Raw genomic sequence first — 112,034 nt, 5'->3', positions numbered from 1 at the left:
ACGGCTCGTACAAGCTGGCAGCCGGCTGGCTGATCGACCGCTGCGGCTTCAAGGGCATGACCGATGGCCCGGTGGGCGTCTACGGCAAGCAGGCGCTGGTGCTGGTGCACCACGGCGGCGGCACCGGCGCGATGCTGCTGGCACTGGCCAACCGCATCGCCGATGCGGTGCAGGCGCGCTTTGGCGTGCGCATCGAACCGGAGCCGGTAGTGCTGTAAAGCAGGTGGGCCAGGACCGGCCCGCCGCGCCGGTCACGCGAAGTGGCAGACGTAGTCCAGCGTTTCCTGCACCTCGATATCGAAGCTGCTGTTGCCCGGCACGCTGAACTGCTGGCCCGCGCCATAGGTCTGCCAGTCTTCCGAACCGGCCAGGCGCACGCGGCAGGTGCCGGCGTTGATTTCCATGATCTCGGGCGCGCCGGTGTTGAAGGTCAGCGCGGCCGGGAAGATCACGCCCAGCGTCTTGCGGGTGCCGTCCGGGAACAGCACGGTGTGGCTGACGCACTTGCCGTCAAAGTACAGGTTGGCTTTCTTGACGACCGACACGTTGTCGAACTGGCTCACTTCCATCTCCTTGGGTTTCTGTACGAAAGACGTAAAAAGAGGGGCCATCGCGGCCCCTCCCTGTTCACCCCGCGCCGCGCTGGTTCAGTAGCGGCCGCAGAGCAGGTATTCCATCAGCGCCTTCTGCACGTGCAGGCGGTTCTCGGCCTCTTCCCAGACCACGCTCTTGGGACCGTCGATCACGGCGGCCTCGACTTCCTCGCCGCGGTGCGCCGGCAGGCAGTGCATGAAGAGCGCGTCGGGCGCGGCGCGGTCCATCATCGGGGTCGTGACCATCCAGTCCTTGAAGGCGCGCTTGCGGGCGTCGTTCTCGGCCTCGAAGCCCATGCTGGTCCAGACATCGGTGGTGACCAGGCTGGCGCCCTGGCAGGCCGTTAGCGGATCGTCGAAGACCTTGACCAGGCCGGCTGCCGACGCCGGCACCATCGCCGGATCAAGCTGGTAGCCCGGCGGCGCCGAGAAATGGAAGGTGAAGCCGAGCCGCTCGGCGGCCTGGATCCAGGTGTAGGCCATGTTGTTGGCATCGCCGATCCACGCCACGGTCTTGCCGCGGATACTGCCGCGCTGCTCGATGTAGGTGAAGACGTCGGCCAGCACCTGGCACGGGTGGTATTCGTTGGTCAGGCCGTTGATCACCGGCACGCGCGAATGCGCGGCAAAGCGCTCGATGATGTCCTGGCCGAAGGTGCGGATCATGATGATGTCGACCATGCGCGAGATCACCTGCGCCGCATCCTCGATCGGCTCGCCGCGGCCCAGCTGCGAGTCGCGCGTGTTCAGGAACACCGCGTGGCCGCCCAGCTGGTGGATGCCGGCTTCGAACGACAGGCGCGTACGCGTGGAATTCTTCTCGAAGATCATGGCCAGCGTGCGGTCGTGCAGCGGGTGCCAGGTCTCGTAGTTCTTGAACTTGGCCTTCAGGATCCGCGCGCGATCCAGCAGGTACTCATACTCGTCGGGAGTGAAGTCGCTGAACTGGAGGTAATGCTTGATCGGGGTTGAGCTCATAAAACAAAGAAGGCGGCTCGGTGGGGACGCGCCGTCACGAAGTGTTCATGACTCAAGCGCGCCGCGGAGCCGCCTTTCGCGTCGCATACGCAATTTAACTGCAAGAATCATAAGGGATTATTTCTGCTTTGGCGAGTCCGGGACAACCCGGCACGGACTTGCGCCCTGCACTTGCCCGGGCCCGCTGACAGGTTCCCGACAGGATTTCGCCCTTATGCGCAACTCTTATATAAGATATAATACCCGCTGATTCACGCGGGGCCCGGCATACCCATGCCGCTGCCCGCCGCCGGCATCAAAAGTGCCCCCGCAAGACACCGACGCCCCGCCTTCCGGCTGGAACCAGCGCGAACCAAACGCGCCCCGGCCGCGTCAAACGGGCGCCCGTCCAGCGGGTTTACCGTCGAGTCGTCCGCCTCACCCGCAGTGTCCAGCCTCATGAACCCCAACGTTCGCGAATTCTTTATCCAAGGCATTACCAAGGAAGGCAAGACCTTCCGCCCGAGCGACTGGGCCGAACGGCTGTGCGGCGTGATGGCGCAGTTCCGCCCCGAGGGCGACAGCGGCGACCCGCGCCTGACCTACTCCCCCTACGTGCGGCCGATCTTCGCCGGCAATGTCAAATGCGTGGTGGTGGACGTGCGGCTGCGCGACATTGAACCCAAGGCGCTGGATTTCGTGCTTAACTTTGCGCGCGACAACAACCTGCAGCTGGTTGAAGCCTGTTCGCTGGAATAAGCGTGCCGGCCTGGCACCGGAAAGCAAAAAAGCTCGTCGGATGACGAGCTTTTTTATTGGCGGATGCCTGGGCACCCTCCTCTGCTGGACCGCCGGGGCGGCCCGGGCAGCGATCAGGCAGCCATCGACTTGATGGCGGCCGACAGGCGCGACTTGTGACGTGCAGCCTTGTTCTTGTGCACGATCTTCTTGTCGGCAATGCTGTCGATCACGGCTTGCGAGTTCTTGAAGATCTCGGCGGCAGCGGCCTTGTCGCCAGCGTCGATGGCCTTGCGGACGGCCTTGACGGCGGTGCGCAGACGCGAACGCAGGCTGGAGTTGTGAGCGTTCTGGGCAACGGCCTGGCGGGCGCGCTTGCGAGCTTGTGCGGAATTTGCCATGTAAAAATATCCTGAATTCAGATGCGTGCCGCGGGGGACACAACAATTAAGTCATATCGAGCGACCCGGGATGCACTGACACACGAATCCGGAACGCAACTGTCCTTGTGAATCGGCAATTATACACAGATGCCGGCGCACAAAGCAACACGGCGGACACTTTGCCAGCTCAGGCCCGGGCGGGCGCCGGGCCGGTCCGTATAATAAGCGCCACATTGTGCCGGGGCACGTGGCGCGCCGGCAACTTTATCGCCCGGACCGCGTCTCAGTGGCGTCCCCGGCATGCGGTGCGCCCGCACCGATCCACCGTCCCGCACCGACCCGCACCTTGAACCTGCTCAAAGCGCTCGCCACCATCAGCAGCCTTACGATGCTCTCGCGCATCACCGGCCTCGTGCGCGAAATCCTGATCGCCCGCGCCTTCGGCGCGTCGGAGATGACCGACGCGTTCAACGTGGCCTTCCGCATTCCCAACCTGCTGCGCCGCATTTTCGGCGAAGGCGCGTTCTCGCAGGCCTTCGTGCCGATCCTGGGCGAATACCACACCAAGCGCGGCGACGAGCCGACCAAGACACTGATCGACGCCGTCGCCACGGTCATGACCTGGGTGCTGATGGGCGTGTCCCTGCTTGGCGTGATCGGGGCACCGCTGGTGATGACCGCGGTCGCCACCGGCTTCCGCGGGCAAAGCGAGACCTATACCGCGGCCGTGTTCATGACGCGGGTGATGTTCCCGTATATCGGCCTGATCTCGCTGGTGGCGCTGGCGTCCGGCATCCTCAATACCTGGCGCAAGTTCGCGGTGCCGGCCTTCACGCCGGTGCTGCTCAACCTGTGCCTGATCATCGCGGCCCTGTTCGTCGGCCCGCACATGGACCAGCCGATCTACGCGCAGGCGTGGGGCGTGCTGGTCGGCGGCGTGCTGCAGCTGGCGATCCAGGTGCCGGCGCTGCGGCGCCTGGGCGTGATGCCGCGGCTGAGCTTCAACCTGCGCGCGGCGTGGTCCGATCCCGGCGTGCGCCGCATCCTGCGGCAGATGGGGCCGGCGCTGCTGGCCGTGTCGGTGGCGCAGATCAGCCAGATCATCAATACCAATATCGCCTCGCGGCTGGCCGCGGGCAGCGTCTCTTACCTGACCTATGCCGACCGGCTGATGGAATTCCCGACCGCGCTGCTGGGCGTGGCGCTGGGGACCATCCTGCTGCCGAGCCTGTCCAAGGCCAACGCCTCGGGCGACCATGCCGAGTACTCGAGCCTGCTCGACTGGGGCCTGCGCCTGACCTTCCTGCTGGCGGTGCCCTGCGCGGTGGGGCTGTTCGTGTTCGGCGCGCCGCTGACCGCCGTGCTGTTCAACTATGGCAAGTTCGACGCCCACGCGGTCGAGATGACGCGCCAGGCGCTGGTCTCGTACGGCGTCGGCCTGATGGGGCTGATTTCGATCAAGATCCTGGCGCCCGGCTTCTATGCGCGCCAGGATATCCGCACGCCGGTGAAGATCGCACTGCTGGTGCTTGTGATCACGCAGGCCTGCAACTATGCGTTCGTGCCGTGGATCGGCCATGCCGGGCTGGCGCTGTCGATCAGCGCCGGCGCCACCATCAACGCGCTGCTGCTGTTCTTCGGCCTGCGCCGGCGCGGCCTGTACCGGCCGGCGCCGGGCTGGTGGCTGTTCCTGGCGCAGCTGTGCGCCTCGGTGCTGCTGCTGTCCGGCATGCTGCTCTGGTTCGCGCGCAACTTCGACTGGATCGGGCTGGGCGCGACGCCGCTGCTGCGCATCGCGCTGCTGGCTTCGTGCCTGGTACTTGCAGCGGTGGTCTACTTCGGTACACTGTGGCTCATGGGACTGCGCTACTCTGCCTTCAGGCGCCGCGCCGGCTGATGGGCCAGCGAATCTGCCAACGCATGGGCCACCTAACGAGCCGGCAATGGTGACCCACGCTGCGCGCGGTGCCGGCGGCTGCACCGGGAAACCGACATGACATCCACCAAAGTCCTGGATTATTTCGCCAGCCTCGTGGCTGACGAAAACGGCATCCCGCTGACCGAAACCGCGCTGTCCATCGCGCAGGACGCCTACCCCGACCTGGACCTGCAGTCCGAGCTTGCGGCGCTGGACGTGCTGGCGCTGCGCCTGAAGCGCCGGATCGCCGAAGGCACCCCCGCGATCCAGCGGCTGCGCCTGCTGAACCATTTCTTCTATCGCGACCTGGGTTTCGGCCCGAACGCGAACGACTACTACGACCCCGACAACTCCTACCTGAACGTGGTGCTGCGCCAGCGGCGCGGCATCCCGATCTCGCTTGCGGTGCTGTTCATGGAGCTGGGCCAGCAGATCGGCCTGCCGCTCAAGGGCGTGTCGTTCCCCAACCATTTCCTGCTGCGCATGACGATTCCTGCCGGCGAGGTGATCCTGGACCCGCTCACCGGCGAGACCCTGTCGAAGGAACGGCTGCAGGAAATGCTGGACCCGTACCTGGAGCGCGAAGGCATCAGCGATGCCAGCCAGGTGCCGCTGGGCCTGTTCCTGCGCGCGGCCAGCCACCGCGAGATCGTCGCACGCATGCTGCGCAACCTGAAGGCGATCTACCTGCAGGAGTCGCGCTGGCAGAGGCTGCTGGCGGTGCAGAACCGGCTGGTGATCCTGCTGCCGGGTTCGATCGAGGAAGTGCGCGACCGGGGGCTGGCGTACGCCAACCTGGAGTGCTTCCGCCCTGCGCTGGCCGACCTGGAAGCCTATGTGCTCGCCCGGCCCGATGCGGCCGATATCGGCCAGATCCGCGAGCGCATGCCGGCGCTGCGGATGATGAGCCGCAGCCTCAACTAAGAACCCGCTTCATAGTGAAAAAAGGGCGCGAAGGCTGCGCGGCCCCTCACTTGCTCAGCGCTCCACGCGCGTGGGCCGGCGGCGGTTGCCGCGCACCAGCTTCCACAGCCCGCCCAGAACCAGCGGCACCACGGCCGCGCCAATGCCGGCCAGCACGATCAGGTTCAGGTACTGGCGGATGAACGGCAGGTTGCCGAAGAAGTAGCCGGCAAAGACCAGGCCGACCACCCAGGCCACGGCGCCGACCACGTTGAACATCTGGAAGCGCGCAAAGGTCATCTGCGACACGCCCGCCACGAACGGGGCGAAGGTGCGCACGATCGGCACGAAGCGCGCCATCACCAGCGTCTTGCCGCCGTGCCGCTCATAGAAGTCATGGGTGCGGCGCAGCGCATCCTGGTCCAGGAAGCGCCACTGATGGTCGAACACCTTGGGCCCGATCCAGCTGCCCACCAGGTAGTTGACGGTATTGCCGGAAATCGCCGCCACCAGCAGCAGGCCGATCAGTGCCCACTCGTTCATGGCGCCGGTTGCGCAGAAGGCGCCCGCGATAAACAGCAGCGAGTCGCCCGGCAGGAACGGCAGGACCACCAGACCGGTTTCGGCAAAGACGATCAGGAACAGGATGGCATAGACCCAGTGGCCGTACTGGTCGATGACCGTGCCGAGGTATTTGTCGACATGCACCAGCATGTCGATGAGCTGCAAAGCGAGATCCAAGTCGTTCCCCGTTGATGGTTTGGTTGACTGCGTTCTGTCCGATGCGGCCTGGGCCGCCTTGGCCTGAATCATACAAGAGCCGCCGCGCCAATCCGTCACCTGCGGCGCCTTTGCGCGTCCGACTCCGTGCGGGCGTCCACGTATAATCGCCGGATGCCTGCCTCCGCCTCCAGCACCGCCCTGCGCACCACCCAGCAGCCGCGCCCGATCCGGCCGCTGCCGGACCAGCTCATCAGCCAGATCGCCGCCGGCGAAGTGGTGGAACGACCGGCCTCGGTGGTCAAGGAGTTGCTGGAAAACGCGCTCGACGCCGGCGCCACGCAGCTCGGCATCCGGCTGGAAGAAGGCGGCGTGCGGCGCATCGTCATCACGGACAACGGCTGCGGCATCCCTGCGGCAGAGTTGCCGGTCGCGCTGATGCGCCACGCCACCAGCAAGATTGCGTCGCTCGACGAACTGGAATCAGTGCTGACGCTGGGCTTCCGCGGCGAGGCCCTGGCCTCGATCGCCTCGGTGTCCCAGCTGGCCCTGACCAGCCGCACCGCGGCCGATGCCCATGCCACCCAGGTCAGCGCCGATACCGGCACGGTGCAGCCTGCCTCGGGCGGGGTCGGCACCACCGTCGACGTGCAGCACCTCTACTTCAACACGCCAGCGCGCCGAAAGTTCCTCAAATCGGAGCAAACCGAGCTGGGGCACTGCCTGGAGATGGTACGGCGCGTGGCGCTGGCGCGGCCCGACGTGACCATCTCGGTCCACCACAACGGCAAGCCGCTGGAGCACTGGAATGCCGGCGACGTCGCCACCCGTACCGCGCAGGTGCTGGGCAATGACTTTGCCCGCGCCCGCCTGCCACTGGACGAAGAGGCCGACACGCTGCACCTGTATGGCTTTGCCGGGCTGCCCACCGCCTCGCGCGGGCGGCCGGACCAGCAGTACTTCTTTGTCAACGGCCGCTTCGTGCGCGACAAGCTGCTCAATCACGCGGTGCGCAGCGCCTACCAGGACGTGCTGCACGGCGACCGCTTCCCGTCCTATGTGCTGTGCCTGGACCTGCCGCCGGAGATGGTCGACGTCAACGTGCACCCGTCGAAGATCGAAGTGCGCTTCCGTGAATCGCGCGCCGTGCACCAGTTCGTCTACCACGCGGTGCAGCGTTGCCTGGCGCGGCAGGCCGGCGGGAACGGCGACAGCCTGCATACCGATGCCGACGGCGAGATCACCCTGCCGTCTGGCGGCGCGACACCGGCGGGCGGCGCACGGCCGGGCTTTGGCGGCGGCAGTGGTGGTGGCGGCCAGTGGATCAATTATTCCGCGGCACGCCAGACCGAACTCGGCATCGCCCAGCCACGCCAGGCCTACCTGGGCATGGTGCGCGATGCCGCCGCACCGGCAGCGCGGCCGTATGGCGCCATGCCCGGCACCCCGGCGCAAGCGCCGGCCTGGCTGGCCGACGCGCAGGCGGCACGCGCCGACGACCCGCCCGGCCTGCTGGACCGCCTGCCGCCGGCCGCGCGCGCCGGCTTTGCCGATCCTGCCGACGCCCCCGACGACCACCCGCTCGGCTACGCCATCGCCCAGCTGCATGGCATCTATGTGCTGGCGCAGAACGCGCGCGGGCTGGTGCTGGTGGATATGCATGCCGCGCACGAACGCATCCTGTATGAGCAGATCAAGGCCGGCCTGGACGCGCGCGACCTCGCGGTGCAGCCGCTGCTGATCCCGGTCACGCTGCCCGGCAGCCCGGTCGAGATCGGCGTGGCCGAAGAACACCAGGAGACACTGACGCTGCTGGGCTTCGATATCGCCCCGGTGTCGCCCACCACTCTCGCGGTGCGAGCGGTGCCGGCGCTGCTGCAGCAGGCCGATGCCGAAGCGCTGGCGCGCGATGTGTTGCGCGACCTGCATGCCTACGGCGGCTCGCGCGTGCTGGCCGAGCGCCGCAACGAACTGCTGGCCACCCTCGCCTGCCACAGCGCGGTGCGCGCCAACCGCAAGCTCACGCTCGAGGAAATGAATGCGCTCTTGCGCCAGATGGAGCAGACCGAGCGCGCCGACCAGTGCAACCACGGCCGCCCGACCTGGGTGCAACTGACCGTGACCGAGCTGGACCGGCTGTTCCTGCGCGGGCAATAAGCCGCTCGCCCCACGATTCATCCAAGGCTTTCGATGTCCGCCGTACCCCACGATTCCGCCACGCATCCGCCCGTGGTCTGCCTGCTCGGCCCCACCGCCTCGGGCAAGACCGCGGCCGCGCTGGCGCTGGCGGCCGACGCGCCGGTGGAGATCATCAGCCTGGATTCGGCGCTGGTGTACCGCGAGATGGATATCGGCACCGCCAAGCCCACGCGCGAAGAACTTGCAGCCGCGCCGCACCACCTGATCGACATCATCGACCCGGCCGACAGCTACTCCGCGGCGCAGTTCGTCACCGATGCCGAACGGCTGATCGCACAGATCCGCGCGCGCGGCCATGTGCCGCTGATCGTCGGCGGCACCATGCTCTACTACAAGGCACTGACGCAGGGGCTCAATGACCTGCCCCAGGCCGATGCCGCGCTGCGCGCGGAGCTGGACCAGCTTGCCGCCGAGCGCGGCTGGCCGGCGCTGCATGCGATGCTGGCCGAGGTCGACCCGGTCACCGCGGCGCGGCTCGCGCCCAATGACGCGCAGCGCATCCAGCGCGCGCTGGAGATCCACCGCCTGTCCGGCCAGCCGATGTCGGCACTGCTGGCGCGCCAGGCCGAGGGGCGCACCTTTGCCGGCGCGGCGGACCAGCGCTTCCGCGTGATTGCGCTGGAGCCATCGGACCGCCTGGCGCTGCACGCGCGCATCGCTCAGCGTTATGACGCGATGCTGGCCAACGGCTTTATCGAGGAAGTCGAGCGGCTGCGCCGGCGCGGCGACCTGCATCCGGGCTTGCCGTCGATCCGCTGCGTCGGCTACCGGCAGGTATGGGAGTACCTGGACGGCGACGCAGACTTTGCCACCATGCGCGAGCGCGGCATCGCCGCCACGCGCCAGCTGTGCAAGCGCCAGCTGACCTGGCTGCGCAGCACGCCCGAGCGGCTGGTGGTGGATTGCCTGGCGCCCGGGTATGTCGACCAGGTGCGCAGGCTGGCGGACTTCGGGCACTGACCCGATTGCATGCAAGCTGGCGCGGCAAGTGACGCACAGGCGATAATTCCGAATTCCTGTTTGCCGGAGAGCCGACCCAGCATGTCCAAGCCCGCCTTCACGCTCCGCCCCGCCACCGCCGCCGACAGCGAGACGCTGTTCAACCTGATCCTGGCGCTGGCCGAATACGAAAAGCTGACGCATATTGTCGAAGCCACGCCGCAGAAGATCCAGGATGCACTGTTCGGCGCCACGCCGCATGCCGAAGCGGTGCTGGTCGAAGTCGACACCGATGGCGGCCGGCAAGCCGTCGGCTTTGCCCTCTTCTTCCACAATTTCTCAACCTTCCTGGCCAGGCCCGGCCTGTACCTGGAAGACCTCTATGTCGATCCGGCCTGGCGCGGCCACGGCCTGGGCAAGGCGCTGCTCAAGCACCTCGCGGCGCTGGCGGTCGAGCGCGGCTGTGGCCGCTTCGAATGGTCGGTGCTGGACTGGAACCAGCCGTCGATCGACTTCTACGAGGCCATGGGTGCGGACGTGCTGCCCGACTGGCGCATCTGCCGCGTGACCGGCGAGGCGCTGGACAAGCTCGGCGCGAAGTAAGAACGGCAACCGGTCCGACGCCGCTGTTATACACTTGATGGCAAGCCGCCATACAATAACGACACCGACTGTCTTTTTTTTCCGGGCCGCCAACGCCAACCGCCATGCCACAAACCAAAGCCGACCTGCCCGCCACCGACGGTATCAATGAGACCGACACGGACAGCGCGCGCGGCGCGTCGGTCGAGGCAATCGCCGACCGCATCCTGACCGCGATCTGGGAGCACCGGCTGCCGCCGGGTACCAAGCTGGTCGAGGAAAAGCTGGGCGGCGTGTTCGGCGTGAGCCGCACCAAGGTACGGCTGGCCTTTGCCAAGCTGGCGCATGAAGGCGTGCTGACGGTCCATCCCAACCGCGGCACCTTCGTCTCCAGCCCGAGCGTGGCCGAAGCGCGCCAGGTGCTGCATTCACGCCACCTGCTGGAACCCGCGCTGGTGCGCGACCTGGCCGGCGCCATTGGCGCGCCGGGGGTGCGCGCGCTGCGCGAAACCACGCGCCAGGAAGCGCAGGCGCGCGACAGCAACGACCGCCGCGCCATCATCCGGCTGTCGGGCGAGTTCCACTGCAAGCTGGCGGAAATGACCGGCAACCAGTACCTGGGCAAGTACATGCGCGAGCTGTGCTCGCTGACCTGCCTGATCATCGCGCTCTATGACGCACCGGGGGTGCCGTCGTGCCCGCACCATGAACACGACGACATCGTCGATGCGCTGGAAGCCGGCGACGGCGAGCGCGCCGCGCGGCTGATGGCGGAGCACCTCGGCCATGTCGAAAGCACGCTGCGGCTGGAGCTGCCGGCTGAGGAAAAGGTCGATCTCGAAGCGGTGTTCGCCGCGGTCTGAGCCGCGGCGTCATCGGCGGCGAAGTGGCTTAGCGGTGCTCGATGCGCGCTGCCAGCGCCGCGGGCAAACCCAGCGTGGGCTTGGCATCCGGGCGGCGGAACGTGCCCGCGGTGGCCTTGCGCGGCTGCAGCGCGACCAGCGCCTCGGCCTGCTTGACGGCGGCGGCCATCTGGTCGACCACCGGCACCGGAATGCGGTCGCGCACGCGCGCGGCCAGGCCGGCCAGCGGCGCGCCGGCCAGGATCACCACATCGGCTTCATCCTCCGCCACGGCGCGGTTGGCCAGTTCCACCAGCACGGCTTCCTTCTCTTCCTGGACGTCCGACACCGAGGCAAAGCTGCCGTCCAGCATGCGGATGCCGGCCAGCCGGCTGCGCAGGCCATGCATGTCCACGCACTCCTCATACCAGGGCCCCAGCGCCCGCGCAAAGGTCACGATGGCAAAGCGCCGGCCCAGCATGCAGGCCGACAGCATCGCCGCCTCGGCCATGCCCACCACCGGCAGGTCGAACAGTTCGCGCGCGCCCATCAGGCCGGGGTCGCCGAAGGCCGCGATGATGGCCGCGTCGAACTGGCCATGGTGCTCGGCCAGCATCTCCAGCGCGATGGCGCCGCCGATCTGCGCCTCGGCGCGCGTGGCGATATAGGGCACGCCGCGGCTGGCGGTCAGCGGCACCAGCTCGGTGCCGGGGGCCGCGGCCTCGGTGGCCGCCGCCATCAGCCGCGCGGTGATGCCTTCGCTGGTATTGGGATTCAGGACAAGGATTCGCATGACGGTTATCCGGCAGGGTTGAGCAGCGGCGCCAGCACGCTTTCGGCCAGCCTGGCCGCGGCCAGCACGTTGCGGTCGGCACCGCGCGGGCCGGCGATCTGCAGGCCCGCCGGCAGCCCGTCGCGGCCATGGCCGCAGGGCACCGAAATGGCCGGCGCCAGCGCATGATTGAAGAAGGGCGTGAACACCGCATGGGCGCGCGGCTCCACCGCCACGCCGCCGATCCGCTCCGGCCCGAGCCGGTCGTTGCGCCACGCCACGCACGGGGTGGTCGGGCACAGCAGCAGGTCATAGCGGGTAAAGAACCCGGCCACGGCCAGCGCGATCTGGTGGCTGGCTTCGCGCGCGCGCGCCACGTCGGCGCCGCTCCAGGCCAGCCCGCGCTCGATCTGGCGCGCCACGTCGGGATCGAACAGCTCCGGGTCGCGGCGCCAGGCCTCGCCGTAGAGATTGGCCAGGCCGACATGCTGCAGCGGCATCAGCGCGGCCTCGTCGGCGCCCTTTGGCCAGGCCGGGTCGGCACGCTCGATGGTCAGGCCCGCGCCCTGCAGCCGGGCCACGGCCTGCTCGAAGGCCTGCGCGACATCGTCGTCGACCGGCGTGTCCAGGCCCAGGCGCGGGCTGACCGCGATCTTCAGCGTATGCAGCGGGCGCGCGGCGCCAAGCGAGAAGCCCAGCGTATCGGGATCGCGCGGATCGGCGCCGGCCAACGCCTCGAACATCAGCTCGGCATCGGCCACCGTGCGCGTGATCGGCGCAATCACCTGGATGCCGTTGAAGGCATGGGGAAAGCCGACCGAATCGGGAATCGCGCCGTAGGAAGGCTTGAAGCCGACCACGCCGGCATGCGCGGGCGGGCGCCGGCTGGAACCGCCGCCGTCGGTGCCCAGCGCCAGCGGCGCCATGCCGGCCGCCACCGCCACCGCGCAGCCGCCAGACGAGCCGCCCGCGGTCAGCGTGGCATCGAGCGGATGGCGCGTCAGCCCGTAGACCTTGTTGGTGGTCAGGCCCTTGCAGGCGAACTCCGAGGTATTGCCCATGCCGAGCACGATCGCGCCGGCCTGGCGCAGGCGCTCGACCGCGATCGCGTCGGCGGGCGCAATGAAGTCGCGATACAGCTGCGAACCCTGCGTGACGCGGCGGCCCTGGCTCCAGATCACGTCCTTGACGATCACCGGCACGCCCGCCAGCAGCGGGCGCTCGCCCTGCGCCAGGCGCGCGCGCAGCTGCGCCAGGTCGGCATCGACCAGCTCCTGGCGCTGCTCGAACACGGCGTTGAGCTGGTCATTGCGCGCCGCGATGCGAGCCTGGAAGGCGGCGACCACCTCGGCGGGATCGAGGCGGCCCGCGGCGACGCGGGCCGCGATAGTGGTGGCGTCCAGGCGGTTGGTCAGTTCCATGTCAGTCGTTTCAGTCAAAGCATTGGCAAGGCTGCCGTCACAGGCTGCCGCCCGAGGTGCGATAGCGCGGCCTGGCCATCTCCGGCAGGCCGCACGGCAGGAACTGGCCGTGGCCGGCCTCGGCCAGCACCTCGCCCTCATGCGCCACCACCTTGCCGCGCACCAGCGTGGTCACCGGCCAGCCGGTCACGCGCAGGCCTTCATACGGGGTGTAGTCGACAGCATGATGCAGGTCGGCGTTGCGGATCGTCACTTCACGCTGCGGATCCCAGATCGCCAGGTCGGCATCGGCGCCGATGGCAATGGTGCCCTTGCGCGGATGCAGGCCGTAGAGCTTGGCGGGGTTGGTCGAGGTCAGCGCGACGAACTGGTTGACCGAGATGCGGCCGCCCACCACGCCAGCCGAGAACAGCAGCGGCAGCCGCGTTTCCAGGCCGGGGATGCCGTTGGGGATGTACTGGAACGGGACTTCCTTGCCGCCAGGCTTCTTGCCCTGCGCGTCTTCGTAGCGGAACGGTGCATGGTCGGACGAGAAAATGGTGAAGAGGCCGTCGGCCAGGCCGTCCCAGATCACTTCCTGGTTGCTGCGGTCGCGCGGCGGCGGGCTGCACACGCACTTGGCGCCGTGGTAGCCGGGCTGGTCGAGGTCTTCGGCAGTCAGGAACAGGTACTGCGGGCAGGTCTCGGCAAAGATCTTCATACCGCGGTTGCGCGCCCAGCGGATCTGCTCCACCGCTTCCTTGCCCGATACATGGACGATCAGGATCGGCACGTCGACCAGCTCCGAGAACGTGATGGCGCGGTGCGTGGCCTCGCGCTCGATCGCCATCGGCCGGGCCAGCGCGTGAAACTTCGGCGCGGTGTTGCCCGCCGCTTCCAGCTTCTCGGTCAGCCAGGCGATGCAGTCCGAATTCTCGGCGTGCACCATCACCAGCGCGCCCTCCTGGCGCGCCACCGACAGCACCTCAAGGATCTCGCGGTCGTTCAGCTTGAGGTCGTCGTAGGTCATGTAGACCTTGAACGACGAATAGCCCTCGCGGATCAGCCCCGGCAGTTCGTCCTGCAGCACCGCCTCGGTAGGATCGGCCACGATCAGGTGGAAGGCGTAGTCGACCACAGCCTTGCCATCGGCGCGCTGGTGGTAGTCGTTCACCGCGGCGCGCAGCGAATGGCCCTTCTCCTGCGCGGCGAACGGGATCACGGTAGTGGTTCCGCCGCAGGCCGCCGACACCGAGCCGGTGCCGAAGTCGTCAGCCATCCTGAGGCCGTCCGGCATCGGCTGGTCCAGGTGGCAGTGCGCATCGACGCCGCCCGGCAAGACCAGCTTGCCGCTGGCGTCGATGGTCTGCGCGGCCTCGCCCAGGTCGTGGCCGAGCTGTACGATGCGCCCGCCGGCGATGCCGATATCGCACTGCATGGTGTCGCTGGCGGTCACGACGGTGCCGTTGCGGATGATCAGGTCGAACTGTTTCACGATACTGCTCACGAGAAGATTGTTACTGCCGCTCACCGTGGTCCGCATTCAGCGGTCCGCGTCGGACAGGTGCATGCGATTGGTTTCCCGCGCGGCCGCCGCGGCGATTGCGATCAGCGCGCACACCGCCGCCAGGTACAGCGCAACGGGCGCGGTGCTGCCGAAGCGGTCGAGCAGGCCCACCGCGATCAGCGGGGCCAGCGCGCCGCCGAACACACCGGCGAACTGGAAGCCGAGCGAGGCACCGGTCACGCGCACCCGGGTGGCGAACAGCTCCGGCAGGAACGACGCCAGCGGCGAGAACATGAACGACACCAGCACCATGCCGACGAACGAGGCCAGCATGATCAAAGCCGGGCTGCCGGTCTTGACCAGCGTGAAGAAGACAAAGGCCCACACCGCACCGCCGATGCCGCCGATCATCAGCACCGGGCGACGCCCGATGCGGTCGGCCAGGTAACCGGCCACCGGGATGAACAGGATCTGCGCCACCGCACCCAGCAGCACGGCATTGAGCGCGATGCTCTTGGGCAGGCCCAGCTTGGTCGGCACGAAGTACAGCAGGAACAGCGTGAACACGTAGAAGGCGATATCGCCGCCCAGCCGCGCGCCAAAGGCGATCAGCAGCTGCTTCTTGTAGTTGCGCAGCACTTCCATGATCGGCGCGCGCGCTTCGGCGTGGGATTCCTCCAGCTTCTCGAACATGCCGGACTCACGCACGTTGGAGCGGATGTAGAGCCCAACGCCCACCAGCAGCGCCGACAGCAGGAACGGCACGCGCCAGCCCCAGCTCAGGAAGGCTTCTTCCGAGACCTGCCAGGTCACCAGCGCGAATACGCCGTTGGCAAGCAGCAGGCCGATCGGCGCGGCGAGCTGCACCAGGCTGCCGAGGATGCCGCGCCTTTTCCCTTCAGGGTCGAGCTCGTTGACCATGATCGCCGCCCCGCCCCATTCGCCGCCCAGCGCCAGGCCCTGCACCACGCGCAGCAGCACCAGCAGCACCGGCGCCAGCGCGCCCGCGGCGGCATAGGTCGGCAGCAGGCCGATACCGAAGGTGGCCAGGCCCATCATCAGCAGCGTAATGATCAGGATGGACTTGCGCCCCATCTTGTCGCCGAAGTGGCCGAAGATCGCCGCGCCCAGCGGCCGCGCCACGAAGGCAACGCCGTAGCTGGCAAAGGACAGCAGCGTCGCGGTCAGCGGGTCGCTCTGCGGGAAGAACAGCTTGGGGAAGACCAGCGCGGCGGCCGATCCGTAGATGAAGTGGTCGTAGAACTCGAGCGTGGTGCCGGCGAGGCTGGCCCCCGCGACGCGCGCGACGGACTGCTTCTGGGCCGACGCGCCTTTTGCCGCTGCGTCGATGCTGACTGCTTGCATGGTGGATCCTCCAATGGTCCTGGCCTGCCCCCAGCGCCGCCGGTGGTTGCCGGCATCGCGCGGAGGCGTTGTCTCCGGACGCGGCATACGTGTGCTGCGTCTTTGCTCAGTACATTAGGCGATAAACCGCCATACAATCAAGCAAAATATTGTTTATCAGACTTGGTGCAGATGCATGCTGGATTTTGGTGCGATGCACGAAAACGGGACTCGGCCAGCGCAGGGCACAAAGCGGGTGTGAGCCTTTGGGTAAACCCTTATGAGCCGTACGCAGGACGAAAAAAAAAAGCGCATGCCCTAAGGCATGCGCCGTTCTTGCCGGAAGGCTTCGGTGTCGTCAGACCACGATGGTCTGCGCCTCGCCCTCGGCGCGTTCGCGGATCTCACCGATCTGCCACACGGCCTCGCCGGCCGCTTGCAGGTGGCGGATGGCGCGTTCAGCGTCTTCCTTGGCCACGATCACGACCATGCCGATGCCGCAGTTGAACACGCGGTGCATTTCGTCGTCGGCCACGCGGCCCTGCGCCTGCAGCCACTGGAACAGCGGCGGCAGCGTCCAGGCATCGCGCTTGAGCACGGCGGTGACGTCCTGCGCCAGCACGCGCGGCACATTCTCGGTCAGGCCGCCGCCGGTGATATGGGCCATGCCCTTGACCGGCAGGGTTTCGATCAGCGACAGCAGCGGCTTCACGTAGATGCGCGTCGGCGCCATGATCGCGTCCTGCAGGCGCTGGCCGTGGAAGTCGGCGTTCAGGTCCGGCCTGGCCACTTCGATGATCTTGCGCACCAGCGAGTAACCGTTGGAGTGCGCGCCCGACGAAGCCAGGCCCAGCACCACGTCGCCCGGGGTGATGGTGCTGCCGTCGATGATCTTCTTCTTTTCGACCGCACCGACGGCAAAGCCGGCCAGGTCGTATTCGCCGTCCGGGTACATGCTGGGCATTTCGGCGGTTTCGCCGCCGATCAGGGCGCAGCCGGCCAGTTCGCAACCGCGGGCGATGCCCTGGATCACGGTGGCGGCGGTGTCCACGTCCAGCTTGCCGCAGGCGAAGTAGTCGAGGAAGAACAACGGCTCGGCACCCTGCACCAGGATGTCGTTGACGCTCATGGCGACCAGGTCCTGGCCGACGGTGTCATGGCGGTTGAGCTGGAACGCAAGCTTGAGCTTGGTGCCCACGCCGTCGGTGCCCGATACCAGCACCGGCTCCTGGAACTTCTTCGACAGTTCGAACAGCGCACCGAACCCGCCGATGCCCGCCATCACGCCTTCGCGCATGGTGCGCTTGGCAAACGGCTTGATGCGGTCGACCAGTGCGTCGCCGGCATCGATATCAACACCGGCGTCGCGGTAGGAAAGGCCTGCCTGGCCGGCGGTCGGGGATGCGCTCATGGGAACCTGCTTGTCCTGGAGGAAATAAAGTGAGGAATCCGGCGCTCGGGCCACCGCGGCTTCCGTTGCTTGGCATCGGAACGCGGGCGCGAGTCCAGTAGAATTGCAATTTTAACGGATAGAGGCCCCCCGCTTCCAGTTTCCGGCGAGATTCCGCCGCAAACGGCGCAGTCGCCCGTCCTTCCCAACTATTGATGAATGCCCCGCTGTTGAACCAAGAGGCCAAGCGTATCCTGCTCTGGGTCGTCGTGGCCGTCGCGCTGTTCGCCGCCATCATCGCGCTGGCGCCGGTGCTGACGCCGTTCCTGTTCGCGTTCATCTTCGCCTATGTCCTGAACCCGGGCGTGGACTGGCTGCAGCGCCGCCGGGTGCCGCGCGCAGTCGGCGTGACGCTGATGATCCTGCTGCTGACGGTGATCTGCGTGATGCTGGTACTGCTGGCAATCGCGGTGCTGCAACGCGAGATCCCGCAGATCCGCGAACAGTTGCCGATCCTGCTGAAGAAGCTCAACTCCGTGGTCTCGCCCCGGCTGGCGGAGTTCGGCGTGCGCATCCGCTTTGACTTCCCGGGCCTGCGCAACATGCTGTCGGACCGCTTCTCGGCCAGCCCGGAAGACCTGCTGGTGGTGTTGCTGAACTACGTCAAGATGTCGGGCTCGGCGCTGATCACGGTGGCCGGCATCGTCTTTATCGTGCCCATCGTCATGTTCTACCTGATGATGGACTGGCACATGGTGATGCGCCGCATCGAGGGCGTGGTGCCGCGCCGCTGGGTGCCCAAGGTGCGCGAACTGACCAACGAGACCGACGCGCTGCTGTCGCAATACCTGCGCGGCCAGATCCTGGTGATGGTGATCCTGGCGGCGATCTACTCGATCGGTCTGACCATCGCCGGCTTCGATATCGGCGTGCCGGTCGGGGTCTTCACGGGACTGGCGGTGTTTATCCCGTATATTGGCTTTGGTGTCGGGCTGGTCATGGCGATCCTGGCCGCGCTGCTGCAGTTCGGCAACTGGTACGGGCTGGCCGCGGTGGCGGTGGTCTACGGCTTCGGCCAGTTTATCGAGAGCTTTTACCTGACCCCGCGCCTGGTGGGCGAACGCATCGGCCTGCACCCGCTGGTGGTGATCTTCGCGCTGCTCGCCTTCGGCCAGCTGTTCGGCTTCTTCGGCGTGCTGCTGGCGCTGCCGACCTGTGCCGTGCTGCTGGTCGGTGCGCGGCAGCTGCGGCGGGTTTACCTGGCCAGCGACCTGTACCGAAAATAACGGCTGCCCCACTGCTGCCCACACCCGCAAGTTAGCCATACGTCATGTCCCCGCGTCCCAAGCAACTGTCGCTCGAGCTGGGCAGCCCGCCGCCTTCGACCTTCGAGAATTTCGTGGTGGCATCCAACCGCGAAGCGGTGCAGCGCCTGCGCGAACTGCCCGCCGCGCTCGCCCAGGAGCACGCCAGCGACCGGCTGGTCTACCTGTGGGGCGAGGTCGGCTGCGGCCGTACCCACCTGCTGCACGCGCTATGTGAGGCCGGGCCGCAGCACGGCATCCGCAGCCGCTACCTGAGCCCACACCACCCGCTGTCGGACTTCCTGTTCGACCCGTGGTGCCAGCTCTACACCGTCGATGACGTCGAGCTGCTGGATGAAGCGCGCCAGATCGCGGTGTTTTCGCTCTACAACGAGGTGCGCGCCCACGTGCGCACCGCGCTGGTGGTGGCCGGCGGCCTGGCCCCGCGCGCGATGCCGGTGCGCGAAGACCTGCGCACGCGCCTGGGCTGGGGCCTGGTGTACCAGGTCGCGCCGCTGTCGGACGACGACAAGAAGGCCGCTGTGCTGCATGCGGCACGCGAGCGCGGCCTGCAGCTGTCGCCGGAGATTACGCACTGGCTGGTGACGCGGCATTACCGCGACATGCCAAGCCTGATGGCGCTGCTGGACGCGCTCGACACCTACTCGCTGGAACGCAAGCGGCCGGTGACGCTGCCGCTGCTGCGTGAAATGTTTGCTGAATTCCGGGATTAGCGCCGGATCGGCGCCCATACCGCACCCAATGCGGCCCCGGCGCCTGCCTGCCTGCCCGCCCGACCTCTCGCCTTAAGGTAAAATCGCCGCCCATGAATCTGGCACTCTTTGACCTCGACCACACCCTGATCCCGACCGACAGCGACCATGAATGGGGCCGCTTCCTGGTCCGCCTGGGCGTCGTCGACGAGGAAACCTACCGGCAGAAGAACGACGAGTTCTACGGCCACTACAAAGCCGGCACCCTCGATATCCAGGCCTTCCTGCGCTTTGCGCTGGCGCCGCTGGCGGCCAACCCGCGCGACCGGCTCGATGCCATGCGGGTGCGCTTCATGCACGAGGTGATCGACCCGGTGATCACGCCGCAGGCGCGCGCGCTGGTCTACAAGCACCTGGAAGCCGGCGACCTGTGCGCCGTGGTGACCGCCACCAACAGCTTTGTCACCGCGCCGATTGCCGCGGCCTTCGGCATCAAGCACCTGATCGCCACCGAGCCCGCCACCATCGACGGCAAGCCGGAAAGCCAGTTCACCGGCGAGGTCCACGGCGTGCCCAGCTTCCGCGAAGGCAAGATCACCCGCGTCGAATCCTGGCTCAGGAGCCAGGGCGCGCAGTGGGACCACTTCGAAACTACCACCTTCTACAGCGACTCGGCCAACGACCTGCCCTTGCTGGAAAAAGTCTCCGAGCCGATCGCCACCAACCCGGACGATCGCCTGCGCCACCACGCCGCCGCGGCCGGCTGGCGCATCATGGATCTGTTCTGACGTGATCAAGAAGCTCATTACCCGGCTGCTGGGCAAACCCAGCCCCAAGCTGCGCCGCACCGGCCGCGCCCATACGCCGCGCATCGTCGGCGCCGACGAACACCAGATCGACCCCGCGCTGCTGTCGCGCAATGCCGTCAAGGTCACCTCCACGCTGCAGCAGGCCGGCTACCAGGCCTACATCGTGGGCGGCGCGGTGCGCGACCTGCTGCTCGGCATCAAGCCCAAGGATTTTGACGTCGCGACCAACGCCACGCCCGACCAGGTGCAGGCGCTGTTCCGGCGCTCGCGCATCATCGGCAGGCGCTTCCAGATCGTGCACGTGACCTTCTACGGCGGGCGCGAGCAGGAAATCATCGAGGTCTCGACCTTCCGCGCGCTGGTCGACGCCATCGCCAGCGAAACGCTGCCCGAAGGCCGCCGCCTCAAGCGCGCCGAGCTCGACAGCAAGACCCATGCGATCGATGCCTCGGGCCGGGTGCTGCGCGACAACGTGTGGGGCTCGCAGGCCGAAGACGCGGAACGCCGCGACTTCACCATCAACGCGATGTACTACGACCCGGCCGCGCAGACCGTGCATGACTACCATCACGGCATGGAAGACATCCGCGCGCGCACGCTGCGCATGATCGGCGACCCGGTCACGCGCTACCGCGAAGACCCGATCCGGATGCTGCGCGTGGTGCGCTTCGCCGCCAAGACCAGCTTCGACATCGACGAGGCCACGCGCCACCCGATCGCCGGCCTGGCGTCGCTGATCCACAACGTGCCCAGCGCGCGCCTGTTCGACGAGATGCTCAAGCTGCTGATGTCCGGCCACGCCTGGGCCTCGCTGCAGGAGCTGCGCAAGGCCGGCCTGCACCAGGGCCTGCTGCCGCTGCTGGACGTGGCGCTGGAGCAGCCCATGGGCCAGCGCTTCGTGCAGCTGGCGCTGGACAACACCGACCGCCGCGTGCAGGCCGGCAAGCCGGTCTCGCCGGGCTTCCTGTTCGCCGCGCTGCTGTGGCACCACGTGCTGCAGCGCTGGACCAGGCTGCGCGAGGAGGGCGAGCACGCCATCGCCGCGCTGAACACCGCCATGGACATGGTGCTGGAAAAGCAGACCGGCCAGCTGGCGATCCAGCGCCGCTTTGTCACCGACATGCGCGATATCTGGGGCATGCAGCCGCGCTTTGAAAAGCGCGTGGGCCGCATGCCGTTCCGGCTGCTGGAGTCGCCGCGCTTCCGTGCCGGCTTCGACTTCCTGCACCTGCGCTGCCAGTCGGGCGAGCTGCCCGAGGAACTGGCCGCCTGGTGGCAGGACTTCCAGGACGCCGACCCGGGCGAGCGCGAGGACCTGATCGACGCGGTACGCAGCGCGCGCGGCCCTGGTGGTCAAGGCGGTCATGGCAGTCAGGGTGGCCAGGGCGCCGAGGGCGAAGGCCCGGCACGCAAGAAGCGCCGCCGGCGCGGTCCGCGGAAATCGGATAAAGTGTCTTCCCGGAGCGACACGGACGCGGGCGAGGCAGCACATGCCGGCCCCGGCCAGCCGGAGGAAACCTAAATGACGCTTGCCTTCATCGGCATCGGGGCCAATCTTGGCGATGCCCGCCAGGCCATCAAGGACGCCATCGTGTGTCTGGCCCAGCAGGTCGGCATCACGGTGCTGGCGCGCTCATCGCTCTACCGCACCGCCCCGGTCGATGCCGGCGGCGACGACTACTACAACGCGGTGGTCAAGGTGCAGACCTCGTTCACCGCGGCGCAGCTCCTGCGCATCTGCCACCACATCGAAGACCAGTTCGGCCGCGAGCGGCCGTTCCGCAACGCGCCGCGCACGCTGGACCTGGACCTGCTGCTGTTCGGCGACGAGCAGCACGACCACGAGCACCTGACGGTGCCGCATCCGCGCCTGACCGAGCGCGCCTTCACGCTGGTGCCGCTGCTGGAGCTGGACGCCGCGCTGGCCATCCCCGGGCGCGGACGCGCCGCCGACTACCTGGCCGGCGTGGGCGCGCAGCGTATCGAGAAGGTGTCCACCTGCAAGTGCCTGCGCATGCAGGCCGCCGCTGGCGAGACCGGCGATGGCGGCAGCCCTGGCTGATCCCGCCCGGCTGCGCCCGCGGCGCAGCCTTCCACCCCACTGAAGCCCGGAGCGCCATGCTCGATCACCTGCGCCGCATCGTCGTCGAAGGCCCCGTCGGATCCGGCAAGACCTCGCTGGCCCAGCGCCTGGCGCGCACGCTGCAGGCCCAGGAGCTGCCCGACAGCGCACGCCGCAGCCCCTTCCTCGAACCCTTCTACCGCGATCCCGCGCGCCATGCGCTGGCGCTGCAGCTGTGGTGCCTGACCCAGCGCGCGGTGCAACTGCAGCAATGGCAGGCGGGGGTGCTGGCCGGACAGCGCATGGTCACCAATTTCCTGATGGCCAAGGACCGGCTGCACGCGGCGCTGACGCTGTCCGACGACGAACTGGCGCTCTACGACGCCATCGCCGCACGCCTTGACCTGCCGCCGCAGCGCGCCGACCTGGTGATCGTGCTGCAGGCCACCCCGTCGCTCCTGCGCGAGCGCATCGTGCGCCGCGGCGAGCCCGGCGAGGCCGGCATCGACGAACACTACCTGCAGCGCCTGGCCGGCGCCTACGGCGAATTGTTCCACCGGTACGACGACGCCCCGGTGATGGTGGTCGACACCGCCCACTTCAATCCGGTGGACAATGATGACGATTTCCGTACACTACTGTCGCGCATCGAAAACATGCGCGGCCGCAAGGCCTTTCTCAATCTCGCTGCGCCCTGACAGGCCACGCCTGCCAGACCCAACACAATAACGACGGCTGTCGTTGCCGTGCGGGCGGCCCTCCCGGCACCGGCAAAGCCGTCCTATATGGGCACTGCCATGAGCTACCTCCTCGATCCCTCCCGCAAGACCATCACGATTCCCAAACTGCAGGCGATGCGTGACGCCGGCGAGAAAATCGCCATGCTGACCGCGTACGACTCCAGCTTCGCCGCGCTGCTCGACTACTGCGGCGTGGAAATGATCCTGGTCGGCGATTCGCTGGGCAATGTGATGCAGGGCCAGCAGACCACGCTGCCGGTCACGCTGGAACAGATGGCCTACCACACCGAATGCGCGGCGCGCGGCAACCAGACCTCGCTGCTGCTGACGGACCTGCCGTTCGGCACCTATCCCACGCCTGAGGCCGCGTTTGCCAGCGCGGTCACGCTGATGAAGGCCGGCGCGCAGATGGTCAAGCTCGAAGGCGGCGACTGGCTGGCGCCCATCGTCAAGTTCCTGGTCGAGCGCAGCATCCCGGTATGCGCGCATATCGGCCTGACGCCGCAGTCGGTGCACGCGCTGGGCGGCTTCAAGGTGCAGGGCAAGACCAACGCCGGCGCGGCCCAGCTCAAGCGCGACGCGCTGGCGCTGCAGGCCGCCGGCGCGCAGGTGGTGCTGATGGAGGCGGTGCCCGCGGCGCTGGCCGGCGAGATCACGCAATCGCTGACGGTCCCCACCATCGGCATCGGCGCGGGCGCGGACTGCTCAGGCCAGGTGCTGGTGCTGCAGGACATGCTCAATGTCTACCCGGGCCGCAAGGCCAAGTTCGTGCGCAACTTCATGGACGGCCAGACCTCGATCGAGGCAGCCGTGCGCGCCTACGTGGCCGCCGTCAAGGACGGCAGCTTCCCCGCCGCCGAGCACACCTTCTCCGCCTGAGCCGGTGGAGATCGGCACCGCCACCGCCGACGCCTTCCGCCTGCTGGCCAGCGGCGACGCTGGCCTGTGGTTCATCGTCTGGACCTCGCTGATGGTGGCGGTGCTGGGACTGGCGCTGGCCACGGTGCCGGCGATCGCCGCGGCCTGGCTGATCGCCACCCGGCAGTTCCCGGGCCGGCGTGCGGTGGTGGTGGTGGCGCAGGCTTTCCTGTCGTTCCCGACCGTGCTGGTCGGGCTGGTCCTCTACCTGCTGCTGACGCGCCAGGGCCCGCTGGGCAGCCTGCACCTGCTGTTCACGCCGGCGGGCATGGTGCTGGGGCAGGCTGTGATCGGCTTCCCGGTGGTGCTGGCGTTTGCGCTGTCGACCCTGCAGGGCGCCGACGTGCGCCTGCGCGAGACCGCCTGGGTGCTGGGCGCAGGCCGCTGGCGCACCTTCCTGACCGTGATCCGCGAGCTGCGCTTCGGGCTGATGGCGGCAGTGGTCGCCGGCTTCGGGCGCGTGATTGCCGAAGTCGGCTCGGCCCTGATGATCGGCGGCAATATCGAAGGCTCGACCCGCACCATCACCACGGCCATTGCGCTGGAAACCAGCAAGGGCGAGTTCGCCCAGGGCATTGCGCTGGGCATCGTGCTGGTGGCGCTGGCGCTGCTGGTCAATATCGGCATGGCCTGGCTGCAGGGTGCCGGAGGCTTCCGCCGATGACCCCCTCAGTTGCCCATGACCACAGCCCGCTGCTGACCGTGCGAGGGCTGGCGCGCACCATCGGCCTGCGCAAGCTCTTTGCCATCGACAGGCTGGTGATCCCGCGCGCCACCGCGATCGTGCTGACCGGCATGAACGGCGCCGGCAAGACCACGCTGCTGCGCATGCTGGCCGGGCTGGAGCCGGCACCCGGCGCCAGCGCGCAGTGGACCGACGCGCACGGCCAGGCGCACGACGCCCCCCTCTCCCCGCTGCCGCCGGCGTTGCGCCAGCGCATTGCCTACCTGCACCAGCATCCGTACCTGTTCCGCACCTCAGTGCGCGAGAACATCGCCTACGGCCTGCACGCACGCGGGATGCCGCGCGACGAGATCGCCCGCCGCGTGGGCGAGGCGCTGGGCTGGGCCGGCGTGTCGCACCTGCAGGACACCGCGCCCGAATACCTGTCAGGCGGCGAGATCCAGCGCGTGGCGCTGGCGCGCGCCAAGGTGCTGGAGCCGGAGTTGCTGCTGCTGGATGAGCCTACCTCGAGCCTGGACGGCCATGCGCGCGAACAGGTGATTGGGCTGGTCGGCGACCTGGCCGCCGAAGGCCGCACCGTGGTGATGATCTGCCACGACCGCGAGCTGATCAACCTGCCGGGCGTGGTGCGCTGGAAGCTGGGCGACGGCGTCCTGGACACGCACCACCCTTAGTCTTCAGGCTTACTGACTCAGCGTCGCCGGCATCGCGCCGCGCAAGGCGTTGACCAGGACGATGGCCTCGGCGCGCGCGAGCATCGCGCGCGTGATCACCGCTTCCGTCACCACTTCGCCGGGGGCGCCCAGGGCCGCCCCTCCCTCGTCCAGCGCCACCGCGCGCATCACGCCGGGCAGGATGTCAGCCGACAGCGGCGGCGTCAGCCAGCGGCCATCGATACGGACGAAGACCGAGCTGCGCCCGCCTTCCAGCAGTTCACCGCGCGTGTTGAAGAACAGCAGGTCAAAGCCACCGGCACGCTCGGCGGCCTGCCAGCCCGCATCGAACACTGCGCGCGCGCTGGTCTTGTGGCGGCGCAGCGGATCGGCGGCGGGTAGTGGCTCGGGGGCGATATCGATCCTGACCGGACCGGCCGGCATCGGTGCCACCGCGCCGCTGGCAAATGCGAGCGCGCCGCGCTTGTCCACGCTCATACGCAGGCGCCATGTCCCCGCGCCCAGCTGCGCTACCTGCGCGGCCACCGCGTTGCGTGCCGCATCGGCATCGAAAGCGAAGCCGAACGTATGTGCCGAAGCGCCAATGCGCGCAAGATGCCGCGCCAGGTAAAGGCACTCGCCGTCCTGCACGCGCATGGTTTCGAACAGCGTAAAACCGGGATCGTGCCGCGTCAGGAAACGCGCCTTCCAGCCGCATTCATCGAACTCCTCCGCCGCGACGCTGTCATGGACGATGCCGCCGCCCACGCCCATTTCACCCGCGCGCAGGCCGGTATCCGCGAGAGGCGCCAGTACCAGCGTGCGGATTGCCACCGACAGCGCGAACGGTCCCGCGGTGCCTTCGTCGGTTGGCGCATCGATCCAGCCGATCGCCCCGGTGTACAGCCCGCGCGGCGTGCCTTCCAGTTCGGCAATGATCTGCATGGTGCGCCGCTTGGGCGCGCCGGTGATGGAGCCGCACGGGAACAGCGCCGCCATCAGCGCGCCAAAGCGCGTGCCGGGCCGCGCCGTCGCGGTGACGGTAGAGGTCATCTGCAGCACCGCGCCAAACGGCTGCACCGCAAAGCGCTCCGGCACCGCCACGCTGCCCGGCTGCGCGATGCGCCCCAGGTCGTTGCGCAGCAGGTCGACGATCATCACGTTCTCGGCGCGGTTCTTGGCATCGGCGGCCAGCGCGGCGGCGGCCTGCGCATCGCGCACGGCATCGCCCGAGCGCGGCGCGGTGCCCTTCATCGGCCGGGTCAGCATGTGGCCCTGGCCGTCGTGGCGCACGAACAGCTCGGGCGACAGCGACAGCACCGTGGCACGATCCGGCAGGCTGGCCAGCACGCCATACGGCACCGGCTGCGCGGCGCGCAGCGCGGCATACAGCGCCACCGGGTCGCCAAAGGCATCGAAGTGCAGGCGCTGGGTGTAGTTGACCTGGTAGGTGTCGCCGGCTTCGATCCACTGGTGGATGCGGGCGATGGCATCGTCGAATGCCTCGCGGGAGGTATCGGAGGCCACGTCCATCAGGCCCGCCGGCCTGGGGTCGGCTTTCGCCTGCAGCCACGCCGTGACCGCCGCGGCATCGAGCCGGCGCAGGTTGCGGAACCACAGCAGGCGCAGCGCGCCGTCGTGGAACGGCATCGCGTTGCCGGTGTGCACCGGGGCATCGACCAGCGCGCCGCCGAATTCGTAGGGGGCAAACAGGGTGGCATGCCAGCCCTGGCGCCAGCCTTCGGCAAGCATGGTGTCGAGTTGCGCGATGTCGCTGCCGGCGGGCAAGACGTCTTCACGGATGAAGCCGGTGTAGAGGCGTGATGCGGCTTGCGCCGCCGGGGCCGTGGCGTCGTCGAGAAGGACGAAGACATCTCCTCCCCCTGGCTGGGTGCTCCCCTCGCCCGCTTGCGGGAGAGGGGCCGGGGGAGAGGGCGGGGGCTGGATGCTGGCTACCACGGGGAAATCGTCAGGAAAGGGGCGGTGGGGACAACCTTGGCATTATCGCGCGCCAAAAACAAAACCGGCCACGCTCGCACGTGGCCGGTCCGATACTGCAAACCCGGTCAGCTGAAGAAGCTCTTCACCTTGTCCAGCCAGGATTGCTCCTGCGGGCTGTGGCGCGAGCCGCCCTCATGCACCGAGCGGTCGAACTGGCGCAGCATCTCCTTCTGCGCCTCGGTCAGCTTGACCGGCGTCTCCACGTTCACATGCACATAGAGGTCGCCCGGATAGCCGGAACGCACGCCCTTGATGCCCTTGCCGCGCAGACGGAAGGTCTTGCCCGACTGGGTGGCTTCAGGCACCGGGAAGGTGGCCTTGCCGCTCAGCGTCGGCACTTCCAGGTCGCCGCCCAGCGCCGCGGTGGCGAAGGAGATCGGCATCTGGCAGTGCAGGTCGTCGCCGTCGCGCTCGAACATCGGGTGCGCCTTGATGTGGACTTCCACATACAGGTCGCCCGGGGGGCCGCCGTTGATACCCGGCTCGCCGTTGCCCGACGAGCGGATGCGCATGCCTTCGTCGATGCCGGCCGGGATCTTCACTTCCAGCGTCTTCTGCGACTTCAGCTTGCCCTGGCCGTGGCACTTGGTGCACGGCTTGGGGATGTACTTGCCGCTGCCGTGGCACTTCGGGCAGGTCTGCTGCATGGTGAAGAAGCCCTGCGACACGCGCACCTGGCCCGCGCCGTGGCAGGTCGGGCAGGTTTCCACGCTCGAGCCCGGCTCCGCGCCGTTGCCGTGGCAGTGGTCGCAGTCGTCCCAGTGCGGCACGCGGATCTGCGCCTCGTGGCCGTGCGCGGCCTGCTCCAGCGAGATCTCCATGCTGTAGCGCAGGTCGGCGCCGCGATAGGCCTGCGGGCCGCCGCCGCCGCGACGGCCACCGGCCTGCTGGCCGAAAATGTCGCCGAAGATGTCGCCAAAGGCCTCGGCGAAACCGCCGTAGCCCTGCGCACCGCCGAAGCCGCCCGCCATATTGGGGTCGACACCGGCATGGCCATACTGGTCGTAGGCCGCCTTCTTCTCCGGGTCGGAAAGCATCTCGTAGGCCTCTTTGACCTCCTTGAATTTTTCCTCGGCGATCTTGCCGTCCTTGCCTTCCGGATTGCGGTCCGGGTGGTACTTCATCGCGAGCTTGCGATAAGCCTTCTTGATCTCGTCGTCGCTCGCGTTCTTGCCTACCCCGAGCACTTCGTAATAGTCACGTTTTGCCATGGTGGCTCAAACCTTTTTGGCCGGCACGCACATGCGGCGCGATACCGGCGAATAGCAAAAAAGCCGAGCGAGGCATCCGACGGCGGTTTCCCGCTGGGTCCGATGGCCGCGCCCGGCGTCGGGGCGGGGGCGGTGCCGGCCAGTGCCTGCACCGCCGCCCGCGTGTCCCGATTACTTCTTGTCGTTGACTTCCTTGAATTCGGCGTCCACAACGTTGTCGTCCTGCGGCTGCGCCTGCTGGCCACCGGCCGCGCCGGCACCGGCAGCAGCACCGGCCGTGGCGCCTTCGCCAGCCTTGGCCTGCATGTCGGCGTAGACCTTCTCGCCCAGCTTCTGGCTGACTTCGGACAGCGCGTTGACCTTGGCATCGATCTCGGCCTTGTCGCCGCCGCGAGCGGCGTCTTCCAGTTCCTTGATCGCGGCTTCGATCTTTTCCTTCTCGCCGGCTTCCAGCTTGTCGCCGTATTCGGTGAGCGCTTTCTTGGTCGAGTGGATCAGCGCGTCGGCCTGGTTGCGGGCATCAGCCAGCTCGCGGGCCTTCTTGTCTTCCTCGGCGTTGGCCTCGGCGTCCTTCACCATGCGCTGGATCTCGTCTTCCGACAGGCCCGAGTTCGCCTTGATGGTGATCCTGTTTTCCTTGCCGGTCGCCTTGTCCTTGGCGCCCACGTGCAGGATGCCGTTGGCGTCGATGTCGAACGACACTTCGATCTGCGGCGTGCCGCGCGCTGCGGGCGGAATGCCTTCCAGGTTGAACTCGCCCAGCAGCTTGTTGCCGGAGGCCATTTCACGCTCGCCCTGGAACACCTTGATGGTCACCGCCGGCTGGTTGTCGTCGGCGGTCGAGAACACCTGCGCATGCTTGGTCGGGATGGTGGTGTTCTTGGTGATCATCTTGGTCATCACGCCACCCAGGGTCTCGATCCCCAGCGACAGCGGCGTCACGTCCAGCAGCAGCACGTCGGTACGGTCGCCCGACAGCACCGAGCCCTGGATCGCGGCGCCGACGGCCACGGCTTCATCCGGGTTCACGTCCTTGCGCGCTTCCTTGCCGAAGAACTCCTTGACCTGTTCCTGCACCTTGGGCATGCGGGTCATGCCGCCCACCAGGATCACGTCGTCGATGTCGCTGACCTTGACGCCCGCGTCCTTGATGGCGATGCGGCACGGCTCGATGGTGCGCGTGATCAGCTCTTCCACCAGGGATTCGAGCTTGGCGCGGGTCATCTTCAGGTTCAGGTGCTTCGGACCCGAGGCATCGGCCGTGATGTACGGCAGGTTGATCTCGGTCTGCTGCGAGCTCGACAGTTCGATCTTGGCCTTTTCAGCGGCTTCCTTCAGGCGCTGCAGCGCGAGCACGTCCTTGGACAGGTCCACGCCCTGGTCCTTCTTGAACTCGCTGATGATGTAGTCGATGATGCGCTGGTCGAAGTCTTCGCCGCCCAGGAAGGTGTCGCCGTTGGTCGACAGCACTTCGAACTGCTTCTCGCCGTCCACGTCCGCGATCTCGATGATCGAGATGTCGAAGGTGCCGCCGCCGAGGTCATACACGGCGATCTTGCGGTCGCCCTTCTCGTTCTTGTCCATGCCAAACGCCAGCGCGGCCGCGGTCGGCTCGTTGATGATGCGCTTGACGTCGAGGCCGGCGATGCGGCCGGCGTCCTTGGTGGCCTGGCGCTGCGAGTCGTTGAAGTAGGCCGGCACGGTGATCACGGCTTCGGTCACCGGCTCGCCGAGGTAGTCCTCGGCCGTCTTCTTCATCTTGCGCAGCACTTCGGCGGAAACCTGCGGCGGCGCCAGCTTCTGGTCGCGCACCGACACCCATGCGTCGCCGTTGTCGGCCTTGACGATGGAATACGGCATCAGGCCGATGTCCTTCTGGACTTCCTTCTCTTCGAACTTGCGGCCGATCAGGCGCTTGACCGCGTACAGGGTGTTGCGCGGATTGGTGACGGCCTGGCGCTTGGCCGGCGCGCCGACCAGGATCTCGCCGTCTTCCATGTAGGCGATGATCGACGGGGTGGTGCGGGCACCCTCCGAGTTTTCGATGACCTTGGGGGTGTTGCCTTCCAGGATCGCGACGCAGCTATTGGTGGTACCGAGGTCGATACCGATGATCTTACCCATTATTCTCTCCTCTTGAGCCGGCGCTATCCGCGCGGCTGCAATTCAACCTGAGGCCGAAATGTGGCCGCCCGGGGGCTTTTCAAGGGCAGAACCGGCAAATCCGAGTAATTTTCTCGGTTTCTGCATGCTTTCAACGGCATCCGCCGCCGCAGGTTAAGCGGACGGCGCGGCGCGGCCGCCGAAAGTGGCCTATTCCATACCTCCTGGCGCGTCGCGATCGCGCTGCCACAACACGTCGGAACCGCCGCCGGCCCGGTTCAGCACCCGCGCCAGCACGAACATCAGGTCCGACAGCCGGTTCAGGTACTGGCGCGGGGCCTCGTTCAGTGGCTCGGCCGCGCCCAGCGCCACCAGCGCGCGCTCGGCACGGCGGCACACGGTGCGGCAGACATGGGCCTGCGCCGCGGCGCGGCTGCCGCCGGGCAGGATGAATTCGGCCAGCCGCGGCAGGTTGGCGTTGTAGTCGGCGAGCCAGGTATCGAGCTGCGCCACCTGCTCAGGCTTGAGCAGGGTGTAGCCCGGGATGGACAGCTCGCCACCCAGGTCGAACAGGTCGTGCTGGATATGCAGCAGGGCGGCGCGCACGTCGTCGGGCAGGGCCTCGGTCAGCAGCACGCCGACGTGGCAGTTGAGCTCGTCGACGTCGCCGATGGCGGCGATGCGCGGGCTGGCCTTGCCGGTGCGGCTGCCGTCGCCCAGGCCGGTGGTGCCGGCGTCGCCGGTGCGGGTGGCAATCTTGGACAGGCGGTTGCCCATGCCGGTCTCCTCGTAAGCGTGTGGTAGTCGTGGTCCGCCCTGCAACGCGGGGCGCCCGGGGGAAAGACGCATTATCGCGCCGGACCGCCTCGGCGCGCCAAGCGCTTGTGTCCCGGCGCTTGCTGTGCGGCTATCGGCCAGTACCGGCCGCCGCAGTGCCCGGCCAGGGTGCATGAGCCGCCGCGCGGCGTAGAATGCCGGTAGCCCCCATTCGTCGCCCATTCGATAACCGGGTCGCGCCCCTGCCGGCCAGACCGGAGCTTGCTCCGCAGCGCCGCCGCCGGCACCACCGTCGCGCCGACCCGCCGGAGACCCGCATGAACCACCCCACGCCGTCCGCCACGCTCGCCCGCCGTCCGCTGCCGCCCGCCTTCAGCGAAGCCCTGGCGGCGCGCTTCGGCGACCGCTTCACCACCTCCGCCGGCGTGTGCGAACACCACGGCCGCGACGAATCCCCGTTCCCGCCGGCCGTGCCCGACGCCGTGGTCTTCGCCCACAGCACCGAGGAAGTGGCCGAGGTGGCGCGCCTGTGCAACCAGCATGGCGTGCCGCTGATCCCGTACGGCGCGGGCTCGTCGCTGGAAGGCCATCTGCTGGCCGTGGCAGGCGGCATCAGTCTGGACCTGTCGCAGATGAACCACGTGCTGGCGGTGCAGCCCGAGGACCTGACCGTGACCGTGCAGCCCGGCGTCACGCGCAAGCAGCTGAACCAGGAAATCAAGGACACCGGCCTGTTCTTCCCGATCGACCCGGGCGCCGACGCCTCGCTGGGCGGCATGTGCGCCACGCGCGCCTCCGGGACCAACGCGGTGCGCTACGGCACCATGCGCGAGAACGTGCTGGCGCTGACAGTGGTAACCGCCGACGGCCGCGTGATCCGCACCGGCACGCAGGCGCGCAAGTCGGCGGCGGGCTATGACCTGACCCGGCTCTTTATCGGCAGCGAAGGCACGCTCGGCATCATCACCGAGGTGACGGTGCGGCTCTACCCGCAGCCGGAGGCGATCTCCGCCGCGGTGTGCGCCTTCCCCAGCATGGGCAGCGCGGTGCAGGCGGTAATCCAGACCATCCAGCTGGGCGTGCCGGTGGCGCGCGTGGAGTTCGTCGATGCGCTGGCGATCCGCGCCATCAACCGCCACGACAACCTGACCCTGCCCGAGACCCCGCACCTGTTCTTCGAATTCCACGGCACCGAGGCCGGCGTGCGCGAGCAGGCCGAGACCGTGCAGCAGATCACCGCCGAGCACGGCGGCCAGGGCTTCGAGTGGGCCACCCGCCCGGAGGACCGCAGCCGGCTGTGGAACGCGCGCCATACCGCCTACTTCGCCATGCTGCAGCTCAAGCCGGGCTGCAAGTCGGTGACCACCGACGTGTGCGTGCCGATCTCGCGCCTGGCCGACTGCGTCACCGAGACCGAGAAGGACCTGAACGCCTCGGCGCTGCCCTGCCCCATCGTCGGCCATGTCGGCGACGGCAACTTCCACGTGGCGATCCTGGTCGACCCCGACAAGCCCGAAGAGATGGCCGAGGCCGAGGCCATCAACCAGCGCATCGTCGAACGCGCGCTGGCGATGGGCGGCACCTGCACCGGCGAGCACGGCGTGGGCTTGCACAAGCAGCGCTTCCTGGTGGAAGAACACGGCGAGGATGCGCTCGACGTGATGCGCGCGATCAAGGACGCGCTGGACCCCAAGCACATCCTCAACCCGGGCAAGATCTTCAGCGCCACGCGCGGCGGCTCGCAGTAAGGCGTGCCGAGCTGATGGCCTCCATGTTCAACCGCGTCCCGCCGCTGCACCTGCTGATCGCCTTCGAGGCAGCGGCGCGCCTGGGCAGCTTCGCGCGCGCGGCCGAAGAGCTGTCGGTCACGCCCAGCGCGGTCTCGCACCGCATCAAGAATCTTGAGGAGCTGTGGGGCGAAGACCTGTTCGTGCGCGCCAACGCGGCGCTGCGGCTGACCGCCGCCGGCACGCGCTATCTGCGCAACGTGCAGGACGCGCTCAAGTCGCTCAACGAGCTGGCGCGGCCCGAATACAACAAGCTGCGCACCCGGCTGCGGGTGGCGATCCCGCCCACCTTCGGGCGCCAGCACCTGGTGCCGCGCCTGCCCGAGTTCGGCGCGCTGTATCCGCATATCGACCTCGAGCTGCACCTGGCGATCCCGTTCCTGGACGTCAAGGCCGAGGACACCGATGTCGAGATCCGCTACGGCACCGGCCGCTACCCTGACCTGAAGACCACCCGGCTGCTGGTCGAGCCGGTGTTCCCGGCGTGCGGGCGCGAGTACTACGAGCGCGTCAACGGCCGCGCCATCACCAAGCCCGAGCACCTGCACGGCCTGGTGCTGCTGCGCAGTCCGCTGGAGCCGTGGAAGCCGTGGTTCGAGACTGCCGGGCTGGATTGGGCCGAGCCGCAGACCGGGCCGCAGTTCAACGACATCGGCCTGATGCTGGAGGCGATCGCGTCCAACCAGGGCGTGGCGCTGGTGCGCCAGCGCATGGCGCGGCACTGGCTGTCGCTGGGGCAGATGGTGCGGCTGCTGGAGGTGGAATCGGTCTCGCCGCACGGCTACTACATCGTCGAGCGCGAACAGGCCCCGCTCAAGCCCGAGGCGCGCTATTTCGTCGACTGGCTGCTGAGCCTGGACTGGTAGGAGACTGACCCCATGGAAATCCGCTTGCTGACCCCCGCCGATGCCGCCGCCTTCCAGGCGCTGCGGCTGCACGGCCTGGCCGAAGCGCCGGAAGCCTTCGCTTCCAGCCTGGAGGAGGAACAGGACCGGCCGCTGGAAGTCGTCGCCGGGCGCCTGGCCGCGACCGAGGGCAAGGCCGTATTCGGCGCCTTTGTCGACGGCAGCGATGGCAGCGCGCTGGCCGGCGTGGTCGGGGTGATGCGCGAGGAAAACGCCAAGCACCGGCACAAGGCCTTTATCTGGGGCATGTACGTGGCCCCGGGCTGGCGCGACCGCAAGCTCGGCCGCGCGCTGATGGAGCGGGCCATGGAACAGGCCGCCGCCATGCCGGGCGTGCGCCAGGTGACGCTGTGCGTCAATGCCGGCAGCACGGGCGCGGTGCGGCTGTACGAGTCGCTCGGCTTCGTGCGCACGGGGCTGGAGCCGGATGCGCTGTACGTCGCGCCGCACTTCCACGACAAGCTCGACATGGTCTGCTTCCTGCCGCAGCCGCCGGCACGCTGAGTCCGGCCGGACCGCCTTCCCTGCACCCGCGCTGCGGTGTACGCTGGACTTGCGTCGCCTGCCAGGAGTGATTTCCCGCGCAGCCATGATGAGCATTTTTGATCGGCCTGCCATGCGGATTTCACGTGTCCCGTGGTGCCCGCGCCAGGTGCCCTGCGCTATAGTCACCCGTCCCCGCGGCAGGCCCTGCATTGCCGCGACCGGCAGGCCGCGCACCGGCCGCCATCCAGGAGGCCCCACAGGAGTCGTTCATGAATGCCCCGCACGAAGCCCAAACCATCGCCCCCGACGGCGCCCATGCCACGGCCGAAGGCCGCCGCAGCGCGCTGCTGGCCGGCCTGGCGCAGATCCTGCCGGATGCCGCGCTGCTGTGGAAGCCGGAAGACACCGTCCCCTATGAATGCGACGGCCTGGCCGCGTACCGCCAGGTGCCGATGGCCGTGGCCCTGCCCGACACCGAGGAACAGGTCTGCGCGATCCTGCGCCTGTGCCACAAGCTGGGCGTGCCGGTGGTGCCGCGCGGCGCCGGCACCAGCCTGTCGGGTGGCGCCATGCCGATCGCCGAGGGCCTGGTGCTGTCGCTGGCCAAGTTCAAGCGCATCCTGTCGGTCGATCCGTACTCGCGCACCGCGGTGGTCCAGCCGGGCGTGCGCAACCTGGCGATCTCCGACGCCGCCGCACCCCACAACCTGTACTACGCGCCGGACCCGTCCTCGCAGATCGCCTGCACCATCGGCGGCAACGTCAGCGAGAACTCCGGCGGCGTGCACTGCCTGAAGTACGGCCTGACCGTGCACAACGTGCTGCGCGTGCGCGCGGTGACGATGGAGGGCGAGGTGGTGGTGTTCGGCTCCGAGGCCCCCGACTCGCCGGGCCTGGACCTGCTGGCCGTGCTGATCGGCTCCGAAGGCATGCTGGCCGTGGTCACCGAGGTCACGGTGCGCCTGATCCCCAAGCCGCAGCTGGCGCAGGTGATCATGGCCTGCTTCGACGATGTCGAGAAAGGCGGCAATGCGGTGGCGGACGTGATCGCCGCCGGCATCATCCCGGCCGGACTGGAAATGATGGACAAGCCCGCCACCGCCGCGGTCGAGCAGTTCGTGCATGCGGGCTATGACCTGGATGCCGCCGCCATCCTGCTGTGCGAATCCGACGGCACCCCGGAAGAAGTGGCCGAGGAAATCGAACGCATGAGCGCGGTGCTGACGGCATCGGGCTGCACCCGCATCGTGGTCTCGCAGAACGAAGCCGAGCGCCTGCGCTTCTGGAGCGGCCGCAAGAACGCCTTCCCCGCCGCCGGCCGGATCTCGCCGGACTACTACTGCATGGACGGCACCATTCCGCGCAAGCACATCGGCACGCTGCTCAGGCGCATCGAAGCCATGGAGCAAAAGTACGGCCTGCGCTGCATCAACGTGTTCCATGCCGGCGACGGCAACATGCACCCGCTGGTGCTGTTCGATGGCGCGGACCAGGACCAATGGCACCGCGCCGAGCTGTTCGGCGCCGACATCCTGGAAACCTGCGTGGAACTGGGCGGCACCGTCACCGGCGAGCACGGCGTGGGCGTGGAGAAGCTCAACTCGATGTGCGTGCAGTTCTCGCCCGCCGAGCGCGATGCCTTCTTCGGCGTCAAGGCCGCCTTCGACCCGGCGCGGCTGCTCAACCCGGACAAGGCCATCCCCACGCTGGCGCGCTGCGCGGAGTACGGCAAGATGCATGTGAAGCGGGGCCTGCTGCCGCACCCGGAACTGCCGCGCTTCTGAGCCACGCCATGTCCAGCCCACGCCGACGCCAGCAGCAGGAAGCGTTCGTCCGCCAGCGCCTGGGGCAGCCCGAGGCCGGCTGGCGCCAGCGCTGGTACACCATCATCTTCGAGGCCGATACCCGCGAGGGCCGGCTCTTCGATGTCGCGCTGCTGCTGGCCATCGTCGCCAGCGTGACGGTGGTGATGCTCGACAGCCTGCCCGCGGTGAACAACCGCCTGGGGCTGGCGTTCACCGTGCTGGAATGGATGTTCACGCTGTTCTTCACGGCCGAGTACGTGATGCGCATCCTGGTGGTGCGCCGGCCGTGGCGCTATGTGTTCAGCTTCTACGGCATCATCGACTTCGTCTCGATCATGCCGACCTGGCTGGCCTTCTTCCTGCCCGAGCTGCATTTCCTGATCGACGTGCGCCTGCTGCGGCTGCTGCGCGTGTTCCGGATCCTGAAGCTGACCGTGTACTTCGAGGAAGCCGAGATCCTGTACCGCGCGCTGGTCAACAGCCGCCGCAAGATCTTCGTGTTCCTGGGCACGGTGTTCATCATCACGGTGATCCTGGGCACGGTAATGTACGTGGTGGAAGGCCCACAGCACGGCTTCACCAGCATCCCGGTCAGCATGTACTGGGCGGTGGTGACGCTGACCACCACGGGCTTCGGCGACATGGTGCCCAAGACCCCGCTGGGGCAGTTCATCACCTCGCTGACCATCCTGCTGGGCTACGGCATCATCGCCTTCCCCACCGGTATCGTCGGCGCCGAGCTGGCCGCCAGCATCCTGAAGCGGCCGCTCACCACGCGCACCTGCACCCATTGCCTGACCGAGGGCCACGAACCCGACGCCGGCTACTGCAAGCATTGCGGCAGCCAGCTGCCCGAATACCAGAACGACCGGCCGGAAGTGCCCGGCGGACCTGCCGGCTCCTGAGCCGGCCTTCCCTACCCCACGACGCATATGCAAGCCACCCTCGACGCCATCCGCGACGCCGTCAGGCAAGCCACCGAGACCCGCACCGCGCTGCGGCTGCGCGGCGGCGGCAGCAAGGACTTCTACGGCCAGCCCGCCGCGGGCCAGCTGCTGGACACGCGCGCCTATGCCGGCATCGTCGACTACGACCCGGCCGAGCTGGTGATCACCGCGCGCTGCGGCACGCCGCTGGCCGAGATCGAGGCGGCGCTGGCCGAGAAGCGCCAGATGCTGGCCTTCGAGCCGCCCCATTTCGCACTGCCGGGCCAGCCCAGCACCGCGACGCTGGGCGGCGCCGTGGCCGCGGGATTGTCGGGCCCGCGCCGGCAGTCGGTGGGCGCGCTGCGCGACTTCATGCTGGGCGCGCAGCTGATGGACGGCCGCGGCGAGGTGATGGACTTCGGCGGCCAGGTGATGAAGAACGTGGCGGGCTATGACGTGTCGCGGCTGCTGGCGGGCTCGCTCGGCACGCTCGGGCTGATCCTGCAGGTGTCGGTCAAGGTGCTGCCGGCACCGTTCGACGAGGCCACGCTGCGCTTCGAGCTGGCGCAGGCCGATGCCATCGAGCACCTGAACCGTTGGGGCGGCCAGCCGCTGCCGCTGGCGTCTTCGGCCTGGCACGCGGGCGTGCTGCACGTGCGCCTGGCCGGCGCCACCGCCGCCGTGCGCGCCGCGTGCGTCAGGCTGGGCGGCGAGCGCGTGGACGCTGCGGAAGCCGCGGCGCTGTGGCAATCGCTGCGCGAGCAGACCCACCCGTTCTTCGCCCCCGCCCAGGCGGGCCGCGCGCTGTGGCGCCTGGCCGTGCCCACCATCGCCGCGCCGCTGGCGCTGCCGGGCCCACAGCTGATCGAATGGGGCGGCGGCCAGCGCTGGTGGCTGCCCGAGGACGGCACTGACAAGACCGATGCCGAAAGCGTGCGCGCCGTGGCGCAGGCCGCCGGCGGCCATGCCACGCTGTTCCGCAATGGCGACAAGTCAGTGGGCGTGTTCACGCCGCTGGCCTCGCCGCTGGCCGCGATCCACCGCCGCCTGAAAGAGACCTTCGACCCGGCCGGCATCTTCAACCCGCAGCGCATGTACCCCGGGCTCTGACCCGGCACGTCCAGGCATCCCCCCGGCACAACCTCCCCACACCATGCAAACGAACCTGGCCGATTTTCTTCGCAACACGCCCGAAGGCGAGGAAGCCAAATCCATCGTCGGCAACTGCGTGCATTGCGGCTTCTGCACCGCCACCTGCCCCACCTACCAGTTGCTCGGCGATGAGCTGGACGGCCCGCGCGGGCGCATCTACCTGATGAAGCAGGTGCTGGAAGGCCATGCCATCACCGAAAGCACGCGCCTGCACCTGGACCGCTGCCTGACCTGCCGCAACTGCGAATCGACCTGCCCGTCGGGCGTGCGCTACGGCCGCCTGGTCGATATCGGCCGCAAGCTGGTCGACGACAAGCTCGAGGCCGAAGGCGTGCAGCGCCCCGCCCGCGAGCGCATCGCGCGCTGGGTGCTGCGCGAGGGGCTGACGCGCCCTGCGCTGTTCGGCACGGCGCTGCGCCTGGGCCAGATGGTGCGGCCGCTGCTGCCGGGCACGCTGCGCAACAAGGTGCCGGCGCTGTCCAGCACCGCCGCGCCCGGCACGTGGCCGCGCAATGCGCATGCACGCAAGATGTTGTTGCTCGACGGCTGCGTGCAGCCGGCAATGTCGCCCAACATCAATGCCGCAACTGCGCGTGTGTTCGACCGTGTCGGCGTACAACTGCTGGTGGCGCGCGAAGCCGGCTGCTGCGGCGCGATCCGCTTCCACACCGGCGACCACGACGGCGGCCTCGACAATATGCGCCGCAATATCGATGCCTGGTGGCCGCATATCGAGGACGGCGCCGAGGCCATCGTGATGACCGCCTCGGGCTGCGGCGCGATGGTCAAGGACTACGGCCACCTGCTGCGCAACGATCCGAAGTACGCCGAGCGCGCCCGCCGCGTCTCGGCGCTGACGCGCGACCTGTCCGAAGTCTTGCCGGACTTTGCCGACGAGCTGCACACCCTGGCCGGCGCGGTCCCGCGCGACAACCGGCGCGTGGCTTACCACCCGCCCTGCACGCTGCAGCACGGCCAGCAGATCCGCGGCAAAGTCGAAGCGCTCTTGACCGGCCTCGGCGTCGAAGTCAAACTCTGCGCTGACAGCCACCTGTGCTGCGGCTCGGCGGGCACTTATTCGGTGTTGCAGCCGGAACTGGCCTACCGCCTGCGCGACGACAAGCTCGCCAAACTGCAGGCCACGCAGCCCGAAGCCATCGTCTCGGCCAATATCGGCTGCATCGCGCACCTGCAGGGCGGCACCGGCACCCCGGTGATGCACTGGATCGAACTGGTCGACAAGATGCTCGGCTAGCGCGGGCGGGCAGCATGGGCGGCAGCGCGCATCCCTTCCGGACGCGCGCCGCGCACCTGCGACCAAACGCCACGCCCCCATGCTCCAGACCTTTGCAATCCTGTTGGTTTTCCAGTCCATCGGTGAGGTGATCAGCTACGCGCTGACCCTGCCGGTGCCCGGCCCCGTGCTGGGTATGATCCTGCTGTTCGGCTGGCTCGCCTTCGACGACCGCCTGCTGCCCATCATCCAGGGCACCACCACTGAGCTGCTCAAGCACCTGTCGCTGCTGTTCGTGCCGGCCGGCGTCGGCATCATGGTCCATGCCAACCGCATCGAGGGCGAATGGATGCCGATCCTGGTGGCGCTGGTGGTGTCCACCTGGCTGGCCATCGCCACCACCGCCGTGGTCACGCGCATGCTGATGCGCAAGCGCGCCGATGTCCCGCCCGCCGATGCGAAAGGAGAGCAGGCATGATGACGCCCCGCCTCAACGAGATCTGGGTCTACCTGGCCGCGAGCCCGCTGGTCGGGCTGACCGCCACGCTGCTGGCCTACGTCTTTGCCTTCCGCATCTATGAGCGTTCGCGCTTCTCGCCGCTGGCCAACCCGGTGATGATCGCGGTGGCGCTGCTGGTCACGGTGCTGACCGTCACCGGCACGCCCTACAAGACCTACTTCGACGGCGCGCAGTTCGTGCACTTCCTGCTGGGGCCGGCCACGGTGGCACTGGCGGTGCCGCTGTACCTGCAGCTGCCCAAGCTGCGCACCCATGTGTTCCCGCTGCTGGCAGGACTGGTGGCGGGCTCGGTGGTGGCGGTGGTGTCGGCGGTGGGAATTGCCTGGCTGCTGGGCGCATCGCCCGAGACCGTGCGCTCGCTCGCGCCCAAGTCGGTGACGATCCCGATCGCCATGGGCGTGGCCGAGAAGATCGGCGGGCTGCCCTCGCTGACCGCGGTGCTGGTGATGGCCACCGGCATCATCGGCGCGGTCAGCGCCACCAGCGTGCTGAACCTGCTGCGCATCCGCGACTACAGCGTGCGCGGTTTCGCCACCGGCGTGGCAGCCCACGGCATCGGCACCGCTCGCGCCTTCCAGGTCAACCAGGAAGCCGGCGCCTTTGCCGCGCTGGGCATGGGCCTGAACGGCGTGCTGACGGCGATCATGGTGCCGGTGATGGCGGCGTGGATGCCACACTGACACGCTCCTGACAGCACGCTGTCAGCAGCCCCCGCGCATGATGCGAGCTCCCCACTCCCCTTCACCTGGAACCAAGGAGTCTGTCATGAGCAACCGTCTGATCAACTGGCTGGAAATCCCCGTCGTCGACATGAGCCGCGCGGTCGGCTTCTACGAGCAGGTGTTCAATATCCAGCTGCGCCGCGAGACCATGAGCCAGGTCGACATGGCCGTGTTCCCCCACCCCGACCCGGGCGGCGCGCTGGTCGCCGGCGAGGGCTATCGTCCCAGCAACTACTACGGCGCGGTGCCGTACCTGCATGCGCCGGAACTGGATGTGCTGCTGGAGCGCGCCGCGCGCGCCGGCGGCAAGACGGTGTTCGGGCCGCTGCGCCTGCCGGGCGAGATCGGCCGCATCGCCCATATCACCGACAGCGAAGGCAACCGCATCGGGCTGCACGAGCCCGTGGCCGCCTGACCCCGATGGCAAGCCGCCCCCGATGAGCCGCCGCGCCGACCGCCTGTTCCAGATCGTGCAGGTGCTGCGCGGCCGCCGCCTGACCACGGCGGCGCTGCTGGCGCAGCGGCTCGGGGTATCGGAACGCACCGTCTACCGTGATATCCAGGCGCTGTCGCTGTCAGGCGTGCCGGTCGAGGGCGAGGCCGGCATCGGCTACCGGCTGCGCGCCGACTTCGATGTCCCGCCGCTGATGTTCACCGCCATGGAAGTCGAAGCACTGGTCGCCGGCCTGCGCCTCCTGAAAGCCTGGGGCGGCGGCGCGCTGGCCGCCGCGGCCGATCCCGCGCTGGAAAAACTGATGGCCGCGCTGCCGCCGCCGCGCCGGCTGGCAGCGCAGCAAAGCCGCGTGTTCGCGCCGGAATACGTCAACCAGGCGCATGTGCGCGAGGCCTTCGACGTGGTACACGGGGCGCTGGGCGAACAGAAATTGCTGCTGCTCGACTATTGCGACGTGCAGCAGCGCATCACCGAACGCGTGGTGATGCCGCTGGGCCTGTTCTTCTGGGGCAATGCCTGGTTGCTGGCGACGTGGTGCACCACGCGCTCGGACTATCGCAGCTTCCGGCTGGACCGCTGCCGCGCCATCCGCATGCTGGACGACCATTTCCACGAAACGCCCGACCGCTCGCTCAACGGTTTCCTGCGCGCGGTGCGCGCCAGCGGCACCTAGTCCCGCTCAGGCAGCCGGGTCGGACAGCAGCATCTCGATATCGGCGCGCAGCTCGTCGGGCTTGGTGGTCGGCGCATAGCGCTTGAACACCGTGCCGTCGCGGCGCAGCAGGAACTTGGTGAAGTTCCATTTGATGCCCTGGGTACCGAGCACGCCACGCTTTTCCGTGGTCAGCCACTGGTACAGCGGATGGGCGTCGGCACCGTTCACGTCGATCTTGGCGAACATCGGGAAGCGCACCGCAAAGCGCGTTTCGCAGAACTGGCCGATCTGCTGCGCATCGCCCGGCTCCTGCTTGCCGAACTGGTTGCACGGGAAGCCCAGCACCTCCAGGCCGCGCTCGTGGTATTCGTCGTAGAGCTTCTGCAGGCCCTCGTACTGCGGCGTGAACCCGCATTCGCTGGCGGTGTTGACGACCAGCATCACCTTGCCCTGGAACTGCGACAGCGGTACCGGCTGGCCGGCCAGCGAGTTGGCTTCGAACTGGTAGACATTGCTCATGGCAGACTCCTGGGGCCGGAACTGGCCCTTGCGTGGCCCAAGCATAACGCCATGCGCATCACCGTGCACGAATCAGATGACATTGAGATGCTCGGTGCCGGCACCCAGGTCGGTGTCCTTGGCGCTCGCGCTGTGCAGCTTGATCATCAGGCGCAGGTCGTTGAGCGAGTCGGCATTGCGTAGCGCGTCCTCGTAGGTGATCTTGCCTTCCTCGTACAGGTCGAACAGCGCCTGGTCGAACGAGACCATGCCCTGCTCGCGCGACTTCTTGATGACTTCCTTGAGCTCGTGGATCTCGCCCTTGAAGATCAGGTCGGCCACCAGCGGCGTGCCGATCATGATCTCCACCGCCGGCACGCGCCCCTTTTTGCCGGCGCGCGGCAGCAGGCGCTGCGAGATCATCGCCTTCAGGTTCAGCGACAGGTCGATCAGCAGCTGCTGGCGCTTTTCCTCGGGGAAGAAGTTGACCACGCGGTCGATCGCCTGGTTGGCATTGTTGGCGTGCAGCGTGGCCAGGCACAGGTGGCCGGTCTCGGCGTACTGCATCGCGTACTCCATGGTCTCGCGGTCACGGATTTCGCCGATCAGGATCACGTCGGGCGCCTGGCGCAGCGTGTTCTTCAGCGCCACGTGCCAGGACTCGGTATCGATGCCGACCTCGCGCTGCGTGACGATGCAGTTCTGGTGCGCATGCACGTACTCGATCGGATCCTCGATGGTGATGATATGGCCGTACGAATGCGCGTTGCGGTGATCCAGCATTGCCGCCAGCGTGGTCGACTTGCCCGAGCCGGTGGCGCCGGTCACGATCACCAGCCCGCGCTTGGCCATCACCACCTCATGCAGCGTCGCCGGCAGGTCCAGGTCGGCCACCGAGGGAATGCGCGTATTGATGGTGCGCACCACCATGCCGGCCTTGCCCTGCTGGATAAAGGCCGACACGCGGAAGCGCCCGGCCTTGGGCGCGGTGATCGCGAAATTGCATTCGCGGCTGGTGTCGAAGTCCTGCACCTGGCGCTCGTTCATCACCGAGCGCACCAGGCCCAGCGCCTGGGTCGGGTTCAGCGGCTGCTGCGACACCGGCTTGATCTTGCCGTCGACCTTGATCGCCGGCGGGAAGTCAGAGGTAATGAACAGGTCCGAGCCGCGGTTGCTGACCATCAGCTCCAGCAGGTCGTTGATGTACTTGGCGGCGGATTCGCGATCGAGCATGTCGGTGTCCTGCTGGGGAGCGGGCCTCAGCCCATGAACGCGTCGGGGTTCTTGGCGATGGCGCGCGCGTCGTTGTAGCTGATGACGCTGCGCTTGATCAGGTCAGACAGGCACTGGTCCAGCGTCTGCATGCCCAGCCCGCTGCTGGTCTGCATCATCGAGTACATCTGCGCGATCTTGTTCTCGCGGATCAGGTGGCGGATCGCGGGCGTGGCGATCATGATCTCGTGCGCGGCGGTGCGGCCATTGCCGTCGCGCGTCTTCAGCAGCGTCTGCGAGATCACCGCCTCCAGCGATTCCGACAGCATGGTGCGCACCATGTCCTTCTCTTCGGGCGGGAACACATCGACCACGCGGTCGATGGTCTTGGCCGCTGAGCTGGTGTGCAGCGTGCCGAAGACCAGGTGGCCGGTCTCGGCCGCGGTCAGCGCCAGGCGGATGGTTTCCAGGTCGCGCAGCTCACCCACCAGGATCACGTCCGGGTCTTCACGCAGTGCCGAGCGCAACGCGTTGGCAAACGAATGCGTGTGCGGCCCCAGCTCGCGCTGGTTGATCAGGCTCTTCTTGGAGCTGTGCACGAATTCGATCGGGTCCTCCACCGTGAGGATGTGGCCCATGTCGCTTTCGTTGCGATGGTCGACCATCGCCGCCAGCGTGGTGGACTTGCCCGAGCCGGTCGGGCCCGTCACCAGCACCAGCCCGCGCGGCTTCATGCACAGGTCGGCAAACACCGCGGGCGCGCGCAGCTCTTCGAGCGTGAGCACCTTGGAGGGAATGGTACGGAACACCGCGGCGGCGCCGCGCTGGGTGTTATAGGCATTGACCCGGAAGCGGGACAGGCCGGCGATCTCGAACGAGAAATCGATTTCGAGGCGTTCTTCGTAGGCCTTGCGCTGGGTGTCGCTCATGATGTCGTACACCATGGCGTGGACATCCTTGTGCGTCATCGAGGCGATGTTGATCCGGCGCATGTCGCCGTGGATCCGCACCATCGGCGGCATGTCCGCGGAGAGATGAAGATCAGACGCCTTGTTCTTGACAGCGAAAGCCAATAGCTGCGCGATGTCCATCTATAATGACCCCACCCTAGTTATCAGTACTTTGCGTACTTTCTTTTGTATGTTCGCCGGATTATGTCTGTAATTGCCGCCAACTTGCAAGCCGTTCACCAGCGCATCGCGGCGGCCGCACAACAAGCCGGCAGACAGCCCGCGGACATCGCCCTGCTGGCGGTTTCCAAGACCGTTCCCCCCGACCGCATAAGGGCCGCATACGCCGCCGGACAGGTCGCTTTCGGCGAAAACTACGTCCAGGAAGGCGTCGACAAGATCGCCGCGCTGGCCGACCTGCGCCACCGCCTGCAATGGCATTTCATCGGCCCGCTGCAGAGCAACAAGACCCGCCTGGTGGCGGAGCATTTCGACTGGGTGCACGCCGTCGACCGGCTCAGGATCGCCGAGCGGCTGTCGGCCCAGCGCCCGGCCGGCATGGCCGCGCTGCAGGTCTGCATCCAGGTCAATATCAGCGGCGAAGCCAGCAAGAGCGGCGTCGCCCCGGCAGAGGTGCCCGGCCTGGCACATGCCGTCGCCGCGCTGCCAGGCCTGCGCCTGCGCGGGCTGATGGCCATCCCCGAGCCCGAGCACGACCCCGCCGCGCAGCGCCGCCCGTTCGCGGCCATGCGCGCCATGCTGCAGGCGCTGCGCACCGACGGCCTGGACCTCGACACGCTGTCGATGGGCATGTCGGGCGACATGGAAGCCGCCATCGCCGAGGGCGCCACGCTGGTGCGGATCGGCACCGCCATTTTCGGAGCGCGCCAATACCCGTAGTCCGGCGCGCCCAGTCCATTCCCTTCAAGCCCCCCAACGGATCTCCATGCTCGATACCCTTACCTTTGGCTTTCTCGGCGGCGGCAACATGGCCACCGCACTGATCGGCGGCCTGATCGCCCGCGGCGTGCCGGCCGGCTCGATCCGCGTGGTCGACCCCTTCCCCGAGGCCCAGCAACGCCTGGCGCGCGACCTCGGCGTGCATGCCGCCGGCGCGCCGGATGCCGCCTTCGGCGCCTGCGACGTGCTGGTGCTGGCGGTCAAGCCGCAGCAGTTCCGCGACGCCGCGGCGCAGCTGCTGCCGATCCTGCCGGCCAGCGGCAAGGGCAACCTGGTGATCAGCGTGGCCGCCGGCATCCGGCTGCAGGACATGGAGCGCTGGCTGGACGGGCGCGCCCGGCTGGTGCGGGCGATGCCGAACACGCCGGCGCTGGCCGGCATGGGCATGACCGGGCTGGCCGCGCCGGCCGGGCTGTCGGCCGAAGACCGCGCGATCGCCAGCGCGGTGGCCGAGGCCGTCGGCAAGTGCGTATGGGTGGATGGGGATGACCAGATCGATGCGGTCACCGCCATTTCCGGCAGTGGGCCGGCCTATGTCTTCTACTTTATCGAAGCGATGGAACGCGCCGCCACCGAGCTGGGCCTGACGGCGGAGCAAGGCCGCGAACTGGCGGTAGAGACCTTCCGTGGCGCTGCTACCCTGGCCGGGCAGTCTTCCGAGCCGGTGTCGACGCTGCGTGAGCGCGTGACGTCCAAGGGCGGCACGACGTATGCGGCGCTGACGGCGATGGAGGCTTCGGGCATTGGTGATGCCTTCGTGCGCGCGATGCATGCTGCCGCGGCGCGGGGCAAGGAGATGGGGGCGGAGTTCGGGAAGGATTGAGGCGCGGCCAAACCGCGGGCGCTCTGACCTGGCCGCCGCCCCATGTGAACGCTCCCCTCTCCCGCAAGCGGGAGAGGGGAGAAAACCAGCGGGATCTAATCAGCGAATTGCATAAGCCACCGCCGTCCCCGCAAACACACAGGCCCCCAGCCAGTTGTTATGCCGGAACGCCGCGAAACACCGCATCCGGTCGCGGTCACGAATCAGCGTGTAATGATACCCGGCGCAACCCGCAGCCGCCGCCAGCCCCACCCAGTAAGGCCACCCCAGCCCCAGCAGCACCCCCGCCCACGCCATCAGCGCCAGGAACGCGGCATAGCAGAGCATGATCGCCGCCACGTCGAAGCGGCCAAAGGTAATGGCCGAAGTCTTCATGCCGATCAGGAGGTCGTCGTCACGATCGACCATCGCATAAGCCGTGTCATACGCCACCGCCCAGAACACATTGGCCAGCAGCATCAGCCACGCCACCGGCGGCACCTGGTCCTGGATCGCGGCAAACGCCATCGGGATACCAAAGCCAAACGCGATGCCGAGATAAGCCTGCGGAATCGCAAAGAAGCGCTTGAAGAACGGGTAAGTGCCGGCCACCACCGCCGCCACCACCGCCAGCCATTTGGTCAGCGCATTGAGCGGCAACACCAGCGCAAAAGCCACCAGCGCCAGCACGGCGGCGACGGCCAGCGCTTCCCACGCTGCGATCTTGCCCGCGGTCAGCGGCCGTTCCCTGGTGCGCTTGACGTGCTTGTCGAAGTCGCGGTCCGCCCAGTCGTTGATGGCGCAGCCAGCCGAGCGCATCAGAAAGGTGCCCGCCACGAAGATCCAGAACAGCCCCCACGCCGGCGGCCCGCCCGCGGCCATCCACATGGCCCACAGCGTCGGCCACAGCAGCAGCAGCGTGCCGATCGGCTTGTCGATGCGCACCAGGCGCGCGTAGAGGGAAAGGCGTTCAAGCATGGGCGTGGGGGGCAACGGCGAGAGGGTCTGCACTGCGCGGATCCGGGAAGGAGGATTCAATGAAAACGCGCCGCAGCCCGGACGGTTGCGACGCGCAGTGCCGGCCGCTACTGAAGGGCAGCCGGAGGTGGCAAGCTGGCCTCAGGCCAGCATCGCGCGCAGCATCCACGCGGTCTTTTCGTGCGTCTGCATGCGCTGGGTCAGCAGGTCGGCCGACGGTTCGTCGCCGGCGGCGTCGATCACCGGGAACAGCGAACGCGCGGTGCGCACCACGGCTTCCTGGCCTTCGACCAGCTTGCGGATCATTTCGGTGGCCTCGGGCACGCCCTCTTCCTCCGCGATCGAAGACAGGCGGGCGTATTCCTTGTAGGTGCCCGGTGCCGGGTAGCCCAGCGCGCGGATACGCTCGGCGATCGAGTCCACGGCGAGCGCCAGCTCGGTGTACTGGGTCTCGAACATCAGATGCAGCGTATTGAACATGGGACCCGTCACGTTCCAGTGGAAGTTATGGGTCTTGAGGTAGAGGGTGTAGGTGTCCGCCAGCAGCTTGGACAGGCCTTCCGCGATCTTCTTGCGGTCCTTGTCGGAAATACCGATATTCACGCTCATCTCATTCTTCTTTGCCATGGTAAATACGCTCCGTTCTGGTAAAGCCACGAGGGGCGCCGCCGGCGCTTTCCATGTTTTGGGGCCGGGCGGCGCAGTACCCGCATTATTGCACTAGCCGGCAATCCCGGCCAAACCCCGGGCCACCTCGCTGAACATCACGGTCGCGCCGAGCACGATCACGGCGGCGCCGATTTCCTTGCGCCACAGCTTGTGGCGCAGCCGCGCGGCATCGGCGCGCCCGGGCTGGTCGTGCCCGTCATGCCACAGCTGTCGCCACTCTTGGATAAACAACCGGATCATCGCCATCATCGTTCTCCGCGGCGCGGCATCCCGCCAGGGGCGCCGCGCCAGGCTGCCGCTTACTTCAGGTTGAGCGCGCGCTTCACGCCCTCGCCGTAGGCCGGGTCGGCCTTGGAGAAGTGCTCCAGCTGCACGCGCACGATCGCCTCAGGCACGCCCTGCATCGCCGCCGCGATATTGGCGAACAGGCGCTGGCGCTGGCCTTCGTCGAACAGGCGGAACAGCGCGCCGGGCTGGCTGTAGTAGTCCGGGTCGACGCGGTGGTCCCAGTGGTCGGCGGCACCATCCAGTGCCAGCGGCGGCTCGATCGCGCGTTCGCTGGCGGCGTAGGCGCCTTCGCGGTTGGGCTCGTAGTTGAGCTTGCCTCCCTGGTTGCCGTCCACGCGCATCGCGCCGTCACGGTGGAAGCTGTTGTGGAACGGGCATTTCGGCGCATTCACCGGGATCTGGTTGTGGTTGATCCCCAGGCGGTAGCGCTGCGTGTCGCCGTACGAGAACAGCCGCCCCTGCAGCATCTTGTCGGGCGAGAAGCCGATGCCCGGCACGATATTGGCCGGATTCATCGCCACCTGCTCGACCTCGGCAAAGTAGTTGTCCGGGTTGCGGTTGAGCTCGAGCACGCCCACGTCGATCAGCGGGTAGTCCTTGTGCGGCCAGACCTTGGTCAGGTCGAACGGATTGATGTGGTACTTGGCCGCATCCGCCTCCGGCATGATCTGCACGCGCAGGTTCCAGCGCGGGAAATTGCCTGTCTCGATGTTCTCGAACAGGTCGCGCTGCGCGCTTTCGCGGTCCGTTGCCACGACCTTGGCCGCTTCTTCATTGGTCCAGTTGGCGATGCCCTGCTGCGACTTGAAGTGGAACTTGACCCAGAAGCGCTCGTTGTTCGCGTTGATGAACGAGTACGTGTGCGAGCCGAAGCCGTGGATCTGGCGGTAGTTCTGCGGCAGACCGCGGTCGCTCATCAGGATGGTGACCTGGTGCAGGGATTCCGGATGGCGCGACCAGAAGTCCCACACCGCGATCGGGTCGCGCAGGTTGGTGCGCGGATTGCGCTTCTGCGTGTGGATAAAGTCCGGGAACTTGAGCGGGTCGCGCACGAAGAACACCGGGGTATTGTTGCCGACCACGTCCCAGTTGCCTTCGTCGGTGTAGAACTTGATCGAGAAGCCGCGCACGTCGCGCTCGGCATCGGCCGCGCCGCGCTCGCCGGCCACGGTCGAGAAGCGGATGAACAGCGGCGTCTCCTTGCCGACCTGGGCAAAGACCGAAGCCTTGGTGTACCTGGTGATGTCGTGGGTGACCTTGAGCGTGCCATAAGCGCCCGAGCCCTTGGCATGCACGCGCCGCTCGGGGATGACCTCGCGGTCGAAGTGGGCCAGCTTTTCGAGGAACCAGACATCCTGCAGCAGCATCGGGCCGCGCGGACCGGCCGTCTGCGCGTTCTGGTTGTCGGCGACGGGTGCGCCGGCGGCAGTGGTAAGGGTGTCCTTCTTGCTCATCTTTTCCTCTTTGTGGGTAGGCTGAAAGGGAACGCCGCATCAGAGCGCGGCGGCATAGCAGGCAAGGCAATCGAGCAGGCAGCGCCCCACGCGGAGGGGAAACGGGCGCCCGTTGATTGTTGTCGGAGAGAACTGGGCGCTGGTGCTCATCATTGGTTCCTGTCTCAGGTCGATGCCATCTGCATCGACAGGAGTCAGCCTACCAACGATCTATCGAATTGAGAATTCAATTATTTATACCTATGTATTAGGTCAAATCTATCTGGGATTTCTGCAACTTATCGCAGCGGAAGGTGACCGCCCGAAGACAGGTCCCTGAAATACCCCGTTGCTGGGCCGGAAATGACAACGGCCGCAGCGGAATCTCCGGTGCGGCCGAGGGAAATGCCTGTACTGTGGGGGCAGGAAGATCAGGCCGCTTCGGCCAGCTCCTTGGCGTCCAGCTTGCGCACGCCGGCGAGCTCGCACGCGGCCACGGCGTTGGCCAGCGCTTCCATAGCCGGCAGCCGGGTGAAGCTCTTGCGCCAGGCCAGCACCACGCGCCGGTCGGGCACCGGATCGGCAAACGGCACATAGGACAGCATGTCGCCCTTGGCCTTCAGGTCGGGCACCGAGGTGCGCGGCAGCACGGTGATGCCGACCCCGCTGGCCACCATATGGCGAATGGTTTCCAGCGACGAGCCCTCGAAGGTCTTCTGGATGCCGTCGGCCGCCTGCGAGAAGCGCGACAGTTCCGGGCACACGCCCAGCACATGGTCGCGGAAGCAGTGGCCGCTGCCCAGCAGCAGCATGGTTTGCTGCTTCAGTTCATCGGGGTCGATGGAGCGCGCCTGCGCCAGCTGGTGGCCGCGCGGCACGGCGACGACAAAGGGTTCGTCGTAGAGCGGGCGCACCGTCAGGCCCGAATCCGCGAACGGCTCGGCCATCACCGCGCAGTCGATCTCACCCTGCTTGAGCAGCTCGATCAGCTTGTGGGTGTAGTTCTCCTGCAGCATCAGCGGCATCTGCGGCACGGTCTCGATCATCTGCTTGACCAGCGACGGCAGCAGGTACGGCCCGATGGTGTAGATCACGCCCACGCGCAGCGGACCCGCAAGCGGGTCCTTGCCCTGCTTGGCGATCTCGCGAATGGCCATGGTCTGTTCAAGCACGCGCTGGGCCTGCGCCACGATCTGCTCGCCGACCGACGTCACCGACACCTCGGAGGTGCCGCGCTCGAAAATCTGCACGTTGAGTTCGTCTTCCAGCTTCTTGATCGCGACCGACAGCGTCGGCTGCGACACAAAGCAGGCTTCGGCGGCCCGGCCGAAATGGCGCTCGCGCGCCACGGCGACGATGTACTTGAGTTCGGTGAGCGTCATGACTTATCAGTTTCCGGTAGGCGATAGATTTTACCTTCGATTGCCGCTTCTGTCAGAGCGCCAGCCCGAATAGCCCGCAGCGGACTGGCGGGTGCGCTGAATGGCGCACATCCCGTCGAAAAACCAGCCCGCGATCAAGCCTTGAGGTAGTGCTCGCGCCCACCCAGCCAGCGCGAAAGGTGCGCTTCCACCGCTTCCGGGTAGCGCGCCAGCATCAGTTCGGCCGCCTCCTGCGCGTATTCCACCAGCCACGCGTCGGTCTGCAGGTCGGCAAAGCGCAACATCGCTTCGCCGGACTGGCGCGCACCCAGGAACTCGCCCGGGCCGCGGATTTCCAGGTCGCGCCGGGCGATCTCGAAGCCGTCGGTGGTCTCGCGCATGGTCGCCAGGCGCTCGCGCGCGGTCGGCGACAGCGGCGCCTGGTACATCAGCAGGCAGACCGATTCGGCGCTGCCCCGCCCCACCCGCCCGCGCAGCTGGTGCAGCTGCGCCAGGCCGAAGCGCTCGGCGTGCTCGATCACCATCAGCGAGGCATTGGGCACGTCCACGCCCACTTCGATCACGGTGGTGGCCACCAGCACCTGCATGCGGTTGGCGCTGAAGTCGTCCATCACCGCGGCCTTCTCGGCCGGCGGCAGGCGCCCGTGCACCAGGCCCACGCGCAGGTCGGGCAGCGCGGCCACCAGCGTTTCATAGGTCTCCACCGCGGTCTGCAGCTGCAGCGCCTCGCTTTCCTCGATCAGCGGACACACCCAGTAGACCTGGCGGCCTTCGGCGGCGGCGTGATGGATGCGTCCGATCACTTCGTCGCGCCGCTCGTCGTTGACCAGGCGCGTGACGATGGGGGTGCGGCCCGGCGGCAATTCATCGATCACCGACACATCGAGGTCGGCGTAGTAAGTCATGGCGAGCGTGCGCGGGATCGGCGTGGCCGACATCATCAACTGGTGCGGCACGGTCTCGGCCGCGGTTGCCGCTGAATCGGGGGTATCGGCGGCACCGGCCTTGCCGCGCAGCGCCAGCCGCTGCGCCACGCCGAAGCGGTGCTGCTCGTCGACCACCGACAGCCCCAGTTTGGCAAAGCGCACGGTGTCCTGGATCAGCGCGTGGGTGCCGATCACCAGCTGCGCCTGGCCCGATTCCACGCGCGCCGCGGCCTCGCGCTTGTCGCGTGCCTTCTGGCTGCCGGCCAGCCACGCCACCGGCACGCCCAGCGGCTCCAGCCATGCGGACAGCTTGCGGTAGTGCTGCTCGGCCAGGATTTCGGTGGGCGCCATCAAAGCGGCCTGGTAGCCGGCATCGATCGCCTGGCAGGCCGCCAGCGCGGCGACGATGGTCTTGCCGCTGCCCACGTCGCCCTGCAGCAGCCGGTGCATCGGGTGCGGGCGCGTCATGTCGGCAGCGATTTCTTCCACCACGCGCTGCTGCGCCCCGGTCAGCCGGAACGGCAACGCAGCCAGGAAGCGCGTCAGCAGGCCGCCCTCGCGGCGCGGCATGGTCGGCGCGGTCTTTTCGCGCCGCGCCGCGTGCGCGCGCCGCAGCGAGATCTGCTGCGCCAGCAGCTCGTCGAACTTGATGCGCTGCCAGGCCGGGTGCGAGCGGTCGGCCAGCGCGGCCTCGCTCTCCTGCGGCGACGGCGCGTGCAGCAACCGCAGGCAGTCGGCCAGCGGGCGCAGGTGCAGGCGTGCCAGCGGCCCGTCCAACACCGCCCGCGGCAGCGTCTCGGGCATGGGCGTGCGCGACAGCGTGCCGCCGATGGCCTTGCGCAGATAGGCCTGCGGGATGCCGGCGGTGGACGGATACACCGGCGTCAGGCGGTCGGGCAGCGCTTCGCCGGGCACCACCGGGCGCACCGTCGGGTGGACCATCTCGGCGCCGAAGAAGCCGCCGCGCACCTCGCCGCGCACGCGCAGGCGCACGCCTTCGGCCATCTGCTTGGTCTGGTTGCCGTAGAAGTTCAGGAAGCGCAGCGTCAGCTCGCCGCTGTCGTCGGCGATCTTGACCACCAGCTGGCGGCGCGGCCGGAACGTGACTTCGTTGGAGATGACCTCGCCTTCCACCTGCGCCGGCAGCCCGAGCCCGGCGCGGTGGATCGCCTCGGCGATCGGCGCCAGCGTGGTCTCGTCCTCATAGCGCATCGGCAAGTGCAGCACCAGGTCGACGGGACGGCGCAGGCCGAGCTTGGCCAGGCGCGCGGCCGCGGAAGACGTGCCGGAGGCGGCGGCCTTGCCCCTGGCTTCGCCGGCCTTGCCGCGCGCGGGCGCCGCCGTTTCCTTGGCGGCGTCGGCGGGGTCGTGGATCGGTTCAGCGGCGGTTCCGGGCATCGGCGAAAAAGTTGGCAGCGGTCGCTCTCGTGCTGCGGGGTTGGCTGGCGCGGCGCCGGCGAATAGCCGGCATCAAGCCTGGCCCGGCGGCAAGCGCGCCCGTGGCCTTACAATATCGGATTCGCCGATTGTACCCATGCCGGCTGCCACCACGGGCAGCGGAGTGCCGTTTTGTGCCCCGCTCCGGCCTGCATGGGATCGCGCAGCCCGCCGCTCCCACGATGTTGACGCTTTCCGATTTCGATTTCCCGCTGCCGCCAGAACTGATTGCCCAGAGCGCGCTGCCCGACCGCAGCGCGAGCCGGCTGCTGGTGGTCGAACGGCTGGCCCCGGCCGACACCGCCGACGCGGTGCGCATGGTCGACCGCGCCTTCAGCGACATCGTCGACTACCTGCGTCCCGACGACTTGCTGGTCTTCAACGACACCCGCGTGATCAAGGCGCGCTTCTTCGGCCACAAGCCCAGCGGCGGCAAGATCGAGGTGCTGGTCGAGCGCGTGGTCGACAGCCACACCGTGCTGGCCCAGGTGCGCGCCTCCAAGACCCCGACCGAGGGCAGCATACTGCACCTGGCCGACGGCGCCTTCGCCGTCACCGTGGGCCCGCGTGTGGACCAGTTCTTCACGCTGCGCTTCCCCGAACCGGCGCTGGACCTGATCGAGCGCTACGGCCGCCTGCCGCTGCCGCCATATATCAGGCACGACCCGGACGCCTACGACGAGACCCGCTACCAGACCGTCTACGCGCGCAGCCCGGGCGCGGTGGCCGCACCCACTGCGGGCCTGCATTTCGACGATGCGCTGTTCGCGCGGCTCAATGCCGCCGGCGTGCGGCGCGCCTTCCTGACGCTGCACGTGGGCGCCGGCACCTTCCAGCCGGTGCGCACCGAGAACCTGGCCGAGCACAAGATGCACTCGGAGTGGTACGCCGTCTCCGCAGACCTGGCCCAGGCCGTGCGCGACACCCGCGCACGCGGCGGCCGCGTGATCGCGGTCGGCACCACCTCGCTGCGCGCGCTGGAATCGGCCGCGCAGGCCGACGGCACGCTCGCCGCCGGCAGCGGCGACACCGATATCTTCATCACCCCCGGCTACCGCTTCCGCCTGGTCGATGCCCTGATCACCAACTTCCACCTGCCCAAGTCGACGCTGCTGATGCTGGTGTCGGCACTGGCCGGCGTGGAAGCCATCCGCGCCGCCTACCGCCATGCGGTCGAGCAGCGCTACCGTTTCTTCAGCTACGGCGACGCCATGCTGCTGACCCGCCAGCCCGGCGCCTGAATCCAGAATCACAAGCCATGCTCAACTTCGAACTCATCACCACCGACGGCAACGCCCGCCGCGGCCGCGTCACGCTGAACCACGGCGTGGTCGAGACGCCGATCTTCATGCCGGTCGGCACCTACGGCTCGGTCAAGGCGATGTCGCCGCTGGAACTGAACGAGATTGGCGCGCACATCATCCTGGGCAATACCTTCCACCTGTGGCTGCGCCCCGGGTTGGACGTGGTCAACGCCCACGAGGGCCTGCACAAGTTTATCGGCTGGGACAAGCCGATCCTGACCGATTCCGGTGGCTTCCAGGTGTTTTCGCTCGGCGATCTGCGCAAGATCACTGAAGATGGCGTCACGTTCGCATCTCCGGTCAATGGCGACAAGCTTTTCCTGTCGCCCGAGATCTCGATGCAGATCCAGCGCACGCTGAACTCCGACATCGTGATGCAGTTCGATGAGTGCACGCCGTACGAGATCGACGGCCGCGCCGCCACGCACGAGGAAGCGGCCAAGTCGATGCGCATGAGCCTGCGCTGGGCCAAGCGCTCGCGCGACGAGTTCGAGCGCCTGGCCAACCCCAACGCGCTGTTCGGCATCGTCCAGGGAGGCATGTACGAAGACCTGCGCGACGAATCGCTGGCCGGCCTGTCCGAGCTGGACTTCCACGGCTTTGCCATCGGCGGGCTGTCGGTGGGCGAGCCCAAGGAAGACATGATGCGCGTGCTCGAGCACGTCGCGCCGCGCCTCCCGGCCCACAAGCCGCACTACCTGATGGGCGTGGGCACGCCCGAAGACCTGGTCGCCGGCGTCGCCGCCGGGGTGGACATGTTCGACTGCGTGATGCCCACCCGCAACGCACGCAACGGCTGGCTCTTCACCCGCTTCGGCGACGTCAAGATCAAGAACGCGGCGCACCGCAACGATCCGCGCCCGCTCGATGAAAGCTGCGCCTGCTACACCTGCCGCAACTTCTCGCGCGCCTACCTGCACCACCTGCACCGCGTAGGCGAGATCCTGGGCGCGCGCCTCAATACCATCCACAACCTGCACTACTACCTGCAACTGATGCGCGAGATGCGCGAAGCCATCGAGCACCACCGCTTTGCCGACTTCCGGCGCCAGTTCGCCGCTGACCGCGCCCGCGGCACGCAGTGACAATGCCCGCTGGCGCGAACTTTTGCGCTGCCGGCGGTCGAATAGCCGGGTCATCCGGGGGCGAGCCGCGATCCGGAGCGCCCGGCCTTGCCGCCCCTGCCGCAAGTTGTCCCGGGCGCACCCGAACAAACCCGTATTCCGCCCTAGAATGCCAAGGGTGGGCGGAATGCGAATGGTAGAATGATCGATTATTTGACTAATTTTGTGACGGAGAATCAACGTGCTGATTTCTAACGCATTTGCCCAGACCACCGGTACCGGCGGCGCGGCTGGCGGCCTGATGAGCTTCCTGCCCATCATCCTGATGTTTGGCGTGCTGTGGTTCATCATGATCCGCCCGCAGATGAAGCGTCAGAAGGAAGCCAAGGCAATGCTCGAAGCGCTGGCCAAGAACGACGAAGTCGTGACCGCCGGCGGCATCCTGGGCAAGGTGACCAAGGTCACCGACCAGTACGTCAGCCTGGAAATCGCCGAAGGCACGGAAATCACCGTGCAGAAGAACGCCGTGACGACGGTGCTGCCGAAGGGCTCGCTGAAGGCGCTCTGATCCACCGATCGCGCGCGCGACTCCCGCCTTTGTCTTTTCCGGCATGCCCGTTCGCGCATGCCCCGGCAGCCGCCTGATCCAGCCCGACGAAGCCCCCGTGGCTTCGATCCGTGGTTGCCAGGCGGCTGTTTGCCAAACCGGTTCGGCCCCGCCGACGTGGTGCGCCACGCCAGCGCCGGCCCCGCCAACCGCTGAATGACTGGCCAGAGATGAATCGTTATCCGCTTTGGAAATACCTCGTGATCCTGGTGGCCCTGGCCATCGGCATCATCTATACCTTGCCGAATTTCTTCGGCGAGGCGCCTGCGGTGCAGGTGTCCTCGGGCAAGGCCACGGTCAAGGTCGACCTGTCGATGCAGAAGCAGGTCGAAGAGATCCTGGCACAGAACCAGCTGCAGCCTGACGGCGTCTTCTTTGATATTTCCGGCCAGTCCGGCTCGGTCAAGGCGCGCTTCCGCACCACCGACGAGCAGCTCAAGGCCAAGGACATCCTGTCGCGCACGCTCAACCCCGACGCGGCCGACCCCACCTATGTGGTCGCGCTGAACCTGCTGTCGGGCTCGCCGCGCTGGCTGACCGCCATGCACGCGCTGCCGATGTACCTGGGCCTGGACTTGCGCGGCGGCGTGCACTTCCTGCTGCAGGTCGACATGAAGGGCGCGGTCGACAAGAAGCTCGACAGCCTGGGCGGCGACGCGCGCACCCTGCTGCGCGACAAGAGCATCCGCCACGGCGGCATCGACCGCGATGGCGAGCGCCTGACGGTGCGCTTCAACAACGCCGACGACGCCAACCGCGCGCGTCCGCTGCTGGCCGACAACCTGCGCGAAGTCGCCTTCGCCATGGACGGCAACAATATCGTCGGCACCTTCACCGAAGCCGCCCGCAAGGCCGTGCAGGATGCCGCGGTCAAGCAGAACATCACCACGCTGCACAACCGCGTCAACGAGCTTGGCGTGGCCGAGCCGGTGATCCAGCAGCAAGGCGCCGACCGCATCGTGGTGCAGCTGCCCGGCGTGCAGGACACCGCCAAGGCCAAGGACATCATCGGCCGCACCGCCACGCTCGAAGCCCGCCTGGTCGACAACGACGCGCCGCGCAGCCCGCGCCCGGGCGACCCGATCCCGTTCGGCAGCGAGCTCTTCACGCAAGGCAACGGCGCCCCGGTGGTGCTGAAGAAGCAGGTCATCTTCACCGGCGACCGCATTGAAAGCGCCTCGGCCGGCTTCGACCAGAACCAGCAGCCTTCGGTCAACATCAAGCTCGACGCCCAGGGCGGACGCGTGCTGCGCGACGTCTCGCGCGAGAACCTGAAGAAGCCGATGGCGATCGTGCTGTTCGAAAAGGGCAAGGGCGAAGTGCTGACGGTGGCGACGATCCAGTCCGAACTGGGCTCCAGCTTCCAGATCACCGGCTCCTACTCCACCGAAGCCGCCAACGACCTGGCGCTGCTGCTGCGCGCCGGCTCGCTGGCCGCGCCGATGGAGATCATCGAAGAGCGCACCATCGGCCCGTCGCTGGGCGCGGACAACATCCGGAAGGGTTTTGACTCGGTCGCCTACGGCTTTGCCGCCATCGGCGTGTTCATGATCCTGTACTACATGCTGTTCGGCGTGTTCTCGGTGGTGGCGCTGGGCGTGAACCTGCTGCTGCTGATCGCGGTGCTGTCGATGCTGCAGGCCACGCTGACGCTGCCGGGCATTGCCGCCATCGCGCTGGTGCTGGGCATGGCCATCGACGCCAACGTGCTGATCAACGAGCGCATCCGCGAGGAACTGCGCGCGGGCGCGTCGCCGCAGATGGCGATCGCGGTCGGCTTCGACCGCGCCTGGGCCACCATTCTGGACTCCAACGTGACCACGCTGATCGCCGGCCTGGCACTGCTGGCCTTTGGTTCGGGCCCGGTGCGCGGCTTTGCCGTGGTGCACTGCCTGGGCATCCTGACCTCGATGTTCTCGGCGGTGTTCTTCAACCGCGGCCTGGTCAACCTCTGGTACGGCCGCAAGAAGAAGCTGCAGAGCGTGGCCATCGGCCAGATCTGGAAGCCGGGCAACACCACCGACACGCCGGTCGCCAAGTAAGGCGAGCAGCAACAACTAGCAGTACAGAACAGGATTCAACATGGAATTCTTCCGCATCCGGCGCGACATTCCGTTCATGAAGCACGCGTTGGTCTTCAACGTGATTTCCTTCCTGACGTTTGCCGCAGCCGTGTTCTTCCTCTGGCACAAGGGCCTGCACCTGTCGATCGAATTCACCGGCGGCACGGTGATGGAAGTCAGCTACCAGCAGACCGCCGACCTGGAAAAGATCCGCGGCCAGGTGGGCAAGCTGGGCTATACCGACGTGCAGGTGCAGAATTTCGGCACCTCGCGCGACGTGATGATCCGCCTGCCGCTGCAGAAGGGCGCGGACGGCAAGCCCGTCACCTCGGCCCAGCAGAGCGAGCAGGTGATGGCCTCGCTGCAGGCGGCCTCGCCTGACGTGAAGCTGCAACGGGTGGAGTTCGTCGGCCCGCAGGTGGGCAAGGAACTGGCCACCGACGGCCTGCTCGCGCTGCTGTGCGTGGTGGCCGGCATCGTGATCTACCTGTCGTTCCGCTTCGAATGGAAGTTCGCGGTGGCGGGCATCATCGCCAACCTGCACGACGTGGTCATCATCCTGGGCTTCTTCGCCTACTTCCAGTGGGAATTCTCGCTGTCGGTGCTGGCGGCGATCCTGGCGGTGCTGGGCTATTCGGTCAACGAATCGGTGGTGATCTTCGACCGGATCCGCGAGAACTTCCGCAAGTTCCGCAAGATGAGCACCCACGAGATCATCGACAACGCGATCACCAGCACCATCTCGCGCACCATCATCACCCACGGCTCGACCCAGATGATGGTGCTGTCGATGTTCTTCTTCGGTGGCCCCACGCTGCACTACTTTGCCCTGGCACTGACGGTCGGCATCTTGTTCGGCATCTACTCGTCGGTGTTCGTGGCCGCGGCGCTGGCGATGTGGCTGGGCGTCAAGCGCGAGGATCTGGTCAAGGGCGAGAAGAAGTCCGACTCGACCGACCGCAACGACCCCAACTACGGCGCGCAGGCCTGACGGCTTGCCGCCCACGAAAACAAAGGCGCCCCGGGCGCCTTTGTTTTTTTCCGCGGCCGGCCGGTGTTATGCCTGGCCTGACCAGCGTGAGCGCGCTCCCGCGGGCGGGGCCGGCATCAGCGGCTCGCGGTCCTGTCCCGGCTCGGGCTCGGGGATGGGGCGGCCGGAATCGCGCCATTCCACGGCGGCGGCAAGACCGTAGCGCTCGGCATACTCCTTGAACCAGATCCCTTCGGGCGAATGTCGCGTGATGCCGCGGCGCGGGCCCGCGCCGGCGTTGCGTCGCCGGCGGGCTTTGCCGGGGGCGGGACATCGCCGGTGGCCGCGCGCACGTATTGCTGCAACTGGAGCAGGGACTCGCCCAGCACCGCGGCGTAAAGGACTTCGATGTTCTCGAAATACAGATAGAGGGTCGCCGGGGCGATGCCGGCCGCCAACGCGATCCGCCTGGCGGACGCTGCCTCGAGTCCCGCGGAAACCAGGATGGTTCGAGCCGCCTCGACAATCGCTGCGCGCTGCGTATCGACGTTCTGCGCGGAGCGCGCGGGCCGCCCCCTGCGCCTGGCGGCTACGGCAGCGGCCGCACCGATCGTCTTGCTTGCCATGTCAGCCTGCACCTCACCGGCTACAGCCCGGCTCCATGTCAACGTTGCTCGGCAAAGCGCTCGATCCACGCCGCCAGCCGGTCGGCCGCGAAGAACTCGGTACGCTGGCCGGCACGGCACAGGATGGCGTCGCCATCGCGCGCAAACTGCAGCGCACCGCCGGCCTCGTCCAGCCACAGCAGGCTGGCCAGCCACGCCGCATGCGCGGCAGACACCGGCGCGCCCACCGGCTGCACCAGGTACTCGGCCAACGTGGCCGGCGCGGTCCAGACCACGGTATCGCCATCGCGGCGCACCACCTCGCTGCCCAGCGCGTCGGCGATTACCGCGACGGCATCGGCCGCCCCCTTGCCCGCGTTGGCGCTGCGCAGGCCCGCCAGGCGCGTGCCGACGGCATGGCCGAAGCTGCCGCTGCGCTCGGCCTCGGCCCGCACCAGGTCGGCGTAGTCCATGCGCTGCCAGTCCGGCTCGACGCTGCCCGCGCCGGCCAGGTCGACCGCCGCGAGGTAGGTCTCCACCGGCTGGAAACGGCCCGGCCCGATCAGGCTGGCGCACAGCGCATGCACCATGCCGATGCGCGAGGCCACGGTCTGGGTCTGCAGCACGGACAGCTTCTCGCGCAGCAGCTGGTCGCGTTCCTTGCGCAGGCCGGCCAGTTCCAGCGCCTGCTTCAGCTCCATGCGCAGCGCGGTGATGTCCCACGGCTTCTTGATGTAGCGGTGGATCTGCCCCTGGTTGACCGCCTCGACGGTCTGGTCGAGCTCCGAATACGCGGTGGTCAGGATGCGCACGATATGCGGGTAGCGCTCGCGCGCGTAGCGCAGCAGTTCGTTGCCATACTCGCCCGGCATGCGCTGGTCCGACACCAGCACCGCAAGGCTGTCTGCGTGGGCGTCGAGCAAGGCCTTGCCCTCTTCAACGGAGCCGCCGGTGGCCACCGGTGCCAGCGCCCCGATGGCACGCTGGAAATACTTGACTGCAGTCGCTTCGTCATCGACGAACAGAATCGCCGGGGGTGGTGCCTGCGTGGCATTCGGTTCGGTCATCGGTCACTCCTATGCTTTCGACTCTTGAAACTTGGAAAGTCCAGCGTCACCGTCGTGCCGGCACCGGATGCGGATTCGATCCGGATGCCGCCGCCAAACGACTGCATGACGCGGTTGCAGAAAATCATGCCCAGGCCGCTGCCGCCGGCACTGGCGTGGGTGGTGACAGGGTCGACCAGCAACCGCTCCATCACTTCCGGCGCAATCCCCGGCCCGTTGTCGCAGATGCGGATTTCCGGGCGCGGCTGCGCCACCACCACAAAGCGCAACGCCGGCGTGCCGACACTGCCCAGCGCCCGCAGCGCGTTGCTCATCACCGAGGAGAGCACCAGCGCCACGCAGTTGGGCAGCGTCTGCACCGGGAAATCGCCGTGCATCTCCACCTGCACCCAGCTGCGCTGGTCGCCTGCGAACGGGTAGCTGTCCAGCAGCGAAGTGACCAGCGAGCCGGCGCTGACCTCGGCGCCGGCATCGGGCCGCGCCGGCGTGCTGCCGGCACTGTTGCGCACCGACTGCAGGAACGACGACAGCACCGCCAGGCAATACTGGGCGTTGTCGTACATGGCGCTGGCCGCCTGGCCGATCTCGGCCTGGCGCTGCGCACTGTACTCGCCGGCGACACGTCCGCGGATGCCGTGGGCAAAGTTGGCGATGGCAGCCAGCGGGGTATTCAGCTCATGCGCCAGGAAGGCCAGGGTCTCGTCGATCGCCATCAGCCGGTGCTGGCGCAGGGTGCGCTCGCGGTGGCGCTCGCGGTGGCGCTCGGCGGCGCCTGCCAGCACCTCGCGCAGGTCGGCCACGCTCAGCGGCTTTTCCAGGATGCGGAAGACTTCGCCGCTGTTGACCGTTTCCAGCAGCACATCCTTGTCGGCATAGGCGGTGACCAGGATGCGCACGATCTGCGGGTATTCCTGCGCCACCTGGCGCAGCAGCTGGCCGCCGTCGCGCCCGGGCATGCGGAAGTCGGTCACCAGCACCGCCACGCGGGCGGGGTCCGCGCGCAGCACCGCCAGGGCCTCGTCGGCGCTGTCTGCCACCAGCACCTCATAGTCGCTGCCGGCGGCCCGGGCGAAATACTTGCGCGCCATCTCCTCGTCGTCGACATAGAGGACGGCAAGCCGTGCCTGCTTCGCTTCGCTCATGGCTGGTTACTCCGCACGCGGCAGGTCGAAGCTGAACGCGGTCCACTGGCCCAGTTCGCTCTCGGCATACAGCTGCCCGCCGTGGCGTTCCACCACCGCGTAGCTGATCGACAGGCCCAGGCCAAGCCCCTGCCCCACCTCGCGCGTGGTGAAGAACGGCTCGAACACGCGCGCCAGGTTTTCCTGGGGGATGCCAGGGCCGTTGTCGCGCACCATGACGTGCAGGCGGTGGTTGTCCCAGCGGGCCGTGGTATGGATCGCGGGCGCGGCCGTGCCCGCCTTGCGCATGGCCAGCGCGGCATTCGAGAACAGGTTGATCAGCACGCCGATGATGGCCGCCTCGTCGCCCAGCACCAGGGTGTCGGCAGGCAGTTCGCGGCTGAGGCTGACCCCGCGCAGCTCATGCGCGGTCAGGCGGATCGACGAATCGAGCGCCTTCTCGAACAGGAACGGCGTGCCTTCCACCTCGGCGCCCGGCTTGCGGTAGGCAAAGGTCTTGAGGTCGGAGACGATATGCTGGATGCGCTGCATCCCCTGCTTGGCGTCGACCAGGCACTCTTCCAGCGAAGGGTTCTCCTTGGCCTGTGGCTCTTCCATCGCCACTTCGATCGCCATCAGGCAGAAGTTGACCGGGTTGTTCACCTCGTGCAGCAGCCCCGCCGCCAGCGTACCGATGGCGGCCATCTTCTCCTGCTGCAGCATCTGGCCCTTGATGTCGGCCAGCCGGCGGTTGATGTCGGCAAGCTCGTCGTTCTTGTGCGCCAGCTCTTCCTTGAGCCGTATCAGGTGGAAGTGGCCGCGCTCGTTCATGAACGTGTAGACCGCGCTGGCCACGATCGAGAACATGATGAACAGCGAATTGACGGTGAAGTGCGCGCGCTGCGCCAGGCCATCGGGGTGGATCAGGCAGGCGCCGAGGTAGAGCAGGTAAGTGACCACGCCAAAGCCGATGGTCTGCCACAGGCCCATGGGCATGGCGATGCCGACCGCGAAGATGACCAGGTTCAGCCCGGCATAGTAGATGGACGAGGCGCCGTCGGTGGTGGCGATCATCCATGTGATCATCATCTGCGGCAGCAGCAGCAGCCAGGCCAGCGTGAGCGGCTGCACGAAGCGCCGGCCGGCCTGGTTGGCCAGCAGCAGGAAGATCAGCCCGATCAGGACCGAGACCACCAGGCGGGCGACAAAGAACTGCAGCTGGTGGCTGGGATAGATCCCGTAGTCGAGCCCGACGCCGGCCATCACCAGCACGATGGCCGTCAGCGCGCCGGCCCGGCTCGAGACCAGGCGAAACTCGCGCAGGTCAGCCTCGTACGGGGAATACCTGCTCGCAGTCCGTTTCAGCATGGTGGTCAGGCCTTGGCCGGATCAGTCACGATCGCTTCCACAAACACGTTGACGCCGGTCGGGTCGACGTAGGTGCGGCCGTCGCGCGTATTGGCCGGCAGCAAAGACTGCATGCCGGCCTCATCGCGGTAGATCAGGTACCACTCCAGCATATGTTCCATGCTGTACCGTTCCGGGTTGTCGACGTGGACGTTGGTGGCCAGGATGCGCCCCTCGGGATGGGTGCGCGTGGAGAAATAGCTCAGCAGGCGCGCGCAGACGCGGTCGGACAGGTAGTCGAACAGGCCGGCGCAGTAGACCCCGTCGAACTCGCGCAGCGACGGATCGTGGTCGATCCGGCGCTTGAGCAGTTCATGCACCGAGTGGTGGACATATTCCACCTCGACCTTCGCATTGGCCTTGCGGCAGCTCTCTTCGATGCGCCCGCGCGCGTAGTCCAGCGTTTCCTGGCTGAAGTCGAGCAGCTGGAACGACAGCCAGTGCGGCTCGGGGTATTCGGTAATGAAGCGGTTGATCTCGACCGCCGGGCCACAGCCCACGTTGAGCAGCCGGAACGGCTTGCCCGCGGCCCGGGCCTGCTCGGCCATGCGCACCAGGAAATCGACCAGCAGGTTGATGCGGTTGCGGTGGGCAGCGGCCACGGACGACTGCAGGAAGGTTGCGTTGACGATCTGGAAGTAGGTGCTGGGGCCCTGGCGCGGATCCGACAGGATCTGGTTGACCATTTCGTAGTCGCCGGCATAGCCGAGCGGCTTGGTATAGGTCCGGAACACGAACGGTGAGCGCAGCAGCAAGGGATGCAGCGCCGCCTGCGTGAAGGTGCGGTGCATCACGGTGTCTTCTTCCGGCACGTGCGCGGCTTCGCCGTCGAGCCGCGCGGAATATTCGCGGATCTTCAGTGCGATCGGGGTGGCCAGCTCCTCGAACACGTCCATGCGCAGCGTATCGCCTTCCTTGGGCAGCGTGCTGGTCATGTCGACCTGCTCCACCCAGCGCGACACCTCGGACAGGAACGCGCGCATTTCATTGACCACGATCTGGTAGTCGGGCCGGATATTGAAGCGCTCATTCCAGTCCTGCACGAACCGCTGCGACTCGCGCGCGACCGACTTGGGCTCGTTGTCCAGGTTGCTCAGCTCCAGCCACTCGTCGATCAGCGTCAGCGACACCACCGCGGTCAGGCCGGTGTTCACCAGGCTCATGACCACGGCCTTGCCGAGGTAGGCATTCTTCGAGCCCATGCGGACGCTGAGTTCGCTCAGCACCTCACTGACCTGCACGATCGAATACGGGTTGTAGATCTCCATCACCAGGGACTTTCTCTGGAGATTGACAATCGTGCCCCGCACCTGCTCGCCCTGCGAGTTGCGGAAACTAACTACCGGATCGATTTGCGTTTTGGAATACACGGTATTGCGCCAGGGAAAACCGAGAAACGCTGCGGGCCATACAGCCAGGGCAGAACGGCCGGGTACAGCATGAGGGGCGAGGAGGTCGCGGGGGTGGCTACCGGTATCGGGACATGCAGCGAATGCTCATAGTGATGCGCTTTAGCCGGTTGCGGGCATGGCTGCCCCCGCCTTGGCAGGAGTAGCAATGCCACGATCAAGGAGGGATTGCCGCGGGCCATTGTACTGTGCCCGTCGGGGGTCGTACAACCAAGTGCCCTGGCAGGCGCCTGAATCATACCGGCCAATAAAAAAGGCCGGCATTGCCGGCCTTGACTGCCTGGAAGCCCGGCGCAGCGGGCTGGCACGCTCAGTCCGCGCGCACGCCTTCCACCTGGATGGCAAGCTTGACCTCGGGCTTGAAGCCCATCTTCACGCCGTAGTCCAGGCCGAAGTCGGCACGGTTGAAATGGCCCACGGCGTCGGCGCCGCAGGCTTCGCGCTTGAGCATCGGGTGCTGGATGCACTTGAAATCGCGGATTTCCAGCTTGACCGGCTTGGACACGCCGCGCAGCGTCAGCATGCCGTCAACCTCGGTCGGCACGTCACCCTTGAACTTGGAGAACTTGCCCTTGTAGACGGCCTCGGGGAAGGCTTCCACGTCGAACATGTCCGGGCCCTTGGCGTGCTGGTTCAGCTTGGCATTGCCGAAATCGATCGAAGCCGGGTCGATCTTGACCTCGACCGAGCCCGCCTTGGCGGCACGGTCCAGCGTGACCACGCCGCTGGACTTGTCGAACTTGCCGCGCCAGGTCGACAGGCCGCCCAGGTGGTCGGCCTCGAAGCTCGGGTAGGTGTGGGTCGGATCGAGGTTGTAGGTCACGGTATTGGCCGAAGCCACGCCGAAGGCGGCGGTTGCGGAAATGGCCGCGACGGCGGCAACGAGGGAACGCAGTTTCATGGAATCTCCCGACAAATCAGGTTGGGGCGGAACGTTCTCACGAACGCCGATTGGGTACGTCAGCGGAATGCCGGCCTTGCTTGTTACTTCTTGGCCAGCACGATACGGAATTTGATCTGCACGTCGTCGGCCACCACGGAAGTGTCCTTCCACTCGCCGTCGCCGATATTGAAGACCGTGCGCTTGATCGGCAGCGCGCCCTCGAACACCTGCACGGCGCCTTCCTGGCGGTAGGTGGCGGGCACCACCACGTCAACGGTCTTGCCCTTGATGGTCAGCTTGCCGGCCACGTCGTACTTGCCCGGCGTGCCGTTCTTGATGCTGGTGGACTGGAACACGGCCTTGGGGTACTTGGCGGCGTCGAACCAGTCCTTGCCCTTCACTTCCTTGGTGGTCTCGGCGTCGCCGATCTCGAAGCTGGACACATCGATCTCGACCTTGGCCGACGAGGTCGCCAGCTTGGCCGGGTCGAAGCTGACCGCGGCATCGAACTTCCTGAACTTGCCTTCCATCGGCACACCGATCTGGCGCGCGACCGCGGTCACCGAGCTCTTGGCGGCGTCAACCTGCGCCCAGGCCAGGTTGGCTGCGATGCCGGAGGCGGCCAGGACGGCGGCGATGACGAGCGAGCCGCGGCGGGAATTGCGTTTCATCTCAAAAAACTCCTGTCAGGGTCGGCGCAGCGCGCCGCGGTACGGAAAAAGTTGGCCGGGGCGGCGCCTCAGCGCAGGAACGGCAGCATCCGGCCCAGCGTGCCGTCGCGGTCGACGAACTGGTGCTTGACCGCCGCCGCCGCATGGACAACGACCACCGCCGCCATCAGGTAGTTCAGCCAGATATGGACAAACTTGAGTATTTCTTTCAGTTCGTCGTTCTTCTCCAGCAGCGCCGGCATCTTCCACAGGCCCAGGTAGACCACCGGCACGCCCGCGGCCGAGCTGTACAGGTAGCCGCTGATAGGAACGGTCACGATCAGCAGGTACAGCAGGTGATGGGCGCCGGCCGCGGCTTTGGCCTGCCAGGCCGGCGTGCCGGGCGCCACCGGCGGTGCCGCATGGGTTGCACGCCACAGCACGCGCAGCACGGCAACCGCGAAGATCGTCACGCCCAGCCACTTGTGCCAGGAGTAGAGCTTGAGCTTGGTCGGCGTCAGCCCCGGAATGCCGGTCATGTACAGGCCGAGCCCGAACGCGGCGAAGATCGCCAGCGCAATGACCCAGTGCAAGGCGATCGCGGTGGCACCGTAGCCGGTGGGGGCGTTGGCGGTAGAACGCATCGGACTCCTCTCGCCCCGCGCAGGAGCGTTTCACAATTTTGGGGAAGGCACCGGCGGGGGCTGGCCCGCCCGTGCGCTTACGATTCTCGCATTATTGCGGCGGGCTGTGCGCCGATGAAGGACAGTCCTTCATTAAGTTATTCAAATGCTTTGAAGTGACATTCTGTCGCAAGCGGCACAAAGCCGCAGTGACCTGCCCGCCGCGCTGCGCCAGAAAAGCAAAAAGCCATCCTCGCGGATGGCTTTTGCAGCACGTCGCCCCGGTTCAGGGGCGAAATGTGGCGTCAGATGCGCTCGGCCAGCACCACGGCCTTGCCGATGTAGCTGGCGGGCGTCATGCCCAGCAGCAGCTTCTTGGCGTCGTCGGGGATCGCCAGGCCGTTGATGAAGGTCTGCAGCGCCTCGCGCGAGATGCCCTTGCCGCGGGTCAGCTCCTTGAGCTGCTCGTACGGGTTGGGCACGCCGAAGCGGCGCATCACGGTCTGCACCGGCTCGGCCAGCACCTCCCAGCAGTTGTCCAGGTCTTCGTCCAGGCGCTCGGGGTTGGTTTCCAGCTTGCCCAGGCCACGCAGGCAGGCCTCATAGGCCAGCAGGCTGTAGCCGAAGGCCACGCCGATATTGCGCAGCACGGTCGAATCGGTCAGGTCGCGCTGCCAGCGCGACAGCGGCAGCTTCTCGGACAAGTGGCGCAGCACGGCGTTGGCCAGGCCCAGGTTGCCTTCGGAGTTCTCGAAGTCGATCGGGTTGACCTTGTGCGGCATGGTCGACGAGCCGATTTCGCCGGCCTTGGTCTTCTGCTTGAAGTAACCCAGCGAGATATAGCCCCAGACGTCGCGGTTCAGGTCGAGCAGGATGGTGTTGGCGCGGGCGATCGCGTCGAACAGCTCGGCCATGTAGTCGTGCGGCTCGATCTGGATGGTGTACGGGTTGAAGACCAGGCCCAGGCGGGTCTCGATCACCTGCTTCGAGAAGGCTTCCCAGTCGAAGCTCGGGTAGGCCGACAGGTGCGCGTTGTAGTTGCCCACCGCGCCGTTCATCTTGCCCAGCAGCTCGACCTGCTCGATGCGCTGGATCGCGCGCGCCAGGCGCGCGGCCACGTTGGCCATTTCCTTGCCCAGCGTGGTCGGGCTGGCCGGCTGGCCGTGGGTGCGCGACAGCATCGGCTGCGCGGCATTGAGCTTGGCCAGCTCGACCAGGCGGGCGTGCACGCGCTTGAGCGCCGGCACCACCACGCCTTCGCGGGCGCCCTTGAGCATCATGCCGTGCGAGGTGTTGTTGATGTCTTCCGAGGTGCAGGCGAAGTGGATGAACTCGCTGGCGGCTTCCAGCTCGGCGTTGCCCTTGACCTGTTCCTTGAGCCAGTACTCGACCGCCTTGACGTCATGGTTGGTGACGGCTTCGATTTCCTTGATGCGGGCGGCGTCGGCCTCGCTGAACTTGTCCACCAGCGCCAGCAGCGCGGCCTCGGAGGCGGCCGAGAACTTGGGCATGTCGGGCAGGCCGGCCTGCGCCAGCGCGATCAGCCAGTGCACCTCGACCTTGACGCGGTTGCGCATGAACGCGGCCTCGGACAGCCATTCGCGCAGCGCATCGGCCTTGGCGGCGTAACGGCCATCGATCGGGGACAGGGCGGTGAGCGGCGAAAGCGAAGAGGAGGTCATGCTGGAAACCGGGAAAAGGGAGGCAATGGAAGAAGGCGACGAACAAGAAGCGCCGCGGGGGCTGGCGCTGTCAGCGTTGGCGGCGGGAGGGACCGGAAAAGCGACCTTATGCGGCCGGATGCGTCCAAAACGCCGCGCCGGCAGGCCCGCCGGCGCTGCGCAACGCAGGATTTTACCACCCCTGCCCCGGCTCCGGGCAGCGGTAAAGCGCCGCCGCGGGGCATCGGTGCGCAAGCCCGCATTCGCCATGCACCACGGGTATACTCGCGCACGCCGTTCCAGTAGCCTGTTATGAAGTGCATCGGGCAAGCCGCGCGCCCCACCGCCGCTGCCACAGAGCGACGATGCACTTCATAACAAGCTCAAGGGGAGAATATGAAGCTGTATGCATCCCGGACCAGTCCCTACGCGCGCAAGGTGCGCGTGGTGATGGCGGAGAAAAAGATCGAGTGCCAGCTCATCGAAGAGGATGTCTGGTCGCCCGAGACCAGGATCGGCCAGTTCAACCCGCTCGGCAAAGTGCCTTGCCTGGTCATGGAAGACGGCGGCGCAATCTTCGATTCGCGCGTGATCGTCGAATATGTCGACACCTTGACGCCGGTCAGCCGGTTGATCCCGCAGGGCGGGCGCGAGCGCCTGGAAGTCCGCTGCTGGGAGGCGCTGGCCGACGGCCTGCTCGACGCAGCGCTGCTGGTGCGCCTGGAGGCCACCCAGCGCGAGCCGCATGAGCGCAGCGAACGCTGGGTGCAGCGCCAGCGCGGCAAGATCGATGCGGCGCTGGTGGCCATGGCGCACGGCCTGGCCGACCGCCCCTTCTGCACCGGCACGCACTATTCGCTGGCCGACGTGGCGGTGGGCTGCGCGCTGTCCTACCTGGATTTCCGCTTCCCCGAGATCGCCTGGCGCGAGCGCCATCCCAACCTGGCGGCGCTGGAGGAAAAGCTGTCCAAGCGCCAGTCGTTTATCGATACGGAACCGCCGCGCGGCTGATCCACAGCGGCCGACAAGAAAACACCCGCCTCGAGCGGGTGTTTTTTCGTGCAGCGGCAGCGCTTACTGGATGATGCCGCCGCCTAGGCAGATGTCACCGTCATACAGCACCGCCGACTGCCCGGGCGTGACCGCCCATTGCGCCTCGGCAAACCGGAGCGTCAGCGCGTCGCCGTCCACCGCCTGCACCGTGCAGGCCGCATCGCTCTGGCGGTAGCGCGTCTTGGCCGCCATCGCCGCGCCCGCGGCGGGCGGCTCGCCGGCCACCCAGGACAGGTCCGACGCGGTCAGCACCGGCGTCAGCAGCCACGGGTGGTCGTGGCCCTGCACCACGTAAAGCGTATTGTTCGCCATATCCTTGCGCGCCACATACCAGGCGTCGCCGTTGCCCTCGCGGCTGCCGCCCAGGCCGATGCCCTTGCGCTGGCCCAGCGTGTAGAAGGCGAGGCCGATATGCTCGCCCACGACCTTGCCCTCGGGCGTCTTCATCGGGCCCGGCTTGGTCGGCAGGTAGCGGTTCAGGAAATCGCGGAACGGACGCTCGCCGATAAAGCAGATGCCGGTGGAGTCCTTCTTCTTCGCGTTCGGCAGGCCGATCTCGGCGGCGATCTCGCGCACGCGCGTCTTGGGGATCTCGCCCAGCGGGAACAGCGTGCGCGACAGCTGCGCCTGGTTCAGCCGGTGCAGGAAGTAGCTCTGGTCCTTGGTATGGTCGAGCGCCTTGAGCAGCTCGAACCGGCCGGCCGCGTTCTGCCGCACACGCGCATAGTGGCCGGTGGCGATGGTTTCCGCGCCCAGCGACATGGCATGGTCGAGGAAGGCCTTGAACTTGATCTCGGCATTGCACAGCACGTCGGGGTTGGGCGTGCGCCCGGCGGAGTATTCGCGCAGGAAGTCGGCAAAGACCCGGTCCTTGTACTCGGCGGCAAAGTTGACCGCCTCCACGTCGACGCCGATCAGGTCGGCCACCGAGACCACGTCCAGCCAGTCCTGGCGCGTTGAACAGTACTCGCTGTCGTCATCGTCCTCCCAGTTCTTCATGAACAGGCCGATGACCTCGTAGCCCTGCTGCTTGAGCAGCCACGCGGTGACCGACGAATCGACCCCGCCCGACATGCCCACCACGACACGTTTTCCGGCACCACTCACGGCTGCGCTCCAAGCGGGACGGCCGCGGCCAGCGCCGACGGGTGCGTGTACAAGGCGTCCAGCGCAAAGCGCTTGCCGGCCAGGTAGTCGTTGACACAGGCCATCACCAGCGGCGTACGGTGACGCTCCGTGCAGGCGCGCAGTTCTTCCGCGCTCATCCAGACCGTGCGCACGATGCCGGTGTCGAGCTGGCGGCCCGCATCGAGCGAGCCCAGGTCGCCGGTAAAGGCAAAGCGCACATAGGTCACATCGGTGCCGGTGCGCGACGACAGCGAACGGCCCATGTAGCAGCCCAGCAGCGCGCGCGGCTCAAAGGTGTGTGCGGTCTCTTCCAGGGTTTCGCGGATCACTGCGCGGATCAGGCTCTCGCCCGGGTCCAGATGCCCGGCGGGCTGGTTCAGGCGCAGCCCGTCGGCGGTTTCCTCTTCGACCAGCAGGAAGCGTCCGCCGCGCTCGATCACGGCGGCAACGGTCACGCTGGCATTCCAGTCACTTGACATGATGCTCAATTTTTAGGCAATCCCGCATTCTACCGGTTGCGGGCCCATCGTGCAGCGCCGCCGGCCCGCCATGGCCCCCGGCCGGTAAGCCAGGCTGGTGCTGGAATGGCGGCTGCAACTCCCTCTTTGGCGATCGCCGCAAAAGCCGACCGGCCGGTCACCATTGAACGTCAGATTCCTGTAAGCTGCGAAAAAATTGTTGCGCTGCGGCTTAAGCTTGCGGCGCGCACGGGCCAGACGTCGGTCCGCCCAACCACACAAGACGCCAGCTAAAGGAGAAATTGACGATGTACATCGGCATCCCGCAGGAGACGCGGGCCGGCGAGACTCGCGTCGCCGCCACCCCGGAGACAGTCAAGAAGTACGTCGCCCAGGGCCACAAGGTGGTCGTGCAGGCCGGCGCCGGCGTAAGCGCCAGCCAGCCCGACGGCGCGTATGAGGCGGTCGGCGCCACCATCGGCACCGCCGCCGAAGCTCTGGGCGCCCAGCTGGTGCTCAAGGTGCGCGCACCGGACGCCGCCGAACTGGCGCAGATGAAGCCGGGCGCCGTGCTGATCGGCATGCTCAATCCCTTCGACGCCGACAACAACGCGCGCATGTCCGCCGCGAACATCACCGCCTTTGCCCTGGAAGCCGCGCCGCGCACCACGCGCGCGCAGAGCATGGACGTGCTGTCGTCGCAGGCCAACATCGCCGGCTACAAGGCCGTGCTGGTGGCCGCGCACCACTACCAGCGCTTCATGCCGATGCTGATGACCGCCGCCGGCACCGTCAAGGCCGCGCGCGTGCTGATCCTGGGCGCGGGCGTCGCCGGCCTGCAGGCCATCGCCACGGCCAAGCGGCTGGGCGCGGTGATCGAGGCCTCCGATGTGCGCCCCGCGGTCAAGGAGCAGATCGAATCGCTCGGCGCCAAGTTCCTCGACGTGCCCTTCCTCACCGATGAAGAGCGCGAGATCGCCCAGGGCGTGGGCGGCTATGCCCGCCCGATGCCGCCGGACTGGATGAAGCGCCAGGCCGAGCTGGTGCACCAGCGCGCGGTCCAGGCCGACATCGTCATCACCACCGCACTGATCCCGGGCCGCAAGGCACCGGTGCTGCTGCAGGAAACCACCGTGGCGCAGATGAAACCCGGCTCGGTGGTGGTGGACCTGGCCGCGGCACAGGGCGGCAACTGCCCGCTGACGGTGGCCGACGAAGTGGTCAACCACAACGGCGTCATCATCATCGGCCACACCAACCTGGCCAGCATGGTCGCGGCCGACGCCTCGGCGCTCTATGCCCGCAACGTGCTGGACTTCCTCAAGCTGGTCGTCGACAAGGACGGCCAATTCACGCTGAACCTTGAAGACGACATCGTCTCGGCCTGCCTGATGTGCAGGGACGGCAAGGTCGTGCGAGAGGCGGCGTAATTTCCACGGGCGCCATGCGCCCACTGCTTTTGCATCAAATATAAGGACGTATCACCCATGCAACGCATCATGCTCCGCGCCAAGCTCCACCGCGTCACCGTGACGCAGGCGGACCTCAACTACGAGGGTTCGTGCGGCATCGACCAGGACCTGCTGGACGCTGCCGACATGAAGGAGTTCGAGAAGATCGAGCTGTACAACGTGAACAACGGCGAGCGCTTCTCCACCTACATCATCAAGGGCGAGCGCGGCAGCGGCGAGATCTCGCTGAACGGCGCCGCGGCCCGCCGCGCGCACCTGGGCGACCAGCTGATCATCTGCACCTACGCGCCGATGAGCGACGAGGAAATCGCCGCCTACAAGCCCAAGGTCATCCTGGTGAACGAGAAGAACGGCATCAAGGAAATCAAGAAGTTCTGAGGGTTTGCTCCCCTCTCCCGCCTGCGGGAGAGGGGCAGGGGGAGAGGGCAGGCGCTGGCATACCGCCGGCCTGACTTCGTGGGCAAGCCTGCCCTCTCCCCAACCGTCTCCCGCAAGCGGGAGAGGGGGCACGCAATGGGTCGATCTGAGCCACTGGACCTTGACGTGCCCTGACCGCAATGCAGCAATAAGAATTCAGTAAAACGCCGCATCCCGGATTCAAAGCAACGGAGGAGAAGTCGATGGAGATGGTGAACCACACGGTGATCAACCTGATCATCTTCGTGCTGGCGATCTACGTGGGTTACCACGTGGTCTGGACGGTAACGCCAGCCCTGCATACGCCCCTGATGGCGGTGACCAATGCGATCTCGGCGATCATCATCGTCGGCGCCATGCTCGCCGCGGGCCTGACCGAAGGCGGGGTCGGGCGCGTGATGGGCACGCTGGCGGTGGCGTTGGCCGCGGTCAATGTGTTCGGCGGCTTCCTGGTCACCCAGCGCATGCTGGAGATGTTCAAGAAGAAGGAACCGAAGGCCAAGGCGCCTGAGTCCAAGCCGGCGCTGGCCAGGGAGGGTGCGTGATGACCGGTCTTGTCAGCATGAACCTTGTCACCCTGCTCTACCTGGTGGCCTCGGTCTGCTTTATCCAGGCGCTCAAGGGCCTGTCGCACCCGGCCTCGGCGCGCAAGGGCAATGCCTTCGGCATGATCGGCATGGCCATTGCCGTGGTGACCACGCTGGTCCTGATCATCAAGCTGAAGAATGAATTCCTCGCGGCGGGCACGGCCCAGTCGTCGGTGGGCACGGGCCTGGCGCTGATCTTCGCCGCGCTCGTGGTCGGCGGCGGCATCGGCGCCTACGTGGCGAAGAAGGTGCAGATGACCAAGATGCCCGAGCTGGTCGCGGCGATGCACTCGCTGATCGGCCTGGCCGCGGTCTTCATCGCCGTGGCGGCGGTGGCCGAGCCGGCGGCGTTCGGCATCAGCCCGGCAGGCTCGCACCTGATCCCGCTGGGCAACCGCATCGAGCTCTTCATCGGCTGCTTCGTCGGCGCGATTACGTTCTCCGGCTCGGTGATCGCCTTCGGCAAGCTGGCCGGGCGCTACAAGTTCCGCCTGTTCCAGGGCGCGCCGGTGGTGTTTGCCGGCCAGCACTGGCTGAACCTGCTGCTGGCGGTGGCAATGGTGGGCTTCGGCGTCATCTTCTTCCTGTCGCAGGACTGGCTGCCGTTCCTGATCATGCTGGCGATCGCCTTCGTGCTGGGCGTGCTGATCATCATCCCGATCGGCGGCGCCGACATGCCGGTGGTGGTGTCGATGCTGAACTCGTACTCGGGCTGGGCAGCGGCGGGCATCGGCTTCTCGCTGAACAACCCGATGCTGATCATCGCGGGCTCGCTGGTGGGCTCCTCCGGTGCGATCCTGTCGTACATCATGTGCAAGGCGATGAACCGGTCGTTCTTCAACGTGCTGCTGGGCGGTTTCGGCGGCGCGACCGCGGCGGCGGCAACCGGCGACCAGCAGCAGCGCCCGGTCAAGTCGGGTTCCGCCGACGATGCCGCGTTCCTGATGGGCAACGCCGAGACCGTGATCATCGTGCCGGGCTATGGCCTGGCCGTGGCGCGCGCCCAACACGCGCTCAAGGAACTGACCGAGAAGCTGGCCGAAAAGGGCGTGACCGTGAAGTACGCGATCCACCCGGTGGCAGGCCGCATGCCGGGCCATATGAACGTGCTGCTGGCCGAGGCCGAGGTGCCGTACGACCAGGTCTTCGAGATGGAAGACATCAACAGCGAGTTCGGCCAGGCCGACGTGGTGCTGGTGCTGGGCGCCAACGACGTGGTCAACCCGGCGGCCAAGAACGACCCCCAGTCGCCGATTGCCGGCATGCCGATCCTGGAGGCCTACAAGGCCAAGACCATCATCGTCAACAAGCGCTCCATGGCCGCCGGCTACGCCGGGCTGGACAACGAGCTGTTCTACATGGACAAGACCATGATGGTGTTCGGCGACGCCAAGAAGGTGGTCGAGGATATGTTCAAGGCGGTCGACTAAGGCCGTCCGCGCGCCGCGCGCAGGCCCGGGCCATCCCGGCCCTGCCGCGGGCGCCTCCCGCCGCCGGCCCTGGCTGCAAGGCGTGCCTTGCAAGGCAGCCGTGGCGCGCTATACTGGCCTGCGAATGCGCACACTGGCTTGCCGCTTGCGCCACGCCCGTGCCGAACCACTGCGCCGAACCCCTGCCCGCCGCTCCATGACCTTCAACCCGCACGACAGGAACCTGTCGGTCTTCCATCACCCGGTCCTGACCGTCCTGGTCGATGACAGCAAGTCGTTCATCGACAGCCTGGCGTTCCAGATGGATGCCTCGCGCGCGGTGATCACCTTCACCGACCCGCGTGAAGCGCTGCAATGGATCCGCGAGGCCTATGCCACCCGCTTCCCGGGCTTCCTGCCGGTGCGCGTGACGCACGACGACCTCACCTTCCTGACCGAGCGGCGCACCGTGCAGCTCGACATCGACCGCATCTACCGCCAGATCCACGATTTCAAGCGCTTCCTGCAGCCGGGCGTGGTGGTGGTCGACTATTCGATGCCGCAGATGGACGGGCTGGAATTCTGCCAGGCGCTGCAGGACCTGCCCTGCAAGACCATCCTGCTGACCGGCACCGCCGACGAGAGCATCGCCGTGCAGGGCTTCAACCACGGGCTGATCGACCGCTACGTGAAGAAGCATGAAAGCAATATGGTCGAGCGGCTGGACCAGGAAATCGAGGCCATGCAGCAGGCGTACTTTGCCACGCTGTCGCGCACGCTGCGCGAGCTGCTGACGCGGCATTCCTTTTCGTTCCTGTCCGATCCGGCCATCACCGAGCGCGTGCGCCAGCTGATCGCGCGCTATGGCTTTGTCGAGTACTACCTGTACCCCAACCCGGCCGGCATCCTGCTGCTGACCGCGCAGGGCCACGCCACGCTGATGGTGATCGAGACCCGCGCCGGGCTGATGAGCCAGGTGGAATCGGCCGAGGCCTACGATGCCCCGGCGGCACTGATCGAAGGCCTGCGCGAAGGCCGGCTGGTGCCGTTCTTCTGGCCCGGCAACGGCATGTACACGCCGGCGTGCGTGGACTGGGAACAATACTGCCTGCCGGCCGAGCGCTGCGAAGGCAATGAAGAATTCATTTACGCGCTGTTCGACCTGCCGCGCCACCTGCTGCAGGAGCCGGTGGTCAGCCTGCAGGGCTTCCTGGCGGACTTCAGCCGCAATCCCGACGCACTGACGGGGCGCAAGCGCCCCTGACCCGGCGGCCCGGCGCCGTCAGTCAGCCTGCGGCGCCCGGTTGGCGCCGCGCACCATGTCGAAGCGGAACAGCCGGCATTCGATATTGCCGTTGTAGAGCGGCGTGCGGCGCGACTCCTTGAGCCGCAGCCGGCGCGGGAAGCCCATGTCGCCGGTAAACACCCACGCCTGCCAGCCCGCGAAATGCTGCTTGAGCGTGGTGGCGAAGGCACTGGCGAACTGGTTGGCGGCGGCCTCCTCCACCTCGTCGCGCGGCATCGCTTCCTCTGGCAGGCGGCGCTGGCCGCGCACCGCGATGCGCTCGCCGTACGGGGGATTCATCAACAGCAAACCCGGCTCATCAAAAGGCGGCTGCACGAAGCGCGCATCCACCTGCTTGGTGCGCGCCTCGCCCGGCAGGCCGGCACGCTCCCAGTTGGCGCGCGTGATCGCCAGCATGTCGGTGGAGATGTCCGAACCCACCACCTGCAGCTCATCGGCCGAGGCCAGCATGCGGGCGCGCTGCGCGTCCGACTTCAGCTTCTGCCAGGCCTTGGTGTCCATGCCCTTGAGCCATTCGAAGGCAAAGCTGCGGCTGCCGCCCGGCGCGATACCCAGCGCCACCTGCGCGGCCTCGATCAGGAAGGTGCCGCTGCCGCACATCGGGTCGTAGAAGGGCCGGAAGGTCTGGCCCGGCACCCAGCCCGCCAGGCGCAGGATGCCGGCGGCCAGGTTTTCCTTCAGCGGCGCCTCGCCCTTCTCGGTGCGCCAGCCGCGCTTGAACAGGGGCTCGCCGGTGGTGTCGAGGTACAGCGTGCAGTCACGCTCGGTCAGGTGGGCATAGATGCGCACATCCGGGCTGGCGGTATCGACGCTCGGGCGCACGCCCACACGCTCGCGCAGGGCATCGCAGACCCCGTCCTTGACCCGCAGCGCGGTGAAATTCAGGCTGCGCAGCGGCGACTTGTGCGAGGTGATGTCCACGCGCAGCGATTCATCGGGCGAAAACCACTGCTCCCAGCGCACGCCGCGTGCCAGCGTATAGATGTCGTCTTCATGCCGGTAGCCGCGCGCGGCCACGCGCATCAGCACCCGGCTGGCAATGCGCGAATGCAGGTTGACCGCATAGGCGGCGGCCATCTCGCCCGAGAAATTGACGCCGCCCGGCACCTCCTGGTGCACCGTGAACGGCGCCAGCGCGGCCATGCCCGGCATCGCGGCGATCTCGCGCAGTTCTTCGGCGAGCGCGCTCTCCAGGCCGCGCGGGCAAGGGGCAAAGAAGGCTTGGGTCATGTGTTGGGTTTCCTGCAAACAAAAACGTCCGCCGTAGCGGACGGGGATCTATCCGAAGCTTAGCTCAAGCCGCCGCCAGGGCGCGCTCGAGGAAATCCAGCCGGTCCTGGCCCCAGAAGGGCTGGCCGTCATGGACGTACCACGGCGCGCCGAACACGCCGGCCGAAATCGCGTCCTGGGTGTTCTGCGCATAGGCCGCCTGCACCGACTGCGCCTCGCTGGCCCTGAGCAGGCTGGCGCCGTCCAGGCCGGCCTCGTCGGCAATCTGCGCCAGCGTGGCGGCATCGGCGATATTGCGCTGCTGCGCCCACACTGCCGCGCCGATGGCGCCGGTCAGCTGCATCGCGCGGGCGGTGCCGTGCGCCAGCTGCGCCGCGATGATCAGCTTGCTGGCCGCGTCGCCCGATACCGGGAAGAACGTCGGCTGCAGATGCAGCGGCAGGCCCAGGAAGTCGCTCCAGCGCGCCAGCTCCACCAGGCGGTAGGCCTGGCGCTGGGGCGGGCGCTGCGACAGCGGCAGCCCGCCGGAGACGGAAAACACCTTGCCCAGGTCGCACGGCTTCAGGTTCACCTGCGCGCCATGGCGCTCGGCGATGGCGGCAAAGCGCGCATGGCCCAGGTAGACGTACGGCGACTGCGGCGTCAGGTAATAGTCAACCAGCTTGCTCATTTCGGTTCCGCTACAGGATTGGCAACAACAGACCGGGCGCCAGGCTCAGAACGGCTTGACGACCACCAGGATCACCACCGCCAGCAGCACCAGCACCGGCAGCTCATTGAACCAGCGATAAAACTTGTGCGAGCGCGTATTGCGCCCCGCCTCGAACTTGCGCAGCAACACGCCGCAGCCATGGTGGTAGCCGATCAGCACCAGCACCAGCGCCAGCTTGGCGTGCATCCAGCCCTGCCCCGCGCCGCGGCCGATGCCGTAGCCCAGGTACAGCCACAGACCGAACACCACCGCCGGCACCGCCAGCATGGTCATGAAGCGGAACAGCTTGCGCGCCATCAGCAACAGGCGCTGCGCGCTGGCGGCGTCGGTTTCCAGCGCCAGGTTGACGAAGATGCGCGGCAGGTAGAACAGGCCGGCGAACCACGAGACCACGAAGACGATATGCAGCGCTTTGACCCAGAGCATCGGCAGAGAGACGTTCGAGAACGATTGTTATTGTTGTTGGCGCGCGAGCGTCAGGTGCGGATCTCGCCGTGCCCGAATACCACGTACTTCAGCGAGGTCAGCCCTTCCAGCCCGACCGGGCCGCGTGCATGCAGCTTGTCGTTGGAGATGCCGATCTCCGCGCCCAGGCCATACTCGAAGCCATCGGCAAAGCGGGTCGAGGCATTGATCATCACGCTGGCCGAATCGACCTCGCGGATAAAGCGCATGCCCGCCGAGTAGTTCTCGGTGATGATCGAATCGGTATGGTGCGAACCGTATTCGTTGATATGGGCGATGGCGTCGTCGAGTCCGGCCACGGTCTTGATGGCGAGGATCGGCGCCAGGTATTCCAGGCGCCAGTCTTCCTCGGCGGCATCGACCAGGCCGGTAAAGCCGGCGGCTTCCAGCGTGGCGCGGGTGGCCGGACACACGCGCAGCTCGACGCCCTTCTCCTGGTAGATGCGGCACAGCGGCGGCAGCGCGGCGGCGGCGATGTCCTGCGACACCAGCAGCGTCTCCATGGTGTTGCACGGCGCATAGCGCTGCGTCTTGGCGTTGTCGCAGACGCGCACGGCCTTGTCCAGGTCGGCATCGGCGTCGATATAGACGTGGCAGATGCCGTCCAGGTGCTTGATCATCGGCACGCGCGCTTCTTCCATCAGCCGCGCGATCAGGCTCTTGCCGCCGCGCGGCACGATCACGTCGACGTATTCGGTCATGGTGATCAGCCGGCCCACGGCAGCGCGGTCAGTGGTCTCGATCACCTGCACCGCCTCGGACGGCAGGCCGGCCGCGGACAGGCCCTCGGCCACCAGCGCCGCCAGCGCGGTGTTGGATTCGATTGCTTCGGAGCCGCCGCGCAGGATGGTGGCGTTGCCCGACTTCAGGCACAGCGCCGCGGCGTCGATGGTCACGTTCGGGCGCGACTCGTAGATGATGCCGATCACGCCCAGCGGCACGCGCATCTGGCCGACCTGGATGCCGGTCGGGCGGAACTTCATGTTCGAGATCTCGCCGATCGGGTCGGCCAGCGCGGCGATCTGCCCCAGGCCCGCGGCCATGGTGGCGATGGCCTTGTCCGACAGCGTCAGGCGGTCGATGAAGGCGGCGTCCTGGCCGTTGGCGCGGGCGCGTTCAACGTCACGCGCGTTGACCGCCTTGAGCTTGTCGGCATCGCGGCGGATGGCCGCGGCGATGGTCAGCAGCGCGCGGTTCTTGTCGGCCGTGGAGGCACGCGCCATGGCGCGCGACGCGGCGCGGGCCTGGCGGCCGACGCGGTCCATGTATTGATTGAGGTCGAGCTCGTTCATGTCAGTGGCCCTGGGGTGGTGGCCGTCAGTGTGTTTTCCGTCCCCCCGCCGCACGCGGCGGGGGAAGCAAACCTGTGGAGTTGCGCGTTCAGCGCGCGATCATCAGGGCAAGCTGCTGCAGCCCGTCCCATGGTTCCGCCGGCAGCGGGCTGCCGCCCGGTGGCGGCAGGTCCGACAGGCCCTTGACCTGGCGGTCCAGCCGCGCCGCCAGTGCCAGCGCCGCTTCCAGCCTTGGCTGCGCCAGGCGCTGCGCGGCCTGCGGCACCAGCCGCTCGCGCGGGCCCCAGACGCGCAGTTCGCGCATCAGCACACCCGCCGGCTTGCCAGCCGCCAGCCCTTGCCGGACCTTGGATAATACGCGAATTTCCTCGGTCAGCGCCCACAGCACCAGCACCGTGGCCTCGCCCTCGCCGCGCAGCCCTTCGAGCATGCGCACCAGCCGCGGCACGTCGCCAGAGAGCATCGATTCAGACAGCTTGAACACGTCATAGCGGGCCACATTCAGCACCGCATCGTGCACCTGGTCGAAGGTGAGCTCGCCGGGCGGGTACAGCAGCCCCAGCTTCTGGATTTCCTGGTGCGCCGCCAGCAGGTTGCCCTCGACCTTGTCGGCGATGAACTGCAGCGCACGTCGGCCCGGCTCGCCGCCTTCGACGCGTTGCTGCTGCAGCGACAGCCGCTCGCCGACCCAGGCCGGCAGCCGGGTGCGGTCCACGGAGTCGACCTTGATCGACACGCCGGCGCCTTCCAGCGCCTGGAACCAGGCCGACTTGGACGCGGCAAAATCCAGCCGCGGCAGCGTCACCAGCAGCACCACGTCGGGCGACGGCTGGGCGGCCACGGCGCGCAGCGCCTCGCCGCCGTCCTTGCCGGGCTTGCCCGACGGGATGCGGAGTTCAACGATCTTGCGGTCGCCAAAGAGCGACATCGACTGCTGCGCCTCGACTAGCTGGCCCCAGTGGAAGCCGCGCTCGGCCACCAGCACGTCGCGCTCGGAGAAGCCGGCTTCGCGCGCCGCGGCGCGCAGGCGGTCGACGGCTTCCAGCACCAGCAGGTGTTCGTCGCCATGTACCACGTACAGCGGTGCCAGGCCCTTGGCCTTGGCCTGCCTCAGGTGCGCGTCGAGCCCGTCGAGCTTGAGCTGCATGCCGTGATCAGATGGCCTTGACGGCGGCCAGCCGGCGCATCAGCTGCTGCACGATATCGCGCTGCATGTCGCGGTACAGCTGCTGCTCTTCGTAGTCCTTGGCCAGCGTGTTGGCTTCGTTGTAGGTCAGGTCGCGGGTCAGCACCAGCTGCGACGGCGCGATCAGTTCATTGCCGGCGGGGTCGCGCAGGCGGAAGGTGAAACGCTGCGTCAGGCGGTATTCACGCACCACGCCCTCGGTCGTGATCGACAGGATCGACTTGGTGCGGGTGTCCTGCAGCACGTCCAGCAGGGCGTCGGCCTCTTTCTGGTCGGCTACCACCTGGGTGTCGGAACCGCCGCGGATGGCGCGGCGCAGGTCCGCGCCCATCAGCGAATTGGCCGGAATCCCGATATAGAGCCGCTTGAAGGCGAAATCCGCGTTGCCGCGCATGTGGAAGCCGCAACCGGCCAGCAGGCCCGTTGCCGGCACTGCCAGCATTGCCGCGAGCACCTTGCGGCGCCCCATGTTCAGTCGCTTCATTCTTGGCGATTCCTTGTCAGGTTCCGGGGCCAGCTTACAACACCACGTTGACCAGGCGGCCGGGTACCACCACGATCTTCTTCGGCGCCTTGCCCTCGGCAAACTTGGCCACGGTCTCGCTGGCGGCGGCGGTTGCCTCGATCGCGGCGCGGTCGGCTTCGGCGGGCACGGTGATGCTGCCGCGCACCTTGCCGTTGATCTGCAGCACCAGTTCGATCTCGCTGCGCACCAGCGCGGCTTCATCGACCTGCGGCCACGGCGCGTCGAGCAGGTCGCCGGCTTCGGCGGCGTAGCCCAGCTGGTCCCACAGGCCGTGGGTGACGTGCGGCACCACCGGGTACAGCACGCGCAGCAGGATGCCGAAGCACTCGCGGCGCGCGGCCGGCGAAGCCGTCTTGGCGTCGTCCAGCGCGTTCAGCATCTTCATCGTGGCGGACACCACGGTGTTGTACTGGATGCGCTGGTAGTCGTAGTTGGCCTGCTTGAGCACGCCGTGGATCTCGCGGCGCAGGTCGGCGTCATCGGCAGTCGGCTTGCCGCCGGCGCCGTCGCGGATGGCCGCGGCATTGGCATAGCCGTAGTTCCACACGCGGCGCAGGAAGCGCGAGGCGCCCTCGACGCCCGAGCCGCTCCACTCAAGCTGCTGCTCCGGCGGCGCGGCGAACATCACGAACAGGCGCGCGGTGTCGGCGCCGTACTGGTCGATCAGCGCCTGCGGATCGATGCCGTTGTTCTTGGACTTCGACATCTTCTCGACGCCGCCGATCACCACCGGCTGGCCGTCGGCGATCAGCGTGGCGCCTACCGGGCGGCCGCGCTCGTCGGTGCGCAGGTCGACCTCGGCCGGGTTGTACCAGTGCTTCTTGCCCGACGCGTCTTCACGGTAGTAGGTCTCGTTGAGCACCATGCCCTGCGTCAGCAGGTTGGTGAAGGGCTCGTCGAACTTGACCAGGCCCAGGTCGCGCATGACCTTGGTCCAGAAGCGTGCGTACAGCAGGTGCAGGATCGCGTGCTCGATGCCGCCGATGTACTGGTCCATCGGCATCCAGTAATCGTTGCGCGCATCGACCATGGTGGCCGCATCCGGGCAGGTATAGCGCATGTAGTACCAGCACGAGTCGATGAAGGTATCCATCGTGTCGGTCTCGCGGCGCGCCGGCTTGCCGCACGACGGGCAGGTGCACTGCAGGAAGCGCGCATCCTTGGCCAGCGGGTTGCCGGTGCCGTCCGGCACCAGGTCTTCGGGCAGCACCACCGGCAGGTCTTTCTCAGGGACCGGCACCACGCCGCAGCTGTCGCAGTGGATCAGCGGGATCGGCGTGCCCCAGTAGCGCTGGCGCGAGATGCCCCAGTCGCGCAGGCGCCAGGTCACCTTCTTCTCACCCAGGCCCTTGGCGCCCAGGTCGGCGGCAATGGCTTCGACCGCGGCCTGGTAGCCGAGGCCATCGTACTTGCCGCTGTGGATGCAGGTGCCCTGCTCCTTGTCGCCGTACCATTCCTGCCAGGCTTCGGTCGAGTACGGCTGGCCCTTCACGTCAATGACTTGCCTGATCGGCAGCTTGTACTTGAGCGCGAAGGCGAAGTCGCGCTCGTCGTGCGCGGGCACGCCCATCACGGCGCCGTCGCCGTAGCTCATCAGCACGTAGTTGCCGACCCACACGTCGACCTTCTCGCCGGTCAGCGGGTGCACCACTTGCAGGCCGGTCGGCATGCCCTTCTTCTCCATGGTCGCCATGTCGGCTTCCATGACCGAGCCGTGCTTGCATTCGTCGATAAAGGCAGCCAGTTCGGGGTTGTTCAGCGCGGCATGGGTGGCCAGCGGGTGCTCGGCGGCGACCGCGCAGAAGGTCACGCCCATGATGGTGTCGGCGCGCGTGGTGAACACGTACAGCTTGCCGTCATTGATCGGCTTGCCGTCCTCGCCGGGGATGTCGTGCGGGAACGCAAAGCGCACGCCCACGCTCTTGCCGATCCAGTTCTGCTGCATCACCTTGACGCGCTCGGGCCAGCCCAGCTGGTCCAGGTCGCCCAGCAGTTCCTCCGCATACTCGGTGATGCGCAGGTAGTACATCGGGATCTCGCGCTTTTCCACCACCGCGCCGGAGCGCCAGCCGCGGCCGTCGATGACCTGCTCGTTGGCCAGCACGGTCTGGTCGACCGGATCCCAGTTGACAGTGCCGGTCTTGCGGTAGGCGATGCCCTTTTCCAGCATCTTCAGGAACAGCCACTGGTTCCAGCGGTAGTAGTCCGGGCTGCAGGTGGCGACCTCGCGCGACCAGTCGATCGCCAGGCCCATCGACTGCATCTGCTTCTTCATGTAAGCGATGTTGTCGTAGGTCCAGGCCGCCGGCGCCACGCCGTTGTTCAGCGCGGCGTTCTCGGCCGGCATGCCGAAGGCGTCCCAGCCCATCGGCATCAGCACGTTGTTGCCGTTCATGCGCAGGTAGCGCGCCATCACGTCGTTGATGGTGTAGTTCCGCACGTGGCCCATGTGCAGCTTGCCCGACGGATACGGCAGCATCGAGCAGGCGTAGAACTTGGGCTTTTCCTTGCCGTCGGCCCCGGCCGCATGCTCCGACACGCGATAGGCGTCGATGGCTTGCCAGTGCTGCTGGGCGGCTTGTTCAACGGCGGAAGGAAGGTATTTGTCTTGCATGGTCGGGACAGCAGTCAGGACAACGTTTGCGCGGCAACTGGCCTGCCGGCATCCGGGGGAATCGTTGGAATGAGAGCAGCGGGCGCGCCGCTTGCGCGGCGCCCGCCGGGCGTGCAATGCGAAAGAAGACGATTATAACCGTGGCGGCAGGCCAGTTTCGGCCCTGCGCGCCCCGCGGCGCCTTACTTCAGGCCCAGCACGTCCTGCATGTCGAACAGGCCGTTGGGCTTGTCGGCGAGGAAACGGGCGGCGCGCACGGCACCGTCGGCATACGACTGGCGGCTGGAAGACTTGTGGCTGATCTCGATGCGCTCGCCGATGCCGGCGAACATCACGGTGTGGTCGCCGACGATATCGCCGCCGCGCACGGTGGCAAAACCGATCGAGTTGGGATTGCGCTCGCCGGTGTGGCCTTCGCGGGCATAGACGGCACAGGTCTTGAGGTCGCGGCCAAGCGCATCGGCAATCACTTCACCCATCTTCAGCGCGGTGCCCGACGGGGCATCGACCTTAAAGCGGTGATGCGCCTCGATCACTTCGATATCATAGCCAGTCGACAGCAGCCTGGCGGCCACTTCCAGCAGCTTGAAGGTGGCGTTGACACCGACGCTGAAGTTGGCGGCGAAGACGATCCCGATCGACCTGGCGGCCTCGGCCAACGCGGCCTTGCCGGCCTCGTCGAAGCCAGTGGTGCCGATCACCATCTTCACGCCCAGCTTCTTCGCCGCGGCCACGTGGGCCAGCGTGCCTTCGGGACGGGTGAAATCGATCAGGCAGTCCGCGCCGGCCAGCACCGCTTCCACATCGGAACTGATCGCCACACCGGTCTGCCGGCCCAGCAGCAGGCCCGCATCCTGGCCCAGCGCCGGCGAGCCCGGCACGTCGAGCGCGCCCGCGAGGCTCACGCCCTCGGTGTTCAGCACTTGTTCGATCAGCATGCGGCCCATGCGGCCCGATGCGCCTGCAATGGCGATGTTCATGGTGTCTGGCTCAGCGGAATATGCGCAATGCGCGGAAAGTGATCGAGCCGGCCATGCCTGACCGGCCCGGAAAACTGGTGGCGCGCCGCTGCCGGCGCGCCGTGCGGCCGATCAGTTGGCGGCCGGTTTGGGGGCCTGGGCCGGCGCCGCTGCCTCGGTGGGAGCGGCCGGCGATGCCGCAGGGGCGGGTGCCGCCTCCGGCTGCTGCGCCTGCCGCGGCACAAAGTTCTCCACCGTGGTCTGCGCTTCGGCCGGGGCGGCCGCGGCGGCTGTCGCGCCGGTGGAGATCTTGCCCGGCGTCTGGTCCTTCAGCGCCTTTTTCATGCCGTCGATCTCGGCAATCAGCTCATACTCGGACGGCAGTTCATCGCCACTGAACTTGACCAGCCGGTCGCCTTCGAAAAACACCGTGAAGCGGCGCTGCTGCACCACCGGGGTATTGCCGCGGCGGAACGAGAACACATAGTCCCAGCGGTTGGCGTGGAACACGTCATTCAGCAGCGGCGTGCCGAGCAGGAACTTGACCTGGTCGCGCGTCATGCCTTCGCGCAGTTGCGATACGGCCTCGCGCGAGACGAAATTGCCCTGCACGATGTTGATCCGGTACGGCGTGATGGCGTTGGCTACCTTGCGCGAGGTGGAATCGTAGGCTGAGCAGGCGCCGGCCAGCAGGGCCGCGGCCAGCAGGGGGACAACCAGCGTCGGGCGCATGGCGGACGAACGGATAGAACGCATGTATCTCGCTTCCGGGAGGGAAAGAAAAGTACCGCGGCACGGTACCGCAAAGCGGGCACAAAAACGGCGCAATATGCGCCGATTGCACCACACACGCCTTGTTGCGCCTGCCGCGACAACCACATGGGACGGCAACCGTGCCGGGCGCGTGACGTCGACCTGGGACATCACTACCGCGAGCGACTTTTGCTGCCAAAACCCTTATGATTCAACTATCCAGTCATTGTACTCTAGGGAGTCACCCACATGCCGAGTCCGGCGGACCTCAAGAACATCGGCCTGAAGGCGACCGTGCCCAGGCTGAAGATTCTTGAAATTTTTCAGACCAGTGAGCAGCGGCACCTGAGCGCGGAAGACGTCTACCGTATCCTGCTGAACGAGCATATGGACATCGGCCTGGCCACCGTCTACCGCGTGCTGACCCAGTTCGAGCAGGCGGGCCTGCTCTCGCGCAACAACTTTGAATCCGGCAAGGCGATTTTCGAACTCAACGAAGGCAAGCACCATGACCACCTGGTGTGCCTCGACTGCGGCCGCGTCGAGGAGTTCTTCGACTCTGAAATCGAGCACCGCCAGCAAAGCATCGCGCGCGAGCGCGGCTTTACGCTGCAGGAACATGCACTGTCGCTGTACGGCAATTGCACCAAAACAGACTGTCCCCACAGACCCAAACGATAAGCCTGCACGCTCCACCGCGGAGCGCAGACGGGCAACAAAAAACCGGCGCCAGGCGCCGGTTTTTTGTTTGGGCTGCTCGCCGCAGGATGCTGCTCAGGGTGCCTGCAGGTCTTGCAGGTCCTGTTCGGTGACCACCCGTGCCGGGCGTGCCGGCGGCAGTCCGACAAACTCGCCCACCACCTGGCGGAACAGGTTGCGCGCCCACACCAGCATCGGATGGGTGTTGCGGCTGCGGTGCCAGAACATGTTCAGGCCGAGCATGGTGTTCAGTTCCGACGGCAGCGGGAAGGCCTTCAGGCCATAGGTCTCGCAGGCCATGTCCTTGGTCAGCGCATTGACGGTGAAGATCATGTCGGTCTGCGAGGCCAGTTCGGCCTGGGCACGCCATGAATGTACCGTCAGCGTCGCATTGCGCTTGAGCCCGCGCTGCTGCAGCGCGTAGTCGAGCGGAATCAGCGACGGCGCCGGGCGGCCGGAGCCGCCGGAATGCGCCATGAAGATATGGCCGCAATCCAGGTATTGCTCCAGCGAGCAGTGGTTCTTGAGCACCGGATGGCTCTTGCGCGCGCAAACCCACAGGTTCAGCGACGTCACCATTTCCTCGACGATTTCCGGGTGGCGTGTCGGGAACGGCGAAAAGGCCAGGTCAAGTTCATTGGCGCGCATCGAGGCGACGTCCGTTTCCCACGAATGGGATTCGACCAGCTTGATATGCAGGTCCGGCGCCAGCTGCTTGATACGCAGCACAAAACGGTTGAATACCGTGTCGCCCAGTTCAGCAGCGAAGCCGATGCTCAGCGTGCCGGTGGCAATGGCCGGATCAAAATTGTCGGCATCGCCCTCGTTGATCGACGACCACAAGTCCAGCATGTCGCGGATCTTCGGGCCCAGTTCCAGCGCACGCGGCGTTGGCGTCAGGCCATGCGGGACGCGGATGAAGAGCGGATCGTCAAAGATTTCACGCAGCCTGCCCAGCGAGTGCGATACGGCCGGTGCGGTCATATGCATCTTTTCCGCTACATAAGTGGCATTTCGCTTGCTCAGTAGTTCGGTGAAGATCACTAAAAGCTTCGTGTCTACGTTCACCATGATCAGGCCTCGGTCAGATTATTCTTAGCTAGATGGCCCCACCACTTGCACTGGCTGCACATCAGATTTCAACGGCGTCTTAATAGTGTAAGAGGAAAAAACAAGCTCGGAAAGCAAATTCGGCATTTCTGAAATGGCCGTCTACGCCATATTTCTGAAAAATTGCGCTCTTTTTCCACAATTGACCGCATATGTGAACATTTCCCGCGCCGCAACATGCACTCGTACATCCGGGTATAGTGGGTCCGCCGTTCCCATTTTTATCATTCTTTTCTGACGGCTCATCCCGGCCATCATGCCTGAACATTTCCGCCTGCCCGTATCACTCCCGAAAGCCTACCGCTTGCTGAACCACGGCCCCACTGTGCTGGTCAGCGCCGCCGCCGGCGGCAAGCGCAATATCATGGCCGCCGCCTGGGCCATGCCGCTCGACTTCGCCCCGCCCAAGGTGGCAGTGGTGCTGGACAAGAGCACCTGGACCCGGCACCTGCTGGAAGACAGCGGCGAGTTCGTGTTGCAGGTCCCCACCGTCAGCCAGGTCGACCTGACCGAGGCACTGGGCTCCAGCTCGGGCCTGGCGCTGATGGAGCAGGAAGGCACCGACAAGTTCGACGCCTACGGCCTTGGCACCTTTGCCGGCACGGCGGTGGGCGCGCCGCTGCTGGAGGGCTGCGCGGCCTGGCTGGAATGCCGGCTGCTGCCGGAGCCGGCCACGCAGCAGACCTACGACCTGTTCCTTGGCGAAGTCGTGGCCGCTCATGCGGACTCGCGCGTGTTCAGCAACGGGCGCTGGCATTTCGACGGCCATGATGCGCTGCGCACCATCCACCATGTGGCTGGCGGCCATTTCCTGGTGGACGGCGACGCAATCGACGCGCGCCCACTGGCGCCCCGCCCGGCTGGCTGAATATCACAGCGCCGGAAAATGAAAAACGCGCCCGAAGGCGCGTTTTCCTTTACTGCGGAAGCTGCCGGATTACTTGGCCGCGACGCGGACCATTTCCAGCACCTTGTTCGAGTAGCCCCACTCGTTGTCGTACCAGCTCACGACCTTGATGAAGGTGCCGTCCAGCGCGATGCCGGCTTCGGCGTCGAAGATCGAGGTGCGGGCATCGCCGCGGAAGTCGGTGGCGACGACCTTGTCTTCGGTGTAGCCCAGCACACCCTTGAGCGCGCCCTGGCTCTGGGCCTTCATCTCGGCGCAGATTTCTTCGTACGTCGCCGACTTTTCCAGCTCGACGGTCAGGTCGACCACGGACACGTCCGAGGTCGGCACGCGGAACGACATGCCGGTCAGCTTCTTGTTCAGCTGCGGAATCACCACGCCCACGGCCTTGGCGGCGCCGGTCGACGACGGGATGATGTTTTCCAGGATGCCGCGGCCGCCGCGCCAGTCCTTGTTGGACGGGCCGTCAACGGTCTTCTGGGTGGCGGTGGCAGCGTGCACGGTGGTCATCAGGCCGCGCTTGATGCCCCACTTGTCGTTCAGCACCTTGGCCACCGGTGCCAGGCAGTTGGTGGTGCAGCTGGCGTTGGAGATGATCGCCTCGCCCTTGTACGACTCGTGGTTCACGCCGTACACGAACATCGGGGTGTCGTCCTTGGACGGGGCCGACATGATCACCTTCTTGGCGCCCGCGTCGAGGTGCTTCTGCGCGCCTTCCTTGGTCAGGAAGATGCCGGTCGATTCGACCACCACATCGGCGCCGATCTCGCCCCACTTCAGTTCGGCCGGATCCTTGACCGCGGTCAGGCGAATCTTCTTGCCGTTGACGACCAGGGTGTTGCCGTCGACCGACACTTCGCCGTCGAAGCGGCCATGCACCGAGTCGTACTTCAGCATGTATGCCAGGTAGTCGGGCTCCAGCAGGTCGTTGATGCCAACGACTTCGATGTCCTTGAAGTTGGCGACTGCGGCGCGGAACACCATGCGTCCGATGCGGCCGAAGCCGTTGATGCCGATCTTGATGGTCATGACTGTCTCTCCTGAGGATCGATTGAAACCGGTGGGCGCCGCACGGGCCGCGCGGCGCACCACGCGGCTCCAGCGCCCGGATGCTTAGATAAGGGTGTCCTTTACCGTTCGGACAACGTTGTCGACGGTAAAGCCGAAGTGCTTGAACAGCACGCCGGCCGGGGCCGACTCACCGAAGGTGTCAATGCCCACCACCGCCTGGACCTGGTACTTCCACCAGAAGTCCGTCACGCCCGCCTCGACCGCCACGCGCGGCACGCCGGCCGGCAGCACGCTGGCCTTGTAGGCGGTGTCCTGCTTGTCGAACACGGTGGTCGCGGGAATCGACACCACGCGCACGTGCACGCCTTCGGCGGCCAGTGCATCGGCGGCGCCGACGGCCAGGCCGACTTCCGAGCCGGTAGCCAGAATCACGGCGTCCGGACGGTTGGTCTTCGGGTTCACGCTGTCGCGCAGCACGTAGCCGCCGCGCGCGATATTGGCGCGCGTGACGTCGTCGCGGCGCTGGAACGGCAGGTTCTGGCGGCTGAAGATCAGGCAGCTCGGGCCGTTCTCGCGGCGGATCGCCTCGGCCCAGGCCACGGCGGTCTCGGTGGTGTCGGCGGTGCGCCAGACATCCATGTTCGGGATCAGGCGCAGGCTGGCAACGTGCTCGATCGACTGGTGGGTCGGGCCGTCTTCGCCCAGGCCGATCGAGTCATGGGTGAACACGAACAGCGAGCGGATCTTCATCAGCGCCGCCATGCGCAGCGCATTGCGGCTGTAGTCCGAGAAGGTCAGGAAGGTGGCGCCGTAGGGGATGTAGCCGCCGTGCAGCGTGATGCCGTTCATGACGGCGCTCATGCCGAACTCGCGCACGCCGTAGTTGATATGGTTGCCCCAGGCATCCACGCGCACGGCCTGGCTGCCCGACCAGTTGGTCAGGTTCGAGCCGGTCAGGTCGGCCGAACCGCCGAGGAACTCGGGCAGCACCGGGCCGAAGGCCTCGATGGTGTTCTGGCTGGCCTTGCGGGTGGCGATGGTCTCGGCCTTTTCCTCGCACTTGGCGATAAAGGCCTCAACTGCGGCGTCGAACGAACCCGGCAGTTCGCCCTTCATGCGGCGGCGGAACTCTCCGGCCTCATACGGGTGGCGCTCGGCGTAGGCATCGAACAGCGCGTTCCAGGCACGCTCCAGCGCCTGGCCGTTGGCCTTGGCGTCCCAGGCGTCGTAAACCTCGGCCGGCACTTCGAACGGGGCGTGGGCCCAGCCCAGCGCCTCGCGCGTGGCCAGCACTTCGGCGCCGCCCAGCGGGGCGCCGTGCACGTCGTGGCCGCCTTCCTTGTTCGGGGCGCCCTTGCCGATCTTGGTGCGGCAGCAGATCAGGGTCGGCTTGTCGCTGGCCTTGGCCTGCGAGATCGCCATGTCGACGGCGGTAACGTCATGGCCGTCGATGCCGCGGATCACGTTCCAGCCGTAGGCCTCGAACCGCTTCGGGGTATCGTCATTGAACCAGTGCACCACGTCGCCGTCGATCGAGATGCCGTTGTCGTCCCACAGCGCGATCAGCTTGTTCAGCTTCAGCGTGCCGGCCAGCGAGCAGGCCTCGTGGCTGATGCCTTCCATCAGGCAGCCGTCGCCCAGGAACACATAGGTGTGGTGGTTGACGATGTCGTAGCCGGGGCGGTTGAATTCTTCACCCAGCAGGCGTTCGGCCAGCGCCATGCCGACTGCGTTGGTGATGCCCTGGCCGAGCGGGCCGGTGGTGGTTTCCACGCCCGGGGTGATGCCGTATTCCGGGTGGCCGGCGGTCTTGCTGTGCAGCTGGCGGAAATTCTTCAGCTCTTCCACCGGCAGTTCATAGCCGGTCAGGTGCAAGAGCGAATAGATCAGCATCGAGCCGTGGCCGTTGGACAGCACGAAGCGGTCGCGGTCGGCCCACTGGGGGTTGCCCGGGTTGTGCTTCAGGTGCCGGCCCCACAGCGCCACGGCGATGTCTGCCATGCCCATCGGTGCACCGGGGTGGCCGGAATTGGCCTGCTGGACGGCGTCCATGGCAAGCACGCGGATGGCGTCGGCCATCAGCTTGGCGGGCTGGGAAGCAAAAGGGCTTGTGGCGGGATGGGCAAGGGCGGACATGCGGGCGGTCTTGGACGTGAGCGGGCGTGAGCCTGACGGTGACGGCAGGAAAACCGCAATTTTAGCAGAAGCTAGGGGGTTTTCCGGACTCCCGGACAGCCCCCGCGGCGCAGTCCGCGCGATCACCGCAGGCCGCCTGGCACGGCCCCGCCCCCGGCACCGGAACTATCCGGCCCCTCACATGCCTGATGCTTCACCCCGCCAGCGCCAGCTTCACCGCTGCGCCGCACTTCGACAGCGTAGCGCGGCACGCGTAAGATGCACTCTCGCACCGCGCGGCACGCCAGCCGCGCCGGGTTTCCCGCACTCAGGAGACGATCATGACCAGACCGGCCAACACCCCCTGGCTCACCCCCTACCTGACCGTCGCCAACGGGCGCGCCGCACTGGACTTCTACAGCCGCGCCTTCGGCTTCACGGCCGGCAACGTGGTCGACGAAAACGGCGTGCCGACCCACGCCGAGATGCACTACCAGGGCCAACTGGTGGTGATGTTCGCGCCCGAGGGCGCCTGGGGCAGCACCGCGCGCACGCCGCGCTCGCTGGGCGTCGAGTGCCCGCAGACCTTCTATGTCTATTGCGACGATGTCGACGCCATGCACCAGCGCGCGGTCGACGCCGGCGCGGTCAGCCTGATGGCGCCGGCCGACCAGTTCTGGGGCGACCGCTACTGCATGGTTGAAGATCCCGACGGCTACCGCTGGGGCTTCGGCAAGCCGCTGGAACAGGCAGCAGGCCAGGCAAGCTGATGGCACCACGCTTCTTCGTCGGCGGCACGGACACCGTCCTGGCCGCCGAATCCGATTTTCCGCTGCCTGAGCCGGTGGTGCGCCACGTGCAGGTGCTGCGCCTGGTGCCGGGCGACGCCATGACGCTGTTCGACGGCCGCGGCGGCAGCCACGCGGCCACGCTGGTCGAGCTGGGCAAGCGCCACGCGCTGGCGCGCATCGGCGCGCATGACGCGGCCGAAGCCGAGCCGCCCTTCCGTGTCACGCTGGCCCAGGGCCTGGCCGGCGGCGACAAGATGGACTGGCTGATCGAAAAGGCGGTCGAACTGGGCGTCACGGCAATCCAGCCGCTGCAGGCCAGCCGCTCGGTGGTGCGCCTGTCGGGCGAGCGCGCGCACAAGCGCCACGCGCACTGGCAGGCGCTGGTGCAGGCCGCCTGCGAGCAATGCGGCCGCAATCGCTTGCCGGAGGTTGCGCCGGTCGCTAACTTTGAGACATGGCTGGCGCAGTCCGCGGCTGGCGGTGCCAGGCTGCTGGTATCGCCGCGCGCCACGCATTCGCTGCCAGCGTTCATCGCCGAACAGCGCGAAAGCTTGCTGGCCGGCGGCGTTACGCTGCTGATCGGCCCCGAAGGCGGCCTGGCGCCCGACGAAGAGCAGGCGGCAAGACAGGTGGGTTTCACCGGCGTGTCGCTCGGCCCCCGCATCCTGCGCACTGAAACCGCCGGGCTGGCATGCCTGGCAACCCTTAACGCCTTGCTTGGCGGATTCTGACGGCGGCGGCCATCCGGTCATCGCGTCAACCTTGCAACCCTGACTGAAAGGAGTCGACCATGGGACTACTCGATAGCGTGCTGGGCGGTGTGCTCGGACAACTCGGCGGCGCGCGTGGCGAGGCAGGCAGTACCGGAGGGCTCGACCCCAAGCTGATGATGGCGCTTGGCCTGCTGGCAACGCTGGCCATGCGTAGCCGCGGACAAGCAGACGATGCGGCGCCTGTCGATGACGGCCTGGGCGGACTGGGCAGCCTCGGCGGGCTGCTGGGCGGCATGCTCGGCGGCGGCGGTGCCGGCGCAGCGCCCGGCGGCGCCACCGGCGGCCTGGACCTTGGCTCGCTGCTGGGCGGACTGCTTGGCGGCCAGGGTGGCGCCCCGGCCAACAGCCAGGCACTGGGCGCGGCCGCCGGCGGCATCGGCGCGCTGCAGCAGATCCTGGCGCAGGCCGGGCTGGGCGAACAGGTGAACTCGTGGATCGGCAGCGGCGCCAACCAGCCGGTCACGCCGTCGGCGCTGAGCAGCGCGCTGGGCGACACCGGCGCGCTCGAATCGCTGGCACAGACCACCGGCATGTCGCAGGATGACGTGGCCGCGCAACTGAGCGAAGGATTGCCGGAACTGATCGACCGCCTCACGCCGCATGGGCATCTGCCGGCGCAGGAATAGGACCAGCACCTCGCCGCCGGAAAGCAAAAAGCCCGCAATTGCGGGCTTTTTGCTTGATTCGCCTTGCAAGGGCTCAGGCAGTGCTCTCAGGCGAACGAATAGAACACCCGGAACTGCACCTTGCGCTCGCCCCAGAACTCGGCAGCGTCGCGGAATACGTCGAGCAGCACCTCGCGCCCTTCCTTGTCGAACTTCTGCGCGATCGGCAAGCCTTCCAGCACGATCACAAAGCCCGGCTGCGGGCCTGCCTTGTAGATCATGTCGGTCAGGCAGTCAGCCAGCGCGTCGAAGTTCTTGCCGAAGTGCTTCGGGAAGGTGAACGACGTGGCGATGGTTTCCAGGACCTCAGCCTTGCTCGCGCAATGGGCGCAATTGGCATAGAGGAAATGCTGCCCGAGATCGGCGGCCGCCTGGGCCAGCTCAGGCACGCGGAAGGCGCGGATCGACTGGACGATGTTCGGACGCACCGTCTTGAACAGGTTCATGGCCCCCTCGCTGGTGCCGTCGTTCCAACCGGGACCGGCGGGCATGGCCACGGGCGCGGTCGCGGGCGGGAGTTTTTGCATGAGCTCCTGGCTCGGCATCATCAGCACGTTGTCGTATAGGTTCTGGGCCTGCTGCTGAGCCCGCTGCCAGCCATCTCCGGCGCCGCGCTCTTCGCGGGCGGCAAGGGCGTCGCCCAATCCGAAAATGTCAGTCATCATTTGAGTATCCGTTTGAAGCTGTTGTAGTGATCTTCCGTGTAGTAACAATCGTTGGCAGCGCGTTGTTCTCCGCCGCAGACGATCCGCTTGGCTCCCCGGTTCCGGCTCCTGGCGCTCTTGACCGTGTATTCGCGGTAATACCCGCGTTCACGTTGAGGCAGGATGCGTTCGTAGTTGCCGAATCTCGATCCGTCCTTGTCATACAGGAACGGGCCGCCGGCTTCGATGCGCTCCAGGGTCTGCCGTGCATCGTTGGGCAACTGCTGCACTGCAATGGTTCCCATCCCTTCGGTCTGCACCTGCCGCGCCAGCGTCGGCTGCGCCAGGGCCAGCACCAGCGCCGCGCCGGTCATGGACCGGGCCAGCATGCGCGATGCGTGCCGCATCAGAGAAACTTGGAAACCCACGTTGCTTGTCTTGGTTGAACCGGAAATCGAGCCTGCCGCTGGTTGGGTAGACGATCTGTCCGGGCCACCCTGGCCAGCGCCCTGCGCCACCCGTAGAGGAGCGCGATGGATGCCGGCCGCACCGGGGCGCTCATGGCGAGCGCCTGTATCAAAGGCGTAAGGTTACGCGCATGCACGCAATTAATCAATCCCGGCCCGGCGGCAGCGGTAATTCTTCAATTGTTTCAATATGTTAAGCGTATGTGTGCGCATACTAACCATGCACATATGGACGCAAAAAAAGCCGGGCGAACCCGGCTTTTCGTCACATTGGCCGGCTACCGGCCATACCAAGCGGTTTAGCGCTTGGCAGAGGCATCCACCACGACCAGCGAGGTCATGTTGACGATGCGGCGCACCGTGGCCGACGGCGTCAGGATGTGCACCGGCGCCTTCACGCCCAGCAGGATCGGCCCGATCGCGACGTTGTTGCCCGCGGCAACCTTGAGCAGGTTGTACGAGATATTGGCCGCGTCGATGTTCGGGCACACCAGCAGGTTGGCTTCGCCCTTGAGCGCGCCATCCGGCACCAGCTGGTCGCGCAGCTTCTGGTCGAGCGCGCTGTCGCCGTGCATTTCGCCGTCGATCTCCAGGTCCGGGGCGCGATCGCGCAGGATGGCGAGGGTTTCGCGCATCTTGCGGGCCGAAGGCGCTTCGGACGAACCGAAGTTCGAGTGCGACAGCAGCGCGACCTTGGGCTCGATGCCGAAGCGCTTCAGTTCCTCGGCGGCCATCAGCGTGATCTGGGCCAGCTCTTCGGCGCTCGGGTCGACGTTGACGTGCGTATCCACCAGGAAGATCTGGCGGCCCGGCAGCACCAGGCCATTCATCGCCGCGTAGACCTTGCTGGTGCCGCCCAGCACCTGGTCGATATAGCGCAGGTGCGCCGCGGTGTTGCTGACGGTGCCGCAGATCATGCCGTCGGCCTCGCCCTTGTTCACCAGCATCGCGCCGATCAGCGTGGTGCGGCGGCGCATTTCCAGCTTGGCGTACTCGGGCGTGATGCCCTCGCGCGCCATCATGCGGTAATAGGCGTCGGAATAGTCGCGGAAACGCTCATCGTGCTCGGGGTTGACCACGGTGAAGTCCACGCCGGCGCGCAGGCGCAGGCCGAAGCGCTCGATGCGGTGCTGCAGCACGGCCGGGCGGCCGATCAGGATCGGGTTGGCCAGCTTTTCGTCGACGATCACCTGCACCGCGCGCAGCACGCGCTCTTGCTCGCCTTCGGCGAAGACGATGCGCTTCTTATCCATCTCGACCTTGCGCGCGGCGGCGTAGATCGGCTTCATCAGCGTGCCCGAGTGGTACACGAACTGCTGCAGCTGCAGACGGTAGGCGTCCATGTCCTCGATCGGACGGGCGGCCACGCCGGACTTCATCGCGGCCTCGGCCACGGCCGGCGCCACCTTGACGATCAGGCGCGGGTCGAACGGCTTCGGAATCAGGTACTCGGGGCCGAACGACAGGTCCTGGATGCCATAGGCGGTGGCGACGATGTCGCTCTGCTCCTGGCGCGCCAGTTCGGCCAGGGCATTGGCCGCGGCGATTTCCATCTCGCGCGTGATGGTGGTGGCGCCGCAATCCAGCGCCCCGCGGAAGATGAACGGGAAGCACAGGACGTTGTTGACCTGGTTCGGGTAGTCGGTGCGTCCGGTGGCCATCACGGCGTCGGGGCGCACTTCCTTGACCAGCTCCGGCGCGATTTCCGGGTTGGGGTTGGCCAGTGCCAGCACCAGCGGCTTGTCGGCCATGCGCTGGACCATGTCCTGCTTGAGCACGCCCGCGGCGGACAGGCCCAGGAAGATGTCGGCACCGTCGATCACTTCGGCCAGCTTGCGCTTGTCGGTCTTTTGCGAGAAGCGCGCCTTTTCCGGGTCCATCAGCTCGGTACGACCCTCATAGACCACGCCGGCCAGGTCCGTCACCCAGATGTTCTCGATCGGCAGGCCGATGTCGACCAGCAGGTCCAGGCAGGCCAGCGCGGCCGCGCCGGCGCCCGAGGCCACCAGCTTGACCTTCTTGATGTCCTTGCCGACCACCTTCAGGCCGTTGATGATGGCCGCGGACACCACGATGGCGGTGCCGTGCTGGTCATCGTGGAAGACGGGGATCTTCATCTTCTCGCGCAGCTTGCGCTCGACGTAGAAGCACTCCGGTGCCTTGATGTCTTCGAGGTTGATGCCGCCGAAGGTGGGCTCCAGCGCGGCGATGATCTGGACCAGCTTTTCCGGGTCCTTCTCATCGACTTCGATATCGAACACGTCGATACCGGCAAACTTCTTGAACAGGCCAGCCTTGCCTTCCATCACCGGCTTGGAAGCCGCGGCGCCAATGTCGCCCAGGCCCAGCACGGCGGTGCCGTTGGTGATCACCGCGACCAGGTTGCCGCGGGCGGTGTAGCGGAAGGAATTGGCCGGATCGGAAACGATCTCTTCACAAGCGGCGGCCACGCCCGGCGAATAGGCCAGGGCCAGGTCGCGCTGGTTCGACAGCGGCTTGGTCGGCGTGACCGAGATCTTGCCGGGGGTGGGAAACTCGTGGTACTCGAGCGCCGCTTTGCGCAGCGCCTCACGCTGCTGCTGTTTCAGATCGTCTTGGGACGGGGACTGCTGAGGGCTGGTCATCGGCGCATCTTCCAATCGGTGGAGCCGTCATTGACGAGGCGGGGGACGATCGGCGGACCGGCTCCACGTGTCCGCCCTTCTCTTCCTTTGGAACCCAGCATTTTATATAGTGAAATACTATTTCACAATAAGCCTTTTACTTGGGGCACCTTTGCGATTCGGTACAATATGCCCCATCCCCCCGGGCAATACCAGCAAGCGTAGCGCCTGCCGGCAGAAGCGGCGTACCGCGCGATGGTCATGGCTGTCGTGCGCGGCAGTATCTTGCTGAAATGCCGGACGCGCCCCATCCTGACGCGCTGCGCACGCGCCGCGGGATTGCCCCGGATCGCCATTCATCTTCGCGCAACGCGCAGCCCCCGATCCGTCCCACCCGGCGGGCGAATCTTCCTGACGACGATGTCCCACGCCCAGCCAGCCCCGCTTTCCGAGTTCGACCTGATCCGCCGCTTTTTCACGCGGCCGGTGCGCAAGGCCGCGCTCGGCGTGGGCGATGACTGCGCGCTGATCGAGGGCCGCCCCGGCCACCACCTGGCCATCAGCACCGACATGCTGGTGAGCGGCCGGCATTTCTTCCCGGACGTGGCGCCGCGCTCACTCGGCCACAAGGCCCTGGCCGTGAACCTGTCCGACCTGGCCGCCATGGGCGCCGAGCCGCGCGCCTTCACCCTGGCACTGGCCCTGCCCGAGGCCGACCCCGCCTGGCTGGCCGAACTGGCCGACGGCATGCTGGCGCTGGCCGACGCCCACGGCTGCGAACTGGTCGGCGGTGACACCACGCGCGGCCCGCTGACGCTTTCGCTGACGGTATTCGGCGACGTGCCGCTGCGTGCCGCGCTGCGCCGCGACGCCGCCCGGCCCGGCGACGATATCTGGATTTCCGGCACGCTTGGCGACGCCCGCCTGGCGCTGGGCGACTGCCGCGGCGAATGGCTGCTGCCTGAGCCCGAGTTCAGCCAGGTGCGCCCGCGCATGGACACGCCGACACCGCGCGTGGCGCTGGGCATGGCTCTGCGCGGCGTGGCGCATGCCGCACTCGACATTTCCGACGGCCTGGTCGGCGACCTCGGCCATATCCTGGAACGCTCGCAGGTCGGCGCGCTGGTCGACGTCGATGCGCTGCCGCGCTCGGCAGTGCTGGCCAGCCAGCCCGATGCCATCCAGCGCGAATGCGTGCTGGCCGGTGGCGACGACTACGAATTGTGCTTCACCGCGCCCGCCGGCAGCCGCGACGCCATTGCGGCGATTAGCGAACGCCTGGCGCTGCCGCTCGCACGTGTCGGCGCGATCACGCCCGAGCCCGGCCTGCGGCTGGTCGACAGTACCGGCAACCCGACCCGGTACCAAGGCGCCAGCTTCGACCACTTCGCTGCCCCCTGACACCGGGTCGCGGGCATGTCATGATGCCGGCATCGGCGCGCTGCGCGGGCACGGGAGTCCCGCAAGCATGGCAGCGCAAGCCGGCCATAACCATAAGCAGTATCTGCATCACACGAGCCAATTTTGATGTCCACCTTGCCTCCCGGGGCCGCGCCGCGCGACCCCGCCCTGACCCTGGAAGCCGGCCAGACCGTCAAGGTCACGCGCCCGAGCGCGCGCTTCATGCTGGCCCATCCGGCCCACCTGATCGCCTTCGGCTTCGGCTCGGGCCTGTCGCCCGTTGCGCCGGGCACGGTCGGCACGCTCTACGCGTGGCTGTCCTTCGTAGTGATTTCGCTGTGGATCGAGCCCACCACCTGGCTGTGGATCATCGCCGGCGGCTTCCTGGTCGGCCTGTGGGCGTGCGCGCGCACCGCGCGCGACATGGGCGTGCACGACCATGGCAGCATGGTGTGGGACGAGATCGTCGCCTTCTGGCTGGTACTGGCCTTTGTCATGCCGACCGGCTTCTGGGGGCAGTTCGCCGCCTTCCTGTGGTTCCGGCTGTTCGATATCACCAAGCCGGCGCCGATCGGCCACTATGACCGCACGCTCAAGGGCCCGGGCCTGCGCGGCGGCTTTGGCGTGATGTTCGACGACATCTTCGCGGCCTTCTACACGCTGCTGGTGTTTGCGCTGTGGCGCTCGTTCTAAGCCCGTATCGCCAGCCATTGCAAGCTGATTCCCCTCAAAACTACCTGTATCCACCATGTCTGTCAGCCGCCTGCTCGACCAGCTCGCCATCCAGGCCGGCGTCGCCCTTGCCGACAAATCCCTGATGCTGGCCACTGCCGAATCCTGCACCGGCGGGCTGGTGGCTGCCGCCATTACCGATGTATCCGGCTCGTCCGGCTGGTTCGAGCGCGGCTTCGTCACCTATTCCAATGAGGCCAAGTCCACCATGCTGGGCGTGCCGGCCAAGCTGATCCGCGACCACGGCGCGGTCAGCGAGGAAGTGGCGCGCGCCATGGCCGAAGGCGCGCTGCTGAACAGCCGCGCCCAGGTGGCGCTGTCGATCACCGGCGTGGCCGGGCCCAACGGCGGCACCCCGGAAAAGCCGGTGGGCATGGTCTGCTTCGGCTGGAGCAACCGCATCACCACCCATACCGAGACCCAGCGCTTTCGCGGCGACCGCGGCCAGATCCGCCGGCAGGCGGCCGAGCATGCCATGCGGGGACTGCTGGAGCTGATCCGGAACGAGGCCTGAGGCCGGCGCCCAGCAACCTCCGCCCAATAAAAAACCGCGCCGTTTCTGGCGCGGTTTTTTATTGTCTACGCCCGGTTTCAGCCGTGGCGATAGCGATTGATGGTCTCCCGCGTCTGCAGCGCGACATTGCGCGCCGCCGCCGCAAAATCCTTCTCGCGGCTGGCGTAGAGGATGGCGCGCGACGAGTTGATCATCATGCCGGTGCCGTCCGCGGTGCGCCCCGCCTTGACCGTGGCCTCGATGTCGCCACCCTGGGCGCCGATGCCCGGGATCAGCAGCGGCATGTCGCCGACGATCTGGCGCACCCGCGCGATCTCGTTGGGGAAGGTTGCGCCGACCACCAGGCCCATCTGGCCGGTGGTGTTCCAGCGCTCGCGCGCGGCCTCGGCCACCAGCTGGTACAGCGGCTTGCCGTCAACCTGCAGGAACTGCACGTCCGAGCCGCCCGGGTTGGAGGTGCGGCACAACACGATCACGCCGCGATCCGGATAGGCCAGGTACGGCTGCATCGAATCGAAGCCCATGTACGGGCTGACCGTGACCGCGTCGGCATGGTAGCGCTCGAAGGCCTCCAGCGCGTAGTGCTCGGCGGTCGAGCCGATGTCGCCGCGCTTGGCGTCCAGGATCACCGGGATACCGGGGTGGGCATCGTGGATATAGTGGATCAGCTGCTCGAGCTGGTCTTCGGCGCGCTGCGAGTGGAAGTACGCAATCTGCGGCTTGAAGGCGCAGACCAGGTCGGCGGTGGCGTCAACGATCTCGCGGCAGAACGAAAAGATGGCGCCGCCCGCCCCGGTCAGGGACAGCGGCAGCTTCTGCGGGTCAGGATCGAGCCCGACGCACAGGAGGGAATCGTTGCGCTGCCAGGCGGCAGCAAGCTGCTCGGTGAAAGTCATGGGTACTCGGAATATCCTGGTGGCGCCGGCGCCCCATTGGCCCGGCCGGCGCGGTTGGCCACAGCGGCGTGAAAACCTTTCATCCCTGCAGCATATGTCGCTTCCGGCAATTTTACCCGCTACGTGCTATGGTTTTGCGCTTCCTCTCAAAACAAAGCGCGGCATGACGCACAGCCGCGTCCCGTCATGTCTCTCGATCGCCGCGGTATCTTCCTGCTTGTCGTGCTCACGCTTGCCTGGGGCATCAACTGGCCCATCATGAAGGTAGGCGTAGCGCACTTTCCGGCACTGGGCTTCCGCCTGCTGTGCATGGCGGGCGGGCTGGTGGCGCTGGGGCTGGCGTTGCGGCTGCGCGGCGATTCCCTGGCCCTGCCGCGGCGCGAATGGGGCACGGTGGTCCGCCTGGCCATTCCCAACATGGTGGTCTGGCACCTGTTTGCGATCTGCGCGGTCAAGATGCTGTCCTCGGGCCGGGCCGCCATCCTGGGCTACACCATGCCGATCTGGGCAGTGGTCTGGGGCCTGGTGTTCTTCCGCGAGCGCATCGGCGCCTGGGCCTGGCTGGGCATCGGCTGCGCGCTGGCCGGCACGGTGCTGCTGCTTTCCGGCGAGCTCGCCGCGCTGACCGGCAGCCCGGCCGGCACGCTGCTGATGCTGCTGGCCGCGGCCGGCTGGGGCTTCGGCACCCAATTGATAAAACGCACCCCGACCGACGTGCCCATCGGCGCCATGACGTTCTGGATGCTGGCCGTGACCCTGCCCTTCCTGGCGGTCGGCTCGCTGCTGCTGGAAGACGGCTGGCGCATGCCCACCGCCGTCGAATGGGGCGCCATCGCCTACAACGCGGTGGTGGTCTTCGCCTTCTGCCACCTGGTCTGGTTCGGGCTGGCGCGCAGCCTGCCGCCGGTGGTGTCGAGCCTGTCGATCATGTTCATTCCGGTGGTCGGCGTGTTCTCGGGCATGTGGATGCTGGGCGAGCAGCCGCACTGGCAGGACTACGCCGCGATCGTGCTGATGTTCCTGGCGCTGTCCTCGGTGATGCTGGCGCCGCTGCTTTGGCGCCGGTTGCAGGGCGCGCCGGGCTGATCGCCGGGTGGGCGCGCCGCCGGTCGTGAGCGGGCAACAGCGGGCCGCGTGCGCGGAGATTTCACTTAACAAGCCACCCTACGTTGGGCTACACTCGCGGCCATCACAATCCCGGAGAAATTACGTGGGCAGTAGCATCGGGTGTTCGAGTTGCCGCAGCAGCGCTGCGACCTCTGCGAATGCCATGTCACTGCGGGCTGCGTAACGACGACCCGCCCGGAGCACCCGGCTCCGCGCCTCGTCGGCCTCGCCCGCAGCAGAACACTGCGGGCGAGTGTCTTTCCGTGCCACCGGCGGCGCCATCCATGCGCGCCGCATCGCGTGCGGATCTTCCCTCTCCCGGCTAGCCAGCCAACCCAGGCAAACGCCATCGCCTTGTACCGCCGTGCCGAACGGCAGCCGCGGTACAGCGCGATCACGCTTGCCCGTGGCCCGGCCCTGGCAGGGCGCCTTCCGGCGTCTCGCCAGGCCATGCAGGGCATGACGGACTACCTGGGAATGCGGCGAGCCGCCTGCGCTTGTCTTCGCGCTTGTCTTTGTTTTTCGTCGCAATCAGCAATAAGGAATCCCGGGGATGATCAACCTGTTCGTCCTGCAGAAAGGCCGGCTTGCCCAGGAGCAGGTCGACGAGCGCAATGAGCTGCTGCAGCACAAGCCGATCTGGATCGATGTCGTCAATCCCGACGACGAGGAACTGAACTGGATCAAGGAAGCCTATGGCGTCGCCCTTCCCGAACTGGAAGACCTGGGCGACCTGGAAGCGTCCGCGCGATATTTCGAGGGCGAGGACGAGAATATCCATATCCGCACCGACTTCCTGCTGGACGAGGAAGAGGCCTTGTCGCGCAACGTGCGCGTGGCTTTCGTGCTGACGCGCGACGTGCTGTTCTCCATCCACGACGAAGACCTGCCGGTGTTCCGGCTGGTGCGGCTGCGCGCACGCATGCGCCCGGGCTCGGTGCGCAATGCCAAGGACGTGCTGATGGACCTGTACGCGACCGACGCCGAGTATTCCGCCGACTCGATCGAGGAAATCTACGAGCGGCTCGAAGAAGCGAGCCGCCGCGTGCTGGCCGAGAACGTGACCGATGCCGCCGCGGCCGACGTGCTGGAAACCATCGCCCGCGAGGAAGACTTGAACGGGCGCATCCGCCGCAACGTGATGGACACGCGCCGCGCGGTGTCCTTCCTGATGCGCAGCCAGCTGCTGTCGGCCGAGCAGCAGGACGAGGCCCGCCAGATCCTGCGCGACATCGACTCGATCGAGAACCACACCGCGTTCCTGTTCGACAAGATCAACTTCCTGATGGACGCGACCGTCGGTTTCATCAACATCAACCAGAACAAGATCATCAAACTGTTCTCGGTGGTGTCGGTGGCGCTGATGCCGCCCACGCTGATCGCCAGCATCTACGGCATGAACTTCAAGTTCATGCCGGAGCTGGACTGGGGCGCGGGCTATCCGTGGGCGATTGCGCTGATGGCCGTGTCGGCGGCGATTCCGCTGGTGTATTTCCGCAGGAAGGGGTGGCTGAGCTGAGGCGCTGAATCTGCCGCTGCCTTGCTCCCTCTCCCACAAGTGGGAGAGGGGAGCAAGCCCTCAGTCGGGCAGCGTGGCTGCCCCCATCCGCCGCGCGATGATCCCCGCCTTGGCGCGGAAATTCACGCGCACGTTGGCGCAGTATTCCTTCTTGTCGAAGCACTTGGGCGCCGGCAGCGCCGCGGCCAGGCGCGCGGACTGGCCCACGCTGAGCTTGTCGGCGCTGGTGCGGAAGTAGTGCTGCGCCGCGGCCTGCGCGCCGAACACGCCCTCGCCCCACTCCACCGAATTCAGGTAGATCTCGTAGATGCGCTGCTTGTCCAGCCAGAACTCGAGCATCCACGTGATGGCCAGCTCCTGGCCCTTGCGCAGGTAGTGCTGCTCGGACGACAGGAACAGGTTCTTGGCCAGCTGCTGCGTGATGGTGGAACCGCCGCGCACGATGCGCCCGCGCTTCTTGTTGCGCTCCCAGGCATCGAGCATGGCATCCAGCTCATAGCCCGGATGGTTGACGAAGTCGGCGTCCTCGCTGGCGATCACCGCGCGCTTGAGGTTGCGCGAGATGCGGTCGTACGGCACCCATTGCCGGTCGATGCCGCAGTTCCAGACGTTGATGCCGCACAGGCGCCAGCGCTCGGCGCGCATGAACGTGGTCGTCGTAGGATTGATGTATTGCCAGCTTGCGATCTGCATGAAGAAGTACAGCTGCATCGCCACCACGCCCGCCGCCACGCAGCCCAGCAGGTAGCCGAGCCAGCGGACCGGGTTGAACACCGTGCGTGCGGGGGCTGCGCCGCGGCTGGCGCTGGCTGCGCGGTTGCGGTTGGCCACGGCTGGCGGCGCCCCGGTCAGCCCTTGCGTTCGGCCTGCAGCGCGGCGCGCAGCTCGGCCAGCACAGGGGCGGTGCGGGGGCGCACGCCGCGCCAGATGTAGAACGCTTCAGCCGCCTGTTCGACCAGCATGCCCAGGCCGTCGCTGGTGCGCGCGCCACAGCGCGCGGCGAACTGCAGGAACACCGTGGGCTCGGCGCCGTACATCATGTCGTAGGCCAGCACGCCTTCGCCCAGCAGGAACTCGGGCACCGGCGGCACTTCGCCATGCAGGCTGCTGGACGACGCGTTGATCACCACGTCGACGGCTTCGTCCTCGGACAGCCCGTCGAGCGCATCGAGCCCGCCGCCCCACAGCTCCACGCCATACTGGTCGGCGGCTTCGACAAACTCTTCCAGCATGTCGCTCGCGCGCGACGCGGTGCGGTTGGCCACCACGATGCGCGACGGCCGGCATTCGATCAGCGGCAGCATCGCGCCCATGGCGGCGCCGCCGGCGCCCAGCAGCAGCACGCGCTTGCCTTCGATCAGCGTGTCGAGGTTGTCCTGGATATCGCGCACCAGGCCGATGCCGTCGGTGTTGTCGCCGTGGATCAGGCCCTCTTCGATCCACAGCGTGTTGACCGCGCCGGCAGCCTCGGCGCGCTCGGTCAGGCGGTCGGCCAGGTCATAGGCCTCCAGCTTGAACGGCACCGTCACGTTGCAGCCGTAGCCGCCCTCGGCAAAGAACTGGCGCACGGCATCGGCAAACCCGTCCAGCGGCGCCTCCAGGCGGTCGTACTGCACGGCTTCGCCGGTCTGGCGCGCAAAGGCGGCGTGGATCGCCGGCGAACGGCTGTGCGCAACCGGGTTGCCGATCACCACATAGCGGTCGGAAGTAGCTTGGGAAGAATCAGTGGATGTCATCAGCGTGCCTGCAAGCGGGTTTCCAGCCCGCTGCGCGAAAACTTGAAAGTGGAAATGACTTCGAGGATGTCCTGGCGCGACGCCATCTCGGCGGTAAAGGGGCCGAACGGCGCGGCCGCGCGCACGATCGCCACGGCCTGGCGGTCCAGCGCGGGATCGCCCGAGCTCTTGACCACGTCGATGGCGTCGACGTTGTAGCCGTCGCGGTTGTAGCCGAGCTTGCCGAGCCGGTTGACGTTGATCACCAGGATCAGCTGGCCGTACAGCGGCTTGCCGTTGCGTTGCGGGAAGTCAGTGGTGCCGCGCGCCTCGATCTTGTGGCGCAGGCGGTCGTAGTACTGCGCATAGTCGACCGCCTGGGCACTGGTGGCGGTCAGCTGGAAGCGCTTGGGTCGCTTGGCGTAGTGGTCCAGGTTGCGGCCGATCTCGGCCTCCAGCCTGGCCATCTCGTCGGTCGAGGTGCGCTCGTCCTGGCCGCGCTGCGGGGTGTCCTGGCGCTTCTCGCCGGGCTTGAGCGGCTGGTTGCGCACCGACGGCGCGGCCTCGCGCGACTGGGTCAGCAGGCGTTGCTGCTCCTGTTCCAGCTGCTCGACGCGGCGCTGCACCTGGCGCACCAGGTCGCCTTCCTGCGTCTGGGTCTGCGCGGGCAGCGGCGTGGTGGCGCGCTGCAGGTCATGGTCGCCGCCGCCGTCCAGGTTGGCTTGCGCCAGCGCGGTCGGGTTGCGCGGCTTCTGCGCCGACTTGGCATTGACCAGCACCACGTCCAGCGCGGCATCGCTGCGCTTGATCTCGAACACCTCGGGCGCGGCCACCCGCACCATCAGCAGCAGCACGTGCACGGCCACGGAAATGGCCAGCGCCTTGGCCAGCGTACTGCTGTTGTGCCACCTGGCATGCCACCAGTGGCGGGGAGCGGCGAGTGTGGCGTTCACGATGGATGGAGGGTGGCTGAAGGGTGGGCGGCGGCCCGAACCGGTCCGGGCCGGCGGCCTGGCAAGACCGGGGCCGCGGACCCCGGATCAGACAGGCATTGTAAGTGAGCGCCGCCGATTTCCGAAGGCTTCAGCCGACCGCCGGGGTGCCGGTGTCGCGCTCGCCCGACGCCGCGCCGGCATCGTCGTCGCCCGCTTCGGCCGGGGCTTCGTCCGAGACCCCGGCGGCCTGCTCGGCCGCTTCCTCGGCGGCCGCGTCGGCAGCGGCTTCGGCGGACAGCTCCGCGGCTTCCTCGTCGCTTTCCAGCTCTTCCTCGGGCACTTCGCCTTCACCGGCGAAGATCTCCAGCACCCGGCACGACACTTCCAGCGTGATCTCGTCGGTCTCGCCGATCTCCAGCAGCACCTGCGTGCCGCGCTGCGCCTGCACCAGTTCGGGCACGCGCGTGACCAGCGGGATCTCGGTAAAGCGCACCGCGCCTTCCTTGAGCACCGAGGCCACCATGCGCTCGCGCTTTTCCTGCTTGAGCCAGCGCAGGCACCAGTAGCGCTCCATGGTCGACTGGTGGTCGGCGTAGGCGGCGTAAGTGCCTTCGAAGTCCGCCACCGCGGCCAGCAGGTCGGCGTCCTTGGGCTTGAACGGCGCCACCAGCTTGGCGGTCACGCCGTGCTGGGCCACCGCCAGGATCTGCCACTGGTTGACCAGGTCGACATAGCGGCGCAGCGGCGAGGTGCTCCAAGCGTACTGCGCCACGCCCAGGCCCTCGTGGGGTGCCGGGTAGGTCTGCATGCGGGTGCGGTGCATGCCCCACGCCTTCTGCGTGCGGTAGATGCCCGGCACGCCGTTGTCGGCCAGCAGCTTGCCCCAGGTGCTGTTGGCCAGGATCATCAGCTCGGCAACGATCTTGTCCAGCGGCGAGCCGCGCTTGCGCTGTTCGATGCGCACGCGCTGGCTGCCGTCGGCCTGGTCGTCCAGGTAGAAATTGAAGTCGGCGCGGTTGTGGGTCTCAGGGCGCAGGCCGCTGGCCAGGCGCGCCTTCTGGCGCTCGTCGTACAGGTAGCCGGCAAAGTGCCACAGCTGCGTCAGCGCGTCGCGGAACGGGTAGTCGCCGGTGCCCGCGGCAAGCGCAGCCTCGGTGATGACATCGTCGAGCAGGTTGTGGCGCAGGTTGGCGGCGATCGGCACCATCTCGGCGCGGGTCTCGCTGCCGGTGATCAGCCACACGGTCGGGTCCACCGTCACATACAGCGACAGCGCCGGGCACGTGCGCCCTTCCTGCAGCGTGTAGCGCTCCACCACGGCGTCGGGCAGCATGGTGATCTTGTCGCCCGGGAAATAGACCGTGGACAGCCGCTGGCGCGCGACCGCATCGAGCGGTTCGCTGCGGCGAATGCCCAGCGCGGGCGCGGCGATATGGATGCCGATGCGCAGCTTGCCGTCGGGCAGCCTGGTCACGGACAGCGCATCGTCGATCTCGGTGGTGGTGACGTCGTCGATCGAGAATGCCTCCACGTCGGCCACCGGCAGGTCGGCGGGCGGCTCGGGCACGTCGGTTTCCGGAAAGCCCGTGCCCTTGGGGAAGCACTCGGCCAGGAACTTGGCCTCATGCAGCGCGCGCGCACTGGCGACGCCGCCGGCGGCCACCATCAGCCGCATCGGGGTCATGCCCAGCGCGGTGCAGGCGGCGTCCATGGCCTTGTATTCCAGGCTGTTCTTGTCCGGCTTGAACAGCAGCTGCAGCACCTTGTTGCGGAAGGTCTCAGGCAGCGTCAGCGCCTTGAGCTGCTCTTCGTACTCGGCCTGCACCAGCGCCTGCTGGCGCTTGCGCTCGAGCGCGGCCAGCGCCGCCTTGAGCTGGTCTTCGGGCGCGCGCTGGTAGCGGCCGCGCCCCTTGCGGCGGAAGTACACCGGGTTGCCGTGCAGCGCCATCGCCAGCGCCGCCTGCTGCACCGGGCCGGGCTCGGCGCCGTAGTACTCGGCGGCCAGCTCGGTGAAGCCGAATTCAGCCTCGGGCGCGCATTCCCACAGGAAGTCCAGGTCGATCTCGGCCATCATGTCGCCGGTCTGGCGCACCAGCTCGATTGCCGACGGCTGCGCGAACTGCAGCAGCACGTCGCGCGACTTGACCTTGGTACGCTTGCCGGCTGGCAGCTCCACCTGGTAAGCCTCGCCCTGCTGGTTCAGCACGGTGCCGGCGCGGATTTCGCCGCCTTCTTCGAACAGCAACTGCATCGATCGGTACTTTCAGAAATGCGCGGAACCGCGTCTGGCCGCCAAGAGGCAGCGCCGGGGCGGGTCCTGTGGGAGAAATGGTGCAACCGGGCGCAAATGCGTGCGAACGGAAGCGAGTGCGGCGCGCGGCGTGCAAATCGCTGGCCGCGGGCCACGCCGTATCGATACGGCCTGAGACGTGGAATGATACCGCACCCCGCTCCGGCGCCTGCGGGGGCCGGCGCCCCGGCGGGGTGCGTGCACCCACGCAGTTCAGAGCGACATGCCGCCGCTGGCCTCGATCGCCACGCCGTTGACGTAGCTGGCGTCGTCGCTGGCCAGGAAGGCGTAGATGCTGGCGATCTCGGCCGGCTCGGCCAGGCGGCGCAGCCAGCACGACGATTTCATGCCGTCCAGCACCTTTTCCGGCACGGTCTGCAGGATCTCGGTATTGACGAAGCCCGGGCACACCGCGTTCACGCGCACGCCCTTGGGGCCCAGCTCGCGCGCCCAGGTCTTGGTAAAGCCGATCACGCCGAACTTGCTGGCGGCGTAGTTGGTCTGGCCGAAGTTGCCGTACAGGCCGACCACGCTGGAAGCGTTCAGGATCACGCCCTTGCCCTGCTCGCTCATCAGGCCGGCCACGGCCTGCGCGCAGTTGAACACGCCCTTCAGGTTGACGTCGATGACGGCATCGAACTGGGCCTCGGTCATCTTGCCCAGGCGTGCATCCTTGGTGATGCCGGCGTTATTGACGAGGATGTCGACGCGTTCGTGCGCGGCCAGCACGGCGGCCACCATGGCATCGACTTCGTCGCGCCGGGTCACGTCGACGCGGTAGGCCGACACGGTGGCGCCGGTGGCGGCCAGCTTGTCGGCGGCCTCGCGCACGCGCGCTTCCTGCACGTCGCACAGGACGACAATGGCGCCGTCGGCGGCAAAGCGCTGCGCGGTGGCAAACCCGATGCCGGCGGCGGCACCGGTGATGATGGCAACCCGACCCTGCAGTTTCATCTCGTGGTCTCTTTCTTGGTTTCGGTAGTGTGTGTAGAGGGGCTTCGGTCTGTAGTCCGCAAATACCTGGGATACGGAATCGCCTCGGTCCCCGGGGATGGCCGCGACAGCAGGTCCGGCAGGAACACTTCTGTCACGAGCATGACGCCGTCGCCGCGCCGGAACACCGAGCGCCGCGCCGGCAGCATGGGCAGTGGCGCCATGGCCGGCAGCACACGCTGCAAGGCCTGGCGCAGCGGATGGTGCGGCAGCAGCCGCGCAAACTGGAACGGCTCGCGCGCCACCGCCGGGTCGACAAACAGCCGGCCGCCCAGCGGGCGCTCGCCCAGCCCGCGCAGGAACGGCCAGTCGCGGCGCGCATGGCGCTGGCGCACCACAGTATGGGCAAATATGGCGGGAATATCGTCGCAGATCAGCAGCACCTCGCGCGTCAGCGCGGGGGTGCGGTCGTGCTGGCCCAGCACCTGCCATTCATCGGCGAGCGGGCGCTGCGGGCGCTGCAGCAGGCGCGCCACGCGAAAGCGCTCCGATGCTGCCACCAGGCGCGCGGTCAGCGAGCCGTCGTCACCGGTCACCCAGCGCCGCAGGTTGGGCGTGATGGCTGCATCAAAGGCCAGGTGCGGGCTCCAGCTGCAGCGGCGCGCGGACTGCGCGCTCATGCCGGGCCTGTGCCCGCCGGCACCTTGCCGCCGGGGCCATAGCCGCAGAAGGCGAGCACATCGTCGACGTAGTCGGCAAATTCGCTGATGCCGTGGTCGCTGCCCTCGATCACGCGGATGTTTGCGCCCGGGCAGGCCGCGACCATCTCACGGTAGTCCAGCACTTCGTCCCCGGTGGCGGCGAGCAGGTAATAGCGTCCGGGATCGGTAATGGTGTCCACGCGCAGGTCCAGCAATTCCTGCAGATGGCGGCGCTCGACCGTGACCGAGCCGCCGCCGTGCCACAGCGGCTGCTCGCCCAGGTACGCTTCCAGGTCGGTCCAGGGATGGATGGCCGGATTGAGCAGCACGGTCCTGCAGCCATGGCGCTCGCCCAGCCAGCGGGCATAGAAGCCACCCAGCGACGAGCCGACGATGGCGATCTCCTGGTCGCCGCCGGCCTGCGCGGCGCGGATCGCGGCCTGCGCCTGGGCAATGGCCATTTCGGGCGAGACATTGAGCGTGGGGCAGGCGTAGTAGCGGCCCACGCCCCACTCGCGCATGCGCTCCTGCACCAGCCGGGCCTTGAACGACTGGGGCGAGGAGCGGAATCCGTGCAGGTACAGCAGCATGGTGGTCCTTCCCGCTGGTCAGCTTGCGGCGCCTTGGCCCAGGGCGTCCAGCAGCTTCTGGTGCACGCCGCCGAAGCCGCCGTTGCTCATCACCAGCACGTGGTCGCCCGGCTGCGCCGCGGCACGCACGGCCTGCACCAGCGTGCCCAGGTCCTGGAAGGCGGCGGCCTTGTCGCCCAGCGGCGCCAGCGATCCGGCCAGGTCCCAGCCCAGCGCGTCCTTGCCGGCCGGGGCGCCGTAGCCGAACACCAGGTCGGCCTGCTCCAGGCTGGCCGGCAGTTGCGCCTTCATCACGCCCAGCTTCATGGTGTTGGAGCGCGGCTCCAGCACCGCCAGGATGCGGGCATCGCCGACGCGGCGGCGCAGCCCGTCCAGCGTGGTCTGGATCGCGGTCGGATGGTGGGCGAAATCGTCATAGACGGTCACGCCGCCCGCCACGCCGCGCACTTCCATGCGGCGCTTGACGTTGGCAAAGCGGGACAGCGATTCGATCGCCTGCGCGGCCGGCACGCCCACATGGCGCGCGGCGGCGATCGCGGCCAGCGCATTCATGCGGTTGTGGGTGCCCTGC

At 67.2% G+C, this 112,034-nt stretch carries 108 protein-coding genes (2 of these 108 only partly in view); 51 read left to right on the top strand and 57 right to left on the bottom strand.

The genetic code is table 11. The annotated features are described in order from the left end of the window. A protein-coding gene (murB, locus tag I6H87_RS10535; RefSeq protein WP_011615971.1) for a UDP-N-acetylmuramate dehydrogenase crosses the window boundary here: on the top strand, window positions 1-218 show its final stretch. Its footprint begins 793 nt before the window's first position; the window shows 218 of its 1,011 coding nt (coding positions 794-1,011); its start codon lies off the left edge, out of view; the stop codon is at window positions 216-218. Between the two features lie 33 nt (window positions 219-251). On the opposite strand, the gene ppnP is transcribed toward murB, so the two are convergent. After that, the gene (gene ppnP / locus I6H87_RS10530; protein ID WP_010815007.1) at window positions 252-563 is read right to left on the bottom strand and encodes a pyrimidine/purine nucleoside phosphorylase; all 312 of its coding nucleotides are present in this window, start codon (window positions 561-563) and stop codon (window positions 252-254) included. Window positions 564-647: 84 nt separating this feature from the next. Further along, window positions 648-1,571: an ornithine carbamoyltransferase gene (gene argF, locus I6H87_RS10525; protein WP_010815008.1), complete on the bottom strand. Its 924-nt coding sequence runs from the start codon at window positions 1,569-1,571 to the stop codon at window positions 648-650. Between the two features lie 438 nt (window positions 1,572-2,009). On the opposite strand from argF, the gene I6H87_RS10520 reads away from it, so the two are divergent. Beyond that, window positions 2,010-2,309, top strand: a complete 300-nt coding sequence (locus tag I6H87_RS10520; protein WP_010815009.1) for a DUF3579 domain-containing protein — start codon at window positions 2,010-2,012, stop codon at window positions 2,307-2,309. A gap of 113 nt (window positions 2,310-2,422) precedes the next feature. On the opposite strand, the gene rpsT is transcribed toward I6H87_RS10520, so the two are convergent. Beyond that, a complete protein-coding gene (rpsT, locus tag I6H87_RS10515) occupies window positions 2,423-2,689 on the bottom strand; it encodes a 30S ribosomal protein S20 (protein WP_010815010.1) in 267 nt (88 codons plus the stop codon). A 328-nt stretch (window positions 2,690-3,017) separates the two neighbouring features. On the opposite strand from rpsT, the gene murJ reads away from it, so the two are divergent. Both murJ and I6H87_RS10505 read left to right on the top strand, forming a co-directional pair. Continuing rightward, window positions 3,018-4,568, top strand: coding sequence for a murein biosynthesis integral membrane protein MurJ (gene murJ / locus I6H87_RS10510; RefSeq protein WP_010815011.1), 1,551 nt, complete (start codon window positions 3,018-3,020; stop codon window positions 4,566-4,568). Window positions 4,569-4,664: 96 nt separating this feature from the next. Next, complete coding sequence (locus I6H87_RS10505) at window positions 4,665-5,513, top strand: SirB1 family protein (protein ID WP_010815012.1); 849 nt, start codon at window positions 4,665-4,667, stop codon at window positions 5,511-5,513. Window positions 5,514-5,567: 54 nt separating this feature from the next. Here the strand turns inward: I6H87_RS10505 and I6H87_RS10500 are convergent, their stop codons facing one another. Further along, window positions 5,568-6,221 (bottom strand): VTT domain-containing protein, encoded by a 654-nt coding sequence (locus tag I6H87_RS10500; RefSeq protein ID WP_035821236.1) that lies wholly within the window; start codon window positions 6,219-6,221, stop codon window positions 5,568-5,570. 165 nt (window positions 6,222-6,386) lie between these two features. Between I6H87_RS10500 and mutL the strand changes: the two genes are divergently transcribed. The 4 genes from mutL to I6H87_RS10480 all read left to right on the top strand — a co-directional run bounded on the left by mutL (window position 6,387) and on the right by I6H87_RS10480 (window position 10,795). After that, complete coding sequence (mutL, locus tag I6H87_RS10495) at window positions 6,387-8,369, top strand: DNA mismatch repair endonuclease MutL (protein ID WP_011615975.1); 1,983 nt, start codon at window positions 6,387-6,389, stop codon at window positions 8,367-8,369. 33 nt (window positions 8,370-8,402) lie between these two features. Next, window positions 8,403-9,371, top strand: a complete 969-nt coding sequence (gene miaA, locus I6H87_RS10490) for a tRNA (adenosine(37)-N6)-dimethylallyltransferase MiaA (RefSeq protein WP_010815015.1) — start codon at window positions 8,403-8,405, stop codon at window positions 9,369-9,371. Window positions 9,372-9,452: 81 nt separating this feature from the next. Continuing rightward, window positions 9,453-9,953 carry a GNAT family N-acetyltransferase gene (locus I6H87_RS10485; RefSeq protein ID WP_011615976.1) on the top strand — a complete coding sequence of 167 codons (501 nt, stop codon included), beginning with the start codon at window positions 9,453-9,455 and terminating at the stop codon, window positions 9,951-9,953. A 104-nt stretch (window positions 9,954-10,057) separates the two neighbouring features. After that, window positions 10,058-10,795, top strand: coding sequence for a GntR family transcriptional regulator (locus I6H87_RS10480; RefSeq protein WP_010815017.1), 738 nt, complete (start codon window positions 10,058-10,060; stop codon window positions 10,793-10,795). A gap of 28 nt (window positions 10,796-10,823) precedes the next feature. Here I6H87_RS10480 and I6H87_RS10475 read toward each other — a convergent pair whose 3' ends face one another. From I6H87_RS10475 to purM, 5 genes are all read right to left on the bottom strand, one after another. Then, on the bottom strand, window positions 10,824-11,567 hold the full coding sequence (locus tag I6H87_RS10475) for an aspartate/glutamate racemase family protein (protein ID WP_010815018.1): 744 nt from the start codon (window positions 11,565-11,567) through the stop codon (window positions 10,824-10,826). Between the two features lie 5 nt (window positions 11,568-11,572). Continuing rightward, window positions 11,573-12,967: an amidase gene (locus I6H87_RS10470; RefSeq protein WP_011615977.1), complete on the bottom strand. Its 1,395-nt coding sequence runs from the start codon at window positions 12,965-12,967 to the stop codon at window positions 11,573-11,575. A 37-nt stretch (window positions 12,968-13,004) separates the two neighbouring features. After that, window positions 13,005-14,441, bottom strand: coding sequence for a dihydropyrimidinase (hydA, locus tag I6H87_RS10465; RefSeq protein WP_041687507.1), 1,437 nt, complete (start codon window positions 14,439-14,441; stop codon window positions 13,005-13,007). 48 nt (window positions 14,442-14,489) lie between these two features. Next, window positions 14,490-15,818: an MFS transporter gene (locus tag I6H87_RS10460; RefSeq protein ID WP_010815021.1), complete on the bottom strand. Its 1,329-nt coding sequence runs from the start codon at window positions 15,816-15,818 to the stop codon at window positions 14,490-14,492. A 337-nt stretch (window positions 15,819-16,155) separates the two neighbouring features. Beyond that, a complete protein-coding gene (purM, locus tag I6H87_RS10455; RefSeq protein WP_011615979.1) occupies window positions 16,156-17,208 on the bottom strand; it encodes a phosphoribosylformylglycinamidine cyclo-ligase in 1,053 nt (350 codons plus the stop codon). 194 nt (window positions 17,209-17,402) lie between these two features. On the opposite strand from purM, the gene I6H87_RS10450 reads away from it, so the two are divergent. From I6H87_RS10450 to I6H87_RS10410, 9 genes are all read left to right on the top strand, one after another. Next, window positions 17,403-18,473 carry an AI-2E family transporter gene (locus I6H87_RS10450; protein ID WP_010815023.1) on the top strand — a complete coding sequence of 357 codons (1,071 nt, stop codon included), beginning with the start codon at window positions 17,403-17,405 and terminating at the stop codon, window positions 18,471-18,473. 44 nt (window positions 18,474-18,517) lie between these two features. Continuing rightward, a complete protein-coding gene (gene hda, locus I6H87_RS10445) occupies window positions 18,518-19,225 on the top strand; it encodes a DnaA regulatory inactivator Hda (protein WP_010815024.1) in 708 nt (235 codons plus the stop codon). 92 nt (window positions 19,226-19,317) lie between these two features. After that, a complete protein-coding gene (locus I6H87_RS10440) occupies window positions 19,318-19,992 on the top strand; it encodes a histidinol-phosphatase (protein ID WP_058697802.1) in 675 nt (224 codons plus the stop codon). Window position 19,993: 1 nt separating this feature from the next. Beyond that, window positions 19,994-21,535: a polynucleotide adenylyltransferase PcnB gene (gene pcnB / locus I6H87_RS10435; RefSeq protein ID WP_011615981.1), complete on the top strand. Its 1,542-nt coding sequence runs from the start codon at window positions 19,994-19,996 to the stop codon at window positions 21,533-21,535. Then, a complete protein-coding gene (gene folK, locus I6H87_RS10430) occupies window positions 21,536-22,075 on the top strand; it encodes a 2-amino-4-hydroxy-6-hydroxymethyldihydropteridine diphosphokinase (protein ID WP_010815027.1) in 540 nt (179 codons plus the stop codon). Between the two features lie 56 nt (window positions 22,076-22,131). Beyond that, the gene (locus I6H87_RS10425) at window positions 22,132-22,773 is read left to right on the top strand and encodes a deoxynucleoside kinase (protein WP_010815028.1); all 642 of its coding nucleotides are present in this window, start codon (window positions 22,132-22,134) and stop codon (window positions 22,771-22,773) included. Window positions 22,774-22,872: 99 nt separating this feature from the next. After that, complete coding sequence (panB, locus tag I6H87_RS10420; protein WP_010815029.1) at window positions 22,873-23,694, top strand: 3-methyl-2-oxobutanoate hydroxymethyltransferase; 822 nt, start codon at window positions 22,873-22,875, stop codon at window positions 23,692-23,694. A 4-nt stretch (window positions 23,695-23,698) separates the two neighbouring features. Beyond that, on the top strand, window positions 23,699-24,397 hold the full coding sequence (locus I6H87_RS10415) for an ABC transporter permease (RefSeq protein ID WP_010815030.1): 699 nt from the start codon (window positions 23,699-23,701) through the stop codon (window positions 24,395-24,397). Further along, window positions 24,394-25,092 carry an ATP-binding cassette domain-containing protein gene (locus I6H87_RS10410; RefSeq protein ID WP_010815031.1) on the top strand — a complete coding sequence of 233 codons (699 nt, stop codon included), beginning with the start codon at window positions 24,394-24,396 and terminating at the stop codon, window positions 25,090-25,092. Before I6H87_RS10415 ends, I6H87_RS10410 begins: the two co-directional genes overlap by 4 nt. Before the next feature lie 9 nt (window positions 25,093-25,101). Here I6H87_RS10410 and pabB read toward each other — a convergent pair whose 3' ends face one another. From pabB to I6H87_RS10390, 4 genes are all read right to left on the bottom strand, one after another. Then, on the bottom strand, window positions 25,102-27,030 hold the full coding sequence (gene pabB, locus I6H87_RS10405; RefSeq protein ID WP_011615983.1) for an aminodeoxychorismate synthase component I: 1,929 nt from the start codon (window positions 27,028-27,030) through the stop codon (window positions 25,102-25,104). A gap of 107 nt (window positions 27,031-27,137) precedes the next feature. Next, a complete protein-coding gene (gene dnaJ / locus I6H87_RS10400) occupies window positions 27,138-28,283 on the bottom strand; it encodes a molecular chaperone DnaJ (RefSeq protein WP_010815033.1) in 1,146 nt (381 codons plus the stop codon). A gap of 171 nt (window positions 28,284-28,454) precedes the next feature. Beyond that, entirely contained in the window at window positions 28,455-30,407 is a 1,953-nt protein-coding gene (dnaK, locus tag I6H87_RS10395; protein ID WP_010815035.1) for a molecular chaperone DnaK, read from the bottom strand. Between the two features lie 189 nt (window positions 30,408-30,596). Beyond that, entirely contained in the window at window positions 30,597-31,163 is a 567-nt protein-coding gene (locus I6H87_RS10390) for a cob(I)yrinic acid a,c-diamide adenosyltransferase (protein WP_010815036.1), read from the bottom strand. A gap of 317 nt (window positions 31,164-31,480) precedes the next feature. Between I6H87_RS10390 and I6H87_RS10385 the strand changes: the two genes are divergently transcribed. The 11 genes from I6H87_RS10385 to I6H87_RS10335 all read left to right on the top strand — a co-directional run bounded on the left by I6H87_RS10385 (window position 31,481) and on the right by I6H87_RS10335 (window position 41,827). Then, on the top strand, window positions 31,481-32,911 hold the full coding sequence (locus I6H87_RS10385) for an FAD-binding oxidoreductase (protein ID WP_011615984.1): 1,431 nt from the start codon (window positions 31,481-31,483) through the stop codon (window positions 32,909-32,911). Window positions 32,912-32,925: 14 nt separating this feature from the next. Further along, a complete protein-coding gene (locus tag I6H87_RS10380; RefSeq protein ID WP_011615985.1) occupies window positions 32,926-33,816 on the top strand; it encodes a LysR substrate-binding domain-containing protein in 891 nt (296 codons plus the stop codon). Window positions 33,817-33,828: 12 nt separating this feature from the next. Then, window positions 33,829-34,359 (top strand): GNAT family N-acetyltransferase, encoded by a 531-nt coding sequence (locus I6H87_RS10375; RefSeq protein WP_011615986.1) that lies wholly within the window; start codon window positions 33,829-33,831, stop codon window positions 34,357-34,359. 251 nt (window positions 34,360-34,610) lie between these two features. Next, complete coding sequence (locus I6H87_RS10370; RefSeq protein WP_010815040.1) at window positions 34,611-36,125, top strand: FAD-linked oxidase C-terminal domain-containing protein; 1,515 nt, start codon at window positions 34,611-34,613, stop codon at window positions 36,123-36,125. Window positions 36,126-36,133: 8 nt separating this feature from the next. Then, on the top strand, window positions 36,134-37,051 hold the full coding sequence (locus I6H87_RS10365) for an ion transporter (RefSeq protein ID WP_011615987.1): 918 nt from the start codon (window positions 36,134-36,136) through the stop codon (window positions 37,049-37,051). Between the two features lie 27 nt (window positions 37,052-37,078). Beyond that, a complete protein-coding gene (glcE, locus tag I6H87_RS10360) occupies window positions 37,079-38,182 on the top strand; it encodes a glycolate oxidase subunit GlcE (protein WP_011615988.1) in 1,104 nt (367 codons plus the stop codon). 43 nt (window positions 38,183-38,225) lie between these two features. Further along, window positions 38,226-39,479, top strand: coding sequence for a glycolate oxidase subunit GlcF (gene glcF, locus I6H87_RS10355; RefSeq protein WP_011615989.1), 1,254 nt, complete (start codon window positions 38,226-38,228; stop codon window positions 39,477-39,479). Window positions 39,480-39,558: 79 nt separating this feature from the next. Further along, window positions 39,559-39,936 (top strand): CidA/LrgA family protein, encoded by a 378-nt coding sequence (locus I6H87_RS10350; protein ID WP_011615990.1) that lies wholly within the window; start codon window positions 39,559-39,561, stop codon window positions 39,934-39,936. Further along, window positions 39,933-40,658, top strand: coding sequence for an LrgB family protein (locus I6H87_RS10345; protein WP_010815045.1), 726 nt, complete (start codon window positions 39,933-39,935; stop codon window positions 40,656-40,658). The genes I6H87_RS10350 and I6H87_RS10345 overlap by 4 nt, the downstream gene beginning before the upstream one ends. A gap of 85 nt (window positions 40,659-40,743) precedes the next feature. Further along, window positions 40,744-41,115 (top strand): VOC family protein, encoded by a 372-nt coding sequence (locus I6H87_RS10340; RefSeq protein WP_010815046.1) that lies wholly within the window; start codon window positions 40,744-40,746, stop codon window positions 41,113-41,115. A 22-nt stretch (window positions 41,116-41,137) separates the two neighbouring features. After that, complete coding sequence (locus tag I6H87_RS10335) at window positions 41,138-41,827, top strand: helix-turn-helix transcriptional regulator (protein ID WP_010815047.1); 690 nt, start codon at window positions 41,138-41,140, stop codon at window positions 41,825-41,827. A 6-nt stretch (window positions 41,828-41,833) separates the two neighbouring features. Here the strand turns inward: I6H87_RS10335 and I6H87_RS10330 are convergent, their stop codons facing one another. The 3 genes from I6H87_RS10330 to I6H87_RS10320 form a co-directional block, all read right to left on the bottom strand. Continuing rightward, entirely contained in the window at window positions 41,834-42,328 is a 495-nt protein-coding gene (locus I6H87_RS10330; RefSeq protein WP_010815048.1) for a glutathione peroxidase, read from the bottom strand. Window positions 42,329-42,400: 72 nt separating this feature from the next. Continuing rightward, window positions 42,401-43,540: a PilT/PilU family type 4a pilus ATPase gene (locus I6H87_RS10325; RefSeq protein WP_010815049.1), complete on the bottom strand. Its 1,140-nt coding sequence runs from the start codon at window positions 43,538-43,540 to the stop codon at window positions 42,401-42,403. 26 nt (window positions 43,541-43,566) lie between these two features. Next, complete coding sequence (locus I6H87_RS10320; protein ID WP_010815050.1) at window positions 43,567-44,610, bottom strand: type IV pilus twitching motility protein PilT; 1,044 nt, start codon at window positions 44,608-44,610, stop codon at window positions 43,567-43,569. Window positions 44,611-44,673: 63 nt separating this feature from the next. On the opposite strand from I6H87_RS10320, the gene I6H87_RS10315 reads away from it, so the two are divergent. After that, a complete protein-coding gene (locus I6H87_RS10315) occupies window positions 44,674-45,369 on the top strand; it encodes a YggS family pyridoxal phosphate-dependent enzyme (RefSeq protein WP_010815051.1) in 696 nt (231 codons plus the stop codon). A 46-nt stretch (window positions 45,370-45,415) separates the two neighbouring features. After that, a complete protein-coding gene (proC, locus tag I6H87_RS10310) occupies window positions 45,416-46,252 on the top strand; it encodes a pyrroline-5-carboxylate reductase (protein ID WP_011615991.1) in 837 nt (278 codons plus the stop codon). A gap of 99 nt (window positions 46,253-46,351) precedes the next feature. Here the strand turns inward: proC and ubiA are convergent, their stop codons facing one another. The 6 genes from ubiA to recG all read right to left on the bottom strand — a co-directional run bounded on the left by ubiA (window position 46,352) and on the right by recG (window position 53,305). Continuing rightward, window positions 46,352-47,209, bottom strand: coding sequence for a 4-hydroxybenzoate octaprenyltransferase (gene ubiA, locus I6H87_RS10305; protein WP_010815053.1), 858 nt, complete (start codon window positions 47,207-47,209; stop codon window positions 46,352-46,354). Window positions 47,210-47,350: 141 nt separating this feature from the next. Beyond that, the gene (locus I6H87_RS10300; RefSeq protein ID WP_010815054.1) at window positions 47,351-47,836 is read right to left on the bottom strand and encodes a Dps family protein; all 486 of its coding nucleotides are present in this window, start codon (window positions 47,834-47,836) and stop codon (window positions 47,351-47,353) included. Window positions 47,837-47,929: 93 nt separating this feature from the next. Next, window positions 47,930-48,127 carry a hypothetical protein gene (locus tag I6H87_RS10295; RefSeq protein WP_041687510.1) on the bottom strand — a complete coding sequence of 66 codons (198 nt, stop codon included), beginning with the start codon at window positions 48,125-48,127 and terminating at the stop codon, window positions 47,930-47,932. 50 nt (window positions 48,128-48,177) lie between these two features. Then, window positions 48,178-49,620 (bottom strand): catalase, encoded by a 1,443-nt coding sequence (locus I6H87_RS10290; RefSeq protein ID WP_011615993.1) that lies wholly within the window; start codon window positions 49,618-49,620, stop codon window positions 48,178-48,180. A gap of 410 nt (window positions 49,621-50,030) precedes the next feature. Beyond that, window positions 50,031-50,981, bottom strand: a complete 951-nt coding sequence (locus I6H87_RS10285) for a LysR substrate-binding domain-containing protein (protein ID WP_010815057.1) — start codon at window positions 50,979-50,981, stop codon at window positions 50,031-50,033. Between the two features lie 134 nt (window positions 50,982-51,115). After that, window positions 51,116-53,305: an ATP-dependent DNA helicase RecG gene (recG, locus tag I6H87_RS10280; RefSeq protein ID WP_011615994.1), complete on the bottom strand. Its 2,190-nt coding sequence runs from the start codon at window positions 53,303-53,305 to the stop codon at window positions 51,116-51,118. A gap of 221 nt (window positions 53,306-53,526) precedes the next feature. Here recG and queA point away from each other — a divergent pair, with 221 nt between their 5' ends. The 5 genes from queA to secF all read left to right on the top strand — a co-directional run bounded on the left by queA (window position 53,527) and on the right by secF (window position 59,373). Then, complete coding sequence (queA, locus tag I6H87_RS10275; RefSeq protein WP_011615995.1) at window positions 53,527-54,585, top strand: tRNA preQ1(34) S-adenosylmethionine ribosyltransferase-isomerase QueA; 1,059 nt, start codon at window positions 53,527-53,529, stop codon at window positions 54,583-54,585. 17 nt (window positions 54,586-54,602) lie between these two features. Next, window positions 54,603-55,733, top strand: coding sequence for a tRNA guanosine(34) transglycosylase Tgt (tgt, locus tag I6H87_RS10270; RefSeq protein ID WP_010815060.1), 1,131 nt, complete (start codon window positions 54,603-54,605; stop codon window positions 55,731-55,733). Window positions 55,734-55,953: 220 nt separating this feature from the next. Beyond that, the gene (yajC, locus tag I6H87_RS10265) at window positions 55,954-56,280 is read left to right on the top strand and encodes a preprotein translocase subunit YajC (RefSeq protein WP_010815061.1); all 327 of its coding nucleotides are present in this window, start codon (window positions 55,954-55,956) and stop codon (window positions 56,278-56,280) included. A gap of 209 nt (window positions 56,281-56,489) precedes the next feature. Next, complete coding sequence (gene secD, locus I6H87_RS10260; RefSeq protein WP_011615996.1) at window positions 56,490-58,361, top strand: protein translocase subunit SecD; 1,872 nt, start codon at window positions 56,490-56,492, stop codon at window positions 58,359-58,361. Window positions 58,362-58,401: 40 nt separating this feature from the next. Then, window positions 58,402-59,373: a protein translocase subunit SecF gene (secF, locus tag I6H87_RS10255; protein WP_011615997.1), complete on the top strand. Its 972-nt coding sequence runs from the start codon at window positions 58,402-58,404 to the stop codon at window positions 59,371-59,373. 116 nt (window positions 59,374-59,489) lie between these two features. On the opposite strand, the gene I6H87_RS10250 is transcribed toward secF, so the two are convergent. From I6H87_RS10250 to purB, 9 genes are all read right to left on the bottom strand, one after another. Next, window positions 59,490-59,978 carry a TetR/AcrR family transcriptional regulator gene (locus I6H87_RS10250; RefSeq protein WP_051398494.1) on the bottom strand — a complete coding sequence of 163 codons (489 nt, stop codon included), beginning with the start codon at window positions 59,976-59,978 and terminating at the stop codon, window positions 59,490-59,492. 38 nt (window positions 59,979-60,016) lie between these two features. Continuing rightward, window positions 60,017-61,024 carry a response regulator gene (locus I6H87_RS10245; protein WP_010815065.1) on the bottom strand — a complete coding sequence of 336 codons (1,008 nt, stop codon included), beginning with the start codon at window positions 61,022-61,024 and terminating at the stop codon, window positions 60,017-60,019. Next, entirely contained in the window at window positions 61,021-62,166 is a 1,146-nt protein-coding gene (locus I6H87_RS10240) for a hybrid sensor histidine kinase/response regulator (RefSeq protein ID WP_011615998.1), read from the bottom strand. Before I6H87_RS10240 ends, I6H87_RS10245 begins: the two co-directional genes overlap by 4 nt. Before the next feature lie 6 nt (window positions 62,167-62,172). After that, the gene (locus tag I6H87_RS10235; RefSeq protein WP_011615999.1) at window positions 62,173-63,513 is read right to left on the bottom strand and encodes a sensor histidine kinase; all 1,341 of its coding nucleotides are present in this window, start codon (window positions 63,511-63,513) and stop codon (window positions 62,173-62,175) included. Between the two features lie 5 nt (window positions 63,514-63,518). Next, window positions 63,519-64,922, bottom strand: coding sequence for a class I SAM-dependent methyltransferase (locus tag I6H87_RS10230; RefSeq protein WP_011616000.1), 1,404 nt, complete (start codon window positions 64,920-64,922; stop codon window positions 63,519-63,521). 349 nt (window positions 64,923-65,271) lie between these two features. Further along, window positions 65,272-65,862: a YceI family protein gene (locus I6H87_RS10225; RefSeq protein ID WP_010815069.1), complete on the bottom strand. Its 591-nt coding sequence runs from the start codon at window positions 65,860-65,862 to the stop codon at window positions 65,272-65,274. Window positions 65,863-65,945: 83 nt separating this feature from the next. After that, window positions 65,946-66,515 carry a YceI family protein gene (locus I6H87_RS10220; protein ID WP_010815070.1) on the bottom strand — a complete coding sequence of 190 codons (570 nt, stop codon included), beginning with the start codon at window positions 66,513-66,515 and terminating at the stop codon, window positions 65,946-65,948. Between the two features lie 68 nt (window positions 66,516-66,583). After that, window positions 66,584-67,138: a cytochrome b gene (locus tag I6H87_RS10215; RefSeq protein ID WP_011616001.1), complete on the bottom strand. Its 555-nt coding sequence runs from the start codon at window positions 67,136-67,138 to the stop codon at window positions 66,584-66,586. Between the two features lie 284 nt (window positions 67,139-67,422). Further along, window positions 67,423-68,799, bottom strand: coding sequence for an adenylosuccinate lyase (purB, locus tag I6H87_RS10210; RefSeq protein WP_011616002.1), 1,377 nt, complete (start codon window positions 68,797-68,799; stop codon window positions 67,423-67,425). 375 nt (window positions 68,800-69,174) lie between these two features. Between purB and I6H87_RS10205 the strand changes: the two genes are divergently transcribed. Beyond that, window positions 69,175-69,789, top strand: a complete 615-nt coding sequence (locus tag I6H87_RS10205; RefSeq protein ID WP_010815073.1) for a glutathione S-transferase C-terminal domain-containing protein — start codon at window positions 69,175-69,177, stop codon at window positions 69,787-69,789. Window positions 69,790-69,852: 63 nt separating this feature from the next. On the opposite strand, the gene mnmA is transcribed toward I6H87_RS10205, so the two are convergent. Then, complete coding sequence (gene mnmA / locus I6H87_RS10200) at window positions 69,853-70,905, bottom strand: tRNA 2-thiouridine(34) synthase MnmA (RefSeq protein ID WP_037023624.1); 1,053 nt, start codon at window positions 70,903-70,905, stop codon at window positions 69,853-69,855. A gap of 29 nt (window positions 70,906-70,934) precedes the next feature. Next, window positions 70,935-71,438 (bottom strand): NUDIX hydrolase, encoded by a 504-nt coding sequence (locus I6H87_RS10195; protein ID WP_037023515.1) that lies wholly within the window; start codon window positions 71,436-71,438, stop codon window positions 70,935-70,937. Window positions 71,439-71,725: 287 nt separating this feature from the next. Between I6H87_RS10195 and I6H87_RS10190 the strand changes: the two genes are divergently transcribed. From I6H87_RS10190 to I6H87_RS10170, 5 genes are all read left to right on the top strand, one after another. Continuing rightward, on the top strand, window positions 71,726-72,847 hold the full coding sequence (locus tag I6H87_RS10190) for a Re/Si-specific NAD(P)(+) transhydrogenase subunit alpha (protein WP_011616003.1): 1,122 nt from the start codon (window positions 71,726-71,728) through the stop codon (window positions 72,845-72,847). A gap of 57 nt (window positions 72,848-72,904) precedes the next feature. Continuing rightward, window positions 72,905-73,267 (top strand): aspartate 1-decarboxylase, encoded by a 363-nt coding sequence (panD, locus tag I6H87_RS10185; RefSeq protein ID WP_010815077.1) that lies wholly within the window; start codon window positions 72,905-72,907, stop codon window positions 73,265-73,267. A 242-nt stretch (window positions 73,268-73,509) separates the two neighbouring features. Next, window positions 73,510-73,851, top strand: coding sequence for an NAD(P) transhydrogenase subunit alpha part 2 (locus I6H87_RS10180; protein ID WP_010813224.1), 342 nt, complete (start codon window positions 73,510-73,512; stop codon window positions 73,849-73,851). Continuing rightward, on the top strand, window positions 73,851-75,323 hold the full coding sequence (locus tag I6H87_RS10175) for an NAD(P)(+) transhydrogenase (Re/Si-specific) subunit beta (protein WP_010813223.1): 1,473 nt from the start codon (window positions 73,851-73,853) through the stop codon (window positions 75,321-75,323). Before I6H87_RS10180 ends, I6H87_RS10175 begins: the two co-directional genes overlap by 1 nt. A 196-nt stretch (window positions 75,324-75,519) precedes the next feature. Next, window positions 75,520-76,566 (top strand): response regulator, encoded by a 1,047-nt coding sequence (locus tag I6H87_RS10170; RefSeq protein ID WP_010813222.1) that lies wholly within the window; start codon window positions 75,520-75,522, stop codon window positions 76,564-76,566. Window positions 76,567-76,584: 18 nt separating this feature from the next. Here the strand turns inward: I6H87_RS10170 and I6H87_RS10165 are convergent, their stop codons facing one another. The 9 genes from I6H87_RS10165 to I6H87_RS10125 all read right to left on the bottom strand — a co-directional run bounded on the left by I6H87_RS10165 (window position 76,585) and on the right by I6H87_RS10125 (window position 86,348). Then, window positions 76,585-77,838 (bottom strand): THUMP domain-containing class I SAM-dependent RNA methyltransferase, encoded by a 1,254-nt coding sequence (locus tag I6H87_RS10165; RefSeq protein WP_011616004.1) that lies wholly within the window; start codon window positions 77,836-77,838, stop codon window positions 76,585-76,587. Window positions 77,839-77,902: 64 nt separating this feature from the next. Then, window positions 77,903-78,508: a 2-hydroxychromene-2-carboxylate isomerase gene (locus I6H87_RS10160; protein WP_010813220.1), complete on the bottom strand. Its 606-nt coding sequence runs from the start codon at window positions 78,506-78,508 to the stop codon at window positions 77,903-77,905. A gap of 45 nt (window positions 78,509-78,553) precedes the next feature. Next, window positions 78,554-78,976, bottom strand: coding sequence for a CopD family protein (locus I6H87_RS10155; RefSeq protein ID WP_011616005.1), 423 nt, complete (start codon window positions 78,974-78,976; stop codon window positions 78,554-78,556). A 50-nt stretch (window positions 78,977-79,026) separates the two neighbouring features. Then, a complete protein-coding gene (locus I6H87_RS10150) occupies window positions 79,027-80,307 on the bottom strand; it encodes a glutamate-5-semialdehyde dehydrogenase (RefSeq protein ID WP_011616006.1) in 1,281 nt (426 codons plus the stop codon). Between the two features lie 88 nt (window positions 80,308-80,395). Next, window positions 80,396-81,454, bottom strand: coding sequence for a DNA polymerase III subunit delta (gene holA / locus I6H87_RS10145; RefSeq protein WP_011616007.1), 1,059 nt, complete (start codon window positions 81,452-81,454; stop codon window positions 80,396-80,398). 7 nt (window positions 81,455-81,461) lie between these two features. After that, a complete protein-coding gene (locus I6H87_RS10140; protein ID WP_010813216.1) occupies window positions 81,462-81,977 on the bottom strand; it encodes an LPS-assembly lipoprotein LptE in 516 nt (171 codons plus the stop codon). A 34-nt stretch (window positions 81,978-82,011) separates the two neighbouring features. Further along, window positions 82,012-84,633: a leucine--tRNA ligase gene (gene leuS / locus I6H87_RS10135; protein ID WP_010813215.1), complete on the bottom strand. Its 2,622-nt coding sequence runs from the start codon at window positions 84,631-84,633 to the stop codon at window positions 82,012-82,014. A 182-nt stretch (window positions 84,634-84,815) separates the two neighbouring features. Continuing rightward, window positions 84,816-85,613, bottom strand: a complete 798-nt coding sequence (gene dapB / locus I6H87_RS10130; protein WP_011616009.1) for a 4-hydroxy-tetrahydrodipicolinate reductase — start codon at window positions 85,611-85,613, stop codon at window positions 84,816-84,818. A gap of 111 nt (window positions 85,614-85,724) precedes the next feature. Next, window positions 85,725-86,348, bottom strand: a complete 624-nt coding sequence (locus I6H87_RS10125; protein ID WP_011616010.1) for an outer membrane protein assembly factor BamE — start codon at window positions 86,346-86,348, stop codon at window positions 85,725-85,727. 246 nt (window positions 86,349-86,594) lie between these two features. Between I6H87_RS10125 and fur the strand changes: the two genes are divergently transcribed. Continuing rightward, window positions 86,595-87,026 carry a ferric iron uptake transcriptional regulator gene (fur, locus tag I6H87_RS10120; protein WP_010813212.1) on the top strand — a complete coding sequence of 144 codons (432 nt, stop codon included), beginning with the start codon at window positions 86,595-86,597 and terminating at the stop codon, window positions 87,024-87,026. A gap of 93 nt (window positions 87,027-87,119) precedes the next feature. On the opposite strand, the gene I6H87_RS10115 is transcribed toward fur, so the two are convergent. Then, complete coding sequence (locus I6H87_RS10115; protein ID WP_011616011.1) at window positions 87,120-88,115, bottom strand: LysR family transcriptional regulator; 996 nt, start codon at window positions 88,113-88,115, stop codon at window positions 87,120-87,122. 295 nt (window positions 88,116-88,410) lie between these two features. On the opposite strand from I6H87_RS10115, the gene I6H87_RS10110 reads away from it, so the two are divergent. Further along, window positions 88,411-89,022 (top strand): flavin reductase family protein, encoded by a 612-nt coding sequence (locus tag I6H87_RS10110; protein ID WP_011616012.1) that lies wholly within the window; start codon window positions 88,411-88,413, stop codon window positions 89,020-89,022. 69 nt (window positions 89,023-89,091) lie between these two features. Here I6H87_RS10110 and gap read toward each other — a convergent pair whose 3' ends face one another. Further along, window positions 89,092-90,090 (bottom strand): type I glyceraldehyde-3-phosphate dehydrogenase, encoded by a 999-nt coding sequence (gap, locus tag I6H87_RS10105; RefSeq protein WP_010813209.1) that lies wholly within the window; start codon window positions 90,088-90,090, stop codon window positions 89,092-89,094. An 84-nt stretch (window positions 90,091-90,174) separates the two neighbouring features. Further along, on the bottom strand, window positions 90,175-92,208 hold the full coding sequence (tkt, locus tag I6H87_RS10100; RefSeq protein WP_011616013.1) for a transketolase: 2,034 nt from the start codon (window positions 92,206-92,208) through the stop codon (window positions 90,175-90,177). A 320-nt stretch (window positions 92,209-92,528) separates the two neighbouring features. Between tkt and I6H87_RS10095 the strand changes: the two genes are divergently transcribed. The 3 genes from I6H87_RS10095 to I6H87_RS10085 are packed head-to-tail and all read left to right on the top strand — an operon-like array spanning window position 92,529 to window position 94,377. Beyond that, a complete protein-coding gene (locus I6H87_RS10095) occupies window positions 92,529-92,957 on the top strand; it encodes a VOC family protein (RefSeq protein ID WP_010813207.1) in 429 nt (142 codons plus the stop codon). Beyond that, complete coding sequence (locus tag I6H87_RS10090; RefSeq protein WP_011616014.1) at window positions 92,957-93,709, top strand: 16S rRNA (uracil(1498)-N(3))-methyltransferase; 753 nt, start codon at window positions 92,957-92,959, stop codon at window positions 93,707-93,709. The genes I6H87_RS10095 and I6H87_RS10090 overlap by 1 nt, the downstream gene beginning before the upstream one ends. Before the next feature lie 59 nt (window positions 93,710-93,768). Continuing rightward, window positions 93,769-94,377, top strand: a complete 609-nt coding sequence (locus I6H87_RS10085) for a YidB family protein (protein ID WP_011616015.1) — start codon at window positions 93,769-93,771, stop codon at window positions 94,375-94,377. Between the two features lie 86 nt (window positions 94,378-94,463). Here the strand turns inward: I6H87_RS10085 and I6H87_RS10080 are convergent, their stop codons facing one another. The 3 genes from I6H87_RS10080 to I6H87_RS10070 form a co-directional block, all read right to left on the bottom strand. After that, window positions 94,464-95,081: a barstar family protein gene (locus I6H87_RS10080; RefSeq protein WP_010813204.1), complete on the bottom strand. Its 618-nt coding sequence runs from the start codon at window positions 95,079-95,081 to the stop codon at window positions 94,464-94,466. Next, entirely contained in the window at window positions 95,078-95,449 is a 372-nt protein-coding gene (locus I6H87_RS10075; protein WP_011616017.1) for a guanyl-specific ribonuclease, read from the bottom strand. Before I6H87_RS10075 ends, I6H87_RS10080 begins: the two co-directional genes overlap by 4 nt. A 377-nt stretch (window positions 95,450-95,826) precedes the next feature. Beyond that, window positions 95,827-98,151: an NADP-dependent malic enzyme gene (locus I6H87_RS10070; protein ID WP_011616018.1), complete on the bottom strand. Its 2,325-nt coding sequence runs from the start codon at window positions 98,149-98,151 to the stop codon at window positions 95,827-95,829. A 399-nt stretch (window positions 98,152-98,550) separates the two neighbouring features. Between I6H87_RS10070 and thiL the strand changes: the two genes are divergently transcribed. The 3 genes from thiL (at window position 98,551) to I6H87_RS10055 (ending at window position 100,777) form a co-directional block, all read left to right on the top strand. Beyond that, the gene (gene thiL, locus I6H87_RS10065) at window positions 98,551-99,531 is read left to right on the top strand and encodes a thiamine-phosphate kinase (RefSeq protein WP_010813201.1); all 981 of its coding nucleotides are present in this window, start codon (window positions 98,551-98,553) and stop codon (window positions 99,529-99,531) included. 126 nt (window positions 99,532-99,657) lie between these two features. Further along, complete coding sequence (locus tag I6H87_RS10060; RefSeq protein ID WP_010813200.1) at window positions 99,658-100,224, top strand: phosphatidylglycerophosphatase A family protein; 567 nt, start codon at window positions 99,658-99,660, stop codon at window positions 100,222-100,224. A 55-nt stretch (window positions 100,225-100,279) separates the two neighbouring features. Continuing rightward, a complete protein-coding gene (locus tag I6H87_RS10055; protein ID WP_010813199.1) occupies window positions 100,280-100,777 on the top strand; it encodes a CinA family protein in 498 nt (165 codons plus the stop codon). 77 nt (window positions 100,778-100,854) lie between these two features. Here the strand turns inward: I6H87_RS10055 and pyrF are convergent, their stop codons facing one another. Continuing rightward, window positions 100,855-101,673 carry an orotidine-5'-phosphate decarboxylase gene (gene pyrF, locus I6H87_RS10050; RefSeq protein ID WP_010813198.1) on the bottom strand — a complete coding sequence of 273 codons (819 nt, stop codon included), beginning with the start codon at window positions 101,671-101,673 and terminating at the stop codon, window positions 100,855-100,857. Between the two features lie 186 nt (window positions 101,674-101,859). On the opposite strand from pyrF, the gene I6H87_RS10045 reads away from it, so the two are divergent. Continuing rightward, on the top strand, window positions 101,860-102,759 hold the full coding sequence (locus I6H87_RS10045) for a DMT family transporter (RefSeq protein ID WP_011616020.1): 900 nt from the start codon (window positions 101,860-101,862) through the stop codon (window positions 102,757-102,759). A 574-nt stretch (window positions 102,760-103,333) separates the two neighbouring features. Then, window positions 103,334-104,299 (top strand): magnesium/cobalt transporter CorA, encoded by a 966-nt coding sequence (gene corA, locus I6H87_RS10040; protein WP_010813196.1) that lies wholly within the window; start codon window positions 103,334-103,336, stop codon window positions 104,297-104,299. 60 nt (window positions 104,300-104,359) lie between these two features. Here corA and mtgA read toward each other — a convergent pair whose 3' ends face one another. The 8 genes from mtgA to mpl all read right to left on the bottom strand — a co-directional run. Further along, window positions 104,360-105,010, bottom strand: coding sequence for a monofunctional biosynthetic peptidoglycan transglycosylase (gene mtgA / locus I6H87_RS10035; RefSeq protein WP_051398538.1), 651 nt, complete (start codon window positions 105,008-105,010; stop codon window positions 104,360-104,362). A gap of 137 nt (window positions 105,011-105,147) precedes the next feature. Beyond that, window positions 105,148-106,035, bottom strand: coding sequence for a shikimate dehydrogenase (gene aroE / locus I6H87_RS10030; RefSeq protein WP_010813194.1), 888 nt, complete (start codon window positions 106,033-106,035; stop codon window positions 105,148-105,150). After that, window positions 106,035-106,967, bottom strand: a complete 933-nt coding sequence (locus I6H87_RS10025; RefSeq protein WP_010813193.1) for an energy transducer TonB family protein — start codon at window positions 106,965-106,967, stop codon at window positions 106,035-106,037. Before I6H87_RS10025 ends, aroE begins: the two co-directional genes overlap by 1 nt. Before the next feature lie 130 nt (window positions 106,968-107,097). Beyond that, the gene (locus tag I6H87_RS10020; RefSeq protein ID WP_010813192.1) at window positions 107,098-109,200 is read right to left on the bottom strand and encodes a ribonuclease catalytic domain-containing protein; all 2,103 of its coding nucleotides are present in this window, start codon (window positions 109,198-109,200) and stop codon (window positions 107,098-107,100) included. Window positions 109,201-109,452: 252 nt separating this feature from the next. Then, window positions 109,453-110,193 (bottom strand): 3-oxoacyl-ACP reductase FabG, encoded by a 741-nt coding sequence (gene fabG, locus I6H87_RS10015; protein WP_010813191.1) that lies wholly within the window; start codon window positions 110,191-110,193, stop codon window positions 109,453-109,455. Further along, window positions 110,190-110,852, bottom strand: coding sequence for a chorismate--pyruvate lyase family protein (locus tag I6H87_RS10010; RefSeq protein WP_011616021.1), 663 nt, complete (start codon window positions 110,850-110,852; stop codon window positions 110,190-110,192). The genes fabG and I6H87_RS10010 overlap by 4 nt, the downstream gene beginning before the upstream one ends. Further along, the gene (locus I6H87_RS10005; RefSeq protein WP_011616022.1) at window positions 110,849-111,463 is read right to left on the bottom strand and encodes a YqiA/YcfP family alpha/beta fold hydrolase; all 615 of its coding nucleotides are present in this window, start codon (window positions 111,461-111,463) and stop codon (window positions 110,849-110,851) included. The genes I6H87_RS10010 and I6H87_RS10005 overlap by 4 nt, the downstream gene beginning before the upstream one ends. Window positions 111,464-111,481: 18 nt before the next feature. After that, a protein-coding gene (gene mpl, locus I6H87_RS10000) for a UDP-N-acetylmuramate:L-alanyl-gamma-D-glutamyl-meso-diaminopimelate ligase (protein WP_010813188.1) crosses the window boundary here: on the bottom strand, window positions 111,482-112,034 show its end. The gene runs 833 nt beyond the window's last position; 553 of the gene's 1,386 nt are visible here — the last part of the coding sequence; its start codon lies off the right edge, out of view; the stop codon is at window positions 111,482-111,484.

The sequence above is a fragment of the Cupriavidus necator genome, from assembly GCF_016127575.1.
Lineage (GTDB): Bacteria > Pseudomonadota > Gammaproteobacteria > Burkholderiales > Burkholderiaceae > Cupriavidus > Cupriavidus necator_D.
The sequence above is the reverse complement of the archived record's forward strand: the minus strand, read 5'-3'. Positions and strand labels throughout refer to the sequence as shown.

Bases quoted from the DNA above. Each gene is read 5' to 3' on its own strand.
- argF (WP_010815008.1), bottom strand. From the start codon at position 1,571: ATGAGCTCAACCCCGATCAAGCATTACCTCCAGTTCAGCGACTTCACT.
- I6H87_RS10520 (WP_010815009.1), top strand. From the start codon at position 2,010: ATGAACCCCAACGTTCGCGAATTCTTTATCCAAGGCATTACCAAGGAA.
- rpsT (WP_010815010.1), bottom strand. From the start codon at position 2,689: ATGGCAAATTCCGCACAAGCTCGCAAGCGCGCCCGCCAGGCCGTTGCC.
- I6H87_RS10505 (WP_010815012.1), top strand. From the start codon at position 4,665: ATGACATCCACCAAAGTCCTGGATTATTTCGCCAGCCTCGTGGCTGAC.
- mutL (WP_011615975.1), top strand. From the start codon at position 6,387: ATGCCTGCCTCCGCCTCCAGCACCGCCCTGCGCACCACCCAGCAGCCG.
- miaA (WP_010815015.1), top strand. From the start codon at position 8,403: ATGTCCGCCGTACCCCACGATTCCGCCACGCATCCGCCCGTGGTCTGC.
- I6H87_RS10485 (WP_011615976.1), top strand. From the start codon at position 9,453: ATGTCCAAGCCCGCCTTCACGCTCCGCCCCGCCACCGCCGCCGACAGC.
- I6H87_RS10480 (WP_010815017.1), top strand. From the start codon at position 10,058: ATGCCACAAACCAAAGCCGACCTGCCCGCCACCGACGGTATCAATGAG.
- I6H87_RS10475 (WP_010815018.1), bottom strand. From the start codon at position 11,567: ATGCGAATCCTTGTCCTGAATCCCAATACCAGCGAAGGCATCACCGCG.
- I6H87_RS10470 (WP_011615977.1), bottom strand. From the start codon at position 12,967: ATGGAACTGACCAACCGCCTGGACGCCACCACTATCGCGGCCCGCGTC.
- I6H87_RS10460 (WP_010815021.1), bottom strand. From the start codon at position 15,818: ATGCAAGCAGTCAGCATCGACGCAGCGGCAAAAGGCGCGTCGGCCCAG.
- purM (WP_011615979.1), bottom strand. From the start codon at position 17,208: ATGAGCGCATCCCCGACCGCCGGCCAGGCAGGCCTTTCCTACCGCGAC.
- I6H87_RS10450 (WP_010815023.1), top strand. From the start codon at position 17,403: ATGAATGCCCCGCTGTTGAACCAAGAGGCCAAGCGTATCCTGCTCTGG.
- hda (WP_010815024.1), top strand. From the start codon at position 18,518: ATGTCCCCGCGTCCCAAGCAACTGTCGCTCGAGCTGGGCAGCCCGCCG.
- I6H87_RS10440 (WP_058697802.1), top strand. From the start codon at position 19,318: ATGAATCTGGCACTCTTTGACCTCGACCACACCCTGATCCCGACCGAC.
- folK (WP_010815027.1), top strand. From the start codon at position 21,536: ATGACGCTTGCCTTCATCGGCATCGGGGCCAATCTTGGCGATGCCCGC.
- I6H87_RS10425 (WP_010815028.1), top strand. From the start codon at position 22,132: ATGCTCGATCACCTGCGCCGCATCGTCGTCGAAGGCCCCGTCGGATCC.
- panB (WP_010815029.1), top strand. From the start codon at position 22,873: ATGAGCTACCTCCTCGATCCCTCCCGCAAGACCATCACGATTCCCAAA.
- I6H87_RS10410 (WP_010815031.1), top strand. From the start codon at position 24,394: ATGACCCCCTCAGTTGCCCATGACCACAGCCCGCTGCTGACCGTGCGA.
- dnaJ (WP_010815033.1), bottom strand. From the start codon at position 28,283: ATGGCAAAACGTGACTATTACGAAGTGCTCGGGGTAGGCAAGAACGCG.
- dnaK (WP_010815035.1), bottom strand. From the start codon at position 30,407: ATGGGTAAGATCATCGGTATCGACCTCGGTACCACCAATAGCTGCGTC.
- I6H87_RS10390 (WP_010815036.1), bottom strand. From the start codon at position 31,163: ATGGGCAACCGCCTGTCCAAGATTGCCACCCGCACCGGCGACGCCGGC.
- I6H87_RS10385 (WP_011615984.1), top strand. From the start codon at position 31,481: ATGAACCACCCCACGCCGTCCGCCACGCTCGCCCGCCGTCCGCTGCCG.
- I6H87_RS10380 (WP_011615985.1), top strand. From the start codon at position 32,926: ATGGCCTCCATGTTCAACCGCGTCCCGCCGCTGCACCTGCTGATCGCC.
- I6H87_RS10375 (WP_011615986.1), top strand. From the start codon at position 33,829: ATGGAAATCCGCTTGCTGACCCCCGCCGATGCCGCCGCCTTCCAGGCG.
- I6H87_RS10370 (WP_010815040.1), top strand. From the start codon at position 34,611: ATGAATGCCCCGCACGAAGCCCAAACCATCGCCCCCGACGGCGCCCAT.
- I6H87_RS10365 (WP_011615987.1), top strand. From the start codon at position 36,134: ATGTCCAGCCCACGCCGACGCCAGCAGCAGGAAGCGTTCGTCCGCCAG.
- glcE (WP_011615988.1), top strand. From the start codon at position 37,079: ATGCAAGCCACCCTCGACGCCATCCGCGACGCCGTCAGGCAAGCCACC.
- glcF (WP_011615989.1), top strand. From the start codon at position 38,226: ATGCAAACGAACCTGGCCGATTTTCTTCGCAACACGCCCGAAGGCGAG.
- I6H87_RS10350 (WP_011615990.1), top strand. From the start codon at position 39,559: ATGCTCCAGACCTTTGCAATCCTGTTGGTTTTCCAGTCCATCGGTGAG.
- I6H87_RS10345 (WP_010815045.1), top strand. From the start codon at position 39,933: ATGATGACGCCCCGCCTCAACGAGATCTGGGTCTACCTGGCCGCGAGC.
- I6H87_RS10340 (WP_010815046.1), top strand. From the start codon at position 40,744: ATGAGCAACCGTCTGATCAACTGGCTGGAAATCCCCGTCGTCGACATG.
- I6H87_RS10335 (WP_010815047.1), top strand. From the start codon at position 41,138: ATGAGCCGCCGCGCCGACCGCCTGTTCCAGATCGTGCAGGTGCTGCGC.
- I6H87_RS10330 (WP_010815048.1), bottom strand. From the start codon at position 42,328: ATGAGCAATGTCTACCAGTTCGAAGCCAACTCGCTGGCCGGCCAGCCG.
- I6H87_RS10325 (WP_010815049.1), bottom strand. From the start codon at position 43,540: ATGCTCGATCGCGAATCCGCCGCCAAGTACATCAACGACCTGCTGGAG.
- I6H87_RS10320 (WP_010815050.1), bottom strand. From the start codon at position 44,610: ATGGACATCGCGCAGCTATTGGCTTTCGCTGTCAAGAACAAGGCGTCT.
- I6H87_RS10315 (WP_010815051.1), top strand. From the start codon at position 44,674: ATGTCTGTAATTGCCGCCAACTTGCAAGCCGTTCACCAGCGCATCGCG.
- proC (WP_011615991.1), top strand. From the start codon at position 45,416: ATGCTCGATACCCTTACCTTTGGCTTTCTCGGCGGCGGCAACATGGCC.
- ubiA (WP_010815053.1), bottom strand. From the start codon at position 47,209: ATGCTTGAACGCCTTTCCCTCTACGCGCGCCTGGTGCGCATCGACAAG.
- I6H87_RS10300 (WP_010815054.1), bottom strand. From the start codon at position 47,836: ATGGCAAAGAAGAATGAGATGAGCGTGAATATCGGTATTTCCGACAAG.
- I6H87_RS10295 (WP_041687510.1), bottom strand. From the start codon at position 48,127: ATGATGGCGATGATCCGGTTGTTTATCCAAGAGTGGCGACAGCTGTGG.
- I6H87_RS10290 (WP_011615993.1), bottom strand. From the start codon at position 49,620: ATGAGCAAGAAGGACACCCTTACCACTGCCGCCGGCGCACCCGTCGCC.
- I6H87_RS10285 (WP_010815057.1), bottom strand. From the start codon at position 50,981: ATGACGCTCACCGAACTCAAGTACATCGTCGCCGTGGCGCGCGAGCGC.
- recG (WP_011615994.1), bottom strand. From the start codon at position 53,305: ATGCCCGGAACCGCCGCTGAACCGATCCACGACCCCGCCGACGCCGCC.
- queA (WP_011615995.1), top strand. From the start codon at position 53,527: ATGTTGACGCTTTCCGATTTCGATTTCCCGCTGCCGCCAGAACTGATT.
- tgt (WP_010815060.1), top strand. From the start codon at position 54,603: ATGCTCAACTTCGAACTCATCACCACCGACGGCAACGCCCGCCGCGGC.
- secD (WP_011615996.1), top strand. From the start codon at position 56,490: ATGAATCGTTATCCGCTTTGGAAATACCTCGTGATCCTGGTGGCCCTG.
- secF (WP_011615997.1), top strand. From the start codon at position 58,402: ATGGAATTCTTCCGCATCCGGCGCGACATTCCGTTCATGAAGCACGCG.
- I6H87_RS10250 (WP_051398494.1), bottom strand. From the start codon at position 59,978: ATGGCAAGCAAGACGATCGGTGCGGCCGCTGCCGTAGCCGCCAGGCGC.
- I6H87_RS10245 (WP_010815065.1), bottom strand. From the start codon at position 61,024: ATGACCGAACCGAATGCCACGCAGGCACCACCCCCGGCGATTCTGTTC.
- I6H87_RS10240 (WP_011615998.1), bottom strand. From the start codon at position 62,166: ATGAGCGAAGCGAAGCAGGCACGGCTTGCCGTCCTCTATGTCGACGAC.
- I6H87_RS10235 (WP_011615999.1), bottom strand. From the start codon at position 63,513: ATGCTGAAACGGACTGCGAGCAGGTATTCCCCGTACGAGGCTGACCTG.
- I6H87_RS10225 (WP_010815069.1), bottom strand. From the start codon at position 65,862: ATGAAACTGCGTTCCCTCGTTGCCGCCGTCGCGGCCATTTCCGCAACC.
- I6H87_RS10220 (WP_010815070.1), bottom strand. From the start codon at position 66,515: ATGAAACGCAATTCCCGCCGCGGCTCGCTCGTCATCGCCGCCGTCCTG.
- I6H87_RS10215 (WP_011616001.1), bottom strand. From the start codon at position 67,138: ATGCGTTCTACCGCCAACGCCCCCACCGGCTACGGTGCCACCGCGATC.
- purB (WP_011616002.1), bottom strand. From the start codon at position 68,799: ATGACCTCCTCTTCGCTTTCGCCGCTCACCGCCCTGTCCCCGATCGAT.
- I6H87_RS10205 (WP_010815073.1), top strand. From the start codon at position 69,175: ATGAAGCTGTATGCATCCCGGACCAGTCCCTACGCGCGCAAGGTGCGC.
- mnmA (WP_037023624.1), bottom strand. From the start codon at position 70,905: ATGTCGGGCGGGGTCGATTCGTCGGTCACCGCGTGGCTGCTCAAGCAG.
- I6H87_RS10195 (WP_037023515.1), bottom strand. From the start codon at position 71,438: ATGTCAAGTGACTGGAATGCCAGCGTGACCGTTGCCGCCGTGATCGAG.
- I6H87_RS10190 (WP_011616003.1), top strand. From the start codon at position 71,726: ATGTACATCGGCATCCCGCAGGAGACGCGGGCCGGCGAGACTCGCGTC.
- panD (WP_010815077.1), top strand. From the start codon at position 72,905: ATGCAACGCATCATGCTCCGCGCCAAGCTCCACCGCGTCACCGTGACG.
- I6H87_RS10180 (WP_010813224.1), top strand. From the start codon at position 73,510: ATGGAGATGGTGAACCACACGGTGATCAACCTGATCATCTTCGTGCTG.
- I6H87_RS10175 (WP_010813223.1), top strand. From the start codon at position 73,851: ATGACCGGTCTTGTCAGCATGAACCTTGTCACCCTGCTCTACCTGGTG.
- I6H87_RS10170 (WP_010813222.1), top strand. From the start codon at position 75,520: ATGACCTTCAACCCGCACGACAGGAACCTGTCGGTCTTCCATCACCCG.
- I6H87_RS10165 (WP_011616004.1), bottom strand. From the start codon at position 77,838: ATGACCCAAGCCTTCTTTGCCCCTTGCCCGCGCGGCCTGGAGAGCGCG.
- I6H87_RS10160 (WP_010813220.1), bottom strand. From the start codon at position 78,508: ATGAGCAAGCTGGTTGACTATTACCTGACGCCGCAGTCGCCGTACGTC.
- I6H87_RS10155 (WP_011616005.1), bottom strand. From the start codon at position 78,976: ATGCTCTGGGTCAAAGCGCTGCATATCGTCTTCGTGGTCTCGTGGTTC.
- I6H87_RS10150 (WP_011616006.1), bottom strand. From the start codon at position 80,307: ATGAACGAGCTCGACCTCAATCAATACATGGACCGCGTCGGCCGCCAG.
- holA (WP_011616007.1), bottom strand. From the start codon at position 81,454: ATGCAGCTCAAGCTCGACGGGCTCGACGCGCACCTGAGGCAGGCCAAG.
- I6H87_RS10140 (WP_010813216.1), bottom strand. From the start codon at position 81,977: ATGAAGCGACTGAACATGGGGCGCCGCAAGGTGCTCGCGGCAATGCTG.
- leuS (WP_010813215.1), bottom strand. From the start codon at position 84,633: ATGCAAGACAAATACCTTCCTTCCGCCGTTGAACAAGCCGCCCAGCAG.
- dapB (WP_011616009.1), bottom strand. From the start codon at position 85,613: ATGAACATCGCCATTGCAGGCGCATCGGGCCGCATGGGCCGCATGCTG.
- I6H87_RS10125 (WP_011616010.1), bottom strand. From the start codon at position 86,348: ATGCGTTCTATCCGTTCGTCCGCCATGCGCCCGACGCTGGTTGTCCCC.
- fur (WP_010813212.1), top strand. From the start codon at position 86,595: ATGCCGAGTCCGGCGGACCTCAAGAACATCGGCCTGAAGGCGACCGTG.
- I6H87_RS10115 (WP_011616011.1), bottom strand. From the start codon at position 88,115: ATGGTGAACGTAGACACGAAGCTTTTAGTGATCTTCACCGAACTACTG.
- I6H87_RS10110 (WP_011616012.1), top strand. From the start codon at position 88,411: ATGCCTGAACATTTCCGCCTGCCCGTATCACTCCCGAAAGCCTACCGC.
- gap (WP_010813209.1), bottom strand. From the start codon at position 90,090: ATGACCATCAAGATCGGCATCAACGGCTTCGGCCGCATCGGACGCATG.
- tkt (WP_011616013.1), bottom strand. From the start codon at position 92,208: ATGTCCGCCCTTGCCCATCCCGCCACAAGCCCTTTTGCTTCCCAGCCC.
- I6H87_RS10095 (WP_010813207.1), top strand. From the start codon at position 92,529: ATGACCAGACCGGCCAACACCCCCTGGCTCACCCCCTACCTGACCGTC.
- I6H87_RS10090 (WP_011616014.1), top strand. From the start codon at position 92,957: ATGGCACCACGCTTCTTCGTCGGCGGCACGGACACCGTCCTGGCCGCC.
- I6H87_RS10085 (WP_011616015.1), top strand. From the start codon at position 93,769: ATGGGACTACTCGATAGCGTGCTGGGCGGTGTGCTCGGACAACTCGGC.
- I6H87_RS10080 (WP_010813204.1), bottom strand. From the start codon at position 95,081: ATGATGACTGACATTTTCGGATTGGGCGACGCCCTTGCCGCCCGCGAA.
- I6H87_RS10075 (WP_011616017.1), bottom strand. From the start codon at position 95,449: ATGCTGGCCCGGTCCATGACCGGCGCGGCGCTGGTGCTGGCCCTGGCG.
- I6H87_RS10070 (WP_011616018.1), bottom strand. From the start codon at position 98,151: ATGACCAGCCCTCAGCAGTCCCCGTCCCAAGACGATCTGAAACAGCAG.
- thiL (WP_010813201.1), top strand. From the start codon at position 98,551: ATGTCCCACGCCCAGCCAGCCCCGCTTTCCGAGTTCGACCTGATCCGC.
- I6H87_RS10060 (WP_010813200.1), top strand. From the start codon at position 99,658: ATGTCCACCTTGCCTCCCGGGGCCGCGCCGCGCGACCCCGCCCTGACC.
- I6H87_RS10055 (WP_010813199.1), top strand. From the start codon at position 100,280: ATGTCTGTCAGCCGCCTGCTCGACCAGCTCGCCATCCAGGCCGGCGTC.
- pyrF (WP_010813198.1), bottom strand. From the start codon at position 101,673: ATGACTTTCACCGAGCAGCTTGCTGCCGCCTGGCAGCGCAACGATTCC.
- I6H87_RS10045 (WP_011616020.1), top strand. From the start codon at position 101,860: ATGTCTCTCGATCGCCGCGGTATCTTCCTGCTTGTCGTGCTCACGCTT.
- corA (WP_010813196.1), top strand. From the start codon at position 103,334: ATGATCAACCTGTTCGTCCTGCAGAAAGGCCGGCTTGCCCAGGAGCAG.
- mtgA (WP_051398538.1), bottom strand. From the start codon at position 105,010: ATGCAGCTGTACTTCTTCATGCAGATCGCAAGCTGGCAATACATCAAT.
- aroE (WP_010813194.1), bottom strand. From the start codon at position 106,035: ATGACATCCACTGATTCTTCCCAAGCTACTTCCGACCGCTATGTGGTG.
- I6H87_RS10020 (WP_010813192.1), bottom strand. From the start codon at position 109,200: ATGCAGTTGCTGTTCGAAGAAGGCGGCGAAATCCGCGCCGGCACCGTG.
- fabG (WP_010813191.1), bottom strand. From the start codon at position 110,193: ATGAAACTGCAGGGTCGGGTTGCCATCATCACCGGTGCCGCCGCCGGC.
- I6H87_RS10010 (WP_011616021.1), bottom strand. From the start codon at position 110,852: ATGAGCGCGCAGTCCGCGCGCCGCTGCAGCTGGAGCCCGCACCTGGCC.
- I6H87_RS10005 (WP_011616022.1), bottom strand. From the start codon at position 111,463: ATGCTGCTGTACCTGCACGGATTCCGCTCCTCGCCCCAGTCGTTCAAG.